The organism is Actinoallomurus spadix, assembly GCF_024055725.1.
GTDB lineage: Bacteria > Actinomycetota > Actinomycetes > Streptosporangiales > Streptosporangiaceae > Actinoallomurus > Actinoallomurus spadix.
In genome coordinates, this window is the sequence record NZ_JAMXMX010000011.1 from 1 (window position 1) to 112,469 (window position 112,469).

A 112,469-nucleotide genomic window follows, 5' to 3' on the forward strand; every position below is an offset into this window, starting at 1 on the left:
GGGCGGGGGGGGGGGGGGGCGGGGGGCCCCCGCACGCCGCCTACTCCGCTTGTCCAGGCGCGGCTCAGCCGGGATGGAAGCCGTTGAAGATCGGATCGAGGTAGCGCCGGGAGTCCGGCCACTCGCCGGCGGGCATCCGGAAGTAGATCGCGAACGCGCGGTCGCCGATGCGGAAGAACCGGTCCTTGACGCGTTCGGTGCCGGTCGATCGGTCGTAGGCGAACTCCAGGTCCGCCGCGGGGACACCGAGGTAGGTGACGGGGGTGACCGAGTCCTCCCGATAGCCGCGGAAGCTTCCCGCCACGTTGTGGCCCACGCCCCGTGCCTGGGTCTCGGGATCGGCGTCCCAGGGCGTCGTGCTGATCTGCAGCAGGTAGCGGGTGGTGGAGTCCTGGTAGAAGACGTTGTCCCCGTCGCTGCGCCGCGACCAGGAGGAGGGCACCGAGACCGTGAACCCGTCCTCCGTGCGCGTCGACCAGTCCCGGGGGAAGGGCGCCACGGGAGCCGAGGCCGGGCCGCCCGTGGGCGCGGAGCCGGAGTCCTGCCCGGAATCCTTCCCAGAGCTCTGCCCGGAGTCCGGCCGCGAGTCCTGTCCTCCGGACTGCGCGTCGCTCCCGGTGCTCCCGGACCGGGCACCCCCGGTGTCGCCGGACCGGGTCGCGGAGGAGGACGCGGCGACCGGGGCACTCGCCCCCGAGTGCCGGCCGAGCAGCCAGACCGCGCCGAAGGCGGCGACGACGAGGGCCCCGGCGAGCGCGCTCGCCAGCACGACGAGGGCCGGCCGGCGGGACGCGGCCGGCACCGGCGCCACCGGTACCCGCGCGGTCGGCGGCTCCGGTCGTGGCGCGGCGACCGGCACCGTCCAGGCGGCCACGTCGGGGAGTGTTCCCTCCGCCGCGGCGGCGAGCAGGCGCTCCGCCTCGGCTGCGGTCGTCCGGTCCGCGGGATCCCGGCGCAGCAGGCCGGCGAGGACCGGGGTGAGCGGCCCGGCGTTCCTCGGCTGCGGAGCCTCCTCGGCCAGGATCGCGGCGATCGTCGAGACGGGCCCGGAGCGTTCGAACGGCGATCGGCCCTCCACCGCGGCGTACAGCGTGGCGCCCAGCGACCACAGGTCGGCGGCGGGCCCGGCGTGCGCCCCGCGGGCCCGCTCGGGCGCGATGTACGCCGGCGAGCCGATGAGCACCCCCGTGCCGGTGAGGGTCGCGTCGCCTTCGAGAGCCGCGATGCCGAAGTCCGTGATGACGACGCGGTCCCCGTCGGCCACCAGGACGTTGCTGGGCTTGATGTCCCGGTGCACGATGCCCGCGGCGTGCGCGGCCCGCAGCGCCGCGACCATCTGCCGCCCGAGGCCGGCGACCCGCTGCGGCTGCAGGGGGCCTTCGGCGTCGATCACGCTCTGCAGAGACGGGGCGGCGACCAGCTCCATGACGATCCACGGGCGGCCCTCGTACTCGATCACATCGTGCACGGTGACCACGCCCGGGTGGCTCAGCCGCGCCGCCGACCGCGCCTCCCGGATCGTCCGCGCGTGGCGCTCCCGGCGCTCGGCCTCCCCCAGCTCCGACGGGAGCAGCACCTCCTTGATCGCGACATCGCGGCGGAGGAGCTCGTCGTGCGCGTGCCAGACGGTGCCCATCCCGCCCTGGCCGAGTCTGCCCAGCAGTTCGTACCGGTCACCGACGCGCATGCCGATCGTCCCTCCGTCCGGAGCGGTCCTCAGAGGTGAGACGAGGAGGTGACGCACCGGGTTCACCGCCCAGTGTGTACAAGTGGTCACGATCCGGCCACGGGGTGGGCCGGGCGGTCGAGGGAACCGGGCTCAGGACGCGGCGCGGTCCCGGGAGGACTCCCCGGGCCAGGCCGAGATCGCGGGCCAGAGGGTGTCGACCACCCGAGTGGGAAGCCCTTCGTCCTCTCCGCCGCGGATGAACGCGGCGTAGTAGCTGCCGATGCACATGTCGGCGACCGTGTCCAGGTCCAGGCCCGGGCGAAGGTCGCCGCGCTCCTGCAGGCTCTGGAGAGTGTCGAGCAGCAGGCGCCGCCGGGGCAGCACGGCGTGGGTCCGCACCATCTCCAGGAGCTCGGGGTTGTGCTCGGCCTCGGCCATGACGTGCCCGACGAGCATGATCCCCGCCCGGTCGGGCTCGCGGAGGTCGAGCCGGCGAACGGCCTCGGTGACGGCCTCGCGCGCCGTGAGCCGCTCGAGGTCGATCGGCGGGGCCGCCTCCTGCAGGGCGCGGAAGGCGTGGTCGAGGGCGTCGACGACCAGATCGTGCTTGTTCTCCCAGCGCCGGTACACCGTCGGCCGGGTCACGCCCGCGTCGGCGGCGACGTCCCCGATGGTCATCCGCGAGTAGCCGTCGACGGCGAGCCGCCGGCGAGCCGCGCGGAGGATCGCCTTCTCGATGAGCGGGTCTCTGGGGCGTCCCCGCGGCTTCTTCGGAGCATCCGCCACCACTGAACACCTCCTGACCTGCGGCGATGATCTTTTCTTTACTTGACAGTACCGTAATAAAAAATACTCTGGAAGAGGAAGCGAGACAACTCCACGGACCGCTTGGCCGCCCGCTTCGCGGCCAAGGAAGGTGCGCCAAAGTGAGCGAACATATCCTGGATCTTCCACTCGACGCCCGGCCGGACCCCGATGAGTTCGTCCGGGCCGCGATGGAGTGGCATTTCAACCCCGAGACGGGCTCGGCGTACTGGCTGAACCGGGCGAAGACGCTGGACTTCGACCCGCGTGAGGACGTCAAGGGCGTCGAGGGCCTGTCCCTGTTCCCCAACATCATCAACGAGCTGCGCGACGTTTGCGTGGAGGACCTCATCCCCCGCGGATACGGCGCGAAGGCGGACGTCGTCGGCGTGTACGAGAGCGGCGGCACCACCGGCGCCCCGAAGCGCGTCATCATCCTGCGGGACTGGTGGCAGCGGATCATGGCGTGGATGAACGCCGGGATGGACGAAGCCGGCTTCCCCAGGGACGTCAACTGGCTCGTCATCATGCCGAGCGGGCCGCACATGGCCGGCAAGATGTCCGAGCAGCACGCCGTCGACCGCGGCGGCATCAGGTTCACGGTGGACATGGATCCGCGCTGGGTGAAGAAGCTCGTCGCCGCGGGCAAGGCCGAGGAGGCCGAGGCGTACGCCGAGCACCTCATCGAACAGGCCCGGTTCGTGCTGAGCACCCAGGACGTCGGCGTCATCATCACCACGCCGCCGCTGCTGGAGCGGATCACCCGGCACGACGACCTCGTCGACCTGATCAACGAGAAGGTCAAGGGCATCGTCTGGGGCGGCGCGCACATGGACGTCGACACCCGCCACCTGTACCGCACCGAGGTCTTCCCGGGCGTCAAGCTCCGCGGCACCTACGGCAGCACGATGATCCTCGGCGGCTCGAGGGAACGCCTCGGCCTCGCGGACGAGGACGCGTGCATCTTCGACCCGCCCGCGCCGTGGATCACGTTCCACGTCATCGACCCTGACACCGGCCGGCCGGTCGACTACGGCGAGCGCGGCCAGGTCGTCATGAACCACGTCACCAGGAACATGCTGCTGCCCAACAACCTGGAGCGAGACCTCGCCATCCGGGTCGAACCACCGGCCGGCCAGGTCGGAGACTCGGTGGCCAATGTGTCCCCCGTCGCCCGCTTCGACGACGAGGCCGTCATCGAAGGGGTGTACTGATGACCGAACCGATCTTCATCGACGCGCTGGGGCCGAACGGCCCCTACCGGGCACGCAACCGGCTGGGCGTCCCCGACGTGGCCGGGAACCCGCTCCTCGAGCTCAGCCTCGTCCCGAAGGTGTACGTCACCCGCGCCATGGCCGCGCTGCGCAAGGCCGGGACCATGCCGCAGGAGGAGCGCCTGGCCGCGCTCCGCGCGGCGGGCGAGCTGTTCGCGACCGGCGTGGTCGACGGCATGTCCGCGGCCGACTACCAGTACACGGTGAGCCGGATGTCCGGCACCCCGCTGCCGATCGTCCAGCGGGCCGTACGCGCCATCGCCCGCAGCGCCGCCGGCTCGTACGACAGCGCCCAGAAGGCCCGGCCCGTCGGCGCGGTGAACGACTGGCGCGACCCGAAGGCACAAGAGGGCACGGCGGTGTGGATCCGCCGCGGGGACGTCTTCGCCGTGCACGCGGCCGGCAACCACCCCGGCGTGCACAGCCTGTGGCTGGAGGCCGTCGCGCTCGGCTTCCGGGTGGCCGTACGACCCTCCCGCCGCGAACCGCTGACGCCGTACCGCCTGATCTCGGCGCTGCGCGCCTCGGGATTCGGCGACGACCAGATCGTGATGCTGCCCACCGACTACGCCGCCGCGGACGAGATCCTGCGCCAGGCCGACCTGAGCATGGTGTACGGCGGCCAAGAGGTGATCGACAAGTACGCCGCGGACACGACGGTCCTGCCGAACGGCCCCGGCCGGTCCAAGATCCTGGTCACCGCCGACTCCGACTGGCGCGACCACATCGACATGATCGTGGATTCGATCAGCCATGAGGGCGGGACGGCCTGCGTGAACACCACCGCCGTGTTCGTCGAGGGCGACCCGGCCCCGCTCGCCGAGGCGATCGCCGCGCGGCTCTCGGCCATCCCGAGCCTGCCGCCGGAGGACGACAAGGCGGTGCTCACCGCCTACTCCATGCCGGCCGCCCGGAAGATCGAGAGCTATCTGCTGGCCAAGTCCGCGGGCGCCCGCGCCCACCTCGGCGGCGACGGTGTCGTCGACGAGCTCCCCGACGGCAGCGCCGTGCTCCGGCCGGCCGTACACGAACTCGACGACCCGTTCGCCGAGCAGGCCAATGTCGAGCTGGCGTTCCCCTGCGTGTGGGTGGCCCCCTGGACCCGGGACGCCGGTCCGGCGGTGTTCCACGACACGCTGGTCCTCACGGCGGTCACCAAGGACGAGAAGCTCCTCGACACCCTGCTCGCCGATCCCACGATCAAGAACCTCTACATCGGCGACCACCCGACGTACTGGATGACCCCGGGCGTCCCGCACGACGCCTACCTGGGCGAGTTCCTGATGCGCACCAAGGCCGTCATCCGCGACTGACCGGAGGACCTCGTGCCGAGGACCCTCGTGGCCATGACGACGAGGATCCTCGGCACTAAGCCTGCGAGTACGGGCGCAGGACGCAGAACTCGTTGTCCTCCGGATCGGCCATCACCACCCAGGACACGTCGGAGGGTTGCCCGACCGATGCCCGGCGGGCGCCGAGTGCGATCAGGCGCCGCACCTCACCCTCCTGGTCCTCGGGGCGCAACTCCAGGTGCAGCCGGTTCTTGCCCGGTGTCGGGTCGGGGACGCGCACGAAGAGCAGGTCGGGGGAGACACCGTCCTCGGCGCTGCCCGCGGGCGGCTCCAGGACGATCTGCTCGGCGGTGTCGTGGGTGCGTCGCCAGCCCAGCGCCGCCTCCCAGAATCCGGCCACGGTCTCAGGTTCCCGGCAGTCGATGACCAGGCACTGGATTCTCAGAGTCATGACTCGACCTTGCACGACCCGGGGGCACGTGTCGAATCATTCCCGCGAGGCCGCGCCATACGAGGAAGCGGCTGTGATCAGGCTGTCCAACGATTATCGGCCACCCATCACCCGCGGGTTCGCTTCCGCCTCTTGCAAATCCTGAGCCCCAGAGTCATTCTCCACATGGATGCCGCCCCCGGAGTTTCCTTACGTACTGCCCCGAGCAGCCGGGTGTCATCACACGTGAAAAGAGCGGAGCAGCCACATGGGGAATGTCAGGAAGACCGCCGCGGTCGTCATGGGCGTCGCGGCATCACTCGCCTTCGCCGTGCCGGTGGCGCAGGCGGCGCCGGGGAGTGCCCTCAGGCCCATGCACTACTCCTGCGGCCAGACCAGGCCCCCGAACCTGGACGGGTCCGCGTTCGTCACCGCGACCGGAGCCGCGGTCATGTTGAGGGGTTCGAGTGCCGGATGTGGGCTCACCGGCGTGATCCTCGGAGGCGACAGGCTGGACTACTACTGCTGGACCCTCGGCAACGACGGTTACACGTACACATTCGTGTCCGCCTTCGAGAAAGGCGCCGCGGGCTGGGCGCTCGATAGCGAGATACCGAACAACGGCAGTTCGGTTCACTGCCCGATCTGAGACCGTTCCGCGAAGTTCTGATGTTCAGCCGGTGCGGAGACGGGCGCGCTGGGGGACGACCGTGTACTTCGGGTCTTTCGAGGAGGTCATTCCGGCCTCGAAGACGCCGAAGCGGGTCAGGGCCGAGCCGGCGAGGAGGGCCGCGCCCCCGGCGGCCGAGAGCCGGCGATCGCCGCGGCCGAGGGCGGCGGTGAGGGCGCCTGCGCCCGTCAGTGCCTCGGCGGCGCGCATGAGGACACGGGCGCGTCCCGTCTCGTACGCCTCGGCGACGGTACCCAGCCGGGCGCGCATGAGGCGGGCCACCAGGAGCTCGGCGGCGCCGCCCGCCACGCCCAGCCTCCGGGCGGGCGTCACCTCGGCCCGCGGCGCGACCAGCAGGCCGAGCCCGCCGCCCGCCGCCGCGGCGGAGGATACGAAGAGGTAGGGCAGCTCACGGTGCCCCTCGTGCCACCCGGGCACGGCGGTGTCCGCGAGGAGAACGCCGGTGTAGGCGGCGACGGCCGGTCCGGCGACGCCACCGGCCATCGCGGCCGCCGTGCCGATCCGGGGCAGCCGGCCGGTCACCGCCGAGAAGGCGGCGGCTCCGGCGAGCGGGGCGTACGCGCTGAGGATCCAGGAGCCGACGCTCATCGGCGAGGTCCACTTCAGCACCCGCAGCATGTTGACGAAGCGCCCGGGACGGCCGAGGTCGTGGACGAGGGCGACCAGGCTGACCGCGATCGCGCCCGCGGCGCCGATCCGGGTGCCGCGGGCCAGGCGGGGCCGACCGGTCAGTTCCGCGCCGGCGGACAGGACCGAGGACGCGCCGGCCAGGCCGCCGAGGAACAGGTACCCGGCGATGTCGAGTGCCTTCCAGACCGGCGGCTTGAGCACCGGCCTGCCGTAGTAGGAGGTGAACGCGTCCTCGCTCATCACGCTCTCCCGGCGAACGCGAGCAGGCCGGCGCCGAGTAGGCCGGCGGCGGCGAGCGCGGCGTGGCGCCACATGGCGGGCAGGTCGCGGGTCGTGGCGATCGGGTCGGGCGGCAGGCCGTACACCTCGGGGTCGTCGAGGAGGAGGAAGAAGGCGCCCGCTCCCCGGATCCCGTCATCGGTGTCCGCGAGGTAGAGGCGCGCGTCGTCGACGCCCGCGTCGTTGAGCGTGGCGACCCGGGCCGCGGCGCGTTCCCGTAGTTCGTCGAGGGGACCGTACTGGATGGAGTCGGTCGGGCATGCCTTCGCGCACGCGGGTTCCAGGCCGTCACCGATCCGGTCGTAGCAGAGCGTGCACTTCCAGGCCCGGCCGTCGTCCTCGCGCTGGCCGATGACGCCGAACGGGCATGCCGGGATGCAGTAGCCGCAGCCGTTGCAGACGTCGGACTGGACGACGACCGTCCCGAACTCCGTGCGGAAGAGCGCGCCGGTGGGGCACACGTCCAGGCAGGCCGCCTTCGTGCAGTGCTTGCAGACGTCGCTGGCCATCAGCCAGCGCAGGTCGCCGCCCTCTCCCGGCGCCATGGGGGTCATCGGGGCCGCGTCCGGCGGGGCGCCGAGCGGTGGGACCGGGCCCTCGTGGTCCACTCCGGGCTCCTGCTCGGCCAGCGGCTTTCGCTGCTCGATGAAGGCCACGTGCCGCCAGGTGTCGGCGCCGAGCTGCTCGGTGTTGTCGTAGGACATCCCGGTGAAGTTCAGGCCGTCCTCCGGCACGTGGTTCCACTCCTTGCAGGCCACCTCGCACGCCTTGCAGCCGATGCACACCGACGTGTCGGTGAAGAAGCCCATGCGCTGCGTCATGTCAGATCTCCATGCCGGTCCGTTCGGTGATGCCCGCCCGCCGCCGGTACTCCCGGACCAGCTCGAGCGCGGCCGGTCCGCGCGGGCGCCGTCCGGGGCGGATGTCGCAGGCCATCGCCTTGACCTCCTGGATGTGGATGTTCGGGTCGAGGGAGAGGTGGGCCAGCTCATTGGCCGAGTCGCCGCGGCTGTAGCCGTTGTTCCCCCAGTGATACGGCAGCCCGATCTGATGCAGCCGTTTCCCCTCGACGGTCAGCGGGGTCATCCGCTCGGTGACGAGCACGCGGGCCTCGATGACGGCGCGCGCCGAGACGATGGTGGCCCAGCCGAGGTGGGTCAGACCGCGCTCGGCCGCGAGTTCCGGGGAGATCTCGCAGAAGAACTCCGGCTGCAGTTCGGACAGGTACGGCACCCAGCGGGACATCCCGCCGGCCGTGTGGTGCTCGGTGAGGCGGTAGGTGGTGGTGACGTAGGGGAAGACCTCCGAGCCCGGCTTGCCGTCGCTGGGCTGGTAGCGGTTGACCGGGTGCTCGATGAGCTCCCGGGCCGGGTTGCGCCCGTACTTGTAGAGCAGGTTGTCCGACGGGGACTCCTGCGGCTCGTAGTGCGCGGGCAGCGGGCCGTCGACGATGCCGGCCGGCGCGTACAGCCACGCCTTGCCGTCCGCCTGCATGATGAACGCGTCGGTGCCCGAGAGCGCGTCCGGGCCCTTCGCGTCCGGCGGCGGCCGGTGGTCCGGGGCCCTGGTCGGCGGGAAGTCGGGGGTGTCCGGTCCCGTCCATCGCCCGCGCTCGGCGTCCCACCGTAGGTACGCCTTGCGGTCGCTCCAGGGGCGCCCGCCGGGGTCGGCGGACGCGCGGTTGTACAGGATCCGCCGGTTCGCGGGCCAGGCCCAGCCCCACTCCAGGGCCACGTGGTCCTGTTCCCAGCCGGGCTTGCGGCGCCTGGCCTGGTTGACGCCGTCGGCGTAGACGCCGCAGTAGATCCAGCAGCCGCAGGTGGTGGAGCCGTCGTCCCGCAGCTCCTCGTAGGAGCCGAGGTGCCGTCCGCCGGGGCCGAAGCCGTTGATCTCGGCGAGCACGGCCTCGGCGGACGGCTCACCCTGGGTGCCCTCGGTCGGGTAGTCCCAGGTCAGCTGCTTGATCGGCAGGTCCATCGGGTCGTCGGAGTCCGCCAGCCGCTCCCGGATCAGCCGGCCGAGGTGGTAGACGAACCACAGGTCGCTGCGGGCGTCGCCGGCCGGTTCGACGGCCTGGTCCCGCCACTGCAGGAGCCGGTCGGTGTTGGTGAAGCTGCCGGACTTCTCGGTGTGCGCGGCGGCGGGGAGGAAGAAGACCTCCGTGCGGATGTCCTCGGTGCGCATCTCGCCCGTCTCGATCTCCGGGCCGTCCTTCCACCAGGTGGCGCTCTCGATGAGCGAGAAGTCGCGGACCACGAGCCAGTCCAGGGCCGCCAGGCCCATGCGCTGGTACCGAGAGTTGGACGAGCCGGTGGCCGGGTTCTCGCCCAGCAGCAGGTACCCCTTGCAGACGCCCTCCATCTGCTTCAGGACGGTGTGGTACGTGCTGTGGTTGCCGGTCAGCCGGGGCAGGTAGTCGAAGCAGTAGTCGTTGTCGGCGGTCGCGTGCTCGCCCCACCAGGCCTTCAGCAGGCTGACCATGTAGGTGGACATCTTGCCCCAGTAGCCCTTGCTCGCCGCCTCGTCCTCGAGGTAGGCCGCGAGTCCCTCGTTCTGTCCCAGGTGCGGCATGGGGATGTAGGCGGGCAGCAGGTCGAACAGGGCGGGGATGTCGGTCGAGCCCTGGATGTTGGCGTGCCCGCGCAGGGCGAGGATGCCGCCGCCGGGGCGCCCGATGTTGCCCAGGAGCAACTGCAGGATCGCGGCGGCGCGGATGTTCTGCACGCCGGTCGTGTGCTGCGTCCATCCGACCGCGTACGCGATGGCCGTCGTACGCTCGGGGCCGGAGTTCTCGGTGACGAGCCGGCAGACGCGGTCGAACGACTCCCGGGGGACACCGCAGATCTGCTCGACGACCTCCGCCGTGTACCGCGCGAAGTGCCGCTTGAGGATCTGGAAGACGCACCGGGGGTGCTGGAGCGTCTCGTCGGTCTGGATCTCCCCGGCGACCTCCGGGCCGCCGGAACCGTGCGCCTCGACGCGGGCGGTCTCCGTCATCAGCAGGAGTTCCTCGTCGACCTCGCGGGACGGCGCGGGCATCTCACTGCCCGCGTACTGCCAGCTGCGCGGATCGTACTTCCGCGCCTCCTCGATGAAGCCGGAGAACAGGCCGTCCAGGTCCTCGGTGTCCCGGAACTCCTCTCGTACGATCGACGCGGCGTTGGTGTAGGCGAGGAGGTACTCCCGGAAGTACTCCCCGTTCTCCAGGATGTAGTGGATCAGGCCGCCGAGGAAGGCGATGTCCGTGCCCGCGCGGATGGGCACGTGCAGGTCGGCCAGCGCGCTGGTCCGGGTGAACCTCGGGTCGACGTGGATCACGACCGCGCCGCGGGCCTTGGCCTCCATCACCCACTGGAATCCGACCGGGTGGCACTCGGCCATGTTGGAGCCCTGGATGAGGATGCAGTCGGCGTTGCGGAGGTCCCGCTGGAACGTCGTCGCGCCGCCGCGCCCGAAACTGGTCCCCAGACCGGGGACGGTGGCGGAGTGTCAGATGCGGGCCTGGTTCTCGATCTGCAGCGCGCCGAGGGCGGTCCAGAGCTTCTTGAGGAGGTAGTTCTCCTCGTTGTCCAGCGTCGCCCCGCCCAGGCTCGCGATGCCGAGCGTGTGGCGGACGTTGCGGCCCTCGTACTCCCACACCCAGCCGTCCCGGCGCGCGGCGATCACCCGGTCGGCGATCATGTTCATGGCCCGGTCGAGCGGGAGCCGTTCCCAGCCGGTCCCGTACGGCCTGCGGTACAGGACCTCGTGCATCCGCGAGGAGCCGGTGGTGAGCTGGAGGCTGGCCGATCCCTTGGGGCAGAGCCGGCCGCGGGAGATCGGCGACTTCGGGTCGCCCTCGATCTGGACGACCTTTTCGTCCCGCACGTAGACCTTCTGGGCGCAGCCGACCGCGCAGTACGGGCAGACCGAGTTGACCACCTTGTCCGCGTCGCGGATCCGGGGGCGCAGCCGGGCGGTGCGCCGGCTCTTCGCGGCGTCGCCCCGCGGGTCGCCGCCCTTGAGCTGACGGAGGACCGGCCATGACGTGACCAGCTCGCGCAAGGTCATGTCAGCCGCCTGCCCGTGACCGGTCCCGTTGATACGTCGCTTTACCGGACGAGGTCCTCCCCCAGAACGGATCGTTACCGCACGAACCGGTCAGAGTGCAACGAACGCCAGTCCACGCTGTTTGAGGGCGGGGAGCACGGTCCGCAGCGCCTGGATCGTCTCCGAGCGGTCACCACCGCCGTCGTGGCACAGGATGATGTCGCCGGGCTTGCCGGCGAGCATGCTCCTGGTGATCGCCGACGTGCCGGGGCGGGCCCAGTCCCGGGGGTCGACCTCCCAGTCGATGCAGAGCATTCCGTGTTCGGCGGCGGTGTCCATCACCTGGGCGGACCAGTTGCCGCCGGGAGCGCGGAAGTACCTCGGAGCGACGCCCGAGACCTGGGCGATCCGGTCGTGCGCGCCGCCGATCTCCTCCTTGATCTGCCCGGCGCCGAGCCCCGGCAGGTTGAGGGGGTGGGTGACGGTGTGGTCGCAGACCTGGTGCCCCGCGGCCACGATGCGCTCGACCAGCTTCGGATACTGCGCGACCTCCCCGGCGATCAGCGAGAACGTCGCCGGCACCTGGTGTTCGGCGAGCAGGTCCAGCATCATCGGCGTCCACCGCGGATGCGGGCCGTCGTCGATGGTCAGCGCGACGGCGTTCGGCGGGGCGGCCGGGACCAGGTCGTGCAGATTGTGCACCGGTCTGCGCAGCGCTCGCGGAACGCCGCGCGCGTAGCCGGGATCGCGGCGCGGCGCGGGCCCGGCCGGGCGCCCGTGCGGGACCCGGCGGCCCCTCTCTCGCCGCGCGGCCGGCTGCAGCAGCCGCACCATTTCGGGTACCCCGCCCGCCGCCACCCCGGCGCCGGCGACGGCCGCGGCCAGCAGGACCTGACGCCTGTTCGGTCTGCGCATGCCTCCCCCAACCGCCGATTCCGCCGTCTATCTACCCCCTCGAACGTCAATGAGCGCCATGCCCGACCTTGCGGACGAACCAAGCTTCGACGGCCACATCAGTACGATGGGTGACGTGCGGTGGCCCATCGTGTGCCCGTGGATCCCCGCGGGGGTCCGGGTACCGGCGGCCGTGGCACGGCCACGTCTGCACTCCTACAGCCGCGAGCAGATCCTCATCGGCTTCGCCGTGCTGGTCACGGTCCTCCTCGTCGCGGCGATCGCCATCTGGCGGAACCGGGGCTGACCGGGCCGGGGCCGGAGGTCAGGAGTCCGCCAGCCACGGATACCGGGCGGTGTCCGCGTCGGCGTAGTCGGGATCGAGGTAGACGAACAGCCGCTGGATCCGGAAGTCGCGGATCTCGAAGACGTCGCACCAGCGGCCGGCGTGGGTGACGCCGGCCCGCCACTCCGCCCCGGACGCCGTACGGCCCGATGAGGTGCCCTCGACCACCAGCAGGTCGCCGTTGTAGGCGAAGTTGAGGTAGGCGTAGTCGTGCTCGATCGCGGCGAGGATGCCGCCGACGTCGGTGAAGAGCCGTTTGACCTCGTCCAGGCCGGTCGCGACGCCCCACTTGGGGAAGTACACCTGCGCGTCGTCGGCGAACAGCTCGAAGAAGTCGTCGCCGCGGTCGAGGCGCTTGAGGTACTCCAGCGCCACGGCCTTGCGCTGCTCGTCGGTCATCGGCTGCATGCTCAGGGCCATCGTCTTCTCCTTGGCACTCCCCGGCCGGGCGGCCGGGAGGGACGGATGTCGGGCCTTCCTGCGGTCGATCTCCGTCAGAGGCGCTTCCGTTACCCGCCCGCTCCGTTACCCGCCCGCTCCGTTACTCGGCCGGCCGGCCGTGGCGGCGGCGGACCGGCGGGCGAACCGCAGGGTGCCGTCGTCGACGGCGCGGTACCGCAGCGTGATCAGGTCGTGGGCGTAGCTCATGCCGAGCCGCCACGGTGCCCGTGATCCCGCCTGGGGGAACTCGCCGAGGGAGCGCAGCACGTAGCCGGCCTGGAAGTCGATGAGGGGACGCGGGGTGACGGTGGGATCGTCGTTGCACGGCACGCACCAGTCGTGGCCGCGGGTGTCGAGGTGCCGCAGCAGCCGGACGACGTACTCGCTGACGAGGTCGGCCTTGAGGGTCCAGGAGCCGTTGGTGTAGCCGATCGTGAAGGCGAAGTTCGGCACTCCGCTGAGCATCATGCCCTTGTAGGCCATCGTCTCCGGCGGCCTGACCTCCTGGCCGTCGACGGTGAGCCGTACGCCGCCGAACGGCAGCAGCCGCAGGCCGGTCGCGGTGACGACGATGTCGGCGTCGAGTTCGGCGCCCGACTCCAGGCGCAGGCCCGCCGGGGTGAACTCCGTGATCCGGTCGGTGACGACCGACGCGCGTCCGCCGCGGATGGCCCGGAACAGGTCGCCGTCGGGGACGAAGCACATCCGCTGGTCCCACGGCTGGTAGCGGGGGGTGAAGTGCGTGTCGACGTCGTAGCCGGGCGGCAACCGCCGCAGCAGCCCCTTGCGAACGATCGACTTGACGACCCGCGGACGGCGGCGGCTGAGCTGGTAGAGCAGCGTGGTCACCACGACGTTCTTCCACCGCACGATCGGGTACGCGCGGCGGTTCCCGAGCAGGCGCCGCAGGGTGTTCGCGAGGGCGTCCTCGGCCGGCAACGCCATGACGTAGGTGGGCGAGCGCTGCAGCATCGTCACGTGGGCGGCCCGCTCGGCCATGGCCGGCACGAGCGTTACCGCGGTCGCGCCGCTGCCGATCACGACGACCCTCCTGCCGGTGTGGTCGAGGTCCTGCGGCCAGTGCTGGGGGTGCACGACCGTGCCGCCGAACCGCTCCACGCCCGGGAAATCCGGCGTATGGCCGGCGTCGTAGCGGTAGTAGCCGCTGCAGCAGTACAGGAAGCGGCAGGTGAACCGAACCGGCTCGCCGTCGTGCAGGGCCTCGACCGACCAGCGGGCCTGCTCGCTCGACCACTCCGCGGACACGACCCGGTGCCCGAACCGGATGTGCCGGTCGACGCCCGCCTCGGTCGCGGTGTCGCGGATGTAGCGCAGGATCGACGCGCCGTCCGCGATGGCCTTCGACCGGGTCCACGGCCGGAACCGGTAGCCGAAGGTGTGCATGTCCGAGTCGGAGCGGACACCGGGGTACCGGAACAGGTCCCAGGTCCCGCCGATCGTGTCGCGCGCCTCCAGGACGAGGTACGTCCTGCGGGGAAACGCCTGCTGGAGATGGCGGGCGGCGCCGACGCCGGACAGCCCGGCACCGATGATCAACACGTCGACGTGCTCACCGCCGGTCATTCCGGTCTCCCTCCCCGCGTGCCCGTACGCCCCGCACGGTACGCCGGGATGCGCGGATCCGCGACGTGCCACCGCGAAGGCTCCTGGCCGGAGGGGTTTCCGGGAGCACGGGGTACATAGTGAGGATGGGGCGGCCGTCGCCGCCGCCATGGGTGTGTGCTTCTGGCCAGGCCGGCGTGGCCGCGCGCCGACCGGGTCCCCGGCACCGGAGGCCGCCGCAGAGCCGCCGCCGGCGCTCCTCGTCGCCGTGTCCCTCGTCCGGCTGACCGGACCCGAGGGGAGGTGAATCGAATGTCGGATGATGACCGGCACCCACTCCGGATCGGAGTGCTCGGATCGTACGGAGGCCTGAACCTCGGCGATGAGGCGATTCTCGCCTGCGTCCTGGACAGCCTTCGGCAGATACGACCGGCGGCGGAGAGGATCGTCTTCAGCCGTCACCCCGAACACACGCGTGACCGTTTCGGCACCCCGGCGGTGGCCTACGCCGGAGTGTCCCAGGGCCAGCTCGTCGAGGCGGAGACCGGGCTGGACCTGCTCGTCCTCGGAGGCGGCGGGATCCTGCACAACGGTCTCGCGGGCTCGGTGATGCGGCCGGTGCGCCTGGCGCACCAGCTGGGCATTCCCACGTTCGGCTACGCGATCGGGGCCGGCCCGCTGACCGGCCACGAGGAGATCGACGTCGTGCGGGAGGTCATCGACCAGATGACCGACCTCACGGTCAGGGACCAGGAGTCGATCCTCGTCCTGGAGGGGATGGGGGTCACCCGGCAGATCTCGGCCACCGCCGACGCCGCGGTACTGCTGGAACCGGAGGATTTCACGGAGGAGATGCTGATCCGCGAGGGGATCGACACCCAGACCCGCCTGGTGGGGATCTCGGTGCGCGAGCCCGGGGGCGCGGCCGACAATCTCGACGAGAGGACCTATCACGGCCTGATCGCGGAGATCGCGGACTTCATGACGTGCCGGTACAACGCCCAGGCGGTGTTCGTGCCGATGGAGCGCGGCGACATCGCCCACGCGCACGCGGTGCTGTCGGCGATGAGCGCTCCGGAGAACGCGCGGGTCCTGAACCGCTTCTACAGTCCCGGCCAGATCGCCGGGCTGATGCGGCACCTGGAGTTCGCGGTCGGCATGCGCCTGCACTTCCTGATCTTCGCCGCCTGCGCCGGAGTGCCGGTGCTGCCGCTCCCCTACGCCGGAAAGGTCTTCGACTTCGCGCAGACGGTCGGCGCGCCCGCGCTCACCGGCATCGCCAAGAGCCAGGCCGGGCCGCTGCTGGCCCAGCTCGACCGGCTGTGGGACGAACGGCATGCCTGCACCGACCGACTCCGGGAGCGTTTCCAGTGCCTGCGCGAGCGCGCGCGGGAGAACCAGGAGCGTTGCCGGGTGCTCATCGACCGGCTGGATCCGGTCTCCTGACGCCCGGAGACGGTCACGCGCACCGCCCTGCGCCGACGGGATTCCCCGTTTTCGGTAACGGTGTTTCCGCACCGGCAGATAGACCGTTATCGACCCCCTCGGGCGTCTTCGGCACGCCCGGACGGCCGTGAGGCGACGGAACCGCAGGGTGCCATGGGGGTATTGCGCGCACGCAAGGACCCGTGACGGGGATTCCCGGACGCGTAAGGCTGTCTGTCATGGGAGTACGCCCTGATCCCCGGAAACCGGCCGGACGGAAGGTGTCATGACCATGGGGTCGGTCGTCAGCATGCGGCGAGCGGAGTTCGACCGTGCCTGGCCGTACGGGGCGGAGGAGGACGACGACGCCTCCGCGGCCGGAATCGACGCCGCGACGCCGAACGTCGCCCGGATGGACAACTACTACCTCGGGGGCAAGGACAACTTCGCCGTCGATCGGGAGCTGGCCGAACGCGCGCTGCACGAGGCGCCCGTCATCGCCAGGCTGGTGCAGGTGAACAGGGGCTTCCTGCACCGCATGGCCCGTTTCCTCGCCGAGGAGGAGGGCATCCGGCAGTTCCTCGACATCGGGTGCGGGCTGCCCGCGGAGATCAACCTGGACGAGACCGTACGGCGGATCGATCCGGAGTGCCGGGTGGCGTACGTCGACAACGACCCGATGGTGCTGACTCACGCTCGGGCCCTGATGGCCGTGGGCGGCAGCGTCGGGGTGTTCGAGGCGGACCTGCGGGAGCCGTCGACGGTCCTCGGCAACCCGGAGCTGCTGCGCCTGCTCGACCTGACCGAGCCGGTGGCGGTGTTCCTGCTGAACGTCCTGCCGTTCGTCCCGGGGAACCCGCGCCGGATCGTGGACGAGCTCGTGCGCTACCTGCCCACCGGCAGCCACGTGGTGGTGTCCCACGTCGAGCGCACGCCGGATCTGGAGGCGGTGGCCGAGCTGTACGAGGGGGCCGGTCTGTCGTTCCTCCCGCGGAGCCGGTTCGAGATCGCGCGGATCGCCCACGGGCTGGAACCGGTCGCGCCGTATCCGGCGGGTCTGCCGCTCTCACGGTCGGGAGGGGAGCCGGCTCCGGCCGACGCGGTGCCCCTTATCGGCTGTGTGGGGCGCAAACGGTGACATGCGAAATTGAACCGTTTCGTCGTGTTTCGCGCGGTCGCCGGATAAGATCGGCGCTCCAGCCAGTGTCACTTCCCGAGCGCGTGATGCCAGCCGAAAGCGAACCGAAGCCTCTTTCCGAGATCGCGCAGGACATCGGGCTGACCATGTCCGATGTGGCGATCTTCTCCGGGCTCGACGAGAGCACGGTCTTCCGTCTGTGGGACAACGGCGACTGGCTGGATCGCGTCAGCGGCCGGTCGCTGCAGAGCCTGATGTCGTCAGTGCCCGGCATCGCCGAGTACGCGATGGCGCATTCGCTGCTGAAGCGGCGTACCGCCCTCATCGCGAACCTCCAGGCCGAAGGGCTGTCCGTCGACCTGGACGCGCTGGAGAACTCGACGGTGGCGCGCCAGCTCCTGCTGAACGCCCTCGAGGCCGCGCTGTACATCGTCCGCGACGGCCCGAGCCAGAAGGTCTCCTCCTATATCGCCCGCTTCTGGGGCCGGGAGCAGGATCGCGCACTGGAGGCGCTGTTCTCCGCCGAGCCGGGCCACGGCCTGCTGGGTGACCCGCGCAGGCTCGTCGAGGCGTCGATCGAGCTGGCCCCGCGGCTGAGCCGCAAGACCTACTCCTTCCACTCTCTGCTGACCCTCAACATCCTCACCCACCAGGTCAGCAAGGTCGCCGGCGCGCCGGACGCCGACCTGGCGCTGCAGCGGCCCGGCCGCCAGACCGCCCTGATGATGCGCGGGGTGGTCATGGGCGCGCTGATCAGCTCCAATGACCTGGACCTCGCCGAGAAGTACCGGCGGGAGCTGGACCGCACCCCGGTGTACGCCGCGCTGGAGGAATGGTCCTTCCCCACCTACATGCGGGACGGCCGGATCAGCTCCGACTTCACCCTGCCCGGCTCGCTGCTGCTGCGGAACACGGCGGCCGAGGTGCTGCGGGAGATCGAGACCTACAGCGACGCGTACCTGTACTACCTCGTGTCGACGTACCTTCCGCTCGCGCTGCGCCGCGACCCGACGTTCGGGCGGCGGATCGACGATCTGATCACGACAATCGAACAGCGCGCCGGCGACTGCCGGGACAAACGGGTCCGGGCCGCCTGCAACGCGCTGGTGCGGCAGCTGAAGGGCGTGGCCTGACCATGCCGGAGGGGGGACAGATGAGCCGGACGTACCAGGACGTCGCAGAACTCACCCGGGAGCGGTGGGAGGCGAACACCGGCTACTGGGTCAAGGTGATCCGGGAGAGCCGCGACCGGTACCGCACGGAACTGACCGACCGCGCCGTCCTCGACGCGATCGGCGACTGCGCGGGTCTGCGGGTCCTGGACGCGGGCTGCGGCGAGGGGTACCTCGCCCGCACCCTGGCGGCCCGCGGCGCCGAGGTCGTGGGTGTCGACGCCTGCCAGGGACTGATCGACGCCGCCGAGGGCGTGCCGTTCCAGGGGCCCGGCTCCGCCTCGTTCACCCGGGCGAGCGTCGACGCGCTGCCGCTGGAGGACGACTCCCTCGACCTGGTGGTCTGCAACCACCTCTTCAGCCACCTGCACGACCCGTCGCGCGCGATCGACGAGTTCGGCCGGGTGCTGAAGAGCGGCGGGCGGCTGATCATCCTCACACTGCACCCCTGCTTCTACACCGGCAACGCCGAGCGCGGAGCGAGTACGAGCGTGCCGGCGGCGGAGTACTTCGCCGGCCGGGGCATCGACCAGCACTTCATGGTCGACGGGCTCCGCTCGCCCTCGAAGATCACCTCGTGGCTCCGCCCGCTGGAGTTCTACGCCACGACCCTCCGGGAGGCCGGGTTCGTCATCGCGGACCTGCGGGAGCCGCACCCGACGGACGAGCAGCTCCGGGACGACCCGTGGTGGCGCACGGGCTTCCCGACCGCGATCTTCATGCTCCTGGTGGCGGAGCGCCGCTGACCCCGGATTGGCCGGTCTTTAATCAAAGCACCCGCTAAATCGGCATTTCAGGGGGTACGGCCGGAGTTTGTAGGCTCCTTTCCTTCTCTGGAGCGTCTCCGGCCGCCGGCCGACGAACCTGAGCCGCGGCCGACGCGGCGAACCTGCCGCGATCACGCCGGATCGGCAGGTGAACGACATGACTGATGAAGATCGGCGCAGAGCCGACCGCCTCGCCCGGGCGCTGGGAGTGGCCGGGCTCGGCCTGGGCATCGCACCACTGACCGCCACCGACGCCATCAGCAGACTGTGCGGCGTGGACGACTCGGGAACGGCACGGACGATGCTGCGTCTGGCGGGCGTACGCGAGCTGGTGCACTCGGTGCTGCTGCTGGGCAGCCGCAGTCCCGCACCGCTCGTCTGGACCCGGGTCGTCGGCGACATGCTGGACCTGACCGCCCTCGGCCTGGCGGCCTCGAACCGTACTGGTCACCGGCGCACCCGGGTCCTCGCGGTGACCGCGGGAGTGGCCGCGATCACCGCGGCCGACGTGTACACCGCGCTGTGCGGCCTCCGGCGGCGTGCGCCGGAGCACGCCCGCGCCGGCACCGTGCACGCGACCATCACCGTCAACCGTCCGCGGGACGAGGTCTACCGCTTCTGGCACGACTTCGAGAACCTTCCCCAGTTCATGATCCACCTCGACACGGTCCGGGACCTCGGCGACGGGCGTTCCCACTGGAGGGCCACGGGGCCGCTGGGCAGGACCCTCGAGTGGGAGGCGGAGATGATCGACGACCGGCCGGACGAGCTGATCGCCTGGCACGCCACCCAGGGGATGATCGCCGGCAACAGCGGCGCGGTGCGTTTCACCGACGCCCCCGGCGACCGAGGCACGGAGGTGCGGGTGACCCTGCAGTACGCGCCGCGCGGCGGCGGGGCCGTGGCGGCGTTCACCCGTCTCCTGGGCGAGCACCCCGACCAGATGGTCCGCGACGATCTGCGCAGGTTCAAGCAGGTCATGGAGACCGGCGAGGTCGTCCTCTCCGAGGGCATGCCGATGGGCACCCACGCCAAACGGCAACTGCGGCAGCGCGCGGCCCAGCCCATGTCGAGAGGAGGAGGAGGATTCCGATGAGAGCCACCTGCTGGATGGGCCGCGGCAAGGTCGAGGTCCGGGACGTCCCGGACCCGCAGATCCTGAACAGCCACGACGCGATCGTGCGGGTCACCTCTACGGCGATCTGCGGCTCCGACCTGCACCTGTACGACGGCTTCATTCCGACGATGAAGAAGGGCGACGTCCTCGGTCACGAGTTCATGGGCGAGGTCGTGGAGGTCGGCCCGGAGGTCCACGACCTGCGGCCCGGGGACCGGGTCGTCGTCCCCTTCCCGATCTCCTGCGGAAGCTGCTGGGCCTGCGAGAACGAGCTCTTCTCGATCTGTGAGAACTCCAACCCCAACGCCGGGATCGCCGAGAAGCTCCTGGGGCACTCACCGGCCGGCATCTACGGCTACAGCCACATGCTCGGCGGCTTCCCCGGCGGCCAGGCCGAGTACGCGCGGGTGCCGTTCGCCGACGTCAACCCGATCAAGATCGAGGACGATCTGCCGGACGAGAAGGTGCTGTTCCTGTCCGACATCTTCCCGACCGGCTGGATCGGGGCGGAGATGGCCGACATCAAGGACGGTGACGTCGTCGCCGTGTGGGGCGCCGGCCCGGTCGGCCAGTTCGCGATCGCCAGCGCGTTCCTGATGGGCGCCGAACGCGTCATCGCGATCGACCGCTTCCCGTACCGCCTGCGCCGCGTCGAGCGGATGGGCGCCGACCCCCTCGACTACGAGGAGGCGATCGACGTCCCGGACGCACTGCGCGACATGACGGGCGGCCGCGGCCCGGACTGCTGCATCGACGCCGTCGGCCTCGAGGCGCACCACGCCACGCCGATGTACGCCTACGACCGGGCGAAGCAGGCGACCCGGCTGGAGACGGACCGGCCGTTCGTCCTCCGCGAGGCGATCATGTCCTGCCGCAACGGCGGAACCGTGTCGGTGGTCGGGGTGTACGGCGGGTTCGTCGACAAGTTCCCGATGGGCTCGCTCATGAACCGGTCCATCACCCTGCGGGGCGCGCAGTGCCACGTACAGAAGTACCTGCGGCCGCTGCTCGACCGGATCCGGAACGGCGACATCGATCCGAGCTTCGTCGTCAGCCACCACATGAGCCTGGACGACACTCCACGCGGCTACCGGCTCTTCCGCGACAAGCGGGAGGAGTGCAACAAGGTCGTCCTGCATCCGTAGCGCCCGGGCAGCCTGTTCCTTGCGCAAGATCACGCCCAGCGGCATACTCCCTTCGTAACCCTGCCCGAAGTGAGCAGACATGTCCCATCCGCCGTTCGTCGGCCCCAGCGGAGGGTCGACGCCACCGGTGATCGAGTGCCCTCGGACCCCCTGACCCGAAGCACCGCGTCCTGGGACCACGTCAAAGCCAGGCACACGGGCTGGGCGGTGGCCGGCCGGGGGGTTCAAGAGGCCGCAGATCTTCTGGCCCACGGCCCCCACGGGGCGGACGCCTTCTGCCGGGGGGTGGGAGGCGAACGCTGGTTCGGAACCGACGATCTCGGGCGGGCGCTGTTCGAGGGCGATCGCCCGCACGGGCATCCCGGCTTCGTCGGGTTGCGCGACGCTCTGCTCACGGAGCTGGAACCAGCGGTCAACCGGTTGCGGCTCATGGCGGCGGCGCTCGCAGGCGCGGGCGAGCACTATCACACGACGGAGCAGGCGCTCGCCGGCGAACTCCGCCGCCTGCTGGGCGCACGGCCTCCGGGAACGCGATCACCGGGCAGGGCACGGCCGCCCGAGCCGTACCGGCTCCCGCACCCTTCCGATGGGCTCCCCGCTTCGGCGCCCCCGCCGGACGCGTGGGTCCGGGCGGAGACCGTCCTCGGGTGGCTCGGCGTACCGTGCCAGTGGCCGAGCGGCGACCCTGACGGATTGCGGCGGCTCGGAGCCGCCGCGGAGTCGCTGAAGAAGGTGATCGAGGACGTCGCCGCCCAGGTCGTCCACGAGGCCGGGCGGATCACGAGTAGTGGACATGGTCCGGCGACCGAGTTGGTCGGCCGCGTCGCCCGTGCGGTCAGCCGCAACGAGCTTCCGTCCCTGATGAAGCGCTGCGACGACCTGGCGCGTTACTGCCGGCACTCCGCCTCCGCGGTCGTCAGGGCCCGATGGGAGTGCTGCGTCACCGCGGCGTTCGTGATGGCGGTGATGGCGCTCGCGGTGCCGCTCGGAGGATGGGCCGAGGGCCTGGCGGCATCGATGATCAAACTTCGCGGGTCGGCGCTCCGGCTCGCGCTACTGATGATCAAAGATGCGGTCCTGGGGATGCTGTTCACCGGCGGGACCGACGGGATCGACCAGGCGTTCCGAGGGCAGTTCGACGTAGGCGAGCTGCTCGGGCGGGTGACGGAGGGGGCCCTGACCGGTGCGCTGATGGGCGGCGGGCGCGCCGGCCTTCCCATGGCCGCCGAACGGACCACGGCTCTCGCCGCGCTCGCCCGATGGAGCGAGGCACCCGGTGTCCGGGGTGTCGGGACCCGCTACGTGCTCGGCGGGAGCATCGGCACCGGCGCGATATGGACCGCCGGTGGGCTGACCGGTCACGGATGGAGTCTCGACGAGTTGGAGCATGCGGCCGAGGCCGGTTTCGGCATGGCCCTCACCGGCACCGGCGCCGAGGTGTTCGGGACGGCTCGGCAACGGTTCCGATCCCGTCGGCACATCGATGTTCCGCACGATCCCGCCGGCGGGTCGCCCGTCGTTCGGTACGACCGGTTCCCGCCGGGTCTTCGCGACGTGCGGATGGAGGGGACCTCGCTCGCCACCTTCACCCGACTCGCCGACAGAGCAGAAGATCATGCCGCTATAAGGGACATGAGGCAATTGCTGAAGGCCGACCCGCATCTGCCGGAGCGGCTCATCGCGATCGCAGCGGACTCCCCGGGCCTCGCCGGGAATTACCACCACAACGTGCGCTTCGGGAACTTGATGATGCGTCTCCCGCTTCATGAGGCGGGACAGATGGACGTGCGGATCCTCCGTGAGAGCGAGGTGCTCCACGCCATCGAACCGCATCTCGGCGACCGGGCCTCCCGCCTGATCTACGACGGGCGCAATGGCCTCGCCCTGCACTCGTTCGTGGAGGGACGGGTGCTACGCGATGTCGCTCCTCCGGGCACGCCCGTACCCGCGTTCGTACGGTCCGAGGTGGTGGAGGTTTTCGATCGGCTGACCCGCATCCCATGGCGGCATCTCCCGCTGCCCGAACACTGGCCGCCCGACGGCGACACGGTGGCCGTCGGCCGGGAGATGGCGGCGCACACGGCGCACGTCCATGAGTCGGTGCGTCGCCGCTTCGCCCCGGTCTTCGACGCGCTCCGCGTTCCGGCGGAGCCGCTGGCGCCGATCTTCGATCTCTTCGACACGCTGACGGCTCGACCGGCCGTCCTTCTCCACGGCGACCTCCACCGGGGGAACATCATCCTGGCCGACCGACCGGTACGGACCGGCGGCCGGGCGGTTGTGATCGACTGGGAACTCGCGCTGGTGGGCGACCCGCTCTTCGACCTCGCGAACCACTTCCACCTGATGCGTTACGTCGAACAGGACCGTGCGGCCGTCCTGCGGGACTGGCTCGACAGGATGCCCCCGGAGTTCACCCGCGGGTGGGAGGCGGACCTGGCGGTCTACCGCCGCTTCCTGGAGGTCAAGTCGGCGATCGTGGACATCACCCGCCTCAGGGAGAAGGCCGAGCGCGGACTCGTCCGCGTCGATGGGGGATCTCCCGAGGTGATCGGCCTCACCCGCACGCTGAACGCCGCCGGGCGTGTCTGGGGGTGGCGGGAACCGCTCACTCCCGGGGACGTGGCGTGGGCCTTGAGCGAGCCTGGATAGGCAGGGGACGAGACGGGCCCTCGGTGGGCACCCGCACGCCGGTCTCACCGCCGGTCAGGGCGACGTGCCGCCCGGGTCACCGGGCCGGAGCGATGCGCAGGACCGCCTTGCCGTCGGCGATCGCGACCAGTGTGATCGCGAGGCCGTTCATGACGGAAGTCGCGCCGGCGCTCCCGCCCAGTCCGACGGTGAGGGACGTGCCGGGGGCGGTCCCCCGCAGGGTGATGTCGTCGCCGGCGATGGCGGTCACCCGCAGCTCGGTCACGCCGAGCCGGGCCGGCACCGGAATACGGTCGCGCGCGGACACCTGGACCTCGCACCGCCCGTCCCGGCAGGCCCCGAGATCGGTGCCGTTCGCCGCGCGGGGCAACCGCGCGCCGGATCCCGCCGAGGTCCGTGGCACCGGCCACGGCGGCACCGCGGGCCCGGTCGGCGGTACGGGAACTCCCGTGGGCGGTACTCCGGTCGGCGGCGTGGGCCCGGCCGTCGGCATCGCCGGTGGGGCCGCCGGGGACGTCCGGAACGTGGGCACGCCGCCCTTCGCGCCGGGCGGCGGAACCGTACCCGACCCGCCGCCACCGCCTCCACAGCCCGCGGCGGCGAGCACGAAGCCCACCACGAGCACCGTACGCCCGATCCCGCCCATTGCCGCCCTCCCCCTGCGCCTCCGCCGCTCGCATCCGATCCCTACCCGGAGTGACGAGTCGCTCACCCGGCGCCTTCGGAGCGCCACTCGGATTGGCCGGGTCCGGTCGCCCCTGACCCGAGCGCCTGACAGGAGCGTCACCGGTCCCTACACTCCGGCCACGTGTACGCCGCTCCCCCGCCTCCGCCGTCCCCATACCCCGTTCCGCCGCCGCCTGCCGGGTCGCCGCCGGCCGACGGCACCGCCCCGCGCGTACGGCGGCTGACCGCCTGGGGCGTCGACACGCTGCTGCTGTGGGGCGCCGCCGTGCTGCTCGCCGTCATGACGTGGGGCCGGCTGCACGGTCAGCTGGTGGACGACCTGCCGTCCAAGGCCCTGGGCGCGGCCGGTGGCCTGCTGCTGTCCGGCGGGGACGTCGGCAAGGCCGCCACCGACGTCGGGACCGGGCTGTGGGACACGTTCGTCTCCGACGTCGTGCAGGCCCTCGTCCTGCTCGTCGCGATTCAACTGCTCTACCAGTTCGCCACGCACGCCTGGCTGGGCCGCACCCTCGGCAAGGCGACGATGGACCTGCGCGTCCGGCCGGTCTCCGGTGACGACCGCGGGCCAGGCATGGCGCGTGCCTTCCGCCGCGCTCTGATCACCACCGCCGGCGGGACCGGGCTGTACTGCCTCGCGTGGATCCTCCTCCTGGAGGGCCTGTTCCTGCTCGCGCTGGCGACCTGGATGCTCGCCGTCGCCGTCTTCGCGGCCACCAGCCTCCCCGCGCTGTTCGGCGGCCGCCGCCGCACGCTCGCCGACCTGCTCGCCGGAACCACCGTCGTCCGCGCCCGTACGTACGAGCGCGTCGCGGCGACCGCCCGGCAGGGCGCGGCACTGGCCCGGGACGGCGCCCAGGCGGCGGGACAGGCCGCCCGGGACACGGCGCGCGAGCAGGCCGCCCGCCTCGCGCAGGCCGACCACGTGCGGCGCGCGCTGGACTCGGAGCGCGCCGACCAGGTGCGGGGCATGGGCAGGCGGCTGGGCGGCCGGCTCAGGGACACCTACCGGGACCGCGCGCCCGGCCGCCCTCCGCAGGAGGCCCCGCCGCTCCCGCCGCCCGGCGCTCCGGCCCTGCCACCACCGCGCCCGCGCTACGACCCGCTCCAGGGCTCCTACGACCGACAGGCGCCGCAGGCGCCGTACGTCCCGCGCCAGGCGCCGCCTCCGGTCCCGGAGCACCGGCCCCAGGCGGACGATCACTGATTCGTCGAGTGGTCCGGCGTTTCCGCCCCCGAACACTCGCAAGGTCACTGGCGAACACTGCGCCCTATCGGCAGCATCCGCCAGTGATCATGGCCCGGGTTCTCTCGCGGGGTCAGCGGGCGGGGAGGCCGAGGTGGCGGGCGATGAGCATGCGCTGGACCTCGGAGGTGCCCTCGCCGACCTCGAGGATCTTGGCGTCCCGGTAGAAGCGGCCGACCGGGTACTCGTTCATGAAGCCGTACCCGCCGAAAATCTGCGTGGCGTCGCGGGCGTTGTCCATGGCGGCGTTGGAGGCGACCAGCTTGGCGATCGCCGCCTCCTTCTTGAACGGCTCCCCGGCGAGCATCTTCGCCGCCGCGGCGTAGTAGGCGAGCCGGGCCGTGTGCGCCCGCGTCTCCATGTCCGCGACCTTGAACTGGATCGCCTGGTACTCCCCGATCGCGCGGCCGAACGCCGCGCGCTCGCGGACGTACCGCAGGCACTCGTCGACGCAGCCCTGGGCGAGCCCGACCGACAGCGCGGCGATGGCGATGCGGCCCTCGTCGAGGATGCGCAGGAACTGGGCGTAGCCCCGACCGCGCTCACCGACGAGGTTCGCCTCGGGAACACGGACGTCGTCGAAGGACAGTTCGCGGGTGTCGGAGGCGGACCAGCCGACCTTGGAGTACTTCTTGCCTGCGGTGAAGCCCGGCGTGCCCGAGGGCACGAGGATCGTGGAGATCTCGCCGTCGCCGGTCAGCGCCGCGACCGTGACGGCCACGGTGACGTCGGTGCCGGCGTTGGTGATGAACGCCTTGGACCCGTTGATGACCCAGTGCCCGTCCTCGAGCCGCGCGGTGGTGCGCATGCCACCGGGCACGTCGGTGCCGCCGCCTGGTTCGGTCAGCCCGAACGCCGCGAGCCGCTCGCCCGAGCACAGGCGCGGCAGCCACTCGCGCTTCTGCTCCTCGGTGCCGAACCGGAAGATCGGCATCGCGCCGAGCGAGACGCCGGCCTCCAGGGTGATCGCGACCGAGGAGTCGACGCGGGCGAGCTCCTCCAGCGCGATGCACAGGGCGAAGTAGTCGCCGCCCATCCCGCCGTACTCTTCGGGGAAGGGCAGCCCGAAGAGGCCCATCTTCCCCATCCGGGCGACGATCTCGTACGGGAAGGCCTCCCGCTCGTAGTAGTCGCCGATGACCGGCGCCACCTCGTCCCGGGCGAACGTCTCGACGGTGCGCCGCAGCGCCTCGTACTCCTCGTCGAGGGTGAATCCGATCATCATTCGCTCCCTTGTTCTCGGGACAGGGCCTGGACGACGCGGGACGGGCTGGGGCGTCCGAGGCGTTCGGCCATCCAGAGGCTGGTCTCGGCGAGGCGGCGTACATCGACGCCGGTCTCGATGCCCAGGCCGTCGAGCATCCACACGAGGTCCTCGGTGGCCAGGTTCCCCGTCGCGCTCTTGGCGTACGGGCAGCCGCCGAGGCCGCCCGCCGAGGCGTCGACCGTGGTGACGCCGCAGCGGAGCGCGGCCAGGGTGTTGGCGAGCGCCTGCCCGTAGGTGTCGTGGAAGTGCACGGCGAGCCGGCCGGTGTCGACGCCGGACTCGGTCAGCGCACCGATGAGGGCGGTGACGTGCCCCGGCGTCGCGACGCCGATCGTGTCGCCCAGGGACAGCTCCGTGCAGCCGAGGTCGAGCAGGCGGCGGGCGACCGAGACGACCTGCTCGATCGGCACGTCGCCCTCCCACGGGTCGCCGAAGCACATGGAGACGTACGCGCGGACGTCCAGGCCGGCGGCGCGGGCCCGCTCGACGACGGGCGCGAACATCTCCACCGACTCCTCGATGGTCCGATTGAGGTTGCGCCGGGCGAACGTCTCGGTCGCGCTGCCAAAGATCGCGATCTCGGTGACGCCGGCGTCGAGGGCGCGGTCCAGGCCGCGCTCGTTCGGCACGAGCACCGGGTAGCGGACGCCCTCGGCGCGCTCCAGCCCGCCGAGCAGCTCGGCGGCGTCGGCGAGCTGCGGCACCCACTTCGGGTGAACGAAGCTCGTCGCCTCGATGACCCGCAGCCCGGCGCCGGCGAGGCGGGTGACGAACTCCCGTTTCACCTCGACCGGGACGATCGCCGATTCGTTCTGCAGGCCGTCGCGGGCCCCGACCTCGTAGACCGTGACCCGGGAGGGCAGCCCGTCGAGTGGCACGCGCATCATAGGTCTCCCTTCGGCGTGACGACGGCGAGGACCTCGTCCAGGGCGACCTGCGCGCCGGGCTGGACGGTCAGCCCGCCGACAACGCCGTCGACCGGCGCGGTCACCGTGTGCTCCATCTTCATCGCCTCGACGATCACCAGCGGCTGCCCGGCGGCGACCTCGTCCCCGTCGGCCGCCTTGACGGCCGCGACCGTGCCGGGCATCGGGCTGCGCACGGCGCCGGCCGCGGCGGTGGTCTCGGTGGCCCGCGCGGCGAGCGGCTCGGTCTCCTTCAGCGACCAGACCCGCCCGTCACGGCCGAGCCAGCACACGTCGCCGTCGTGGGCGCACGTGAAGCGCGTACGGTCCCCGGCGTGCTCGACGAGCAGGGTCACGCCGTCGCGGCGGGCCGCGGCGCGTACGGGATCGCCGCCGTCGACCGAGACCTCCGCGCGGGCGGCCCGGCCCCGGACCCGCACCTCGCGGCCGGCGATCCGCCAGGTCGCCCAGGCGGGCTCGCCGAGCCGCCAGCCGTCCGGGACGTCCCAGGGACCCGGGTCGGGCGTCTCCAGCGCGAGCATCCGCTCCAGCGCGGCGGCGGCGAGGACGTCCTCGGGGGTCCCGCCGTCCGCGGGGTCGGCGGGACGGCGCTCCACCAGGCCCGTGTCGAGCCGGCCGGCGGCGACGTCCGGGTCGGCCAGCAGCGACCGCAGGAACGCGATGTTCGTCCCGACGCCCAGCAGGGTGTACGAGGCCAGCGCCTGGTCCAGGGTCCGCAGCGCGCTCGCGCGGTCCGGGCCCCGGGCGATCACCTTGGCCAGCATCGGATCGTACGAGCCGCCGACGACCGCGCCCTCGTGCAGTCCGGAGTCGACCCGGATCCCGAGGCCGTACGGCTCGTGCAGCAGCAGCACCCGGCCACCGGTCGGCAGGAACCCCCGCCCGGGGTCCTCGGCGTACACCCGCGCCTCGACGGCGTGCCCGTCGAACGCCACGGCGTCCTGCCCGAACGGCAGCGGCTCGCCCGCCGCGACCCGCAGCTGCAGCTCGACCAGGTCCAGGCCCGGCCGCCCGTCGATCACGACCGCGCCCTCGGTCACCGGGTGCTCGACCTGCAGCCGGGTGTTCATCTCCATGAAGAAGTACTCGTCCGGGCGGTCGGCGGAGACGATGTACTCGACCGTGCCCGCGCCGACGTACCCGACGGAACGCGCGGCGGCGACGGCGCTGGCGCCCATCGCGGCGCGGATCCGCTCGCCGTCCGGGCCGGTGCCGAGCAGCGGCGACGGCGCCTCTTCGACGATCTTCTGGTGGCGGCGCTGCAGGCTGCACTCGCGCTCGCCGAGGTGGACGGCGTTGCCGTGCATGTCGGCGAACACCTGGATCTCGATGTGCCGCGGTCGGTCGATGTACCGCTCGACGAGGAGGGTGTCGTCGCCGAACGCCCCGCGCGCCTCCCGCCGGGCCGCCGCGATCGCGTCCCGCAGCTCCGCCGCGTCCTCGACCCGGCGCATGCCCTTGCCACCGCCGCCCGCCGACGGCTTGAGCAGCACGGCCGCGCCGTCGCGCAGCCCGACCTCCATCGCGGCGTCGGCCAGCTCCTCGTCGCTCAAACCCGCCTCGTCGCGGCCCGGGACGACGGGAACCCCGGCGGCGGCGACCGTGCGCTTGGCCCGGATCTTGTCGCCCATCGCGGTGATCGCGTCCGGCGGCGGGCCGACGAAGACGACACCGGCGTCGGCGCACGCGCGGGCGAGGTCGGGGTTCTCGGCGAGGAAGCCGTACCCGGGGTGCACCGCGTCGGCGCCCGCCCGTACGGCCGCGCCGACGACGTCACCGACGTCGAGGTAGCTCCCCACCCGCAGCGCGGCGTCGGCCTCCCGTACGTGACGGGCGTCCGCGTCCGCGTCGGTGTAGGTCACGACGGACCGGATTCCGAGCCGGCGCAGCGTCCGGACGATCCGGCAGGCGATCTCGCCACGGTTGGCGATCAGGACGGATTCGAACATGGTCACATCCGGAAGATGCCGTAGCCGACGGGTTCGAGCGGGGCGTTCGCGCAGGCGGTCAGGGCCAGGCCGAGCACCCGGCGGGTGTCGAGGGGGTCGATCACGCCGTCGTCCCAGAGACGCGCCGTCGAGTAGTACGGGCCGCCCTGCCGCTCGTACTGTTCCCGGATCGGCTTCTTGAACTCCTCTTCCTCCGCGGCCGGCCACTCGTCGCCGAGCTGGTCGCGGCGCACGGTGGCCAGCACCGACGCGGCCTGCTCCCCGCCCATGACCGAGATCCGGGCGTTCGGCCACATCCACAGGAACCGCGGCGAATAGGCACGGCCGCACATCGCGTAGTTGCCCGCGCCGAACGACCCGCCGATGATCACGGTGAGCTTCGGCACCCGCGCGCACGCGACGGCGGTGACCATCTTGGCGCCATGCTTGGCGATGCCCCCGGCCTCGTACTCCCGGCCGACCATGAACCCGGTGATGTTCTGCAGGAACACCAGCGGGATCGAACGCCGGTCGCACAGCTCGACGAAGTGCGCGCCCTTGAGCGCCGACTCACCGAACAGGATGCCGTTGTTGGCCACGATCCCGACCGGCTGCCCGTAGATGTGGGCGAACCCGGTGACGAGCGTCGGCCCGTACTGCTCCTTGAACTCGTGGAACCGGCTGCCGTCCACGATCCGCGCGATCACCTCGCGCACGTCGTACGGCGTCCGGGAGTCGGGCGGGACGATGCCGCGCAGCTCTCCGGGGTCGAAGGCGGGTTCCTCGGCCGGGACCGCCGGCCACGGCGCGGGGCTCGGCGGCTCCAGCGTCGAGACGATCGACCGGACGATGCGCAGCGCGTGCGCGTCGTCGTCGGCGAGGTGGTCGACGACGCCCGAGACGCGCGCGTGCACGTCTCCCCCGCCCAGCTCCTCGGCGCTGACGACCTCCCCGGTCGCGGCCTTCACCAGCGGCGGGCCACCCAGGAAGATCGTGCCCTGCTCCCGGACGATGACGGTCTCGTCGCTCATCGCCGGGACGTACGCGCCGCCTGCCGTGCAGGACCCGAGCACGGCGGCGATCTGCGGGATGCCCTTCTGGGACATCGTCGCCTGGTTGTAGAAGATCCGCCCGAAGTGCTCCCGGTCGGGGAACACCTCGTCCTGCTTGGGCAGGAACGCTCCGCCGGAGTCGACGAGGTAGACGCACGGGAGGCGGTTGTGCAGCGCGACCTCCTGGGCGCGCAGGTGCTTCTTGACCGTCATCGGGTAGTACGTGCCGCCCTTGACGGTCGCGTCGTTGGCGACGATGACGCACTCACGCCCGGACACCCGCCCGACGCCGGTGATGATCCCCGCCGCCGGGGCCTCGTCGTCGTACATGCCGGTGGCCGCGAGCGGGGACAGCTCCAGGAAGGGCGAGCCCGGGTCGAGCAGCGCGTCCACCCGGTCCCGGGGCAGCAGCTTCCCCCGCGCGACGTGCCGCTTGCGGGCGCGCTCGGAGCCGCCCTGGGCCGCGCGCGCCAGGCGCTCGCGCAGCTCGGTGGCGAGCGCGAGGTTCTCCTCGGCGTTGCGCTGGAATGCCGCGCCGCGCACGTCCACGCGGCTCACCAGCCGTGGAGCCTCCGACACGATCCCCTCCTGTTAACGATCGTTAACAAGTCCGATGTTAATCAACGTTAACAGCGACCGTCTAGACTTGTGGCATGGCAGAGGTCAGCGCTCCCCCGACCCGCCGGCTGGAGATCCTGTCCGCGGCGGCGGAGCTGTTCGCCCGGCGCGGCTACCACGGCGTGTCCATCGGCGACCTCGGCCGCGCGGTCGGCCTCACCGGTCCCGCGCTGTACCGGCACTTCCGGGGCAAGGAGGCCCTGCTCGCCGAGATGCTCCTCGACATCAGCGAACGCCTCCTCACCGAGGGCCGCCGCCGCGTCGCCGCCGCCGACACCCCGGAGGTGGCCCTGGACGCCCTGCTCCGCTGGCACATCGACTTCGCCCTCGATAACCCGGCCCTAATCACGGTGCACACCCGCGAGCTGGGCAGCGTCCCACAGCCGGAGCGCCGCGAGATCCGCCGCCTGCAGCGCGCCTACGCCGAGGAGTGGGTGCGCGTGCTCCTCTTGATGCACCCGGAGGCCGCCGAGGACCGCGCCCGCGCCGCCACCCACGCGGCCTTCGGCCTCCTCAACTCCACCCCCCACAGCACCGGCGAGCTGGACCGCGACACCATGGCCACCCTCCTGCACGCCATGGCCTCCGAAGCCCTCACCGGCGCCTTCAGATCCTAGGCGGCCGCTCCTCAACGACAACGACCTCAACGCACTGTTCACCGTTGGACCCACTCCAAGACGACTTTCGCCAGCTCAAGCCTGCCATTCTTCAGCCACCGCCTTTATCAATGCGAGTGATTCGTCGGGGGACGACGCCAGTTCTCGAATATCCTCCCAGATTCGTCCAATTTGGGCCACCTGGTCAGGCCGCTCGATGACCTGGCCCCTCAAGGCGGTGTCCAAGTTCGCGATCTCCGTCCCATCGAGCTTCGCGATCATGAAAGGGCAGCCAGCGTAGTACTCGGTGCCGGCGGGCACCACCTTGACGACGATGTTCCATCGCTGCGCCATAGCGTAAAGATGCACTAATTGCCCACTGAGCACCTTCTTGCCGCCGATTGGACGCCGAAGCACGTACTCATCAATGATGAATATGCACATCGGCGGGTTCTCATCATCCAATATCGCCTGTCTCTCAATCCTACGACGCACGATTTCATCGACGTCGACCCCTGAATGCCGATTGTGCTGGATAACAGCGCGGGCATAGTCCGGCGTCTGGAGCAGTCCCGGGATCACAGCGAACTCATAGTTCTGGATCATGTTGGCGTGCGCCTCGGCAGAGAGCCACCGGTCGGTCCACACCGTGGGAATCTCGGGCGTCACCCACTTCTCGAAGTAGCGGGCGAGGTAGCCGTTCGTGTGCAGGGCCTCATCGCAGCGCTTGACGTCGTCGAGGTGCGGGGTGCGGCGGCCGTTCATCCACTGGCTGACGGTGGAGGGGGCGACGTGGAGCGCTTCGGCGAATTGCCTGCCGGTCAGGCCGGCCGCCTCGCAGGCATGGGCCAGCTCTCTACCCCACGCGTCGAGTGCCGTCTCTCGTTTCGGTGCCATTGGGGGGGTTCACATCCTCGTGTGAATGGCTCTCGGGACTTCACGCACAAGCGACGGTGGGTTCGCACTTCCCAGCATATCCCTTCGCGACCACGCTGGGTAGCGCGACCATCACGTTAGGAGACGAGCCGATGAAGCCGTACACGAGCGAAGAGATCAGCGCATTCGCGAAGTGGCTCACGCAGGCCTGTCAGGAGGCCGGACTGACAGCGGAGCAGTACGGGGCGAAGGTCCGGATTATCGCGCAATCCCACTTTCTCACCGAAGAAGTCGAATGCCGCCCCGACCACGATGGGAGCCTCCGGTGGTGGTGGTCCTGGGGCAAACCGATCGCCGACCGGCAGGACCACACCCGCCTCCTCACCGCGGACGAGGTCGACGACCTCGTGGCCGCGATTCGGCAGGTCGTCGCGATCCCGATTCGGTGGCGGCCATGACCGATGCACAGGAGATCACGGACCCGGTCGCCCAGGCGGTGCTGGAGTCGGTGCGAACCCTCAGCGCCGCCATCGACCGGCTCGGGCTGGCCGCCATGACGCCGGCGTGCGAGCTCACGCAACTCGACCGTCTCATCCGCAAGTATCCGGAAGCCGCCCGGAAGAGCCTTGAAATGTACGAGCGCCAGAGAGTTCACGGACGCGACGGCGGGCCTTTCTCGCGGGAGCCCGTTCGCACACAAAGTGCCTGAATGATCTCCGCTTTGCTGGGAGAACTCGCAGCGGAGGAGCAGTTTGTGTGAGAACGGCTCGTGATCAGACGGCAGGGTCGAGGCCGTCGAACCGGACGAGCGTGACCATACGGGTGCGGGGAAGCATGCGCCGAGCCGCTTCGGCGTTTCCGGATCGCCCGGACCAGCCTCCGCCGCTGCTGTTCCCACTCCGCCGTCGGTGTCGCCGGTCCCGCGTCCGAAAGGGCGGCAAGGCCCGCCCCTGAGCAACCTAGCCGCCCGCGAAGCGCTCGGCGTTGGAACCCGTATTTCGGGCCTTGGCTCAGATTTCGTGATGGTGGCTCGTCGTCATCGCTGCACGCCCAGGGGAACAACGCGTCATCTCGGGCAGAGCGGACACCACAGGGAGCCACCTCGTTCCCATGAGCCTCTACTGAGGGAAGAATCCTCTCGTCTAAGTAGACGCCCCTGAGAAACAAGCCGCCACCCCCGGCGTCCGCCAGGCAAGCCGCAAACTCCACGAAAACCGAGCCAGAACCAACTTCTCCCGCCTGAGGGGACACGCGCTGAAGGCAGGCACCCACCCGGGTGCCCGATTCAGTGCGATCGTCCACGCCGACGGCGGGAGCAGCCGGCGTGGAAGCACCCAGGTCGGCCGTGGTCCGCGTGCGCCGCCCAGAGTAAAGCCCTGGACCGTCAGCGTCGGGCTTCAACCTCGCCGTACCGTGAGTCGCGGTCCGGCGTGCCGGCGGAGGGAGGGGCGCTGGTGGTCGCTGCGTTCCGCAGGCCCGCGAATGCGATCGCACCTGTCGCGATGACGAATCCGGCGAGCGTGTAGAGGGCGAGTCGGTAGCCGGCCGCGAGCGCCTCTGCGTGCCCGATGGCACGGTTCGCCGCCTCCAGGGCGGTGGTCCGGGCGACGGCCAGGGACAACAGGACCGCGACACCGAGGGCGATGCCGAGTTGGAACGAGGTCTGGCGTACGCCTCCCGCCAATCCCTGCTCGTGGCCGGCGACCCCCGAGGTCGCCGCCAGGGTCGAGCTGACGGTGGTGGCGAGCATCATCATGCCGAAGGGCAGCAGCACGAGCCCGAAGACCAGGAGGTTCCGCGTGACCGTCATCTGCGTGGCGATGACGGCGAGGAGCAGGCCGGCCGACATCGTCGCGCCGGTGACCGACAGCCGCAGGCCGATGCGTGTGATCATCCGGCTGAGGACCGTGCCGAGTGCGAGGTTGAGCACGCCGACGGGCGCGACGATGAGACCCGCCCGCACCGGGCTGCAGCCTTGGACCTCCTGGAGGTAGAGGGTGACCAGGAGGTAGGCGGCTCCGGACATCATCCCGGACGCCAGTGACACGAGGTTGGCCATTCGCAGCGTGCTGGACCGGAACAGCCCGAGACGGACGAGCGGCTCCGGGTGGCGGCGTTCGACGACCAGGAAGATCGCCAGCAACGCGGTGCCGGCGACGAAGGGCAGGACGCACTGCGGTGCGGTCCACCCGCCGGCGCTGCCTTGAGCCGGCGCGATGACGATCAATGCGACGCCGGACGTGATCAGCCCTGCGCCCAGCACGTCGAGCCTGCGGCGTCGGGGCGCCGCAGGCTCGATGAACCGGGGCGCGAGCGCGGCCATCACCGCTCCGACCGGAACGGTGACGTAAAAGACACTCCGCCAGCCGAGGGAGTCCACCAGTGGGCCGCTCAGCACCAGGCCGCCGATGAATCCGAGCACCGTGGCGATGCCGAACCTGCTCATCGCCTTGGCGCGTGCCGGCCCCTCGGGGAACGAGGTGGTCAGCAGGGCGAGCGCGGTGGGGGCGATGGCCGCGGCCGACAGCCCCTGGAGGACGCGGAAGACCACGAGCAGGACCGCGTTCGGCGCCAGGCCGCACAGCAACGAGGACACCGCGAACCCGGCCATCCCGATCGCGAAGATGCGACGCCGGCCGAACAGGTCACCGACCCGGCCGCCCAGGATCAGCCCACCCCCGACCGCGGTGTTGTACGCCGTGACCACCGCCTGCACACCCGACGCAGAGAAGCCCAGCTCACGCTGGATGTCGGGCAGTGCGACCGTGACGATGGACGCGTCAAGCATGATCATGAATTGGGCGGACAGGATGAGCACCAGGCCCACCGCTTCCCACCTGGTCCTGGACGGCCGCTGATGCATTCAGTGCTTCCTCCGTAACTGGACCGAGGCGCTTGCCGCCTCTCCATCCCAGAGGAACACCGGCCCCAGCGATCCGGTTGCGCCGCGGTCCCTGAGCGCCTGAGACCGCGGCGACATGGAAGCCGGGCACGCGTTTACAGGCCGGCGCCGCCTGTGGCGTCGATGACGCGTCCGGTCACCCAGCGCGCGTCGTCCGAGGCGAGGAAGGCCACGACGTCGGCGATGTCCTCGGGCTGTCCCACCCGGCCCAGGGCGGCCAGGGACGCCGCGTGCGCTTCGGCCTCCGGATCGCCCCGGAGCCAGGAGGCGTTGACGTCGGTGTCGACGATCCCCGGCGCCACCGAGTTGACCGTGATGCCGCGGGGGCCCAGCTCCTTGGCGAGGTTGAGGGTGAAGGTGTCCAGCGCGCCCTTCGTGGAGCTGTAGGCGATGATCTCCGGCATGGCCAGGCGGGCGGCGCCGCTGGAGATGTTGATGATCCGGCCACCGTCGCGCAGGCGGGTCAGCCCCTGCTGCACGATGAAGAACGGCGCGCGCACGTTCACGGCGAACACCTCGTCGAACTCCTCCTCGGTCAGCGAGGCCAGTGACGAGCTGCGTCCGATCCCGGCGTTGTTGACGATGATGTCGAGCCTCCCGCCGGGCGCGTACTCCCCGCCTTCGGCGTCGAAGGCCGCCCACAGGCGGGCCGCGTCGCCGTGCCGCCCCAGCTCCGCGCGGACCGCGAAGGCCCGGCCTCCGTCCTTCCGGATGCGCGCGACGGTCTCGCTCGCCGCCACCTCGTCGCGGGCGTAGGCGACGGCGACGGCCGCGCCGTCCCGCGCGAGTCGTTCCGCGATGGCCCGGCCGATGCCCCGGCTCCCGCCGGTCACCAGCGCGACCTTGCCTTCGAGCGCTCTTGCTGCCATGACCACGTACACCCTTCAATTCTTGAGGGATCGCTCAACAAGTAGGACCATAACACATTTGTTGAGTGATCCCTCTAAAATAGGACGCGTGAGTGGAACAGGTGCGAAGCGCGGACGGCCGCCGACGTTCGACCGGGCCAAGGCCCTCGCGGCCGCCACCCGGCTCTTCTGGGAGCACGGCTATGAGGCCACCTCCATCGGCGAGCTGACCAAGGCGATGGGCATGCGGCCCGGGAGTTTGTACGCGGCCTTCGGCGACAAGCAGGGCCTGTTCAAGGAGGTCGTACAGGCCTACGGGCGCTCCCCCGTCGGTGCGTTCATGGGCGCCGCGCTGGAGGATGAGCCCACGGCCCGGGAGGCGTTCCGGCGCATCCTGCGCGACGCCGCGGCCATCTACCCGGACCCCTCCCACCCGGCCGGCTGCCTGACGATCAGCGCCGCGACCAACGTCACCGTCCAGGACGCGGAGGTGGCGGCGTTCCTGCGCGACCTGCGCAACGCGAACCTGGCCGCTTTCGAGACCCGTCTGCGGACCGCCCAGCGGGACGGCGAACTGCCCGCCACGGCCGATCCGCGCGCCCTCGCCGCGTACTTCGCGGCGGTCATTCAGGGCATGTCACAACGCGCCCGCGACGGCGCCACGGCGGCCGAGCTCACCGAGACCGCCGAACTGGCGCTGGCGGCCTGGCCCGGGGCGCACGGTTGATCGCCGTGCACCCCGGCCGTCACCGCGCGCGGCGGCCCGTCAGGCCGCGGGAGCCGTCTTGACGTAGGTCACCGCGACGTTGAGGTAGGTCGCGAGGCCGTAGTCGTGGCCTCGGATGGCGAGCAGGTTGCAGCAGTCCAGGTATTTGGACGGGACGACGACGTCGATCGCACCGGCCTTGCAGTTGCCGCTCTTGACGGTCTGGAGAAGATGGCCGTTGAGGTAGACGCTCGCGTCGTTGTCCACGGTCCCCTGAATGCGGACCTGCTGGGCGTCCCGCGGGATGTGCACCCAATGGCGTACGAGGAGGTCCGTGTTGACGGCCCAGCGGGTCTTGACGCTAACGGGATTGTTCCACCGGCACGTGCCGTTGACGGTCCCGAATCCCTCCTGTCCGGCGGGCCAGCCGCTGTCGTCGAAGCTCCGGTCGGCGAAGAGGGGCTCGTCGGCCGCCGGCGGCACCTGCAGGTACCTCCAGTCGGTGCTGTTGTAGCCGAGCGCGGTGACCACGGTCTGCCGCTTCCCGGCCGGCGAGGCGGACGCGGACGCCGTAGTGGCCAGAGCCATGGCGGCCAGCAGCGAGCCGGCCGCAAGGCCCACGGGCAGGAAGCGCAAGGACTTCGTCGACATGACAGCCTTTCGTCGATTGTGCGGAGATGTCGCGATCCGGCCGATTTCGTCGGTCCGACGGCCATTCCTGCGTACGCGATGCCGGCGGCCCGACCGGCGGGATGCGAGGAGAGCGAACCACGCCGCCGCCGACGGCGAACGAATCCGCCATCGCGATTGGCCGATCTTTGCGCGAAGGATGCTCCCCGCTAGTGCGGTGCCCGCATGGTTCCCCGGACCCGGTCACCGGCGACCTCCAGCAGGATCCGCACCAGGTCCTGCGGGACGTCGCGCATGAGGTTGTGGCCGCTCGGCAGGGCGTGCGTCGTCCAGGCGGCGTCGTCGCGCAGCCGTTCGTAGACGGCGGTGAACGGGGACGGCCCCTCCCATCCCGCCGCGTAGGCATAGGCCCTGCGCCGGACGTGCGCCAGGTCGCCCGTCAGCCGGAGCGGCTGCAGCAGCGAGGCGAGCGGGTGCGCCGTGGCGCGCGGGTCGAAGAACGGCAGCGGCCGTACCGCGTATCCGGTGTCCACCACGTCCATGTACCAGTCGCGTTCCTGGTCCGACACGAGCGTCCAGCAGGAGTCGCCGTCTCCGGGAACCATGCCGTCCAGGTAGACCAGAGAGCCGACGCGGTCGGGCGCGCGGTCGGCCACGCCGGTGATCACCATTCCGCCATAACTGTGGCCGACCAGGATCGCGTCCCGGATGTCCTCGGCCGCGAGCACGCCGGTCACGTCCTGGATGTGGGTCTCGAGGTTGACCCCGCCGTGCAGCAGATGGGCGCGCTCGGCGAGCCCGGTGAGTGTCAGGGGGTGGACCGCGTGCCCTCGGGCGCGAAGCTCTCCGGTGAGCTCCTCGAAGCACCAGCCGCCGTGGCACATCCCGGGGATGAGCACGAAGTTCGCCATCGTCTCGTTTCCTCTTCCTCTAGAAGGAGTCGTGGCCCACGGTGCGGCCGGGAGCACCCTCCGCCGCGTGGGCCTCTTGCCGTGCCGTCCCGGTGGCGACCGGGGGCGTGCCGGGACGCCTCCGGGTCCCGGCGGCGGCGATCCCGGCCGCCCCGGCGCACAGGATCGCGGTCCAGGCCAGGGTGGCCTCGGTGGAGGTGTGGTCGGCGACCACCCCCGCGATCCATGGCCCGGCCGTCTGCCCGGCGGCGAACACGGTGGTGAACGCCGCGAGAGTGGCGGTCCGGTCCACGGGCCGGATGTCGCGCTTGATGAGCGCGGTGACGGCGGCGGGGACACCCATGAACGTCGCGCCGTAGCAGAGCGCGGAGGCCAGGATGACCGATGGCGCGGAGGAGGTCAGCGCCAGCGCCGCTCCACCGGCGAGGAGCGCGAGCAGGACCGTCAGGGCCCGAGCGCCGGGCCACTGAGCGGTCGGGCGGCTCCACAGCGCGGGCGCCGCCACCACTGCCAGGCCCAGCACCGTCCAGGTGAGCACGACCTGCCCGCGCGAGGCGTCTCGGTCGGTCAGGTAGGCCGACAGGAACGTGATGTAGGTGATGTATCCGGCGGCGAACAGCAGGTAGGCGAGGGCGGGCCTCCAGAGCGCGCCGAGGCGGGCCCGGCCGGCCGTCGCCGCCCGTACGTCCTCGTCCGTGCCCGTCGCCGTCCAGCCGGCCACCGTCGCCAGCGCGGCGGCGCCGGCCAGGACGCCCCAGGCGAGGCGCCAGTGGCCGGCCAGTACCGGGATGCTCACGCCGCTGATCACGATGCCCAGGCCGGCGCCGGCGAAGTACACGGTGATGGGCGTGCCGGAGACCGTACGGGTGGCGGCGCGTGAGGCGATCACCCCGCCGGCGACGAACACCACCGCCCCGGTGGCCCCGGCCACGGTTCGCACGGCCAGCAGCGCCAGGTAGTCGTCGCTCGCGGCGGTGGCGGCCAGCGACACGGCCGTGAGGGCCATGCCCGCCCGGAAGGCCGTAGCGGCGCCCCAGCGGCGGACGACGCCGGCGGTCATCAGCGCACCGAGCAGATATCCCACCCCGTTGGCCGCGCCCATGGCCCCTGCCTGGCCCAGGCTCCAGCGCAGATCCTCCCGCATGGCCGGCAGCAGCAGGCCGTAGGCGAAGCGCGCCAACCCCAGCGCCGAGGCGGTGCCGAGCGCCAGCCGGGCCATCTGCCACCTCGGTGGCCTCGATGATCGCATGCCGAACTCCGAAATCGAACCGATCGGTACGATCTCGGACGATAGCAGTGATCGAACCGAGCGGTACCATCGAGAGCATGCCGGTTCTCAAGGGCTCGACGATCGACCCGGCGCGCACCCGCGCCGCCATCCTGGAGGCGGCCACTCCCCTGCTGTACGAGCGCGGTCTCGACGGCATCGGCGTCGCCGAGCTGTGTGCCCGGCTCGGGGTCTCCAAGGAGACGCTCTACCGTCACTTCGGCACGAAGGACGGCCTCGTACAGGCCATGCTGGAGGCGCGCAGCGAGCGGGTGACCCGATGGATGGCCGAGGCCGTCGCCGCCGCAGGACAGGACCCCGCCGGCCAGCTCGCCGCGGTGTTCGACGCCCTCCAGGCGTGGTACGACGACCCGGCCTTCCGTGGCTGCGCGATGCTGAACGCCGCCGCTCAGCACCACGTCGAGCCCGTGCGCGCCATCACCGCGCGCCACCTGGACCGCTACCTCGACCTCCTGACCGGCATCGCCGAGCGCGCCGGGGCCGCCGACCCGCCGGTCCTGGGGCGGCAGTGGCTCATGCTCGTCGAAGGGGCGACCGTCGTCGCCGCGCACCACGACGCGGCCGGCGCGGGTGAGCACGCCCGCCGGGCCGCGCTCGCCCTGCTGCCCGCCGCCCGGACCGGCCCCCAGGGCTGACCCGCCGGGCCGGTCCCGTCAGACCGGTCCCGTCAGGCCGGAACCGTACGAATGAGCACCAGCGAACCCTCCAGGTACGGCTGCCGGCGCAGGGCGCCGTGGCGACGGTCCCAGTCGCCCGACTCCAGGTCGTTCCGGAGCCGCTCGACGTACTCCGCGCGCAGGGCCGGGTCGACGAAGCTCCACGCCGAGCAGGCCTGCCGCGCCCCGGGGTCGAGCAGGCGCTCCGGGCGCGCGTAGTACGCCTCGTTGAACCCGTCGGTGCAGTCGGCGGGGATGGGCACCGGCCGCACCGACGCCTCGCCGCCCAGGACCTCGATGATGTCGCCGATCGCCGGGTACCGCCGGGCCTCGGTGTCCAGCACCAACGGCGCGTACTCATGCAGCCAGAAGTTCCGGACCAGGTCCGGGTCGCAGGTCAGGATGACGACGGGCCCGCGCGCGACGCGCCGCATCTCCCGCATCGAGCCTTCCACATCACCACCAGCCTCGGGAACGCATTATCCGGATGCCCGGAGCACTGGATCGCGCTGATTCGGGTAGCGTCCCGCGCGTGCGGCTTCACGTGGGATGTGCGATGTGGACCCATGCGCCATGGCAGAAGCGATTCCTGCCTCATCCGCTTCCTCCGCAGGAACGGTTGAAGGCGTACGCGACCTGGTGCAACGCGGTCGAGGGGAACACCACCTTCTATGCCGTTCCGGCACGGGACACGGTCGAGACCTGGGCGCGGCAGACCGGCCCGGACTTTCGTTTCGTCCTGAAGATGCCCAAGGCGATCACGCATGACCGCCGCCTCGGGGACGTCGGCGCGGAGGTCCGCTCGTTCCTGCAGGCGATCGAGCCGCTCGGGCCACGCGCCCACGCCCTGTGGATTCAGCTTCCGGCGGCGTTCGTGCCTGCGGACGTCGAGGTCCTGGCCGGGTTCCTGCGCCGGCTCCCTCCGTCGTACCGGTACGCCGTCGAGGTCCGCCACCGGGCCTTCTTCGAGGACGAGCGGTCGGCGCGGCTGCTGGAGAGGGCGCTCGCGAACGTCGGCGCGGAGTGGATCCCGTTCGACACCACGACGCTCTTCCGTACGCCGCCGACGAGCGACATGGAACGTGACGCGTGGACGCGTAAGCCCCGAGTGGCGCGGCGCACGACCGCCCTCACCGACCGGCCGATCGTGCGCTACCTGGGCCGCGACTCCGTGGACGAGACGGTCGCGGGCTGGCGCGGATGGGTGGGCCAGGTCGCCGAGTGGCTGCGGGAAGGGCGTTCACCGACGGTCTTCATCCACACCCCGGACAACGCCGAGGCGCTGCCGCTCGCCCGCCGGTTCCACAATGACGTACGCGCCCGGGTCCCGGAACTCGAGCCGCTGCCGGACCCGACGCGTGCTCCCGCCGAACCGCCGACCCTTTTCTGACGGAAGGCCTGGCGACCGGTACGGAGCGCATTTACACAGGGCATACTCAGTGAGTGTGGACGTCCTCTTCGATTCCCCCGTCGTACGGGTGCGCCAACCCGGAAGAATCCTGCCTACCCAGGCGAGATACGAAATCCTCGGCGACAGGCGGGATCGCCTCGCGTTCGCCGAGGAGACCGACCGGCGTACGCGTCTGCAAATGCTGAAGGCGACCCTGCCGACCGCGCCGCCACCGGACGCGCGGATCCTCACGGTCACCGACGCCGACGACCAGGCGATCCTGCTGCTGACCCGGCATCCGAACGGGCGGCTCGCCGAGGTCCACCGGCCGGACGGCACCCTGGTCGGCCGGATCCTCGCGACCGGGACGACCCGCCACTACTCGCTCACCGACGACCAGGACCAGGTCGTGGCGACCGCCGTCGGGGAGCTGTCGCTCAAGCACTTCCAGGTCACCGCGCCCTCGGGAGCCCGGATCGCCCACGTGAGCAAGACCTGGGCGGGCCCGGTCAAGGAGTGGCTCACACCGTCCGACCACTACAAGATCGAGTTCACCCGGGACATCTCCGAACCGGCCCGCACCCTCATCGTCATGATGACCATCATGCTCGACCTGTCCCTGTTCGGGCCGATGTGAGCGGCGCGTTTCAGCGGATGAGGGAGATCACCAGGGTCGCGACGCCGGCCGCCGCATAGAGGCCGATGGCGGCGGCGACCGTCCGGTACCGGCGCTCCGGCGGCCGGCCCAGCGCCGTCAGCAACACCGCGAGGGCGGGGAGCACGACGACCGCGTGCAGGGTGAGGCCGTGCACCCACTTCAGCGATCCGGCCGTGTCGTACGCCTCCTGCCGGTGGCCGGAGCGGATCAGCACCTCCCCCTTGGCGATCATGGCCGCTCCGGTCGCCATGCCTGCGAGCAGCAGCCCGAACCCCGCCCGCAGCGCCAGCCGCAGGTCCGCCGGGCCGCGCGTCCTCCCCCGGAAGGCCGTGATCGCCAGGGCGCCGAGCACGACGATGAGGACCGCGCCGCCGAACGCCAGGCTCATGGCGATCACCGTGTTCAGCGGCGTCTCGGTGTTGAAGTGCGACGGGACGTGTCTCCAAGCCTGCACCGTGATGCCGGCGACCTCGAGCACGCAGTCGGCCGCGAAGACGCCGAGGAGCCACGCCCGTGCGCGCGGGCTCAGCAGCAGGTGGGACGCGACCCAGGTGATCGAGATCAGCGTCAGCCCGAACGACAGGCCGAACGTCGTCGGCTTGCGCCAGGACACCGGCCCCTCCCACGGTCCGCCTTGTACCAGGAACACCCCGAAGTGGAAGATCCCCGACACCATCAGCGCGGCGCCGATGAGGTGGCAGAGGCGCTCGATCCGCCGGCGACCCGCCCAGTGGGCGCGGACCCGGCCGAGGATCGCACCGCTCGGAACCGCACCGGCCGGTCCGGTGCCCTGTGGGACGGTCGATGGGACTGACATGCGCTTCGCCTCTCCTTCGCTCCCCGAAGGATGGCCGGGCGGTCCCGGGCGGGGCGTCGAGCCGGCGGAGGCAGTACCGCTGCGCCACGTGGTGCAGGCCACCGGCGCGCCGGCTACTCCGAGCGGAGTACGGGCCCGCCGGGTCAGCCGCCGGGTGCCTTGGCGGGGCCGGCCCAGATGCCGCGGACGTGGCGCAGGTGGTGGCGCATCAGCGTCTGGGCGCCCTCGACGTCGCCGCGCGCGATGACGTCGAGCAGGGTCAGGTGCTCGCGCGCCGAGGGCAGCAACTCGCCGCGTTCGGCGAGCCTGGGCACGCCGTACAGGCGTGAGCGGTGCCGCAGTTCGCGGACCACCTCGACCAGCTGCGCGTTGCCGGCCAGGGCGAGCAGCTCCAGGTGGAAGGTCTGGTCGGCCTCGATGTAGGCGAGGATGTCGCGGCGTTCCGCGGCGGCCACGATGGCCTCCGCCATCGGGCGCAGCCTCTCGACCCCGTCGGGTGAGGCGGCGACCCGGCCGACGGTCGGCACCTCGATGAGCGCCCGCACCTCGGTGATGTCGTCCAGGTCCCGGTCGGACAACTCGGTGACCCGGAACCCCTTGTTCCGGACGACGGTGACCAGGCCCTCCTTCACCAGGTCCAGCATCGCCTCGCGAACGGGAGTGGGCGAGACGCCGAACCGCTCGGCCAGCGCGGGCGCGGAGTAGACGACGCCGGGACGCATCTCCCCGGCGACGAGCGAGGCACGCAGCGCCTGCGCGATCTGGTCGCGGACGTTCTGCCGCACGCCCAGTGACGGCAGGTTCAGCTCGTTCATGCCCGTCCTCTCCTCCGGCCTCGGAGAACGATCCTCCCAGGGGACACCGATGCCTCATGCAGGGGCTCGGCGTGTCACCACGGGTATCGCCGCACCCCCCGCCCCGGTCGTGACCGGCTCCGGTGAGCCGGCCACGACGCGTGGAGCCGGATCAGGCGACACCGCCGAGGTAGGCCTCGACGACGCGGGAGTCGGCGGCCAGGTCCGCCGCCGGGCCATCGAGCACACAGCGGCCGTTCTCGATGACGTAGCCCCGGTTGGCGATCTTGAGCGCGGCCTTGGCGTTCTGCTCGACGAGCAGGACGGCGGTGCCGGCCTCGTTGATGTCGCGGATGACGTCCATGACCGCCGCGACGATCAGCGGCGCCAGGCCCATCGACGGCTCGTCGAGCATCAGCAGCCGGGGGCCGGCGACGAGCGCCCGGCCGATGGCGAGCATCTGCTGCTCGCCGCCGGACAGGGTGCCGCCCTGCTGCGCGCGCCGTTCGGCGAGCTTCGGCAGCAGGGTGTACGCCCGGTCGACACGGCGGGCCAGCTCCTTGGCGTCGCGTACGAGGTAGCCGCCGAGAAGGAGGTTCTCGTGCACCGTCAGGGTGCTGAAGATCCGCCGTCCCTCCGGGACGTGGACCAGGCCGCGCCCGACGATCTTCGGCGGCGGCTCGCGGGTGATGTCGTCGCCCTCGTACGTGATCCGCCCGGCCCCGGCCCGTACCAGCCCGGACACGGCCGACAGCGTCGTCGTCTTGCCGGCGCCGTTGTTGCCGAGCAGCGCGACGATCTCACCCTCGCCCACGGTGAGCGACAGCCCGCGCAGGGCCTGAACGCCGCCGTAGCCCACCTCCAGGTCACTCACCTCGAGCACCGCCGACCTCCTCTCTGGCCGCCTCGACCTCCGCCTCGTCGGCGTCCCGCCCGAGGTACGCCTCGATCACCGCCGGATCGCCGCGGACCTGCTCGGGCGGGCCGTCGGCGATCTCCCTGCCGAAGTTGAGCACGACGACCCGGTCGGAGACCTCCATGACCAGGCCCATGTCGTGCTCGATCAGCGCGATGGCGATGCCGAGGTCGCGGATCCGCCGGATCAGGTCGAGCAGCTCGGCCTTCTCACCGTGGTTGAGGCCGGCCGCGGGCTCGTCGAGCAGCAGCAGCTTCGGGCGGCGGGCCAGCGCGCGGGCGATCTCCACCCGGCGCTGCTCACCGTACGGCAGGTTCCGTACGAGGCCGGCCCGGTCGCCGCGGAGGCCGACGAAGTCGAGCCACTTGTTCGCCTCCTCGGTGCCCTCGCGCTCGCTGCGGCGGTACCGCGGCGTGTGCAGCAGCGCATCGACGACCCGCTGGCGCAGCCACAGGTGCGTGCCGGCCCGCACGTTGTCCAGCACCGACATCTCGCCGAACACCCGCAGGTTCTGGAACGTGCGCGAGACGCCCCGCGCGGCGATCAGCGAGGGCCGCCGCCCGGTCACGTCCGCGCCGTCGATCCGGATCCGGCCCGCCGTGGGCTTGTAGAACCCGGTGACGCAGTTGAACGCCGACGTCTTGCCCGCGCCGTTCGGGCCGATCACCGAGACGATCTCACCCGCGCCGACGCCGAACGACAGCCCGTCCACGGCCAGCACGCCGCCGAAGGACAGCCGAAGGTCCTCGACTTCCAGCATCACCGCTCCCTCGATCGATGCGGCCACAGGCCCTGCGGCCGGGCGATCATCACAATGATCAGCAGCACGCCGAAGGCGAAGAACCGGTAGTCGGCCAGGCCGCGCAGCACCTCCGGCAGCAGGCTGATCACGATCGCGCCGAGCACCACGCCGGGCGTGGAGCCCATGCCGCCGAGCACGACCGCCATCAGCACGAGCGCCGACTGCAGGAACGTGAAGCTGGCCGGTGAGATCGCCGACAGCTGCGCCGCGAACAGCACACCGGCCAGGCCGCCCCAGACCGCGCCCGCGATGTAGGCGGCCAGCTTCACCTTGTACGTGTTGATGCCCATCGCCTCGGCGGCGTCCTCGTCCTCGCGGACGAACCGCCACGCCCGGCCGAGCCGGGACCGGCCGAGCCGCGCCGCGAGCAGCACGGCGACGGCGACGATGAGCAGCACCGCGTAGTAGAAGACGACCTGGCTGGACGTCGCGTCGCCGAACAGGCCGGGGATGCCGTAGATGCCGGACGGGCCGCCGGTGATGCTCAGGTTGTTCGCGGTGATCCGGATGATCTCCCCGAAACCGAGCGTCACGATCGCCAGGTAGTCGCTGCGCAGCCGGAGCGTCGGCCCGCCGATGATGACGCCCGCGAGCACCGTCACGACGATGACCGCCGGGACCGTCGCCAGCAGCGGGATCTTCAGCTCGGTGGACAGCACGCCGCTGGTGTAGGCGCCGACCGCGAAGAACGCGGCGTACCCCAGGTCGAGCAGGCCGCAGTAGCCGACGACGATGTTCAGCCCCACGGCGAGCATCACGAAGACGACCGCGCTGGTCATCACGTCCATCGCGTACGGCGTGGCGATGACGAACGGCGCGAGCAGCCCGATCGCCAGGCCCGCCCAGCCGAGATGCCGGCTCTCCAGGAACCGCGTGACGAACGTCGGGCCCCGGCCCTTCACCGGCTTCACCGGCGGGTCCTGCACCGTGTCGCTCATACGCGCTCCGTGACGCGTTCGCCGAGCAGGCCGGTGGGCCGCACGGTCAGGAACAGGATGAGGAAGGCGAACGCGAAGACGTCGCGCCACTGCCCGCCGACGAAATGCGTCCCGAACGACTCGAGCAGGCCGAGCAGCAGACCGCCGAGCATCGTGCCCGGGATGTTGCCGATCCCGCCGATGACCGCCGCGGTGAACGCCTTGAGCCCGATGATGAAGCCCATCAGGAAGTCGATCTTCCCGTAGTAGCCGCCGGCCATGACACCCGCCGCCCCGGCGAGCGCCGAGCCGATGAAGAACGTCCGGGAGATCACCTTGTCGACGTCGATGCCCATGAGCAGGCACGCCTTCGGATCCTGGGCGATGGCCCGCATGGCGCGGCCCTGCCGGGTCCGGGTGATCAGAAGGTTCAGCGCGACCATGAGGACGATGGAGACCGCCATCAGGGCGAGCTGCTGCCAGGTGATCAGCGCACCGAGGACGTGCAGCGCAGTCCCGTCGAGCCGGACCTGATAGACCTTCGGGTTCGGCCCGGCGACGATGCGGGTGCCGTACTCCAGGGCGAACGACGCGCCGACCGCGGTGATCAGCAGCGACAGCCGGGGCGCGCCGCGCAGCGGCCGGTAGGCGACCCGCTCGATGACGACGCCGGACAGGCCGGTCGCCACCATCGTGAGGATCAGCACGACGAACAGGGCGACGAGCGAGGAGGACCTCACCAGCCCGCCCATCGCCCCGAGCATCGCGAAGCCGCTGAACGCGCCGAGCATGTACAGGTCGCCGTGGGCGAAGTTGAGCAGCTTGATGATGCCGTACACCATGCTGTAGCCCAGTGCGACCAAGGCGTAGAACGAGCCGACGAACAGGCCGTTCCAGATCAGCTGTGACATGGGCAGGGGCCTACTTCAGCGCGTCCTGGAGCACGAACTTGCCGTTCTTGACGACCAGGATCACGAAGCCGCCGCTGGTGAGCGTGTGCCGGTCGGTGAACTTCAGCGGGCCGGAGAACAGCTGCAGCCCGTTGATGCCCTCCAGCGCCGTGACGAGCTTGTCGCCGTCGGTACCGCCGGCCTTCTTGATGGCCTCGGCCGCGGCCCGGACGGCGTCGTAGGACTGGGTGGAGTACGGCCCGGGGTCGGCGCCGAACTTCTGCTTGTAGGTGGCGATCCAGTTCTCCGCGCCCTGGATGGTGTCCGGGGTCTGGGTCATCGTGGCGTACGCGCCCTCGCCGGCGCTCCCACCGGCGATCTTGACGAGCTTGGCGTCCACCGAGCCGTCGGCGACCATGAACTTCCCCTTGTACCCGGCCTGGCGGAGCTGCCGCAGGATCAGGCCGCCCTCCTGGTAGTAGCCGGTCCAGTAGACGAAGTCCGGCTTCGACCGCAGCAGGTTGGTGACGTTCGCCGAGTAGTCGCTCTCACCCGGGTTCACCGCGTCCAGCGCCGCCTTGTCGGGACCGCCGGGCTTGTCGAGTTCGGCGGCGGTGCGCACCGCGATGTCCTTGGAGTAGGACGTGTTGTCGTGCAGGAGCGCGACCTTCTTCGCCCCGCTCTTGGTCATCCAGGTCATCGCGGCGACGGCCTGCTGGTCGCCGGTGCCGTTGACGAAGAACACGTGCTTGAGCTTCTGGTCGACCAGCTCCGTCGAGTTGGCCGCCGGGATGATCATCGGGATCTTGCGGCGGTCGAAGACGGGCAGCGTGGGAAGGGTCGCGCCCGAGCAGTACCCGCCGACCGACACGGCGACGCCCGCGGCGACCAGCTTGTTCGCGGCGGCGACCGCCGTCTTCGGATCGCAGGCGTCGTCCTCGGCGCGCAGTTGCAGCTTGCGGCCGTTCACCCCGCCCTTCGCGTTGATCTCGTCGATCGCCATCTGGGCGCCGTTCTTCATGTACGGACCGATGTCGGCGCTGCTGCCGGACAGGGGGATGTCCATCCCGAGCAGGATGGGGCCCTTGTCCTTCTTGCTGTCGCCGCCGAGCACGCCCTGGCCACAGGCCGAGGCGGTCAGAGCGGTCGCCGCCAGCGCGACGCCGAGCGCTGCTTTCCTCATCATTGGGGATCTCCGATGCGTGAGCGACGGGTAGGGGGAGATGGCGGCGCGGCCGGGACGGCCGCGCCGCGTCGGACGGTCGGGTTCGGGAGGGGGTCTCAGGAGCGAGGGGTCAGAGGAGGAACCCCTCGGGGAAGGGATCGTCGGGGTCGAGGAGGTACTGCGCCGTGCCGGTCACCCAGGCCCGGCCGGTGATGGCGGGCACGATCGCGGGCCGCGAGCCGCCGACGGTCGTCTCCTCGGCGATCCGGCCGATGAACCGGCTGCCGATGAACGACTCGTTGACGAACTCCGCGCCCGGGGCCAGTTCGCCGCGCGCGTGCAGCTGGGCGAGCCGGGCGGAGGTGCCGGTGCCGCACGGCGAGCGATCGAACCACCCCGGGTGGATCGCCATCGCGTGCCGGGAGTGCTTGGCGTCCGAGCCGGGCGCGACGAACTGCACGTGATGGCAGCCCGCGATGTCGGGGTTCTCCGGGTGCACGGGGCGGCGCTGCTCGTTGATCGCCGCCATCGTCGCCAGGCCGGCGGTGAGGATGTCGTTCTTGCGGTCCCGGTCGAACGGCAGCCCGACCCGCTCGATCGGCAGGATCGCGTAGAAGTTGCCGCCGTAGGCCATGTCGTACGTGACGGGCCCGATGCCCGGCACGTCGACGGTCTGGTCGAGGGCGTCGGCGAACGACGGGACGTTCCGGATCGTCACGCTCCTCGCCGCGCCGCCGCGCACCTCCACCTCGGCGACGACGAGCCCGGCGGGCGTGTCCAGCCGGATCGTGGTGACCGGCTCGGCGACCTCGACCATCCCGGTCTCGACCAGCACGGTGGCGACCCCGATCGTGCCGTGCCCGCACATCGGCAGGCAGCCGGACACCTCGATGTACAGCACGCCGTAGTCGGCGTCCGGCCGGGTCGGCGGCTGAAGGATGGCGCCGCTCATCGACGCGTGCCCGCGCGGCTCGTACATCAGCAGCGTGCGGATGTGGTCGAGGTGCTCCATGAAGTACGCGCGCCGCTCGAACATCGTCGCGCCGGGGATGACGCCGACGCCGCCGGTGACGACGCGGGTCGGCATCCCCTCGGTGTGCGAGTCCACGGCGTGGAACACATGCTTGCTACGCATTGCTCTCCAGGTGCGCGGCGGCCTCCGTGGCGGCCCGCACGGTCGCGGCCTGCTCCTCGGTCAGCGGGAGGCGGGGCGGGCGGCAGGGACCGCCGTACCCTCCCATGACGTCCATCGACAGCTTGATCGCCTGGACGAACTCCGTCCGGGAGTCCCAGCGCAGCAGCGGGTGCAGCGCGCGGTACAGCGGCAGCGCCCGTTCCAGGTCGCCCGCGACGGCCGCCCGGTACAGCGCGACGCTCGCCTTCGGCAGGGCGTTGGGGTACCCGGCGACCCAGCCCTTCGCGCCGGCGATGGCCAGCTCCAGCGTCACGTCGTCCGCGCCGATCAGCAGGTCCAGCTCGGGGGCCAGCTCGGCGATCCGGTAGGCGCGCCGCACGTCGCCGCTGAACTCCTTGACCGCGACAATGTGCCCGGCCTCGTGCAGGCGGGCCAGGAGCTCCGGGGTCAGGTCCACCTTCGTGTCGTACGGGTTGTTGTACGCGACGATCGGCATGCCCGCCTTGGCGACCTCGGCGTAGTGGGCCTCGACGATCCGGTCGTCCGCGCGGTAGGCGTTGGGCGGGAGCAGGAGGACCGCGGCCGCGCCCGCCTCGGCGGCCTGCTCGGCCCAGCGCCGCGAGTCGGCGGAGCCGTACGCCGCGACACCCGGGACGACCCGGTCGCCGCCGATCGCCTCGACGGCGGTCCGCACGACCCGCGCCCGCTCCTCAGGGGTGAGGTTCTGGTACTCGCCGAGCGAGCCGTTGGGGCACACGCCGTCGCAGCCGGCGTCGACCAGCGCGCGGACGTGCTCGGCGTAGCGGTCGAAGTCGACCGACAGGTCCTCGCGCAACGGCAGCGCGGTGGCGACGAGGACGCCGTGCCAGGGCTTACGGGGGACACTCATGCGGTACTCCCTTAATGCGATGTGACATTTCACGTTGGACCGAGCGGGGCCGTCAAGATCTCGCAGGACTCGTGATACGTCCGTTATGCCGGTTTGACCGGACGGTTTCCGAGACGCAGCGGCCGGACGCGGCCCTCCCATCCGGCGCCGTTCGCCGTGCTCACGTCATGGCTGGTCGTCGGTGGCGAGGTCGCCGAGGCGCAGCGGCTGGGCGAGCGGCCGGCGTGCGATTCCCCGGAGGTCGTCGGCGCCGGGCAGCCGGCCGCAGACCCCCGCCGCGAGCCAGGCGGTCGCGTAACCGCACACCCGGCCCTGGCACCAGCCCATGCCGGCCCGGCTGAGGAGCTTGGCCGAGCGCGGATCGGTCGCGCCGAGCTCCGCCGCCTCGGCCAGCCGCCCGCGGGTCACCTCCTCGCACCGGCAGACGAGCGTGTCGTCCCGGAGCCGGTCCATCCAGCCGGGACGGACCGGATAGGCCGCGTGCATCGCCCCGGCGAACGCGCGCAGCCGCCGCCGTCGCGCCAGCAGCCGCTGGACGTCCGCCGGGTCCGGCGCGACGCCGCCCGCCGCCTCCGCGACGGCCAGCCCGGCCAGTTCCCCCTCGACGAGCGACAACTGCGCGCCGCCGACCCCGGTGGTCTCCCCCGCCGCGTACACGCCGGGCACGCTCGTGCGCTGCGTCACGTCCACCGCCACGATGAGGCTGCCGTCGGCGTCCATCCGGGTGGCGCAGCCGAGCTGCAGGGGGATCTCCAGCTGCGGCGTGAAGCCATAGCCGACCGCGACCGTGTCGCACGCGATGACCCGCTCGCGCACCGGCGCCCAGTCCCGGTCGAGGCGGGCGACGGTGACCGCCTCGATCCGGTCGTCCCCGTGCGCGGCGACGACGGCGTGGCCGGTGCGGTACGGGATCCGGTGCCGCGCCAGCAGCGCGGCGTACCCAGCGCCCTCCCGCGCCTTGCCCGGATGCCGCGCGACGTGCCGGGCGAAGCCGTACGGGCGGTTCGCCTCGAAGACGCCGGCGACCGTCGCGCCGGCCCGGGCCAGGCCGGTGGCCACGGGGAGCAGGAATGGGCCGGTGCCCGCCACGACGATCCTCTTCCCCGCCGGGACGCGGTCGCCCTTCAGCAGCGCCTGCGCGCCGCCCGCGGTGAGCACGCCCGGCAGGTCCCAGCCGGGGAACGGCAGCGACCGGTCGTGCGCCCCCGTCGCGACCACCACCGCCCGCGCGTCGATCCGGACCGGCCGCTCGTCGCGGTCGCCGGCGAGGGCGTGCACGGTGAACCCGTCCTCCACGTGCCACACCCGGTGGCCCGGCAGGTACGTGAGGCGGTCGAGCGCGTCCCGGAGCCGTACGAAGGCGTCCCAGTCGTGGTGGAGGCGGCCCGTTTCGGCGGCGTGGTGCCGGTAGAACTGCCCGCCGGGACGCCGTCCCGCGTCGATCAGCGCGACGTCCAGCCCGGCCGTCGCGGCCGCCACCGCCGCCGCCAGGCCCGCCGGGCCCGCGCCGATCACCACCACGTCACGCATCCCGGCCACCGCCCTCCACCACGTCGCCCTCCCGTGCCTCGACCATGCACGCCCGCAGCGACGGGCGTCCGTTCACGGTGATCAGGCAGTCGAAGCACACGCCGATCCCGCAGTACAGCCCGCGCGGCCGCCCGCCGGACCGGGTCGTCCGCCAGGACCGGATGCCCGCGGCGGTCAGGGCCGCGCCGATGCTCTGACCCGGGTGGAACGGCACCGGCCGCCCCTCGAAGACGATCTGGCTCATGGCTGCTCCGGGAAACGGTCAGGGCGGAACGGATGCAGGTCGAAGTCCGGCCGCGCGCCGGTGAGGGACTGGGCGATCAGGTGACCGGTCGCCGCCGCCAGGCCGATCCCGGCGCCCTCGTGGCCGCAGGCGTGCAGCAGCCCCTCGGCGCGCGGGTCGGGGCCGATGACCGGCAGGTGGTCGGGGCAGTACGGCCGGAACCCGCAGTAGGCGCGGATCGCCGCGACGTCGGCGAGCACCGGGAACAGGCGGATCGCCTGGCGGGCCAGCCGCCGCAGCGCCGCCGTCGACAGCGTGCGGTCGAAACCGACCCGCTCACGGGTGGCGCCGATGAGGATCGTGCCGGCCGGGGTGCCCTCGACGACCGCGGAGGACTCCAGTCCCTCGTCGTCGCTCGCGACGTTCGCGACGTACTCGGCGGCGTACACCTTGTGCCGGATCAGCGGCGGCAGCGGCTCGGTGACGAGGATGAACCCCCGGCGCGGCAGAATCGGGACGTTCACCCCGGCCAGGGCCGCCACCTCCCCGCCCCACGTGCCGGCGGCGTTGACGACCGCCCCGGCGGCGAGGTCGCCCCGGTCGGTGCGGACCCCGGTGACCCGGGCCCCGCTCCGCGACATCCCGGTCACGGTGACGCCCGTGCGGACCTCTGCCCCGGACGCGCGCAGCAGGTGGGCGGCGGCCAGCATCGGCTGGACCTGCGCGTCCTGGGGGTAGAACATCCCGCCGGCCAGGTCGGGCGCCAGGTGCGGCTCGTAACCGGTCAGCTCGGCGGCGGGGACCTCGACCGCCTCGACGCCCGAGGCCCGCTGCCGCGCGGCCAGCCCGGCGAGCCCGGCCGCGCCCTCCTCGGTCTCGGCGACGACCAGGCCGCCCTTCGGCTCGTACTCGACGGCCGCGCCGAGCCCGTCCTCGGCGGCCAGCTCCGCCCACCGAGCGGACGACAGGACGGCGAGGTCGAGCTCCGGCCCGGGCTCCTTGTCGGAGACGAGGAGGTTGCCCTCCCCCGCCCCGGTGGTGCCTCCGGCCACCGCGCCGCGCTCCACGACGGTCACGGTCAGCCCGGCCCGCGCCGCGTAGTACGCGCACGCGGCACCGACGACGCCGCCGCCGACGATCACCACGTCAGCACTGCTCACGAGCGGTAAAATGTCACATGGCTCACTTGCCGCACAAGAGGGCAGTCATCGGCGAACGCCGCGCCGGGTAGGAATCCGGGGTAACGGGGCGGTCCGCTCAGGGGAGTCTCGATCACGCCGGCACCGGCCCGCGTCACCGTCGTGGCGGCGACCCGCGGCGGAACCTCCTCCGGGGGCTCGGTGCCGCGCAGCGGCCGCCCGGCGTGGATCTTCCGGTTCCAGTCGCCGACGCCGGGGCGGCGATGGCCGCCGGATGGCGGAGCAGGAAGACGAAGCGCGCGTCCGGCCAGCACTCGGCGATGCGCTCCGAGGTGCGCTCGCAGGTGACGCACGCCGCTCCCCTTACATTGTAGATTTTTATTACCCAACGCATTCAATCGATCACGATACGCTGTTACGCTGGGTCGCGTGACCGCAGAACCCCCCGCACGCCGGCACGCGCCCGGCGACTACGACCTGACCCGTGACATCGTCGGCGGGCTGCCCAACGCCCTCGTCGAGCGGTGGCGGCACACCGGCCGGACGGCCGAGGACGCGCGGCGCCTGTTGAGCGGATACGCCATCGAGGGCTACAGCGTCGTGTCGGACTCCGCGGGGCTGACGCGGCTCAGTGAGCGGTCGGCGCTCCTGGAGGTGCTGGCGCTCATCGACCGGCCGAAACGGATCCTGCACGCGTACGGCCGGGCCGCCGGCGGACGCGCCATCGGCGTGTGGGCCGCCGACAACGCCCAGATGTTCCACCCGGCCGACACGCGCGCCGCGACGCTGCTCTCGGCGCTCCTCAGCGCGCAGGACGAGATCGAGCGCGACTGCCGGGTCCGGATCGGCATCGGCGTCCACCGCGGGACCTTCAGCGAACTGGCCGGCGGGCTGTACGGCGATGAGGCCGACGGCATCGAGGAGATCGCGGAGAACCACCTGGAGGGCGGCGAGATCGCCGTGACCGCGCCGGTGGTCGAGCTCCTGCCGCCCGGTCACCCCTTCGTCCTGCGCCACAGAGACGACCTGCGGCATCCGCTCGGCCCGGTCCACCGGGTGCTCGACGGCCCGCGCCTGGAGGACGCACGTCCCGTCGAGGACGAGCGGTACCCCATCCCCTACTCCCCCGAGCTCCACGCCGACCTGCTGCGCCTCGAGCGATCCCCCGGCGAAGCCGGGCTGCTCGCCCGGCTCACCGCCCGGCATCTCCGCGAGCGGACGGTCGTCCTCGTCGAACGCGGCGCCACCTCGGCGGGCACTCCCGACCTCGCCGTCCTGAGAGGGCTGGCGCTGTCGGCCACGATGCGGGAGACGGCGCTGCGCCTGCTGCCGCCGGCCGGCGCCGTCGAGATCAAGGTCGCCGGGCCCCTGGGCATCTACCTGTTCGACGAGCCCGGTCCCGCCGTCGAGTTCGCCCTCCGGCTCCGGTCCGGCCTGGCCGAGCGCGAGATCGTGTGCCGCGTCGGCGTGGACACCGGACCGGTGCTGACCGGGGAGACGCCGGGCGGCGGCCGGGACATCGCCGGAGCTCCCGTCAACGTCGCGTCCAAGATGGCGCAGGACCTCGGGCGGCCCGGCCGCGTCTATCTCAGCGAGGCCCTGCGGGCCCACACCCACCTGGCCCGCTTCGTCCCGGTCGAGCGGCTCGTCTCCGGGGTACGCATCACGTTCTTCGAGGGCTGAGCCCTCATCGGCGCCGGGGAGGGCTCAGGGAGCGAGCGAGAGTCCTCATCGGGACACCGCGCCGCCCTCCGGCCGCCGGTAGCAGTAGCCCACCCGCCGCACGGTCACCAGGCGATCACCGTGGCGCCCGAGCTTGCGGCGCAGCCGGTGAACGTGCACGTCCACCGTCCGGGGCACGACGACCGCCGCCCCCGCCCAGATCGCGTTCATCAGATGGATGCGGGACAGCACCTTGCCGGGGCGTGCGGTCAGGTACTCCAGCAGTTCGAACTCCTGGAAGGTCAGCGACACCTCCGCGCCGTCCACCCAGACACGCCTGGCGTCACGGTCGACGACCAGGTCGTCGGGCTCCTGCTCGGCCGGCCTCCGGCCCCACGAGACGACCCCGAGGCTCCGGGGCGCGACGGGCGGCGGCCCGACGTCCGCGGCCGGAAGGAGCTGCGCGGTGATCACCACGACCTGGCCGGTGCCGGGGAGCGGGATCACCTCCACGAGACCGCCGGGCGGCAGGTCGCCCGGCGCCAGCGGAGGACCGACGTCCAGATCGGGCGACGCATCGGAAAGGTGGGGGTCGAGCTTCGCGAGCTGAAGCCGTGGCATGTCGCATTCCCTTCGTCGCCGTTCACGGACCTGTACGAGCACGCCGAGGTGGTCGTCCGGCTCGTGACGTCCAGACTGGAAGAGATTCCCTATCTTGTCAATCGGAAATATGTAGAACCTGGCAAGAAGATGGACGTGATCGGGGTTGTCGTACCATCGGCCAAGAATGACTGGGGGCCGTAAAGTTGTGACCACCATCATTCGGCGTGGAGGTGGGGACGAATGACGGCGGATCGACCAGAGGAAGCGACGCTGGACGTGGCGGTCGAGCCACGCGGCGAGTGGTCGCTGGTGCACGTGGCGGGTGAGCTGGACTACACGACCGTCGGCGGCATCCGCGACCAGCTGGACACCATGCTGTCGGCGGGTCAGGTCCGCATCGCACTCGACCTGTCCGAGCTTGAGTTCTGCGACTCGGTCGGGCTGGGCTGCTTCGTCGGTGCCTGGAAGCGCGCGCGTAAGGACGGCGGCGAGCTCCTGCTGCTCCGGCCCGCCGGGCACGTCCAGCGCATGCTCAAGATCACCGGACTCGACCGGTTCCTGTCCAGCACGGATCAGATCCCCGGCGACGCACCCACCGGTGACGCGGATCTGACGGCGGCGCGGTAAGACGCCCGGGCCTCCCCGGTCGGCCCCTTCATCGCCACGTGCGCGGGGTCAGGGGCTCGTCGGCGGGCTGTTCATCGCCTTCGCACCGGCCGCGGACGGCGCCTCGGCGGCCGTGCCGCCAGGACCACCGACGGCCGCCAGCCAGGCCGCCTTCTCCGCGAGGGACGCGGCGATGCCGTTCCGGCTCCGGAGGACATGCCCCTCCCCCGGCAGCACGACGAGACGCGCTCGGGTCCCATTGGCGATCAGCGCCTGGTACAGCAGCGTCGCCTGGAGCACCGGGGTCGCCGGGTTCCGGTCGGCCTCACCGTGAATGATCAGGACCGGTCGCCGGATGCGGCGCGCGTTGACGATCGCGTCGAAGTCGGCGTAGACCCGCGGCGCCTCCCACAGCGTGCGAGCTTCGTCCTGGAATCCCAGCAGGGTCAACTGCCGGGAGTAGGCGCCGTTCTGCACGATCGCGGCGCTGAACAGGTCACAGTCCGTCACCGCGAGCAGCGCCAGCGTCGCCCCGAAGCTCACGCCGCCGACGACGAGCCCCGCGGTGCCGACGTGGCGGTGCGCCGCACTGCCGAGGACGGCGTCACGGATCTGCCGGACGAGGCGAGGCCGGATCTCCTCGTCGGGCACCGTAGGCGCCCAAGCGGGAGTGATGCGCACGTCCAGGACGCCGAAGCCGGCGAGGGTCAGCCAGTGGGGATCGGGCCCGGTGGAGGCCGCGGCCGCTCCACAGGGTACGGCGGAGCCGGCGACCGTTTCAGAGGGCGAAGCGGAGCCGGCGACCGTTTCAGAAGGTGGGGCGGAGGCGGCGGCAGCTCCGGGCAGGGCCTGATTCGCCTGCGACAGCCACACCAGGACCGCCGCCGGATCCCGGTCGGCGGGCAGGTACAGCGAGAACTCCGCGGCCGCCGCCGGGACCGTGCCGCGCAGGGGTGCCGGCCCACCCGGATGCGCGGGCAGCGGAGCCCTCGGCCGGCTCCGGTCGCAGACGGGCCTGACCTCGCCGGGCGCCCAGCCGGAGACGGTGATGAGTTCCTCACCGGCCGGCAGTGAAAGGTCTGAGAGCCGGCGCGCGGCCGTGCCCTCCGCTGGAACCTCCCAGAGCACCACACGGCGGTCCGCGTCGACCGTGGCGAAACGGAGGCCGGCCGTGGCGCCCGCCGCCTCCGCCATGGCGGTCAGCGGGACGGCCGCGACCGCGGCGATCCTCAGGAGCACCGGCGGTCTCAGACCGAGCGACAGACTACGGACGGGTCGAGGAGCACCGGGATCCACGACGAGCACGGCGTACGAGCCGTCGGCGTCCAGCGCCAGGATGACCAGGGCGTCCTGATGGTGGGCGTGGAGGTAACGCCCTGGGTGCCGACGCAGCAGACGCGGGGGCCCGACCGTGTCACCCGATACCGTGCAGGTCATGAGGTCGAAGCCGTCCGGCCGGCCGACGACCATCACCAGATGTGCCCCCGCCGGTCTCGTGACGGCCGGTACGCGCTCCGAGGCGTGCTCCTCCGAGATCGCGGCGTCGGGCGTGGCCTGCGGGGACGGCTTCACACCGGACGCGACGGCCGGCGTGCGGCGGGAAGACGGTCTCGCGGCCGGGAGCCAGCAGAAGTCGTGCAGCGGGCCGTCCTCCACCGGGAGCAGGCACTCGTCGATGCCCCCCGGCCGGCCGACGGCGACGATCTCCCCCCGGCCACCGGTCGCCGGAGCGCACGCCGCGACGTGACCCGTCGCCGATCCCCGCACCCGACGGTACGGCCGGGCGCTCAGGGACGTCGCCGCCACGCCACCGTCCGACGGATTCAGGATGACGAATCCGGCAGGCCTGCGATCCGGAGCCGGACAGCCGGCCGTCACTCGAAGCCGCGCGCCCGGTGGTGACGCGAAGACCTGAGGCGCCGCGTCGTACGGCTCCGGCGGCGGATCCATCGGCACCGCCAGCCCGGCTCCCGCCCACGCGATGAGAGCGTCGTCCCCGGGAAGCAGCGCCGGAGCCGGTCCCGTGAACGTGACCGAACGGTCGGCCGCGTCAGCGATCCAGCATCGGGGCTCGCCGGACTCGATGGCGACTCCGGCGAAAACGGCCGACTCGGCGGGATGCTGGACCGGCCGTCCGAGCGACTCGTGCAGCCTGTCCGGTGCCCAGTGGGTGCCGTCGGGAAGATGCAGGCACAACCGCCCGGGTCGTAGCCCGGCCGGCAGCGGGCCGGTACGGAGAAGCGGTGGATATGGCGCCTGGATGAGCGAGGTGCCATATCCACCACGGTGCGACTCCGTCGTCCGCTCGGCGCACGCGTGCAGCAGATCGAGCACCTGCTCACGGAGCCTCTCGCCGATCACGTCATCCGCACTCGATGCCGATGACGCGGGGAGTGATGCGGACCTTCCTCACTTGCAGCAGTAGACCTTGTAGCCGGTCCAGCAGCAGGCGCCGTCGCCGCAGCCGCTGCGGCCCTGCTCCGTGTAGCCCGCCGGGCAGGCCCCGGCGCAGAACGGCGCCGTCCCGTCCCAGTAGCAGTTGGCGGCCTCACGCTCGTTCCGGTAGGGGGTGACGGTGAAGGCGGTGCGCGTCGCGGCCATTTCCTGAAGACCGTGCATCGGTGGCAGATCCCTTCTTTTCGCGGGGGCCGATTACCTCGGCAATTCCAGAGTGGCGCGCGACGATTGGAATGTCAATAACCTTTTCTTGATCCCTTTATGAATTGCTTTTCGATCACGAGCATGTTTGACCGGATTTGGGAAATCTGATCAGTTCAACCAGATAATTCCCTGGAGGTGAATCGGTGTCGAGTGGGACGCCCGCGATCTCGATCCAGGTGTAGACGCGGTAGCCGCCGTGGGACTCGGGCACCGGTTCGGCGCCGACGATGAGTTGCGCCGGGACACCGCAGCGGTACAGCGCCGCCACGACGAGGGCGTTCTCGCGCATCGGGGCGGAGAAACCGGCGCAGAGCCGGAGGGCCAGGACGATCGGGGTGACGGGCGGCCGGCTCGTGCGGCGGCGCCGGGAAGGCCGGTTCATTCCGGCGATGAGTGCGGGCACGTCGTGACGGCGCAGCCGGAACGCCGTCCACATCGCCGCGATGGTGGTGGTCATGTCGTCACCTGGGACCCCGGTCGGCCGGATCGTGCCGCCGAATGGCGCAGCAGGTCGCGGATAGCGGCCAGACCGTGCGCGGCGTCGGCGACCGCGGTGCCGTCCGCCCCGTAGGCGACGGCCGCCGGGAACGCTCCACCCGCGGCCCGCACCTCCTCGTCGGTGTCGGCGCGCCGGAACTCCACCGGGCAGTCGGCCATGGCCTGGTAACGGTCGCGTTGTGCCTCGAGGGCGGCGCAGTACCGGCAGGACTCCGTCGTGAAGATGACGATGCGCCGTACGTCGGCCGGCGGCTCGACGTGACCGGCGGCGCGGGACCGGTGCCGGAGCCAGGCCGCCGCCACCACCGCCAGGGCGAGGCCGGCTCCGGCCTCGGCGCAGGCGAGCCGGACTCCCGGCGGGCCGAGGACGCCGGTGAGGGCGAGCGCCGCGACGACGGCGCAGCCCGCCGCGTGCGCCGTCGTGAACCGCGCCGGGATCCAGCTCCCGAAGCACCCGCAGCGGCGGCCCCGCATGAGCAGCGCGGCGATCGTGTACGTGGTGAAGACGGCGCCGAGCAGCCCGAGGCGCAGCCCGGCGGGCGTGGGGAGCAGTGCCGTCACCGCCACGAGCGCTTCCGCCGCGGTCGCCTGCGCAGGCCCGGCGAGCCTGCGCAGGCCGCCCGTCACGGGCCACACGACCCGCGTGGTCTCCCGGTCGACCAGCTTGGCGGCGACGCTGAGGGCGAGGACTGCGACGCCGCTCACGAGGCCGCCGGCACCGCAGAGCGCGGTGAACTCCTTCATCCGGTCTCCTCCCTGTGGATCAACCAGCCCTCCTCGACTCCGAGGCGGAGTTCGGCGGCGAGTGCGGGTGACACCCCGCCCGCCCCCGTACGGGCGTCACTCACCCCGATGCCGGCACCGCCCCACCCGGCCGGCCCGGTATCCGGATCGTCCGGCCCGACCGGCCCAGGGCCGCTCCCGCCCTGTTGAGCCGACGCGCGGTCGGTCCTGTCCGGCTGAGCCGGGGCCGCGCGAGTGCCGTCCGACCGGACCGGCCCGGTATCCGCATCACCCGGTCCGACCGGCTCGGGGCCGGGGCCGGGGCCGCCCGGCCGGGCCGACGCGGTGGCGGGGCCGGCGAGCAGGGCGGCCAGCTCGGAGCTGATCTGCCGGGCGGCCAGCCGGGCGTCGTCAAGCACGAAGGCGCCTCCGAAGGGCATGGGATGCAGGCTGACCCCGTCGCGGAGCGTCCAGCTCATGACCGGCCTCCCGTCGGCGGGCCGGGGTGGCGGGCGGCCGTGACGCAGAGCCGCTGCAGGGCTCGCGCGTCGGCGAGCATGCGCCGGGAGTCGGCGAGAACCGCCCGCAGGCGGTCGGGGAGGACCCAGGGGCTGCCCTCCACCTGGGCCAGCAGTGCGGCGCGCCGCGCCGGAGCGGCCAGGCGGCGGGTGACGTAGGCGGCGGCCAGGAGGCCCTCGCGCTCGGCCGGAGTGACGTCCGCGGGCAGCGGCCCGGCGGGCACCAGGTCGCGCAGGAGTGGCGCACGGTGGACGTACCCGTCGCGCCGTCGCAACCGGAGGCGGCCATGGCGGGCCCGGAGCACCGCCGCGCCGAGCACCACCGGATGGGCGCAGACCAGGACCGGATCCAGCCGGTGGTCACCGGGTGCCCGTGGCGGGCGTTCGAGGAGGTCGATGACGGTCTGCAAGGACGCGGCGCCGGGCACCGCGCCCGTCGTGTCGTCGACGATGGGCACCAGGTGGCTCGAGGTCCTGGCCGAGGTCACGGCGACGCCCGCCTGGGCGACGGCCGGAGAGATCCAGCCGCCCGGCCGCAAGGGGTCCGGGGCGTCCGCCGGGTCACCGGGACCCTGCGATGGTGGCGGATCGTCGTCGCGCGGCGGGCTCCAGGCCCGCCATCCGGGGTGGCCGAACAGCGTCGGGAAGGGGGCGGCCATGGTCAGCTGCCGCCAGCCGGTGCGCAGCCGGCCGGGCGTGTCGGCGGGCCCGGTGAACAGCCCGACCAGCCCCGCGCCGCTGAGCAGTGGGGTGGCCTCCCATGCCGTGGACCGGAGGAGACCCGGGGCCGGTGGCCAGGGATCGCCGTCCATCGCCGAGCCGAACCAGGGAGTGTCGCAGGCCCGATGCCAGTGCGCGGTCCCGTCGATCACCTTGACGCCGGCGGCCAGCCGTCCGCGCCGGCGGTCGAGGATCGGAACGTCCAGGTGCACGTGGAGACGCCGCAGCCGCGCCGGCGCCACCGCGGCCAGCGCCGCCGCGCCGAACCCGCCGCCGTCGCCGAGCACCCCGTGCGCTCCGGTGAACGCGAGCGCCTCGTCGACGGCGTGCCGCAGGGCCCGCCGCAGCACCTCGTGCGGGTCGGTGGGACGCCCGGTGATCCGCCGCGCCTGGTCGGCCAGGTCGGCGAGGTCGAACTCGTCCAGGGTAAGGCGCTCCCGGCCGCCCGACGTGCCGAGCGTCGTGCCGCAGGCCAGCTGGAAGATCCCCTCGTACGGCGTGAGCGGCATCGGCAGGGTCTCGCCGGCCAGCGACGCCGCGACGGCGGCCGGCCACATCGCGGACCGGGGGCCGGCCAGGTCTGCCAGGTCGGTCGAGAAGCGGACCAGCCGCTCGTCCGGGCCGGGACCGTCGGTGACCTCGTAGTACAGCCGCGTCTGCGACAGCGCGCCCCTGCCGAGCGTGCCGGTGGCCGGGTCGGCCCACGTCTGCGCGAGCCGCCCCGCGGAGGCGAACGGGCCCACCACCACCGGGGCGGACTCCGTCTCCGAACCCGCCGGTGGGACGTGGCGCCCACCGCACGAGCAGACCGTCTCGACCAGCATTCGCGCGGACGTGAACGTGCCGGCGAGACCGACGGGCGCGCCGCCCGCGGTGCAGCCGACGGCGCGTACGCCGGGCGCGGCATCGGCCGGCGGACCCGACCGGAGGGCTGAATCGGGCGTGTCACTCCGTCTTCCCACTGATCACCCCACAACGCTAAGAACCAATGGAAATGCGACTAAGACGTACCCTCGAGTCCGATCACCTCGAATACTCGGCCGCCTTCCCGGATGCTCCACGAGCCGACCTTACCAAGGTAAAACACCGATGCCGAGACGCCGACCGTATTGCCCGGGATTGCCATTTTTGAGGCGCTCGTTATTCACGCCCTCACCATGACAGACTCCTGATTGGGAAAGACGCCGGGCAGGGCGCGGAGAAAGGCGGCACCATGACGATCGGGGATCAGCGGCGAAATCTTGCTGAATTGCGGCAATTGCTGAGCTTCGGAGTCATCCTCGCCTGGCGGGCCGACCGCCGAAGAGTGAGCATCGTCCTGCTCCTGCAGATCGGCCAGGCGATGGGAGTCGGCGGCATGCTCCTCGCCGTGCGCGGCGTGGCCGGCGGCCTGCTCGCCGGCCACGGGAGCGACGACGTCTCCCGGGCGGCCGTCTCCGCCCTCGTCGTGATGGCGCTGGCCCTCGTCAACAGCACCCTGAACATCGTCGGCCTCACGCATCAGTCGATCCTCCGCGTCGGCATCGAGCGCGACGCCGTGGAGGCGGTGACCTCGGCCACGGCGCGCACGGACCTGCTGGAGTTCGAAGAGCCCGGGTTCCACGACCGCGTCAGGCTCGCGCTCGCGGCCGCGCAGGTCCACGCGCCGAACCTCCCGTTCACGGTGATGACGGTGACGCGGACCGCGCTGACACTGGTGACGGTGGTGATCGCGCTCATCGCCATGGCCTGGTGGCTGCTGCCGCTGCTCCTCGTCGCGGCCCTCCCGTCCATCCGCGTGGCGCTGCTCCAGCAGCGCGCCCACTTCGACCTGCAGCGACGGCTCACCGAGAACCAGCGCACCGCCGGATACCTCACCCAGCTGCTCACCGGCCGGGATGAGGCCAAGGAGCTCCGCGCGTTCGGCCTGGGCCGTACGTTCTTCGACCGGCTTACCGCCTGCTACGACCGCACGCTGGAGGCCGAGGTCGCCTTCCGGCGCAGGTTCCTCTGGAAGGAGATCCGGGCGCGCCTGGCCGGGCACGCGGTCGCGGCCGCCGCCGTGGGCGGCCTGCTCCTCGCCGCGGTCACCGGGGTCGTCGACGCCCCGACCGCGCTGACGGCGCTCGGCGGCCTGCTCGTCGGCGTCCAGCAGGGCATCATGATCACCTCGGTCCTGCGGGCCTCCGGCGACTCCCTGCGCTACCTGCGGGAGCTGCGGCGTTTCACCGCCGAGGTCACCGGCCCGCCCGCACCGCCCATGGCCACGCGCCGGTCGTTCGGGATCCTGACCGCGCGGAACCTCTCCTTCGCCTACCCCGGCGCCGCCCGGCCCGCGGTGGACGGGGTGTCACTCGACCTGCGCCCCGGCGAGGTCGTCGCGCTCGTCGGGGAGAACGGCTCGGGCAAGACCACGCTGACGAAGCTGCTGACCGGCCTGTACTCCCCCGGCTCCGGCACCCTCCTGGTGGACGGGGTACCCGCCATGGCGGCCGAGCTGCGCGCCCTGTCCACCGTGCTCTTCCAGGATTATCTGCGCTACAAGCTCTCCGTCGCGGAGAACATCGCGCTCGGCGACCCGGCGTTCCTGGGCGACCGGGGCAGGCTGCTGGAGGCCGCGCGGCGCGCCGGCGCGGCGCGAATCGTCGCCGACCTGCCGGACGGGTACGACACGCGCCTCGGCGCCGAGTTCACCGGCGGCACCGACCTGTCACTCGGGCAGTGGCAGCGCATCGCGCTGGCCAGGGCGTTCTTCCGGCAGGCGCCGTTCGTCGTGCTGGACGAGCCGACCGCGGCGATGGACGCCCGCGCGGAGGCCGACCTGTTCGCCCGCATGCGGGAGCTGTTCGCCGAGCGGGCGGTGCTGTTGATCTCGCACCGCTTCTCGAGCGTCCGCTCCGCCGACCGGATCCACGTCCTGCGCCGGGGACGGGTCGTCGAGGCCGGCACCCACGACGAGCTGATGGCGGCGGACGGGATCTACGCCGAGTCCTTCCGCCTCCAGGCCGCCGCGTACCTCGACGAGCCGGTGCCGCGCCCACCGTCGGCCAGACCCGCCTGAGGCGCGCCGTGGCCGCCCGCCCCGACGTGGCCCGCCCCGCCGCCCTCGGCGACGCGGCCTGTACCGCCGCCCTCCGAGCCGAAACGGCGCACCGCCACGCCGACGACCCGGGCGCGGGGCAGGAAGCCGTAGTGCCGGGAGTCCCAGCTGGCCGCGCGGTTGTCGCCGAGTACGACCAGCGAGCCGGGCGGCACCACGGCACCGGCGATCCCCTGGACGTCGGGATCCGCCCAGGCGGCGGGCAGACGGTCGCCCGGCACCGCGACCACCCGCTTGATGAGGTATTGCCGGTCGCGCCCTGGCGGAGGGACCTTCCCGCTCGGCAGGTCGGGGTACTCGAAGACGACGAGCACGCCGGGCCGCACCCGTCGCGTCCTGCGGACCAGCACCCGGTCCCCCGGCCGGAGCGCCGGTTCCATGCTCGTGCCGTCCACCGTCGTGACCAGGAGGCCGAGGCGGATCGCGAGGACCGCCGCGACCACGGCCAGGACCGGTGCGGTGACCGCGAGGACGAGGCTCATCCGGCCTCCCGGTATCCGTCCGCCTGCAGGCGGAACAGCCGGGCGTAGTCGCCTCCGGCGGCGAGCAACGCGTCGTGGGTCCCCTGTTCGGCGATCCGGCCGCCGGCCAGCACCACGATGCGGTCGGCGTCGCGTACGGCGCTGAGGCGATGGGAGATCAGCAGGCTCGTCCGGCCCGCGCGGTACTCCCGCATGCGGGTGTGGACCTCGTGTTCGGCCTCCGGGTCCAGGCCGGAGCTCGGCTCGTCCAGGATCATCAGGTCCCGGTCGCCGCGCACGAACGCGCGGGCCAGCGCCAGGCGCTGCCACTGCCCGCCGGACAGGACGACGCCCGTCACCGGGTCCTCCTTGTCCGCCCCGATGAGGTACATGCGGGTGAGCGGGGTATCGTACCCGCGCGGCAGCTCGGCGAGCCGGTCGTGGATCCCCGCCCGCTTGGCCGCTCCCTCGAGGCGGCCGGTGTCGTCCAGTGCGGTCAGATCGCCCAGGCCGATGTTCTCGCCCGCCGTCATGTCGTACTTCATGTGGTCCTGGAAGACCGCGCTGATGCGGTCGCGCAGCGCGGCGGGCGGGATGTCCCGCAGGTCCGCGCCGTCCCAGAGGATGCGTCCCCGCGTCGGGTCGTACATCCGGCACAGCAGTTTGACCAGGGTGCTCTTGCCCGCGCCGTTCAGGCCGACGAGGGCGACGGCGTGACCGTACGGGATCGTCAGGTTCACCCCGCGGAGCACCCAGGGGTGGTCGTCGCCGTACCGGAACCAGACGTCGCGCAGTTCGATGCCCTGCCGCAGCCGGGGCGCGCCGCCCCGTTCCGCGCGTGGCAGGTCCGGTTCGGCCCGGACGACCGCGACGTAGTGGGTGAAGGCGAGGAGCCGCGCCTGGCCGCCGGCGATCGCCGAGGTCAGCGCGGCGAGTGCGGCCTGCACTCCGATGACGGCCGCGAGGAACATCGACACGTCGCCGACGCTCAGCCGCCCCTCGTGTGCGGCCGTGATCGCCCACCACAGGCCGACCCCGGCGACGAGCGCGCTCAGTGCCGTCAGCCCGCCCTGCGCGCGCAGTTCCCGGCGGTCCATCCGTTCGTGGGCGGCGTCGGCCCGGCGCCGTTCGTCGATCATCCGGGCGCGCAGGAACGCTCCGATGCCGAAGAGCCGGATCTCCGTCGCCGCGGCCACGCCGGTGAGCAGCTGCCCGTAGAAGTACTCCCGCCGGTAGTACTGCTCGACGGCCCATTCCATCGCGGACCGCCGCCGGGACAGGATCAGCTCGGCGACGAGCGCGGGAAGGGCGGCCAGGAGCACCAGGACCGTCATGGCCGGGCTGAGGATCAGCAGGGATCCGATGAAGCCGGAGAGTGAGAGCATGCCGCCGATCGCTCCGCCGAGGCCGTCGACGAGTTCGGCGACGCGCCCGGTGCCCTCCTGCGCGAGCCGGAGCCGGTCGAGGAAGGCGGGGTCCTCGAAGGGGCGCAGGCCGACCTGGTTCTCGGCCGCGGCGAACAGCCGCTCGGTGGCGATCCGGCCGGCGGACCGGCCGATCCGCGCTCGCAGGTACCGGACCGACACGGGCAGCGCCGCGGCGACCAGGCCGGTCACGATCATGCCGAGAGCCGGGCCGGCCACCGTGCCGTGCGGGGCCGTCAGCCGGTCGATGACCACCTTGGTCAGCCACGCGGTGGCGATCGGCGCCGCGGCGGACGCCAGGGTCATGACGAGGAACACCAGGAGGTCGCCGGTGGCCGCGTGCCACAGGAGCGAGATCGCCTCGGCCGCCGACGCGCGCAGCTCACGCAGCCCGACCCGTCGATCCTCTTCCGGGGGCACGCTCACAGGACCACGTCTCTCTCAGGGGCCGCACGGGCGACGGCACGGCGCCGCCGCCCGGCGGTATCCGGTCGTCTCGTCAGCAGGTGCTACGGACCTTGCTCCACTCGCAGCCGGTCTGCGGGCAGCAGAAGCGGTACCAGTAGCCGGGGTGGCCGTTGGCGTTGCAGAAGTAGCCGCCGCTGCAGGCGGACGCGGTCGCCTTCGGAGCGAGTCTGTCGATGATCCGGTCGATGAAACGCATCTTCTGGTTCTCCATTCGAACGTGGGGGCCGAGCATTTCGGGCTGAACGTCGAACACTTCATCGTGTGGAGCGCGCGTTTCACACAGGTACGGCCTCACGACCCTTCGTGGCAGCGCATTTCCGGAGAATGCGGATAAGGAACCGTCGTCGGTCGGCGACGGCCGGGCCCAGCGCCATGATCATCTAAGGCGGATCAAAGATCAACACCTCTGACCCGTTTTCACCGCCGGGGGAACAGCAGGGGCGGCGGCATGCCCATACGCCGTCCCGCCGGCCGGGCGAGTACCCGCGCCGATGCCGCGCGCCGCTCCGGTGACGAGGACGCGACGCCCGCGCGGCGCCGCCGGGTCGCTCGGTCGTCGCATGGACCAGAGCAACACCGCCGTTCGCGGAACGCCCTCCGCCGGGGACGCGCGTCAGGCGGCGTCGGTGGCGGGCGCGGCGGCGGCCCGCAGCGTCACGTGCTGCGGGGCGCGCCGCCAGACCGGGGTGGCGAGCAGGACCACGAGGACACCGGCGGCGCCGGAGATGGCGAACGCCCAGCGGGGGCCCGGGCCGTCGATGATGACTCCGGAGAGGGGCCCCGAGATGGCGAGGCCCAGTGTCATCGCGGTGCCGTGCAGGCCGGTCGCCTCGCCGCGGGCGGCGGCGGGCACCCACCGGCTGAGGGTGTCGATCGTCGTGGAGATCGCCGGGGCGCACAGCATCCCCGCCGGGAGGAGCGCGAGGCAGAGCCACTGCCAGTGCGCCAGGAGGCCCATCGGGATGGTGAGGGCGGCCATGCCGCCGACGATGACGAGGGGGGAGAAGCCCCGGGCCAGCGCGCCGTACACGAACCCGCCCGCCATCGATGCGAGCCCCCAGACGGCGAGTACCAGGCCGGTCCACCGGGTCGCCGAATCGGCCTTGAGCACCGCGACCAGGCCGAGCTCGGTCGCGGCGAGCACGAAGGTCGCCACCGCCGTGACGCCGAGCAGCGCGAGCAGGGCGGGGGTCAGCCAGTCCCGGCGGCGTACGGCGACTCCGGCGGTCCCCGGCTCGGCGTCGACGCGGATGGGCGGGTCGAGCGCCAGCAGTGCCGCGCCGGATCCGACGAGCCCGAGACCGATGAACGCCATCGTCCAGGAACTGCCGAGCGCGGTCGTGACGGCCACCGCGATCGCCGGGCCGGTCATGTAGGCCACCTCGACCAGCATCGAGTCCAGCGCGTAGGCGCTGCGGCGGTGCTCGGCCGGGACGGCGGCGGCGACGCACTGGCGGACGACGGTGAAGACCGGCAGCGCCAGGATGCCGCTCACGAAGGCGCCGGCGAGCAGCGGCCAGTACGGCAGGAAGGGTGCGGCCGTCCAGAAGACCAGCTGAGCGAGTGTCGTGACCGCCAGGACCGGCCGGAGACCGCGCCGGTCCGTGAAGCGGCCGGCGATCGGGGCGCCGATCGCCACTCCGGCGGTCGAGGCCGCTCCGACCAGGCCCGCCTGCATGAACCCGAGCCCCAGTCCGCCGACCACGTGCAGGGTCAGCGTCAGTCCGCAGGCGATGACCGGGATCCGGGCGACCAGGCCGACGAGCAGCAGCGTCCGGACGCCGGGGATGGCCAGCACCCGCCTGTAAGGTTCAACCGTCACAGTGATCACTTACCTCCGCGGGCAGTATGCCAGCGGGCACCGACAGCCCGGAACCGGTTTTCCGCGCCGCGCCGCCGGTGGCGGGATCCACTCGTCCTTTCCCGGCGGCCTTTCCCGACAGCGTTCTTCGTCGCACGTTCGGGCGGCCGGATTTCGCGGGTATAGGTACCGCGACGGGGGCGGCCACCACGGTCCCCGCTGGTCGGCTCGACACAACCGGACCGTTCTTAGCCGCCCCCCGAACCCTGCGCATGGCCAAAAGTCGCTCAGTCGGGGGCAAAGGTGACGAACGACGAGAACGATAAAAACGATAAAGACGAAAAGATTGGATTTCTGCAACGGCGTTGGGTCCTGCCCGCCGCCCTCGGCGCGGCCGTACTGGTGGGTGGTGTCGTGGGCGCGGGGGTGTTCCTCCTCGCCGGCTCACCGTCCCACGAGGACCGGTCCGCCGCCCACCGGGCCGCGAAGCCGCGGCCGGCCGCCCCGGCGAAGGTCGACTGTCATGTGCGCAAGTGCATCGCGCTGACCTTCGACGACGGACCGGTCACCGGGACCGCCAAGCTCCTGGACATCCTGAAGGCGCACGGCGCGCACGCGACCTTCTTCGTCCTCGGCCAGCAGGTGGCGAACAACCAGGACATCCTGAAACGGGAGGCCACCGAGGGCCACCAGATCGGCAACCACACGTTCGACCACGCCAAGCTGACCGGAGCCCCGAAGGCGAAGGTCGAGGACGAGCTCATCCGCACCCAGGAGGCCATCCTGCAGGCGACCGGCACGACGCCGACGGTGATGCGCCCGACCTACGGGTACTCCGACAAGCAGCTCAATGGGATCGCCAAGGAGATGGGGCTGGCGCAGATCCTGTGGACCGTCGACACGCTGGACTGGAAGGACCGCAACACCGCGCTGGTGACGAAGCGCGTCCTGGCCGGCGCGAAGCCGGGCCACATCGTGATCATGCATGACATCCGGCCGACGAGCGTGGCCGCGATGCCCGGCATCCTGGACGCCCTGACCAAACAGGGCTACGCCTTCGTGACGGTCTCCGAGCTGTACGGCGGCACCCTCGTCCCCGGCGACCGGTACCCGCCGTTCCTCGGATCGCCCACCGCGGGTCCCGCCCCGCCCATGTGAGTCCTCGTACCCGCCGGAACGGCGCCCGCGCGACCATGCGCGGGCGCCGTCGGGCGTTCCGCGGGTCAACGTGCCGAGTCGTGGAACTCCAGCCAGTCGAGGTTGATCGATCCGTTGTCGCCGGGCTCGTACGAGATGGTGACGACGGGGTCGTGACCGCTGACGGGGATGTCGCCGACCGTCACGGTGCCCCAGTCGTCCCAGCTGCCGGAGACCCTGGGAAGGACGATCTGCCGCGTCTTCCGGCCGTCGACCGACAGCGTCATCGTACGGGCGTCGTTGTTGGCGTTGGCGTAGCGCAGCGTGATGGTCCCCACGCCGGGCTTGTCCGTCTCGCGGTGGATGACGTAGGAGGACGCGGCGCCCTGCGCCCAGAGCCCGTCGAGGAACGCGCGGCCGCTGTACCCGGCGTGGTTCACGTTCGTCTTGACGCCACCGGTGTTGAGGGCGTCCTCCGCCTCGATGTGCCCGGGGTCGGGGCATCCCCGCAGCGCGGCGGTGCCGGCGGTGTCCGCGCACCGGTCACGGGTGTCGGGGACGCGGTCCCCATCCCGGTCGCCGTCGACCGCCCCGGCGAGGGTGACGTCGATCGTATGCGCGCCGGTCAGCGATGCCGGGACGCCGTGGCCGTGCACCCGCCTGCCGTCGATCGTGAACGAGCGGATCTTCGTGCCCGCTCCGTGCAGGGCGATCGTCAGGGTGGCGTCACGGTAGCGCAGGCCGCGCAGGGTCACGTCGCCCCAGCCGGCCGGGAGGGTCGGCGTGATCGACAGGCTCCGGTCGCCGAAGTCCAGCCCGAAGAGCCCGGAGTCGATCATGTTGAGGAAGGCCGTGGCCGACCACGTCTGGTCGGGTTCCGAACCCCAGTGGAACTTCACCGTGTCGCCCAGGCGCTGCCAGCCGCCGTCGACCACACCCGTGTGGCCGTTGTAGATCTCCCAGAATCCGCTGTTGCCGTCGCCGAGCTTGGCCAGCCTCGCGGTCTCCGAGGCGAACGCCCCCTGCGCTCCCTGCCCGGCCAGCGCCTTGGCCCAGAGCCCCTGGACGACCGGCCAGACGATCGCGTTGTGCCGGCCGGGCTGCTCGTCGGAGTAGCGCGCCCAGTTCGGGTAGGTGTCGGGCATCCCCCAGGTCATCTCACTGGCGTGCGCGAGGATCGACCTCGCCTGGGACTTGTTCGCGATCCCGAAGATCAGCGCGAACGCGAGGCCGGTCCCCTCCTGGTACGCGCCCGCCGTCCCGTCCGCCAGCAGCATGTAGTCGTACGAGCCGGTCCTGGGGTTCCAGAACCTCTTGTTGATCGCCGCCTTGAGCCGCGCGGCCTTGGCCCGGTAGGACGCGACCTCGGACGCCGGGCGGCCGATCTTCGCCGCCATGTTCGCGGCGTTGACGTAGGCGGCGTAGTACACCTCGTTCGTGCTCAGGAACATCCCCGAGGCGACGCCCGGCCACGGCATGGACCCGGTGCTGACGGACTCGGTGGCGTCGGCGGGGGGCGCCGGGTAACCGGCGATCCCGTCGTTGAAGAAGGAGGCGCCGGTGAACAGGCCGTACTTGGAGTTGTAGCCCGCCGTCGTGGCGTGTTCGCGGATCGTCAGGGTGCCGGCGGCGGCCTGGTAGGCGTCGCGCAGGAAGGCCGTGTCTCCGGTGACCAGGTAGTGGTTCCACGCGGCCGTCACCCAGATGACCTGGTCCCACTGCTGATCGTCCTGCTGGACCCGCAGCCTGCCGGCCGCGTCCTTGTCCACCGCCGACCAGAGCGTGTTGCGCGCCACCGCCGGGCTCAGCAGGCTCGCGGCGTTCCAGCTGTTCACCGAGGCGTCGCGGGTCCACGGCTGGGGGTAGCCGCCGCCCGCGCGCAGGATGCCCACATCCGGATCCATCAGGCCGCTCTTGTTATAGACCGCGGGATCGAAACCGATCGTGTTGGTCTGGAGCAGGTTCTTCAACGCGGCCTTGTACGCGGTACCGAAGAGGGCCTGACTGTTCGGGTTCGCGAATTTCAGCGACGGCGGAGACGGCTCCGACACGCCCGGTGTGCCGGCGGCCGCACCCGCCGCACCCGCGCCGTACAGCGCGGTGCTGAAGCCCACCACGGCGGCCGTGACCACGCCGGCGACACGCCCGCGCCGACCGGTCCTCGATTTGCACCTCATTGGCGCACCTTCCTCGATGCCGGCACTGGCGAAACGGAGGATGTACGCCCCGTCCGGCAAGATCCACATATATGGCCGTTCGACCGTAATCATGAGGAAGTCGCACGTCAATAGCGCATCGATCGACCACGCTGAAGCCCCGCACCCCTCCGCGGCAATCAAGATGAAATAGGCCCGCCGGCGGCTTCCGGGCAGAGCCGCCGGCGGCCCGGCCTGTTCTGGTGGCCCCGCCGCACCGAACGGCCGGACAGGCTTCGATCGAGCCGCCCGGACTCGATTGCCTGGCGCCAATGCCGGGGAGTCGGGGATTCCGGCGGGTCGTCAAGGGACCTCGGGCTGTCGCCCGGGATGGGATAACAGAGATCGAGTGAGGTGATCCCAGCGACTCCTACGCGAGGTGAATGACCGTCACTCTCGCGCTCCACCGCCGGTCCGATAGGGGCATCCTCTGCCTCTCCATGCATGCCCGGCGGATTCCGTTCCGCTGACCCGGATGACATCCGATCACGCCATTCAAAGAATACGCCAGGAAGAACGTTCGGCCTGCTGGACCGACAGCCGAAAGGACGGCCCGCACGGGGCGGCCGTCCAGGTACTGTGCCGCTCCCGACGGTCCCAGATAGAGATTGACAGGGCACTCGGCGGTATGCCCACAGAAGCGCACCGAACCCGCCGGCCCTCTCATATCTTGAAGGATTGACAGAGCACTTGGCGGTATGCCCTCGGGAGCGGCGAAAAATCGCCGACCGTTACCGGTCGCCCGAGAATTGACATACGCCCGACGGCCACCCTAAAGTCCGCTTGCCAGTTTTCCGAACCACACCCAAAGGTGTTCATGACTGCATCCACGTTGCCGAAGACCGGGCAGCAGTTGATTCCTGCCGACGCCAAGGGAACCAGGCAGAAACTCCCCGAGGCACGGTCGGCCGGTCAGGCCACGTACCTGCCCGACCGGCACATGTTCGCCCTGTGGACCTGGTCCGGCGGCGCGGTGGGGGCGGCCCCGCCGGTCGGTGACGTCGAGACCGTTCCCCTCGTCGTTCCGACGCCGGACCTGGGCAGGCTCAGGGTGGCCGACGTCGACTGCGTGCTGGTCGAGCCGGACCGGCTCGTGGCCGTGCCCCTCGACTCGCCCGGCCGGTCGGTGGACGCCTGGCGGTCGTGGATCGCGGGCGGCGAACCGGCTCTGCCGATCGCCGCGCACGCGGTCCCCGACGCCACGGGTGTCGCCGTCACGACGGCGGAACACGCGAGCGGCGTCTTCCGTCGCACCACCTCGGTGGGTGCCGAGATGCGCACGGCGCTGACCGCCGAACTGCGCCCGTATCAGGTGCGCGGGGTGAGCTGGCTGCGCGAGACCATCGAGACGCACGGCGGCGCGGTGCTCGCCGACGAGATGGGACTCGGTAAGACCCTGCAGACCATCGGCTGTGTCGCCGGGCGGGCCGAGAAGGGGCCGCAGCTGCTGGTCTGTCCCACGTCGTTGGTGGGGAACTGGGCCCACGAGATCGCGCGGTTCGCACCTGGGCTGCGGGCGGCGATCTGGCGCGGCGGGCCGCTGCCCGAGGTGGGCAACGGCACGGTGGTGCTCACCGGCTACCCCACGCTGCGCATGCACGGCCCGGCCCTGGCGGGGATCCGGTGGAGGACCGCGGTCTTCGACGAGGCGCAGGCCCTGAAGAACCCCCGTACGCAGGTGTCGAAGGCCGCGCGCACCATCGCGGCCGGCGCGCGGATCGCCCTGACCGGGACGCCCGTCGAGAATCACCTCGACGAGCTGTGGGCCCTGCTCAATCTGGTCGCACCGCACCTGTTCGGGAACCGGGCGCAGTTCCGCCGCCGCTTCGTGCGGCCGATCTCGGACGGCTCCCCGGCCGCTTCCGCCCGGCTGCGCGGGGCCATCGAGCCGATCGTGCTGATGCGGAAGAAGTCCCAGGTCGCGGGGTCGCTCCCGCCCAAGATCCACGCCGATCTCCGCTGCGACCTCACCGAGGAGCAGGAGCGGCTGTACGACCGGCTGCTGGAGCAGGTCATCGACGACGGCTTCGGCAGTGGCACCGAGCGGCAGACCAAGGTGCTCGCCGTCCTGACCTCGCTCAAGCAGGTCTGCAACCATCCGGGCCTGATCACGGACGACCTCGGGGAGCTGTCGGGCAGGTCGGGCAAGCTCGACCTGTGCACCGACATCGTGGCCAGCAACCTGGAGAACGACGCTCCGACCCTCGTCTTCACCCAGTACCGGCAGACCGGTGAGCTGCTGGTCCGGCACTTCGCCGAACGGTTCGGAGTGAATGCGCCGTTCTTCCACGGCGGCCTGAACCAGGAGCGACGGGCCGACATCGTCCGCCGGTTCCAGTCCGACGACGGCCCGAAGGTGCTCGTCCTCAGTCTGAAGGCCGGGGGCACCGGGCTCACGCTCACGCGCGCGGCCGACGTCATCCACTTCGACCGGTGGTGGAACCCGGCCGTGGAGGCCCAGGCATCCGACCGGGTCCACCGGATCGGTCAGACCCGCACGGTCACCGTCACCACCCTGACCACCGGGACCACCGTCGAGGAGCACATCGCGGCCATGCACGACCACAAGTCCGCGCTGTCGGACATCACCGACACGTCCAGCGTCGCCGAGCTGACCCGCCTGGACGACGACCGCCTCATCGAGGTCCTGCGCCGGAAGCGAGTCGACTGACCATGGCCGACCACGACTACGGGTACACGACGTGGGGCAAGGACTGGGTCCGGTTCGCCGAGTCGTTGCGCCAGACCCGTCCCGATCCCCAACTGCCGAGCGCGCGGCGCATGGCGCGCGACGGGAAGGTGCAGATCACGTTCGACGACCGGACCGTGCGCGCCGTCGTGCAGCGAGGCCGCGGCACCTCGGTGGTCACGATCGAGGTCGCGCCGATGTCCGCGGAGGCGACGGCCGAGATCTCCCGCCGGCTGAGCGGCATCCAGCCCCTGCTCACCGACGATCTGTACCGCGCGGTCGCCGACGCGGGCCATCCGCCCGCGCCGGTCCTCGACAGCGTCGACTGCTCCTGCCCCGCCGGCACCCCACGGTGCGTCCATGAGCTGGCCGTCTACTACGACATGGCGCGGCGCATCGACGACGATCCCCGCATCGCCCTCGACGTGCAGGGCTTCTTCCACGCTTCGGCGGGCGGCGGCCAGGCGCCCGCCGAAGCGACGGCGCAGCGCTGGATCGCGCTCAACTCCCTTGATCCGGCCGCCTACTTCACCGCGGCCGAGTGACCCGGCCGGCCTGAGGGGGATCGGTGTGTGCCCGCCCGGCGGGCACACACCCGCACCACCCGCCGAGCCCGGCCGACCCCACCGGCAGCCCCGACGGCACAGTGCGGATCTCAACTCCCCGGCATCGCGCGGTCAGGGCCTGTCTCAAAGCCACGCTGTCCTAGTGCGCGGTCCAGCCGCCGTCCATGGTCAGGGACGCGCCGGTGATCATCGACGCGTGCGGCGAGCACAGGTAGGCGACCATCTCGGCGACCTCCTCGGGCTCGATCAGCCGCCGGATCGCGGCCCTGGCCAGCATGACCTCGTCGACGACCCGGTCGGGCTCCATCCCGTGCGCCGCCGCCTGGTCCGCGATCTGGTGCTCGACGAGCGGAGTCCGCACGTACGCCGGGCTGACGCAGTTCGCGGTCACCCCGTGCTCGGCGGCCTCCAGCGCGATGACCTTGGTCATCCCCTCCAGGGCGTGCTTGGCGGCGACGTAGGCGACCTTGTACGGCGAGGCGATCCGGCCGTGCACGGAGGAGATCCCGACGATCCGGCCCCAGCCGCGTTCGTACATCCCGGGCAGCGCCCGGCGGGCGAGCCGGAACGGCGCCTCCACCATGATCCGCTGGATCCGCGCGAAGACGTCCGGCGGGAACTCGGTCACCGGGGCGACGTGCTGCAGCCCCGCGTTGTTGACCAGGATGTCCACGTCGCAGTCGATCGCCTCGACCGCGGCGGCGTCGGACAGGTCCGCGGCGACCGCCCGGCCGCCGAGCTCCCCGGCCGCGGCCTCGGCCTCCTCCTTGCGCAGGTCGACGATGACGACCTCGGCTCCGGCGGCCGCCAGCCGCCGGGCACACGCCAGGCCGATGCCGCCGGCCGCGCCGGTCACGAGGGCACGGCGGCCGGACAGGTCGAGGCCGGTGAGCGGCTGAGGGGACGGCTGCTGAGCGTTCGGCGGGACCACGCGATCCTCCTCGATCGGGACACCTCGTGCGAACACGACCCTATCGACGCGCTCTACGGCCCGGCCCGGACGGACGGGTAAACCGAAAATGATCTTGTGGCGTCCTCTGAGCGAACATCAACGATCGCGAGGCAGCCGTGGCGGATCGTCATCGTCTACGGCGGCGCGAAGGGTCTGACGTCCCGCACGACCACCCTGACGGGCCCGGGCGCGTGGGCCTCCCCGTCCCTGGCGGTCGGGGACTTCGACCACGACGGCGGCACCGACCTGGTGGCCACGGTGACGGGCGGCGACGCCAACGCCGTCCTGCTGTTCCGCGACGTCCGTGACCGGCCGGTCACCGCGACCGCGTCCCCCCTCCAGACCAAGGGAGAGGAGGTCGGCCCGATCAGCCAGATCGCCGGCGACTTCACCGGCGACGGGTACACCGACCTGGTCACCCTGGTGCGCAGCTCGATCGACGGCGAGCCGGCCGAGAAACGCGCCGAACTCCGCCGCGGATCGTCCTCCGGCCTCGGCGCCCCGACAGCGCTGAGCTCCGACATCGGGCGGGCGGCCGTCGCCGGTGACGTCAACGGCGACGGCCGGGCGGACCTGATCGCCGCCACCGGCGGAGGCGACGGCGACCGATCCGACCCGCCGGAGGGGATCCTCGTCTTCCTCGGCACCGGGTCGGGCCTGGGGGCACCGAAGAAGTTCACCCAGGACGCCGGCGCGGTCACCATCCTGCGCGGCGCGGCCGGCGGCCTCACCACCAAGGGCGCAGAGCTTCGACCAGAACACCGCGCACGTGCCGGGCGTCGCGGAGACGGCCGACGCCTTCGGCGGCGGGCTGTCGCTGGCGGACCTGACGGGTGACGGCCGGGCCGACCTGACCGCGGGCGCTCCGGTCGAGAACGGCGAGGAGGGTGGCCTCTGGGTGCTGCGCGGCGCCAGGACCGGGCTCACCACCACGAACCTGCGCACGCTGGGCGCGTCCGACCTGGGCGTCGCGAAGCGCCACGCGCAGCTCGGCCGCGTCCTACTGCCCTGAGACCACGGCTCCACGCCGTGACGACGCTCCGCCGGTCCGCCCGGCGGAGTGATCGTCCCCGCCGCCCCCGTACGACCGCCGGTGTCGTACGGGGGCGGCGTCGTTCGCGACGGAAACGTGCCGCGGGCCGCGCGTCGGCGCGGGCCGCCGACCCCCGCAAAATCCCGGGCATTCCGCCGTTTCCGTTGACATCGGCCTGCCGACGCTCAATGCTCCCGGACGTACGCCCAAAATTTGCTCACTAAGCCCACTATTCGGGCATGACAGGCGGGGAGCGCGAGTCCTTGTCCGATTCACCGGAGCAGCGACCCACCGGCGTCCCGGGGAACGACGCCGTGACGGCCACGACCGGGTCCGCGGACGGACGCCGCCTGTCCGGCTGGTGCGATCTCCCGGGCTCCCGGCTGGCACCGTCCATCGCACGCCGCTGGGTCGCCGCGATGCTGGACTCCTGGCACCTCACGCTGCCCGCGGCGGACCTCGCGACGATCGCGGAGCTGACCAGCGAGCTGGTGACCAACGCCGTCCAGCACGCGGAACCGGGTCCCTCCGGCGACCAGGAGATCAGGGTCAACGTCCGGGTCGACTACGGCATGGTCTGGCTCGCCGTCTGCGACCGCGACCCCACTCTCCCCGTACGGAGGACGCCCGACTTCGTCGCCGAGTGCGGCCGCGGCCTGTTCCTGGTGGACGCCCAGGCCGACCAGTGGGGCTTCGTTCGCTACCACGGCGGCAAGTACGTCTGGTTCGGCCTCGAGTACCCGGGCCGTGCGCACCGGCCGGCCACCGGGCGCCCGGAGCTCATCGTGGCCGTCGCCCCGGAGCCGCCCGCCTCCCCCGATCCGTCCGCACCGCCATCGACAGAAGAGGATCCGGTATGTCTCCCGTCGCCCTTCCCCATGTCCTCCACGGCTCCGGACCGCATCGGGTGATCGCGCTGCACGGCTGGTTCGGCGACCGCGACGCCTTCGCCGCCATCCGGCCGTACCTGAACACGGAGGCGTTCACGTACGCGTTCCCCGACTACCGGGGGTACGGCGAGGCCCGCGACCTCACCGGCGACCACACCCTCACCGAGATCGCCGGCGACGTGCTCGCCCTGGCCGACAAGCTCGGCTGGGACGAGTTCTCGCTGGTCGGGCACTCGATGGGCGGAACGGCGATGCAGCGGGTGATGCTGGACGCGCCCGGCCGGATCCGCCGCATGGTCGGCGTCTCCCCCGTCCCCGCCTCCGGCGTGCCGTTCGACGAGCAGGGCTGGGCGCTGTTCTCCGGCGCCGCCGACGAGCCCGCGAACCGCCGGGCGATCATCGACCTCACCACCGGCGGCCGCCTCCCGGGCGCCTGGCTCGACGCCATGGTGGACACCTCGCTGCGCGTCTCCACCGTCCCGGCCTTCCGCGCCTACCTGGACGCCTGGGCCCGTACGGACTTCCATGAGGAGGTGGCGGGCAACACCACGCCGGTCCTCGTCATCGCGGGCGCGCAGGACCCGGCGCTGTCCGCCGACGTCATGCGGGCGACCTGGCTGCAGTGGTACCCGAACGCCGAACTCGTGACGTTCCAGGACGCCGGCCACTACGCGATGGACGAGACGCCGCTCGTGCTGGTGGCCGAGATGGAGCGTTTCCTGGCCGCCGCCTGACCACCGTCCGGGCCGCCCGGCCACCGGGCGCCCGGATCGGTCCGGCCGTCCGATGATCCGAGGGGGGACGTTGCCGTCCGAAGAACGAGACACGACCGCCGTCACGGCGAACCCGGCCGCGGATCTCGACGTGTTCGACCCGAACATCTACGCCCGGGGTGTCCCGCACGAGACCTACCGCCGGCTCCGGGACGAGGACCCGGTGCACTGGCAGGAGGAGTACGAGGTCGGCGGCTGGCCGTCCGGTCCGGGATTCTGGGCCGTCACCCGGCACGCGGACGTCGTCCAGGTGCTGCGCAGCCCCGACGAGTACAGCTCGTGGATCGGGGCGACGCAGATCCGTGACCCGGACCCCGCCGACCTGCCGTTCATCCGGCGGATGATGCTGAACCTCGACCCGCCGGAGCACGGCAGGCTGCGGCGGATCGTGGCGAAGGTGTTCACGCCCCGCCGCGTCGAACGGTTCACGGCCGACGTCGAGCGCCGGGCGCGCCGGCTCGTCGACGGCATCGCCGAACGCGGCGAGTGCGACCTGCCGGTCGACGTCACCGACGACTACCCGATCCAGAACCTCGCCGACCTGCTCGGCATCCCCGAGGAGGACCGCGACCGGATCCTCGCGTGGACCAACCGGGTGATCGGCTACCAGGATCCCGACCACGCCGAGGCCGCCCGCGGCGCCGACGGCCGGCCGGTGAACCCCCGGTCCCCCGCGATGCTGGCCGACATGTTCGAGTACGCGCACGCGCTCGCCGACGCCAGGCGCCGGGATCCGGCGGACGACCTGATGACCGCGCTGGCGACGGCCGAGGTCGACGGCCGCCGCCTCAGCGATCCCGAGCTGTCGATGTTCTTCTTCCTGTTGGTGATCGCCGGCAACGACACCGTACGGTCCGGCCTGCCCGGCGGGGTGATGGCGCTCCTCGACCACCCGGACCAGCACCGGCGGCTCCTCGCCCATCCGGAGCTGCTCGACCCGGCGATCGACGAGATGCTGCGCTGGCACCCGCCCGTGCTCAGCTTCCGGCGCACCGCCGTACGGGACACCGTCCTCGCGGGACGGCCGATCGCCGCCGGGGACAAGGTCGTCGTGTTCCACGCCTCCGCCAACCGGGACGAGCGGGCGTTCCCCGACCCGGACCGGTTCGACATCGCCCGGCGGCCGAACGACCACGTCGCGTTCGGCGACGGCCCGCACGTGTGCCTGGGGGCGCACTTCGCCCGCCTGCAACTGCGGACCTTCTACCGCGAGTTCCTGTGGCGCCTGCCGGACCTGGAGCCCGCGGGGCCGCCCGCGCGGCTCGTGTCCAACTTCATCGCGGGCATCAAGCACCTGCCCGTCCGCTATACGCCCGTACGACGGAGCGACGATCGATGACCGACCGACCGCACCACCCGGCGCCGCCCGGCCGTCCCCGCGCCGGCTCGTCGTCCCCCGCCACCGGCGGGCCTCCCTCGCCCGGCGGCGAATCACCGTCTCCCGCCTCCGCCGGCGGATCGCCGTACCCCGCCACCGGCGGACCGCCCGCCCAAGCCGGCGGGTCGCCCTCTCCCGCCGCCGGATCGAAGACGATCGACACCGGCCTGCGGCTCCTGGAGATCCTCCGGGACCATCCCGACGGGATGACGATCAGCGAGCTCGCCCGCGCCGCCGACGTCCACCGCAACGCCGTCTCCCGCCATCTGACCGCGCTGCGCAACCACCGCCTCGTCTCCCGGACCGGGACGCGCTTCACGCTCGGACTGGGCATCGTCGAGCTCGGTGCCGCCGTGCAGCACCGGCTGCGCGTCGCGGCCGAGGGGGCGCTCCAGTCGCTGGCCGACGGCTGCCGCGCGACGGCGTTCATCAGCGTGCTGGACGCCGAGGAGGAGGTCGTCGTGCTCGCCGTGGCCGAGCCCCGGGGGTCCGACTTCCACGTCGCCTATCGCGCGGGCAAGCGGCACGCCGTCGACCGCGGCGCGCCCGGAATCGCGATCCTCGCCGGCCGTCCGCCGAGCCCGGGCGAACGGCCGGTCGTGCGCGAGGCCCGCCGGGCGGGGTACGCGGTCACCGAGGGCGAGTTGCAGCCCGGCGCGTGGGGCGTCGCCGCGCCGATCTTCGCGCGGGGCCGGCCCGCCCAGGCGAGCATCGGAGTGGTGACGATCGGCACGCAGGACGAGCCCGCCATCGCGCCGCGCGTCGTCGCCGCGGCCGGCGAGATCGCGCGCCTGCTCTGAGTCTCGCTCCGCACTCGCGGCCGCCCGTTCCGGCGGCCGTGCAAGCGTGCCCTTCAGGCGGCCGTTCAGACGTGCCGTTCAGGTAGGCCGGGCCGCCGCGGGCCGGGCCGCGTGGCCGAGCAGGGCCAGCGCTCGTGCCGTCTCGGTCGCGGTGAACGGCAGCCCCGGACGGTGCAGCCGGATCCGTTCGCCGGTCGGAGCGGTCAGAGTCAGCGTCTCCCCGCCGGGCCGATCGGCCCCGCCGGGCCGGTCCGCCCGGCTCGTCCAGCCTGCCCGGCTGGGACGGTCGAATCGGGCGGCGGGTCGGTCGCCGGTGTCCGGGACGAGGCGCGCCTCCAGCAGAGCCGCCAGGGCGACCGGCAGCCGGTGCGGATCCGCGGCGGCCCACGACGCCAGGAGCAGCGCGCGGGTGACCGGATCGACCAGCTCGCGGACGGTCGCCGGGCGGGCCTGGACGGAGCGGCCGCCCGCCGCGGTGAGCGCGTGGACCAGTGTCATGCCGGTGACGGGCTCCGGCAGCTGGACGTGGAGTTCGTCGACGGTTCCGCCGGTGTCCGCCTGGGTGCTCAGCGACAGGATGTTGCCGCCGAGCGCGGCGGTGGCGGCGGCCAGCGCCGCGAGCTGTCCGGGCGTCTCACGCACCCGCGCCCGTACCCGCCAGAGCCGCGCCGCCGGGAGATCGGCCCGCGGCGCGGGACCGTTCGGCGCGTACCGGGGGTGATCGCGCCGGTGCGTCAGCCAGAGATGCACCGGCACGATCACGCAGAGGACGCCGCCCAGCACGAGGAGCATGAAGGCGCCCGAGCGGCGGTCGCCGAGTGCTGTGGAGAACAGGTGCGCGATGCCGGCCGCCACGAACAGCGCCGCGAACTCGACGACCTCACGCCGCCATGCCCGCCGGGGGCGGCCGTGGAAGGCGTCGCCGTGGTCGATCGGACGGCCGTTCCTGATCTTCAGTCCCATGCGGACCACTCTGCGGAGCCCTCGTTGCGGCCCGCGGTCACCCCTGTGACAGCCGGGTAACCGAGTGCCCCCTTTCGATGAAGATCGGGAGAATCGGGCCCTACCGGCTCGATGACAGCGACGACGACCTTGCCTTACCGTGGGCGTCAATGGGGCGGCGACCCGGGAGCGAGGGGCGATGGCGTACGACGCGGACCTGGCCCGCCTGGACTTCTGGGGACGACCTCCGGCCGAACGCGCGCAGGTGTTCGCCGCGCTGCGGGCCGCCGGGCGCCCGGTGTTCGTCGACTACGCCCCCGACGCGGCGCAGACGGTGAAGGGCTTCTTCGCCCTGACCCGTCATGCGGAGATCGTCGAGGTCAGCCGCCACCCGGAGATCTTCAGCTCCGAGCCGACGGCCACGAGTCTCGACGACCCGCCGCCCGAGCTGAGCGAGTTCAGGGGCTCCATGATCAGCATGGACGACCCCCGGCACGCGCGGCTGCGCCGGATCGTCTCCCGCGCCTTCACACCCCGGATGATCAAGAAGTTCGAGGATGACGTCACGCTGGTCGCCCGGGACCTCGTTGACCGGCTCGCCGAGCGCGGGCCGTGCGACTTCGTCACCGAGGTGGCGACGCCCCTGCCGCTCACGATCATCTGCGCGATGATGGGAATCCCGAAGGCCGCGTACGACGACGTGATCGACGCCACCAACCTCATCATCGGCGTCGGCGACCCGGACTACGTGGCGCCCGGCGGGCAGGACCGGACCTCGATGGTCGCCGAGAGGTTCGCCTACCTGCACCGGCTGATGGGCGAGCTCGCCGCCGAACGCCGCGCACGGCCGTCGGACGACCTGGTCACCGCCCTCGTCACCGCGAACGTCGACGGCGAGTCGCTGACCGAACGCGAGCTCGGCAAGTTCTTCGGGCTCCTCGTCATCGCGGGCAACGAGACCACCCGGACCGCGCTGAGCCACGCTCTGACACTGTTCACCGACCACCCCGACCAGCGCGCGCTGCTGAGGGACGACCTCGGCGCCCGGCTGCCCGGCGCCGTCGAGGAGGTCGTACGCCACGCCACGCCGGTGACCTGGATGCGCCGCACCGTCACCCGCGACACGGACCTGTTCGGCCACACCTACCAGGCCGGCGACCGCGTCGTCCTGTACTACAACTCGGCCAACCGCGACGAGGCCGTCTTCGACCGCCCGGACGCCTTCGACATCACCCGGTCGCCAAACCCCCATGTCGGGTTCGGCGGACCCGGCCCGCACTTCTGCCTCGGCGCGCACCTCGCCCGGCGCGAGATGACCGTGCTGCTGCGGGAGCTGTTCACCCGGCTGCCCGCCGTCCACGCCACCGCGCCTCCCGTCCGGCAGCGCAGCAGCTTCATCAACGGGATCAGCCGGCTGCCCTGCGCCTTTTGATGCGATGGTCCGGCGATCGCGTGAATTCTGCGTTACACGCCGTGTCGTCCGTGCCGTCCGCCTCCGGGCGCGTCATGCTGAGGCTCCCCCTCTGGATCCACCCCTGTGCGAGGAACATCGATGCTCAGGCGCTCACGGCTGTTCGGCCGCAAGACCCGTGTCACCTTCAGCCTTCCCCCCGATGAGCCGACCGGGGTCGTCAGCGTGGTCGGCGACTTCAACGACTGGGAGCCGGGCCGCCATGAGCTCGTCAGGCGGCGTCACGGCAGGCGCACCGTCTCGGTGACCCTCTCCCCCGGCGTCCACCGGTTCCGCTATCTGGCCACCGGCGGCGTGTGGTTCGACGACGAGACCGCCGACCGCCGCGACGAACACGGCTCCCTGATCGAGGTCTGATCGAGCCCTCGCCGGCAGCGCGTCGACCTCGCCCCGGGCGGCCCTCTCGCCGCCCGGGGCGGATCCACTGACGTCCACTGAACGTTCAGCGACAACACGGATGGTGAACAGTTAAGCACTTTTTGAGGGATGCCGTTCGCGAAAGTGCCCACCGTCCGCCTACGCCGGATCGGCTCGGCGTTGCGCAGGGTCCGCGAAGAGAGCGGGCTCACCATCGAGATGGTCTCCCGCCTGCTGCAGTCAGAGCAGTACGCCTGGGCGCTGATGAAGGCCGGCGTTCGTCACCCGGCACGAAACAAACGCCGAACTGGTGCGCTTCCGGTTGAAGCGGCAGCAGGTCCTCACCCGAGGCGATCCACTACGCTACGAAGCGATCATCGGCGAGGCTGCGCTCCGTCAACAGATCGGTGGGCTCACCGTCATGCGCGCGCAGCTCGGACGACTCATCGAAAGTCCTCGGCCGGATCGACTCTCGATCCGCGTCCTTCCCTTCAGCGCAGGAGCCGGCCTTGGGGTCAGCGGCTCCTTCACCCTGTTCAGCCTGCGCCCGCCAGGAGGGCTGACAGCGGCGCTGGTCGAGGACTTCGCGCAGACCACCTTCTTCGAGGCTGAGACGGACGTCACGGCCTTTGACCGGATCTACGCTTACTACAAGCGAGCGGCGTTGGATGAGTCGTCTTCACTCCGGCTCATCCAGCAGATAGCGTCACGCACGTGTACACCCTGATCGAAGCCAGCATGATCTGGCGGAAGAGCACTTTCAGCGGTTCGAGCGAAAGCGACTGCGTCGAAGTAGCCGTCATCGAGTGAGGCGACCTTCAGACGGTGGTCCGACCGCGCGCACACCGCAGTTGCCTGGTGATCGCTGCGCTCTATCGTCAGCGAATACCAGTGATCACGGAAGGCCACGCCGGCTTCGCCGCCTCCATGGTCTCGTTGCCGTCGGCGTTGACGGTCGCTGACCGGATTGCCGAACTTGTTACGTCACTACCGGCGTCATAGAGGCTGATCGGTTCCGACCGTCGCGGGCCGGGAGGACGGGGGTGGGAACTCTCTTGGACGCCGTGGCGGTTCACGCCCGCGGAGTCGTCAATCGGGTGGTGTTCCGGCTGTCCCGCGGTCAGGTCCTGCCGTACCGGTGCGACGGCCTCCCCTTCGTCCGGTTGACGGAGGTCGGCGGGGTCCCCCGGCTCGATTCGCTCGCCCTGCATTACCTGCGGGACGGTGGCGACTACGTCGTCCTCGTCCGTGCGGCGGCCCCACGGCTTCCGGAACGCCCGGCCGGCCTCGGCTCCGCCGTCCGGTTCCCGGGACGGCGTGCCGGACGCCCGGTGACCCGAGTCGCGAACCGGGCGAAGCCCGGTGAACGGCGGCCGGGTCAGCGGTCCTCACCGAGCGTTCGGCCCGGCCGGACCGGGTTAGGGTCGGCGTCATGGACCCGGAGGTCGAGACGTTCCCGCCGTACCCGATCCGCGGGGTGCGCGCACGGTACTTCCATCAGACCAGCTGCCCGGGTGACTTCGCGGACGTCACGGTCGACTTCGAGCCGTGGGAGGAGGGCCTCACGTTCGAGGTCGTCGGCAGTGCCACCGTCGAGGACCACTTCCGCCGCGACCTGCCCGGGTTCCGGGCCGCGCTGGTGGAGGGGATACGGGAGGAGCTGGCGGAGCGGGTGACCGACGTGCCGGTGGCCCTCGCGGTGGTCCTCCGGCACATCCGCGTCCACGAGGTGGACTCGCGCGACGCGTCCTTCCGGATGGCCGGGCGCGTCGCGGTCCGGGAGGCCCTCGACCGGCTGCAGGGCCCGCCGCCGAGACCGAAACGCCGCCGCCGGCCGTGACCGCCCGCCGCCCGTCCCGGCACCGCTACTGCGGCCGGCCGGGATCCCGTGTCACACTTCGGTGCCCTGGGTCGTCCCTGTGATGTGAGAATCGCCGTCGCCAGAGGAGATCGGTCGTGACCGGAGCGCCGAGGAACGATGACCCGCCCGCCGGCGGCCGGTGGGCGCAGGAGGACCTCGCCCGGGTCTTCGAGGCCGAACGGCCGCGCCTGCTCGGCGTCGCGTACGCGACGACCGGGTCCCTGGCGGAGGCGGAGGACTGCGTTCAGGACGCCTGGCTCCGGCTGCGCCGGCTCGAGGACCCGTCGGTGATCCGCGATCTGCCCGCCTGGCTGACCACCACCGTCGGCCGGCTGGCGCTGGACGCTCTGGGCAGCGCGCGCGTCCGCCGGGAACGGTACGTCGGGCCGTGGCTGCCCGAGCCGCTGGTCGGGACCGCCCGCGAGGACGATCCCGCCGATCGGGTGACGCTCGACGAGTCGGTGAGCATGGCGCTGCTGGTCGTGCTGGAGCGTCTGTCCCCGGCGGAGCGGACGGCGTTCCTGCTGCACGACGTGTTCGGGGTGCCCTTCGACGAGGTAGCCGACGTGGTGGGCCGTACGCCGGTGGCGGTGCGGCGGCTCGCCTCCCGGGCACGCAAGCACGTCGAGGACGGACTGCCGCGGTTCCCGCCGACGTACGACGAACAGCGGGAGCTCGTGGCCGCGTTCACGGCGGCCTGTCAGGGCGGCGACCTGGACCGGCTGCTGAGCGTGCTCGATCCCGCCGTCACCCTGCGCGGTGACGGCGGCGGCAAGGTCCCGGCGGTGGGCCGGATCGAGGGAGGCGCCGATCGGGTCGCGCGCACCCTCGTGGGCTTCACCGCCCACCCGGCCGTCGACGTACGGATCGCGGACGTCAACGGCGCGCCCGGCCTCGTCTTGCGGGACCCGGCCGGTGTGCTCACCGTCATGGCGTTCACCGTCGACGCCGGCCGGATCACCGCGATCGACGCGATCCGCAACCCCGACAAGCTGCCCGGTGTCCGATTCTGACCGGCCCGGCCCGCCCTGGCCGCCGTTCTCGTTCGAGTACGGCGGCCGGGGCGGGACGTCGCGGTCCCGGACGCTCGCGGGGGGATGCGGGTGTTCGCAGGCGCGGCGCCTTACGGCGAACAGCCGATGTTGTGGGTGGCCGCTGGTACATCGCGGGAGGGAGAGGGGCATCGGTCGGGGGAGGGAGGCGGCGGGGCGGCGTCCGGGTGCATACTCGCCGGCGGGTTCCCTCTGAGCACAGGAGTCGGCCGTGCGCGCCAGCATCCTCCGCGTCTCACGGCTCGACGTGGTCGTCGCCGCCGTCGTCACGATCGGCACGGTGACGACGGCGTTCGTCCCGGACCGGCAGCCGTGGTGGTTCCTGGCGCTGACGGTGTCGGCCTCGGTGCCGGTGGTGTGGCGGCGCCGTGCCGTCTTCATCGTGGGCGGCGTCGTCGGAGGCTCGACGACGATCCTGGCGATCGCCGCGCCGACGCTGTCACATCCGCCGCTGCTGCTCCTGCCGTACGGGGTGCTCGTCTGCGTCTACACGTTCGCGGAGCGCACCCTGTCCCCGGCGACGCGGGCCGCCGGCATCGGGGCCCTGGTCGCCGGCGTGGCCGTGTCCCTGGTCGTCCCGGGCGAGGACCTGGAGACGTACCGGTACCTCGTCACGGCCGTCGTCGCGGCGTACGCCGTCGGGGTCGGCGCACGGGCGCGGCGGGCGGCGCGCGCCGCCGAGCGGGAGCGCGAGCGCCGGGTCCAGGAGGAGCGCGCCGCCGCGGTGGAGCGCGAGCGCACGCGCATCGCCCGTGACATGCACGACATCGTCACGCACTCGGTCGGCGTGATGGTGGTGCAGGCGGAGGCCGGACCGCTGGTCGTGCGCGACGACCCGGTGCAGGCCGAGGCCGTCTTCGAGGCGATCGCCGAGGCCGGGCGGGAGGCGGTCGGCCAGCTCCGCCTGATCCTCGGCGCCCTGCGGACCGGCCGGCCGTACGATGGCCCGGTGCCCGGGGTCGAGGCCGTACCCGGGCTGGTGGGCACCGCCCGGCGGGCGGGCCTCGACGCCTCCCTGGACGTGCGCGGCGAGCCGCGGCCGGTCGCCGCCGATGTGGACGCCGCGGCGTACCGCGTCGTCCAGGAGGCGCTGACCAACACGATCCGGCACGCGGACGCCCGGACCGTGGCCGTACGGCTCCGCTGGTCCGCCGACGCGTTGGAGATCGAAGTGACGGACGACGGCCGGGGCGTTCCCGACCTGCGTGAAGGGCACGGTCTCATCGGGATGAGGGAGCGCGTCACCAGCTGCGGTGGCACGCTGGCCGTGCGCTCCGCCGGCCGCGGCTGCACGGTGACCGCGACGTTGCCGACCGCATGAACGATGAGGGAGGCACCGGCGTGCTGCGCGTTCTCGTCGCCGACGACCAGGATCTGTTCCGCGGCGGCTTCGCGATGATCCTGAACGCCCATGACGACATCACCGTCGTGGGCGAGGCCGCCGACGGCGCCGAGGCCATCGCGAAGGCCGTCGAGCTGCGGCCGGACGTCGTGCTCATGGACATCCGCATGCCCGGTGTCGACGGTGTCGAGGCCACCGCCGAGGTGTGCCGGCGGACGACGGCGAAGGTGCTCGTCCTGACGATGTACGACGTCGACGACTACGTCTACGACGCGCTGCGGGCGGGCGCCTGCGGCTTCTTGCTCAAGGACGTGCGGCGCGACGACCTCGTGCGGGCGGTCCGGCTCGTGGCGGCCGGTGAGTCGCTGCTCGCGCCGAGCGTGACCCGGCGGCTGATCGCGGACGTCGTCGGCCGGGGCACGCCGCGTCCCGCATTGCGGCGGCGTCTCGGCGAGCTCACCGGCCGGGAGATCGACACGCTGCGGCTGCTCGCGCAGGGCCGGTCGAACCCCGAGATCGCCGCCGAGCTGGTGGTCAGCGAGCACACCGTCAAGACGCACGTCAGCAACCTGCTGACCAAGCTGGGCCTGCGCGACCGCGCCCAGGCGGTGGTCTTCGCGTACGAGTCCGGGCTGGTCGTTCCCGGCGACGGCTGAGCGGTCTCATCCTCCGGGACCAGGGCGGCTTCGCTCGCGCCGGTGATCCCGCGGAGGGTTCCGGTGGCCGATGCTGCGGTCGTCTTCGAGAAGGAGCCTGCCCATGCTGAAACGAACCTTCGCGGCGCTGGCGTTCGCCGGCGCGGCGGTGGCGATGTCCTCCTGCGCGTCGCCCGTGACGACGGCGTCGGCCGGGAGCCGCACCGGCTGCGCCACGACCACCTCGCTCGGCGCCGTCGCCGGTACCGTCCGCGAGGGCCTCTGCGTGTTCCGTGGCATCCGGTACGCCGAACCGCCGACCGGGGCGCTGCGGTTCCGCCCGCCACGGCCGGTCGGGCGCTGGCGCGGCACGCTCAAGGCGACGGACGACAAGGCGGTCTGCCCGCAGGACCGGGACGCCATGTCGGAGGACTACCCCGACGGGCGCGCCCTGTTCACCGACGAGGACTGCCTGCGCCTCAACGTGTGGACTCCCGCCCCGGACCACCGGCGCCGGCCGGTGATCGTGTTCGTCCACGGCGGCGCGGCCCGCTACGGCACGGCGAACGAGCCGAGGTACGACGGGGCGAGGCTCGCCGCCCGGGGAGACGCCGTCGTCGTCTCCATCAACTACCGGCTCGGCGTGCTCGGCTGGTCCGAGCTGGGCGGCCTGGACCCCGCCTACAAGGGATCGGGCAACAATGGCCTGCGCGACCAGATCACCGCGCTGCGGTGGGTGCACGACCACATCGCCGACTTCGGCGGCGACCCCGCCGACGTCACCGCGGTCGGGGAGTCCGCGGGCGCGTTCTCGCTGAGCGCCATGCTGGCCACCGACCACCCGGAGCGGTTGTTCCGCCGGGTGGTCCTGGAGAGCGGCAGCGGCGCCCTCGTCCACACCGCCGCGTACGAGCGCGAGGTCGCCGCGCAGCTGCCGGTGAAGAGCGTCGCCGAGCTGCGCGGCATGTCGACGAAGCAGATCCTCGACCTGCAGAACAAGGTCATCGACCAGGACGCGCCGGGCATCATCGGCGCGACGTACTTCGCCCCGTACATCGACGGCGCCCTCGTCCGGGACTCGGTGGTCACGCGGGTGGCCCGGGGCAACGCCCGCGGCGTGGATCTGCTGATCGGGACCAACCGGGACGAGATGAACTTCTTCGGGCAGCTCGGTCCGGAGGCGATGACCGCCATCGGGCAGCAGTACGACGCGGTGTTCTTCCCGCACGCGCTGGCCGCGCGCCGGGAGCGCATGGTCGCGGCCTACCGGAGGGGACGGTCGGCCACCGAAGCCGCGCTGGCCATGTTCACCGACCAGGGCATGCGCGTCCCGGCGACCCGGCTCGCGCAGGCGCAGAGCCGCTGGCGGCCGACGTACCTGTACGAGTTCGGCTGGCGCCCGACCAAGGAGTACGGCGCCGTGCACACGCTCGAGCTGCCGTTCGTCTTCGGGACGTTCCGCTTCACGGGGATCCTCGGCGGCGAGGAGGCGTTCAACGCCGACCGGGCCCGCCTCACCACCCTGTCGGACCAGATGATCGACGCGTGGACCTCGTTCGCCCGCACCGGCGACCCGAACGCCCGGCGTACGGTCGAGCGGCCCGCCTGGCCCGCGTACCGGGCTCCGCGCCGCGCGACGATGATGTGGAACGTCGGCGCGAAGGTCGCCGACGACCCGCGCGGCCGGGAGCGCGCCCTCTGGAACGGCTACCCGTTCACGGCCTTCGGCCTGCCGGCCTGACTCCCCTGAGCGGGGTGGCGTCCCCGCCCGGCACCCGGCCCGGACCCCCGGCGGGGACGCCGCGGTCACGCGAACGGCGGCACGCCGCGGTCCGACGACGGCGCGCACCACCACCCCTCTCCGAGCCGTTACGCTCCGCCTCGCGGAGCCGTAGCGCAGAGGTCGTCGCGCCCGTTCTCAATCGGGAGGACGCCGGTTCGAATCCGGCCGGTCCTGCCTCCGGCGCTCCGGTCGCCGCCGACGCCCTCGCCCGGCACCTCGAATGTCCGGATCGTTCGCTACGCTCTCCCACGGCAGGGCCGTAGCGCAGAGGTCGTCGCGCCTTACAGCGGGTTGGAGGACGCCGGTTCGAATCCGGCCGGTCCTGCCCTTTTCTTGTGATGTGAACGGCGGGGGTGTCGGTGGTGGTGGTCGATCCGGGCCCGCCCGATGCGCGGCCGGCCGCTCCCGGCGACGCCGAACTCGACGCGTGCCTGCGCGTGCTGGCGCAGGCACGCGAGACGCACCCCGACGATCCGCGCTGGGCCGCCGTCCACGAGGCCGCGGCACAGCTGTACCGCGCCGGCAAGAAGACGCGGAAGGCGATGCGCACCGCCGACCGCAGACGCCGGGACCGTGAGGTCATGGCCGCGTCCGCGCGGTTCCGCGAGCAGGACCCCTCGCCCGATCCGGACCCGGTGGAGAACCGGCCCGCGGGGTCCGCACGGCCCGCGCCACCGCTGACCGGCACCCGGCGGTGCTACGTCTGCAAGATCCCGTACCGGCAGGTGCATCCCGAGTACCACCTGTTGTGCCCGGCCTGCGCCGAGCAGAACACCGCCCGCCGGCACGCCCGGTGCGACCTGCGCGGCCGCCGGGCCGTCGTCACGGGCGGCCGGGTGAAGATCGGCTTCCAGCTCGCGCTGAAACTGCTGCGCGACGGCGCGGAGGTCCTCGTCACGACGCGTTTCCCACGGGACGCGGCCCGCCGGTTCGCGGCCGTGCCGGACGCCGCCGACTGGCTGGACCGGCTGCACGTCCACGGCGTCGACCTGCTCGACCTGGCCGCCGTGGCGCACCTGCTGGACACGGTCCACGACCGCTTCCCGTTCCTCGACATCCTCGTCAACAACGCGGCGCAGACCATCCGCCGGCCCGCGGCGTACCACCGCGAGGTGCGCGACGCCGAGGCCGCCGCGCTGACCGGCCTCGCCGCGCGGATCGACGTGACCGACGCCCGGCCGGCCCTGGCACCCGCCCGGTTCGCGCCCGAGATCCCGGCCCTTCCGGGTACGGCGGCGGCCGGGCTCCCGGCACCGGTGACCGGGGCGCCGACCGGCGCCGCCGGAGGCGCGCTCGCGAACGACGAGACGATCGAGGCGCTGTTCCCCTCCGGCGCCACGGACGAGACCGGGCAGCCGCTGGATCTGCGCGACCGCAACAGCTGGAGTCTCCGGCTGCACGAGGTCGACCCGGCCGAGTGGCTGGAGGTCCAGATGGTCAACTCGTTCGCGCCGTTCCTGCTGACGTCCCGGCTGAGGGGTCTGCTCGAGGCGTCGCCGTGGCCGGACCGCTACGTCGTGCAGGTCTCGGCGATGGAGGGCAGTTTCTCGCGTGGATTCAAGACCGTACGCCACCCGCACACGAACATGGCCAAGGCCGCGCTGAACATGCTGACCCGCACCTCCGCCGCCGACTACGCGGCCTCGGGCATCTACATGACCAGCGTGGACACCGGCTGGGTGACCGATGAGCGCCCCCATCCGGACAAGGCCGCGCAGCGGGAGGCCGGGTTCCGCCCGCCGCTGGACGTCATCGACGGCGCCGCGCGGGTGTACGACCCGATCGTGCGCGGGGTGGGCGGCGAGCGGCTGTCCGGCCTGTTCCTGAAGGACTACCGACCGGTGGATTGGTGATGATGGAGCCGACGCCCGTACGCTGTCCCGCGATCGAGCATCCCGACGTGCCGCCCGCCGACCCGGCGGACCTGGCCCCGCTGCTCGACCGGCTGGCCGCGCCGGCGCCCGTGGTGGCCGACGAGACCTTTCCGCTCGGCACCGTGCGCCCGGACGGCCGGATCGACCTGTGCAAGCAGGGTCTCGGCCCGGCGGGCGCCGCGCTGCTGCTGCCCGTGGCCGCGGCCTCCCCGCACGCCGCGCACCTGCTGCTCGGCACGAACGCGATCGGCACCGAGGGGGCCCGGGCCGTCGCCGCGGCACTGGCCCCCGGTCACGGCCTGGAGACGGTGTACCTCGGCTGCAACCGTATCGACGCGGCCGGCGTCGAGGCGCTCGCCGAGCGTCTGGCGGACGACACCACCGTCCGCGCCCTGTGGCTGAAGCGCAATCCGGTGCGGGACGCCGGGGTGCGCGCGCTCGCCGCAATGCTGCGCCGGAACACGGCCATCCGCACCCTCGACCTGGTCAACACCGGGCTCACCGCCGAGGGGCTGCGGGGCCTGCTGGCCGCGCTCGCCGAGCGGCCGGCGCCGGTCGAGCGGCTGTTCCTCGGCGGCAACGGGCTGGGCCCCGAGTCGGCGGGCACGCTCGCCGCGCTGATCCGTGAGGCGGGGGTCCGCGAGCTGTACGTCCCCGCCAACCACCTCGGCGACGACGGGACCGCCACCCTCGCCGCGGCGGCCGACCCGGCGCGGCCGGTGCGCCTCGGCCTCGGCGGCAACGGCGTCGGCCCGGACGGCGCGCGGGCGCTGGCCGACGCCCTTCCCGGCATCGAGGCGCTCGACCTGGGCCGCCCGCCGTCCGAGCGCAGCCTGGGCACGCCCCCCAACGTCACCGGCGACGCGGGGGCGACGGCGCTGGCCGCGGCGCTGCCCGGCAGCCCGCTGCGGCGCCTGGAACTGCGCCGTACGGGGATCACGGGCCGTGGCGCCAAGGCCGTGCTGGCCGCCGTCGCGGACGACACCCGGCTGGAGTACGTCGGGTTCGGGCCGGGCGTGCCGCGCCGGGTGAAGCGGGCCCTGGCGCCCCGACTGCGGCCGGGGTCCGCCCCGCACCCGGACGTGCACGCGATCGGGAGCCTGTACCGGTGAGCTCCGCCGCCGCCCCGGGGCTGCCGCCCCGCCCGCCGTCGCGCTCCCATCCGCCGCACGAGGCGGCACGGCTCCGCCGGATCCGGCGGTACGCCGTGCCGCGCTGGATGATCGAGCAGGCCACCGAACGCCGGCTCGCCGGCGACTGGCGCGGCGCCTGCGCGGCCGCGAACGTCGACGTCGCCTTCGACCTGGCCGCCGTGGCCGACGCGTACGGCGACGCCGTCGCTGCCGAGCTCGAGGACGACCTGCTCCACTTCGCCCCCGACCTGCGGCGCTGGCACCTGCCCCGCCTCGGCCGCGGGCGTACGACGATCGTGCCCGACCAGGCGATCATCCTCAGCCATCCGGGGCTGCCGCCCGAACGGCTCCCGTCGGCGCACCGCTCACTGTTCGTCCGGACGCCCCGCTGGCGGGTCAACGGACCGCAGCGGCTGGTCCTCGACTTCGGCAACCCGCACCCGGTCGGCGCGGCCTTCCTGGACACCGACGTCACCTACTGCCCGTTCTGGCACAACCTCGTCCAGCGGTGGAGCACCGCCCGGCACCTGTGGGACGTACGGCACGCCGGCGAGCTGCGCGAACGCTGCGGCGGGGACGCGGACCGGGCGCCGTTCTTCGAGGCCGACGGCACTCCGAAGGCACTGCCCGCCGCCGCCCCGGGCCGTGCCGATCCGGCGGCGCACACCGAGTGGGTCACCCTGCTGCACGAGAGCGGCCGGGTGGCGGCGGCCTTCGCCGCGGCGGGCATCGGCCTGGACGCCGACCCCGTCGAGGTGGACCCCTATTTCAGCGTCAAGGAGGTCCTTCCCCTCGACGTGTTCGAGCGCCTGCCCCTGGCCCTGACCCGGCTGGAGGCGGAGATCCGTGACCTGGCGGAACGAACGGGCCGGGACCGGTTCTGGGTCCCGTACACCCAGTACGCCGCCGTCATTTTCGAAGCCGGTGCCTCGGAGGTCCGGGCCCGCGTCATCCCCACCGAGACGGCCGCGCGGCCGGACGGCGCGGAGGTGCTGCCCGAGGCGTGCTGGCGCCGCCTGCCCGACCTGGACCTGCTGCGCGACGGCGGCACGCCGCCGGAGCGGCTGCACCCGCTCGTACGGGAGGCGCTGTTCCCCGGCCGCGCGGCCGCCGACGGCCCGGTCGGCCCGCCCGGGCCCGAGCCGCCCGTCCCGGTCCGGGTGCGCTGCCGGGACGCCTGGCACGAGGTGGCCTCCCGCGGAGGAGCCCTCGACATCCCGCACGACGAGGAGGAGCAGCGGCGCGAGAGCGCGATGCGGGCGTTCGGCGGCGCGATCGCCGGCTGCTTCGCCGTCCGTGAGACGTGGACGTCCGGCGCCGGGCGGCTGCCGAAGGCACTGCGCGCCCAGCGCCGGGAGCTGTTCTCCCGGGCCGAGCACGGGGACGCGCCCGGAGTCCTCGCGCTGCTCGACGCCGGTGTCGACCCGCGCGTCCGTGACGGCCGGCGGCGTACCCTGCTGCATCTGCTCCACCTGCTGGACCCGGGCGTCGACGTCCGGGGCGCGGGCCCGGAACGCCGCGAGCTGCTGCACCGGCTGCGCCTCCTCGACCACGATGGTCTCCTCGCCCGGCTCCTCGCCGCCGGCGTGGACATCGACGCGCGGGACGAGCAGGGCCGTACTCCCCTGTTCGCGGCGATCTGCGGGGGCGGCTCGCCGGCGCTGGTCCGCGCTCTGCTGGCGGCCGGCGCGCGGATCGACCTCAAGGGTGAGATCCACGAGGAGGAGGTCTCGATCTACCGCCTCCTCGACCTGGCCGACCGCGATGACCTCAGCTTCCTCGCGGAGTGGATCGAGCGGGAGCGACCGGAGCTCACGGAATGGTGACCGGCACACCCGGTCCCCGGGCCGCCGGGCGGCGCCCCTCCCGGCCGGAGTCCTATCCGCCGGATGAGGCGGGGAGCCTGCGCCGGATCCGGCGGTACGCCGTGCCCCGCTGGATGATCGAGCAGGCCACCGAACGCCGGCTCGCCGGCGACTGGCGCGGCGCCTGCGCGGCCGCGAACGTCGACGTCGCCTTCGACCTCGCCGGCATCGCCCGTGACCACGGCGCCGCCGTCGCGGCCGAACTCGAGGCCCCGGGCCCGGTACGGGTGCGGTGCCGTGGCGAATGGCACGTCGTCGGGTTCCGGGACGGGGCGCTGCAGGTACCCCACGGCGAGGACGAGCGACGGCGGGAACGCGCGCTGGGAGCGCTCGGCGGCGCCATCAACGGCTGTTCCGCCGTCCTGCCGATCGTGCGGTCCGGCACGGGCCGGCTGCCGCGGGCGCTGCGCGAACAGCGGCGCGAGCTGTTCCTCCGCGCCGAGCGCGGGGACACGCCCGGGGTGATCCGGCTGCTGGCCGGTGGGGCCCGGATCGACGCCTCCGACCGCTGGGGAAGGAGCGCGCGTGACCACATCACCCAGCGCCGGCGGGCGGACCTGGAGTTCGTCCTGCGGGGGCCGGATCACGACCGCCCAGACGCCGGCGGCGACCATCCACGGTGAGAGGGAGACGAAAGAGTGAGCGCAGCCGACCACCCGCCCGCCGAGGATCCCCTGGACGCGGCCGATGACCTGGTGCGGCGTCTCGAGGCCCGGCGTACGGAGCCGGCCGCGAACCCGCAGCTGGAGGCGCTGGCCCTGGCGGTGTCCGCGAACCTGCCCGTACTGCTGTGGGGTGAGCCCGGCATCGGCAAGTCCGCCGCGCTGCGGCAGCTCGCCGCCGGGCTCGGCGTCCCGCTGGAGACCGTGATCGCCAGCGTCCACGAGCCGTCCGACTTCGCCGGCCTGCCGATCGTCGGAGACGACCCCGCCACCACGGGCGTGCCGATGGCCCCGCCGGACTGGGCGGTCCGGCTGGCCACGGCAGGGCGCGGCCTGGTGTTCTTCGACGAGCTGTCCTCCGCGCCCCCGGCGGTGCAGGCGGCCCTGCTCCGGGTCGTACTCGAACGCCGGGTCGGCAGCCTCAGCCTGCCCGAGCCGGTCCGGGTGGTCGCCGCCGCCAACCCGCCGTCGAGCGCCGCGGACGGCTGGCACCTGAGCCCGCCGCTGGCCAACCGGTTCGTCCACCTGCAGTGGACGCACGACCCGGGGACGGTCGCCCGCGGCATGGCCGGGATCTGGCCGGAGATCTCCATCCCCCGCGTCGACCCGGGCCGGGTCCCCGGCGCGGTCGCCCGCGCGCGGGGAGCGATCTCCGGTTTCCTCACCGCGCGGCCCGGCCTGACGCACCACCTGCCCGAGGACGCCGAGAGCCGGGGCCGCGGGTGGCCGTCGCCGCGCACCTGGGAGATGGCGCTGCGGCTCATCGCGGCCGGTCATGCCACCGGCGCCGACCAGCGGGCGGTCGCCGCCGCCGTGGTCGGCGCCGTCGGCGACGGCGCCGGCCTCGAACTGCTCTCCTACCTCGAGGAGCTCGACCTCCCCGACCCGAACCGCGTGCTGGCCGACCCGGGCGCCTTCGTGCTGCCCGAGCGGGGCGACCGGCAGCTCGCGTTCCTCACCGCCGTCGTCTCCGCCGTGCAGACGAACCTCACGCGACGGCGCTGGGAGGCCGGCTGGACCGTCCTCGCCAAGGCGGTCGACGCGGGAGTGCCGGACGTCGCGGCCCGTGCCGCCGCCGACCTGGCCGCGCTGCGCGACACCGACTGGCCGGTGCCCAGCGGCATCGACGCGTTCGTCGACCTGCTGCAGCTGTCCGGCGCGCTGCCGGGCGGGGCCTGATCATGCCGGAGCTCGACCGGGTCAAGCTGCTGGCCGCGCGGTACCGCGCGGCGACCGACCGGCCGTACCTCGCCTCGGCGCTGTACTCGCTGACCGTCGTGCCGAGCACGGGTGTGCCGACCATGGGCGTCGACCGGCGCTGGCGGTGCTATGTGTCCCCGGCGTTCGTGGACGCCACGCCGGTTCCGGAACTCGCGGGCGTGTGGATCCACGAGGTGGCGCACCTGCTGCGCGACCACCATGGCCGGGCCGACCGGCTTTCCGCGGCCGATCAGCGCGACCGGCTGCGCGTGAACGTCGCCCAGGACTGTGAGATCAACGACGACCTCCTCGCCGACGGGCTGGCGCTGCCGGCCGGCCGGCTCGAGCCGCGTTCCTTCGGGCTGGAGACGGGCGGGCTGTTCGAGACGTATCTCCCCCGCCTTCCGCCGCTGGTGACCTGTTCCGACTGCGGGTCCGGAGCCCACGGCTCACCGGCGGACTGGGAGCTCCCCGGCGCGGACGGGCCGGGCGGGGTCGGCACGGTCGAGGCCGGGGCGCTGCGCCGGCACACCGCGGAGGCGATGCGCTCCCACCAGCGCAACCGCGGCACCCTTCCAGCGGGCTGGCGGCGCTGGGCCGAGCAGGTCCTCGAACCCGTGGTCGACTGGCGCCGGGTCCTGGCGGGCGCCGTACGCGAGGCGGTCGCCTGGTCCGCCGGAGCGGTGGACTACACGTACCGCCGCTCGTCCCGGCGGACCACCGCGCTGCGCGGCGTCGTCCTACCGAGCCTGCGCCGTCCCCTCCCCGCCGTGGCGATCGTCATCGACACCTCCGGATCCATGGGAGAGGACGACCTGGCCGCGGCCCTGGCCGAGGTGACGGGCGTGCTGCGCGAGGTCGGCGTCGGCGGCAACCGGGTCACCGTGCTGGCCTGCGACGCCGACGTGCGGACGGCCACGCGGGTGACCTCCGCGCAGCAGGTCGAACTCGCCGGAGGCGGGGGCACCGACATGCGCGTGGGCATCCGCTCCGCCCTCGCCCTGCCCGAACGCCCCGGCGTCGTCATCGTGCTGACCGACGGGTTCACGCCTTGGCCCGACGAGCCGGCGTCGTCCCGGATCATCGCCGCGCTGATCGGCGCGGACCCGCCCGCCCCGCCCTCCTGGGTCGAGCCGGTCCGCGTCACCGACCTGCGCTGAGCCGTCGTGATCAGTTGGGCGAGGCGGAGGACGCCGAGATCGGCGTCGTCGTCACCGGCTGCTTCAGGGCGCTCTCCTTCATCCACTTGTTGAAGGACAGCTGCCAGTAGCCCCACCCGTTGTTCCACTCGAGGTCACGGGTCGTGCCGCTGATGACGATGACGTCACCGCGGTTGCTCAGCTTGAAGAACCACTTCGCGCCGCTGGGCGTCTGCCGGACGCAGCCGTGGCTGCAGTTGCTGCGGCCGAGGCACCCGAACTCGCCGGGGCTCTGGTGGAGGTACTCGCCGCTGTTGCTGATCTGCACGTCCTGGTAGACCAGCTCGTGGTAGTACCCGGCCTCGCCCTCCTTGATGTTCGGCGAGGTCATCGTCACGACGGGGGACTTGCCCATCGCCAGGTGGATGCCGCTCGTCGTGCGGAAGTCGTTGCCGTGGGAGTCACCGCCGCCCATGCCGCCGCTCACCTTGATGGTCTTGGCGAGCTTGCCGTCGACGTAGACCTTGTTCAGGTGGGTCTTGAGGTTGACCTTGGCGACGTGAGAGGCGCCGATCGAGAAGCTGCGCGTGACGTCCTTGGTCCCGTACACGCCGGAGGACGCCCGGACGCCCGCCAGGTGCGCGACGAGGCTGACCTTGCTGTGCGCCGGCCAGTAGTTCTTCGTCCGGAAGATGGCCTGCTGGCTGGTGATCCAGCGCCAGGCGCCCTCCATCGGCGTGGTCGACCGGACCTCCAGGGCCTTCTCGACCGCGGCCTTGTTCTTCACCGGGCGGTTGAAGCTCACGGTGATCGGCATGCCGACGCCGACGGTCTCCCCGGGCTGCGGGATCACGTCGCTGATCTTCACCGTCGAGGACGCCTTGAGGGTGGTGAACTTACTCGTGACGGTCGTGACCTTGCCCGCCTCGTTCTTGGCGGTGGCGGTCACGGTGTACGCGGTGCCGGGCTTGAGCGTCCACTTCGTCGTCCAGCTCTTCTTGTCCGCGGACAGGGTGCCGTCGACGGTGCCGGCCCCCGCCTGCACGCTCACCTGCTCGAGAACCCCGCTGTCGGCCTTCACCGTGACGCCCTTGTCCGGGCGTACCTTGGTGGCCCCGTTGGCCGGGGTGACGGTGGCCGCCGCGTCCGGTGCCTTGGCGGACTTGCCCGCTGGGGAGGCGTCGCCGCTCGATGAGCACGCCGCGGCCAGTGAGAGAAGGGTCGCGGCCGCCACCGGCATGACCCATCGACCCGATCGACTGATGCGCACTGATGACCCCACTTCGCGCAGAAAGAAGATGCGCGGCTCAACATGACGAATCGGAGGCGCGCATCGAAGATCCCCAGGTGATTGAAGCATCATAGTATCGATCAACGGCAATTAACCGGACAATGCCACTTTCGAGGCTGTTGACCGCCAAACTGTGATCTAAGATGCCCGGTCCCGAGCAGGGTTCCGGTGGTCAGAGCGCTGTTGGGGAGGACGCCGCCGGTCGTACGGCCGGGACGTGCGCGGGGCCGGGACGGCCGCGCGGATCAGGCGCACGGGGATGGGCCGGCGATCAGGTCGAAGGACGTCGCCGTACGGTCGCGGCGCAGCGGCCGGGGCGCGGGATGCTTCGCGGACTCACGCGCGGGGAAGGCCGGCGGGCAGGTGGCGGGCGGCGGCGCGGTCCCGGACCGTGACGGGGCCGATCCGCGATCGGCCCCGTCACGTGAGTGCTCGCGTCCCCGCGGGTCGGCGCTCCCGGCAAGGTCGGCGCCCCCGGACGGGGCGGCGGGTCAGCGGGCGAAGACGGTGAGCGTCTCGGCCACCGGGCGCGGCCGTCGCGGCGAACAGGGAACGGTGACGTCGCCGAAGGATGAGGTGCTCACCCTCAGCACCACCTTGCCGAGCCGGAGCCGGTCGACCCCGATCGCTTCCGGAACCCACCCGCCCGTGAGATGACCGGTGACCGGGTCGTACGCCGATACCGGGCCGCCGGAGCCCGACAGCCGGAAGCCCGTGACCTGGGCGCCGCCGACGTCGACGTCGGCGTCGGCGCTCCAGGAGGTCACGGCCACCGGCGGGCGCAGGCTCAGCCGGGAGACGTGCAGGTCGACCCGCGTGAACGTACCGGCGGTGGGCCGGCGCGGCGCCGCGGTCAGGGTGCCGTCGAACCCCACGCTCCGGTCTCCGAGGAGCGGCACCGCGCACGTGTAGACCATGGAGAAACGGGCCGCGTGGGCGGACGCCGGCGTGAGGACGACTCCGAGCGCGACGGCCGTGGCCGCGGTGACGATGCGCCGGCCGAAGAACGTGATCATCTTGATCTCCCTTGGCAGAGGTCGTATCCACCAAGAAGACGATCATGAATTCGTGGCCCGCCTCCTCACGCGGCACGCGGTTCGACGGAATCTTTGAGGCGGCGGTACCTCGTACTGGTCCCTACCGCCGTCGCGCGGCGGGCACGACCAGGGGCGTCCCCGTCTCCGGGTCGTCGATCACGCGGCACGGCAGGCCGAAGACCTCCTCCACCCGCTCGGCCGTGACGACCTCGGCGGGGGCTCCTTCGGCGACCACCCGCCCGTCGCGCATCGCGATGAGATGGTCGGCGTACCGCGCCGCCTGGTTCAGGTCGTGCAGGACGGCGACGAGGGTGCGGCCCTGCTCGCGCTGCAGCCGCGCGCACAGGTCCAGGACGTCGATCTGGTGGGCGATGTCGAGGAAGGTCGTCGGCTCGTCGAGGAGCAGCAGCGGCGTCTCCTGGGCCAGCGCCATCGCGATCCAGACGCGCTGCCGCTGGCCGCCGGACAACTCGTCGACGCGGGCGCCGGCCAGATCCGCCACGCCGGTGGCGGCCATCGACTCCCGTACGACGCGCTCGTCGTCCGCCGACCACTGGCGGAACAGGCCCTGGTGCGGGTGCCGCCCGCGCGCGACCAGGTCCGCCACCGTGATGCCCTCCGGGGCGACCGATGACTGCGGCAGCAACCCGAGCGTTCGCGCGACCGTGCGGGTGCCCCGCGCGTGGATGTCCCGGCCGTCCAGCAGCACGACGCCGGAACGCGGCCTGAGCATCCGCGCGAGCGCGCGCAGCAGCGTCGACTTGCCGCAGGCGTTCGGCCCGACGATGACGGTGAAGGACCGGTCGGGGATGGCCACGGTCAGGTCTTCGGCGACGATCCGGCGTTCGTACGCCAGCGTCAGCGCCCGCCCCGCCAGCCTGAACCCGTCACCCGCCGTGCCCCGCCCTCGCGGCGCCGGTGCGGTGCTCACGGGTCGCTCGTGTTCCACGTCTCCTGCCTCCGTAGGGTGCGAGGTCGTCACAGCCGTCCCGTCCGGCGTTCGGTGGCCAGCAGCCGGATCAGGTAGGTCCCGCCGAGCACGCCGGTCACCACGCCGACCGGCACCTGGTGACCGGGGACCAGCCGCTGGGCGGCCAGGTCGGCGGTGACCAGGAGCGCCGCGCCCATGCACAGGGAGGGCAGCAGGTTGGGACCCGGTTCGCGGGTCAGGCGGCGGGCCAGCTGCGGAGCGGTCAGCGCCACGAACGCGACCGGGCCGGTGGCCGCGGCGGCGAGCGCGCTGAGCAGCACGGCCGAGGCCAGTAGCGCCAGGCGCGTCCCCCGCACCCGTACGCCGAGCGCGGTCGCGGCGTCGTCGCCCATCTCGAGGATCCGCGCCTCCCGGGCGCGGCCGAGCAGCACCGCCGGTACGACCACGGCCGTGGCCGTCAGGACCGGGGCCAGGTCGCCCCAGCCGCGCCCGTCGAGGGTGCCGGTCAGCCAGAGGACGGCGCGTGCGGCGTCGGGGATGTTCGCGCGGGTGAGCAGGTAGCCGTTGATCCCGGTGAGGATCGCGGCGACGCCGATGCCGACGAGGACGAGCCGCCGGCCGTGCAGACCGTCGCGCCAGGCGAGCAGCTGGATGACGGCCCCGGTGATGACTCCCCCGGTGACCGCGCCGACCGCCGTCGCGACCACGCCGCCGCCGATGACGGTGATGACGATGAGGGCACCGCCCGCCGCGCCCTGGGTGAAACCGAGCAGGTCGGGGCTGCCCAGCGGGTTGCGGGCCAGGGTCTGGAACGCCGCCCCGGAGAACCCCAGCGCGCCACCGGCCGCCAGGGCCGTGAGCACGCGCGGCAGCCGTACCTGCTCGACGATGAAGGTGTCGGCGGGGGCGCCGCCGCCGAGGAGCGTGCGGACGACGTCCGCCGGGCTCATCGGATAGTCACCGCTTCCGATGGTGACGACCGCCACGACCGCGGCCACCAGGACGCACGCCGCGCCGACGGCCAGGGCGCGCGGCCGCAGCCGTACGGAGAGCCCGCCGCGGCTCCGCAGGACGACCGTGTTCATGTGTCCTCCGCGGGAGCGGCCGTGGTCGCCGGAATCATGACCCGCTCGCTCATGCGCGCCGCACCACGGCGAGGAAGACCGGGCCGCCCGCCACCGCCGTGACGATGCCCACCTGGATCTCCGCGGGCCGGCCGAGGACCCGTCCGAGCACGTCGGCGGCGAGCAGCGTGACCGGGGCGAGCACCGCGCAGTAGGGCAGCAGCCGGCGCAGGTCGGGGCCGGTCAGGGCGCGTACGAGGTGCGGCACCATCAGTCCGACGAACACGATCGGGCCGCACGCGGCCGTGGCCGCGCCGCACAGCAGCGTGACGGCGACGAGCGCGCCGGCCCGCGTCCAGGCGGGGCGGGCGCCGAGCCCGCGGGCGGCGTCGTCGCCCAGGGCGAGGGCGTTGAGGGGACGGGCGAGCGCGGCGGTGAGCAGGACGCCGGCCGCGACGAAGGGGGCGATCCCCGCGATGGTCGGGAGCCGCGCGGTGGCCAGCGAGCCGACGGTCCAGAACCGCATCCGGTCCAGGGAGGCCGTGTCGAGGAGTTCCACCGCGTAGACGTAGGCGAAGAGCGCCGCGTTGACGGCCGCCCCGGCGAGGGCCAGCCGCTCCGGTGTGGCGGCGCGTCCCCCGCCGACCGCCCAGACGAGGACGGCGACCGCGCCCGCCCCCGCGAACGCGAACCACACGTAGCCCGAGACGGATCCGATCCCCAGGAAGGTGATCGCCGTCACGACGGCGGCCGCGGCGCCGGCGTTGATGCCGAGCAGTCCGGGGTCGGCGAGGGGGTTGCGGGTCAGCGCCTGCATGACCCCGCCGGCAAGGCCGAGCGCGGTGCCGGCGAGGAGTCCCAGGAGGGTGCGCGGCAGCCGGGTCCGGCGGACGACGGTGTAGGCGGGGGCGTCCGGGTCGAGGAGGCCGTGCCAGACCTCGCCGAGGGAGTACCGCCGGGCGCCGATGGCCAGGCTCGCGGCGAGGACGGCGAGCAGGAGCAGCAGCGCGGCGGGCGGCCCGGCCCGGCGCGCGGACCGGCGTCCTCGCGCCGGTGGGGCGGCCGGGAGCGGCGCCGCGGACGGCGCGGGTGACTTCGTGATGGACACGGGGGGCTCCGGATCGAGAGCACGATCACACTGGACAACACGAACTTAGGTTAGGTTAACCTAAGTTCGATCTTCCGACACCTGCCGCCACCCGTTCTCGGCGCCTGCCGCCCGTCCCCGTTCCCCCGAAGGAAGGATTCGTCATGTCCCGGTTCCGGCCCCCAGGACTGTCCCGCCGCGGCCTGCTGACCGCGTTCGGCGGGATCGGCGCGGGAGCGCTCGTCACCGCCTGCGGGGGAGGCGGCGGATCGGGCACCGCGAAGGGCGGCGGAACCTGGGCGTTCACCGACGACCGCGGCCGGCGGGTGACGACGGGCGGCCGACCGCGACGTCTCGTCGCCTACGTCGGGACGGCGGCGGCCCTGCACGACCTCGGCCTCGGCGACCGCGTCGTCGGCGTGTTCGGCCCGACGAAGTTGAAGGACGGCAGCCCGGACCCGCTCGCCGGGAGCCTCGACGTGACCAAGGTGACGGTGCTCGGCAACACCTTCGGCGAGTTCAACGTCGAGAAGTACGCGGCGCTGCGCCCCGACCTGCTCGTCACCAACATGTACCTGCCGAACGCGCTCTGGTACGTCCCGGACAACAGCAAGGACAAGATCACGGCGCTCGCCCCGAGCGTCGCCGTCACCGCCGCGAAGGTAACGCTCACCGAGCCGATCCGGCGGTACGAGGAACTCGCCGCGTCCCTCGGCGCCGACCTGAAGGCCCGGCAGGTCACCGACGCCAGGGCGCGCTTCGGCCGGGCCGCCGAGACGCTGCGCGCCGCGGCCAGGGCGAAGGGCGGCCTGAAGGTCCTGGCCGCCTCCTGCAGCCCCGACCTGTTCTACGTCTCCGACCCGAACGCGAGCGCCGACCTGCGCTACTTCCGCAGCCTCGGCGTCGACCTCATCGTGCCGGACAAGGTCAGCGCGCAGGGCTTCTTCGAGGAGCTGAGCTGGGAGAACGCCGACAAGTACCCGGCCGACCTGATCCTGCTGGACGCCCGGACCTCGGCGCTGCAGCCGGAGGACCTGGCCGCCAAGCCGACCTGGGCGAAACTGCCCGCCGTGAAGGCGGGCCAGGTCACGGCGTGGCAGAGCGAGCCGCGGTTCAGCCACGCGGGCTGCGCGCCGCTCATCGAGTCGCTCGCCGCGGCCGTCCAGAAGGCCGCGAAGGTCCGGTGACCCGCGACGACCACCGACCTGTGACGACCCGCCGACCCGTGAGGACCCGCCGACTTCTGACGGCCCGCCGAGCCATGGCGACCCGCCGACCTGTGACGACAGGAGCCCCATCGTGAGCCCCACCGCCACCGCCACCCCGTTCCGCTTCTTCGACGCGCGGGTCGTACGGACCCGGCGCCTCGGCCCGTCGATCATCCGGATCACCTTCGGCGGGGAGTCCCTCGCCGGTTTCGCCGGAGGCGGCCGCGACCAGCGTTTCAAGCTCTTCCTCCCCCACCCCCACCAGCACTCCCCCATCGTCCCCGCCGAGGCCGGCGAGGACTGGTTCGCGCGGTGGCGGGCGATGGACCCGGCGGTGCGCGCGGTGATGCGCTCCTACACCGTGCGGGAGCAGCGCCACGACCCGGAGGAGCTCGACATCGACTTCGCCCTCCATGGGGACGGCGGGCCGGCGTCCCGCTGGGCGGCCCGCGCCGTTCCCGGAGACCCGGTCGTCCTGCTCGGCCCCGTGGAGCCGGACAACGGCGGGGTCGACTTCCGGCCGCCGCCCGGCACCGACTGGGTCCTGCTGACCGGGGACGAGACGGCGCTGCCCGCCGTCGCCGGCATCCTCGCCTGGCTGCCCGCGACCGTCCGGGCGCGCGTGTGGGTCGAGGTACCGCACGCGGCCGACGTCCAGGACCTGCCGACGCGGGCGGAGGCGGAGGTGACCTGGCTGGTGCGCGGGAACGCCCCCGCCGGGGCGGTCGTGGACGCGGTCCGGGCCGCCGCACTCCCGCCGGGCACCCCGTACGCCTGGATCGCGGGCGAGGCCGCCGGCGTACGGGCGCTGCGGCGCCACCTCGTCGGCGAACGGGGCTTCGACCGCCGCGCCGTGACGTTCACCGGCTACTGGCGCCGGGGCGCCACCGAGGAGGACCTGCTCGCCGAGGCGGTGGCCGGCACGGCTTCCGCAGACGACTGAACCGGGAAGGACGACCCGTGACCTTCACCTCGCCCCTGCTCGGCGCGGAAACCGCCGGGTTCTACCGCGACCTCGTCGCCGCCGGCGCCGGCCGCGTCGCGGACCGGATCGCCGCGGCGGACCGGCCGTTCACCGGGATCACTCCGGACCGGCTCGCCGGAGAGGTCGCCGCCGTGGACCTCGACCGGCCCCTCGGTGACGCGACCGCCGCCCTCGACGAACTCGACGACCTGTACCTGCGCGACGCCGTCTACTTCCACCACCCGCGTTACCTCGCCCACCTCAACTGCCCGGTGGCCATCCCGGCCCTGCTCGGCGAGGCCGTGCTGTCGGCGGTCAACTCCTCCCTCGACACGTGGGACCAGAGCGCCGGCGGCACGCTGATCGAACGCCGCCTGATCGCGTGGACGGCCGGGCGTCTCGGCCTCGGCCCGGCCGCCGACGGGGTCTTCACGAGCGGCGGCACACAGTCCAACCTCCAGGCCCTGCTGCTGGCCCGCGAGGAGGCGCTCGCGCGTCCGCCGGCCGAAGAGACGCTCGGGCGTCCGGCCGCCGACGGGGCGCTCGGACGCGCGCCGGCGCGGGCGGACGTACTCCCCCGCCTGCGCGTCCTCGCCTCCGCGCACGGCCACTTCAGCGTCGTCAAGGCGGCGCGGCTGCTGGGCCTCGCCGAGGACGCGGTGATCGAGGTCCCGTGCGACCGGGACCGGCGGATGCGCCCCGGCGCGCTGGCGCGGGCGCTGGACCGCTGTCGCCGCCAGGACCTCGTCCCGATGGCGGTCGTCGCGACCGCCGGGACCACCGACTTCGGCGGCATCGACCCGCTGCCGGAGATCGCCGAGCTGTGCGCGCGGGCCGGCGTGTGGCTGCACGTCGACGCGGCGTACGGGTGCGGGCTGCTCGTGTCACGGCGCCGGCACCTGCTCGATGGCGTCGAGCGGGCCGACTCGGTCACCGTCGACTACCACAAGTCCTTCTTCCAGCCGGTCAGCTCCAGCGCGGTCCTCGTACGGGACGGAGCCGTGCTGCGGCACGTGACCTACCATGCCGACTACCTCAATCCGGCGCGCAGCGCCGCGGAGGGCGTGCCGAACCAGGTCGACAAGAGCCTGCAGACCACCCGCCGGTTCGACGCCCTCAAACTCTGGCTCACGCTGCGGATCATGGGCGCGGACGGCGTGGGCGAGTTGTTCGACGCGGTGCTCGACCGGGCCGCCGAGGCGTGGACGCTGCTGGACGCCGATCCGCGCTTCACGGTCGTCGTACGGCCGCGGCTGAGCACCCTGGTGTTCCGTTACACCTCACCCGGGGCGAGCGCCGCCGCGCTCGACCGGGCGAACCTGCACGCGGCCGCCGCGCTGTCCGCCTCCGGAGCCGCGGTCGTGGCCACGACGGTCGTCGACGGCCGCCACCACCTGAAGTTCACGCTGCTGAACCCGCGCACCACCATCCGCGACATCGCCGACGTCCTCGACCTGCTCGCCGGACACGCCCGCGACCACCTGGGAGACGACCTTGCCCACGCCTCATGACTTCGTGGCCATCGGACTCGGCCCGTTCAACCTGGGCCTCGCCTGCCTGACCGACCCGATCGACGGCCTCGACGGGGTCTTCCTGGAGGCGAAGCCGGAGTTCGACTGGCATCCGGGCATGCTGCTGGAGGGCACCACCCTGCAGACGCCGTTCCTCGCCGACCTGGTCACCCTCGCCGACCCGACCTCGCCGTTCTCGTTCCTCAACCACCTGAAGGAGCGGGGGCGCCTGTACTCCTTCTACATCCGCGAGAGCTTCTTCCCGCTGCGCGCCGAGTACGTCGACTACTGCCGCTGGGCGGCCGGCCGGTTGCCCGCGATCCGCTTCGGCCACCGCGTGACGGCCGTGGAGTACGACGAGGCCGAGGAGGTCTACGTCGTCCACGCCGACCGGGTCGCCACCGGGGACCGCGCGGCCGGCGGGAACCTCACGGCCGGCGGGGACCGGGTGACCTTCCGGGCCCGGAACCTGGTCCTGGGCACCGGGACCCCGCCGTACGTCCCGGACTGCTGCCGCGGCCTGCCCGGCGACGTCATCCACTCCTCTGCGTACCTGCCGAACCGCGCCGCGCTGCGGGCCAGGCGCAGCGTCACGGTCGTCGGCAGCGGCCAGAGCGCCGCGGAGATCTACCACGACCTGCTGCAGGACATCGACGAGCACGGCTACGAGCTGAACTGGGTGACCCGGTCCCCCCGGTTCTTCCCACTGGAGTACACCAAGCTCACGCTGGAGATGACGTCACCGGAGTACGTCGACTACTTCCACGCGCTGCCCGCGGCGACCCGGGACCGGCTCTCCGCCGCGCAGAAGGGGCTGTACAAGGGCATCAACGCCGGCCTCATCAACGAGATCTTCGACCTGCTGTACCGCAAGAGCCTGACCCGGCCCTGCCCCACGCGGCTGATGACCGGCACGGCGCTGCGCGAGGTCCGCCACGACGCGGCGACCGGCGCGTACACCCTCAGTCTGCGCCAGGAGGAGCAGGGCCGGGACCTCACCCTCACCACCGAGGGCCTGGTCCTCGCCACCGGCTACCGGTACGAGGTCCCCGCCTTCCTCGCCCCGATCGCGGACCGCCTCCGGTGGGACGAGGACGGGCGCCTCGCGGTCCGGCGCGACTACAGCGTTCACACCACCGGCGGCGGCGTCTACGTGCAGAACGCCGAGCTGCACACCCACGGCTTCACCGCACCCGACCTGGGCATGGCCGCGTACCGCAACTCCTGCATCCTCCGGAGCCTGCTCGGCCGCGAACCGTACCCGGTCGAGCGGTCCATCGCGTTCCAGAAGTTCGGCGCCCCCGTGGAGGAGGTCGTGGCCGGATGACGGTGTTCTCCCGTACCGACGCCCTGCTCGGTGAGTTCGCGCTCCGCCCCGTCGACCCGGTCGGCGACGCGCCGCTGCTGCATCGCTGGGTCACCCACCCCAAGTCGGTGTTCTGGATGATGGGCGAGGCGAGCCCGTCCGACGTCGTCGCGGAGTTCGAGGCCATCGCGGCCCGGCCGGGGCACGACGCGTTCCTCGGCCTGCACGAGGGCCGGCCCGCCTTCCTCGCCGAGCGCTACGACCCGCGGCGGGAACTCGGCGAGGTGTACGACGCACGCCCCGGCGACGTCGGCATGCACTTCCTGGTCGCGCCGGCGGACACCCCGATCCACGGCTTCACTCGCGCCGTCCTCGTCACGGTGATGGAGCTGCTGTTCGCCGACCCGGAGACCCGCCGCGTCGTGGTCGAACCCGACGTGCGCAACACGGCCGTGCACGCCCTCAACGCGGCGGTCGGCTTCGAGGTCGTCGGCCCCGTGTCGCTACCGGCCAAGCAGGCCCTGCTGAGCGTCTGCACCCGGGAGCGGTACGCGTCGGCGCGGGGCCCCGCCGAGCGTGCCGGTGAGATCGCGCACCTCACCCCCGGACGCTGGGCGCACGCGAACCGGCTGCTGGTGCGCAAGGCCCTCGCCGAGTTCGCGCACGAACGGCTGCTGGCCCCCGAACTGCTGCCCGACGGCCGGTACGCCGTGCGCGGCGACGACGGCACCGTGGAATACCGCTTCGCGGCCCGCGTCCTCGCCCTGGACCACTGGCGGATCGACGCCGCCTCCATCACCCGGTCGCGCTCCGGCGCCGAGCTCCCCCTCGACGCGGTCGACCTGGTCCTTGAGCTGCGGCACACGCTCGGCCTCACCGGCGAGGTGCTCCCCGTCTACCTGGAGGAGATCACCAGCACGCTCGCGAGCAGCGCGTACAAGCTGGCCCGGCCGCCGGTCCCCGCCGCCGACCTGGCACGGGCGGACTTCCAGGCCGTCGAGACCGGCATGACGGAGGGCCACCCCTGCTTCGTCGCGAACAACGGGCGGCTCGGCTTCGACGCCGGGGACTACCACCGGTACGCGCCCGAGGCCGCCCGGCCCGTCCGCCTGCTGTGGCTGGCCGCCCGCCGGGACCGGAGTACCTTCACCGGCGGCGCGGGCCTGGACCACGACACGCTGGTCCGCGCGGAGCTCGGCGAGCGGGTCCTCGACCGGTTCGCCGCGACGATGACCGGCCTCGGGCTGGACCTCGCCGACTTCCACCTGATCCCCGTGCACCCGTGGCAGTGGCGGAACCGGCTGTCCGTGACCTTCGCGGGCGAGGTGGCGCGCCGCCGCCTGGTGCTCCTGGGCCCCGGCGACGACGAGTACCTCGCCCAGCAGTCGATCCGGACGTTCTTCAACGTGTCCGCGCCCGCGAAGCACTACGTCAAAACGGCCCTGTCCGTGCTGAACATGGGCTTCCTGCGCGGTCTGTCCGCCGAGTACATGGCGGCGACCCCCGCCATCAACGACTGGGTCGCCGGCCTCGTCGAAGGCGACGAGGTCCTCAAGCGGACCGGCCTGGCCGTCCTGCGGGAACGCGCCGCCGTCGGCTACCACCACGAGCAGTACGCCGCCGCCTCGGCGAAGGGCTCGCCGTACCGCAAGATGCTCGCCGCCCTGTGGCGCGAGAGCCCGATCCCGCTGCTCGGCCCCGGCGAGCGCCTCGTGACCATGGCCTCGCTCCTGCACGTCGACCGGGCGGGCGACTCGTTCGCCGGTGCCCTGATCGCGGGGTCGGGCCTGCGCCCGGCCGCCTGGCTGCGCCGCTACCTCGACGCCTACCTGGCGCCGATCCTGCACTGCTTCTACGCCTACGACCTGGTCTTCATGCCGCACGGCGAGAACGTCATCCTGATCCTCGACGAGCGGGGCGTTCCCCGGCGCGCCGTCTTCAAGGACATCGCCGAGGAGATCGGGGTGATGAGCGCCGACCGTCCGCTGCCCCCCGCGATCGAACGCGTCCGCGCGGACGTGCCCGAGGACATGAAGATCTTGTCGATCTTCACCGACGTCTTCGACTGCTTCCTCCGCTTCCTCTCCGCGACCCTCGACGCGGACGGCACCCTGGACGAGGAGACGTTCTGGTCGACGGTGGCCGCCTGCGTCACCGACTACCAGGACTCCGTCCCTCACCTGGCCGACCGGTTCGCGAAGTACGACCTGTTCGCCGAGCGCTTCGCGCTGTCCTGCCTGAACCGGCTGCAGCTGCGGAACAACCGGCAGATGGTCGACCTCGCCGACCCGGCCGGCGCACTCCAGTTCGCCGGCACCCTGGCGAACCCCATCGCGCGGTTCGCGCGATAGCGGCGATGGTCCCGCACCACGCGGCTGGCGCGGGCCGTCTCCTCCGTGGAGGCGGCCCGATGGCCTGGCGTGGGGCGGGCGCGGGTCACGGAGCCGCGACGCCGAGGACCAGCTTGCCGGTGGTCGTCCCCGATTCGATGCGGCGGTGCGCCTCGGCGGCTCGTGCGAGGGGCAGCGTCTCGACCTGGACCCGCAGGCTCCCCTTCGCCGCGGCCTCCACCGCACGGCGCAGGGCCCGGCCCGCCTCTTCGGGGAAGGCGGCGGAGAAGGCGGCCAGGTTGAAACCGGAGACCGTCTTGTTGGTGAACCACAGTTCGTTGGCCGGGACACCGACGTCCTGGGCGCCGGACGCGTTGCCCATCACCACCAGGCGTCCCATCGGCGCCAGCCGGTCCAGGCTCGCGCGGCGGGTGGGACCGCCGACCATGTCGACGACGACGTCGAACTCGCCCGCCTCGGCGAGCCGGTCCCGAACGATCACCTCGTCATAGCCGAAGTTCCTGGCGGTCTCGATCTTCGCCTGATCACCGACCGTGCCGACCACCCGGCCCGCGCCGAGCAGCCGGGCGGCCTGCCCGAGCTGGCTGCCCACCCCGCCGGCGGCGGCGT

Annotated in this window: 104 protein-coding genes, 1 tRNA gene and 1 pseudogene (1 of these 106 running past the window's edge); 52 read left to right on the forward strand and 54 right to left on the reverse strand. The window is 72.4% G+C overall.

Annotated features, from left to right (window positions below):
- Positions 1 to 64: 64 nt before the first annotated feature.
- On the reverse strand, positions 65 to 1,687 hold the full coding sequence (locus tag NE235_RS17955) for a serine/threonine-protein kinase (RefSeq protein ID WP_252804320.1): 1,623 nt from the start codon (positions 1,685 to 1,687) through the stop codon (positions 65 to 67).
- 132 nt (positions 1,688 to 1,819) lie between these two features.
- Positions 1,820 to 2,455, reverse strand: coding sequence for a TetR/AcrR family transcriptional regulator (locus NE235_RS17960; RefSeq protein ID WP_252804322.1), 636 nt, complete (start codon positions 2,453 to 2,455; stop codon positions 1,820 to 1,822).
- 140 nt (positions 2,456 to 2,595) lie between these two features.
- Between NE235_RS17960 and NE235_RS17965 the strand changes: the two genes are divergently transcribed.
- Entirely contained in the window at positions 2,596 to 3,687 is a 1,092-nt protein-coding gene (locus NE235_RS17965) for a phenylacetate--CoA ligase family protein (RefSeq protein ID WP_252804324.1), read from the forward strand.
- On the forward strand, positions 3,687 to 5,060 hold the full coding sequence (locus NE235_RS17970; protein ID WP_252804326.1) for an aldehyde dehydrogenase family protein: 1,374 nt from the start codon (positions 3,687 to 3,689) through the stop codon (positions 5,058 to 5,060). Before NE235_RS17965 ends, NE235_RS17970 begins: the two co-directional genes overlap by 1 nt.
- A 55-nt stretch (positions 5,061 to 5,115) precedes the next feature.
- Here NE235_RS17970 and NE235_RS17975 read toward each other — a convergent pair whose 3' ends face one another.
- On the reverse strand, positions 5,116 to 5,490 hold the full coding sequence (locus NE235_RS17975; RefSeq protein ID WP_252804328.1) for a VOC family protein: 375 nt from the start codon (positions 5,488 to 5,490) through the stop codon (positions 5,116 to 5,118).
- A 247-nt stretch (positions 5,491 to 5,737) separates the two neighbouring features.
- On the opposite strand from NE235_RS17975, the gene NE235_RS17980 reads away from it, so the two are divergent.
- Entirely contained in the window at positions 5,738 to 6,118 is a 381-nt protein-coding gene (locus tag NE235_RS17980) for a hypothetical protein (RefSeq protein WP_252804330.1), read from the forward strand.
- Positions 6,119 to 6,142: 24 nt separating this feature from the next.
- Here NE235_RS17980 and nrfD read toward each other — a convergent pair whose 3' ends face one another.
- The 4 genes from nrfD to NE235_RS18000 form a co-directional block, all read right to left on the reverse strand.
- Entirely contained in the window at positions 6,143 to 7,030 is an 888-nt protein-coding gene (gene nrfD / locus NE235_RS17985; protein ID WP_252804333.1) for an NrfD/PsrC family molybdoenzyme membrane anchor subunit, read from the reverse strand.
- Positions 7,030 to 7,890, reverse strand: coding sequence for a 4Fe-4S dicluster domain-containing protein (locus tag NE235_RS17990; RefSeq protein ID WP_252804335.1), 861 nt, complete (start codon positions 7,888 to 7,890; stop codon positions 7,030 to 7,032). The genes nrfD and NE235_RS17990 overlap by 1 nt, the downstream gene beginning before the upstream one ends.
- Position 7,891: 1 nt before the next feature.
- Positions 7,892 to 11,119, reverse strand: coding sequence for a formate dehydrogenase (gene fdh / locus NE235_RS17995; protein ID WP_252804337.1), 3,228 nt, complete (start codon positions 11,117 to 11,119; stop codon positions 7,892 to 7,894).
- Between the two features lie 90 nt (positions 11,120 to 11,209).
- Positions 11,210 to 12,013: a polysaccharide deacetylase family protein gene (locus NE235_RS18000; protein WP_252804339.1), complete on the reverse strand. Its 804-nt coding sequence runs from the start codon at positions 12,011 to 12,013 to the stop codon at positions 11,210 to 11,212.
- A 115-nt stretch (positions 12,014 to 12,128) separates the two neighbouring features.
- Between NE235_RS18000 and NE235_RS18005 the strand changes: the two genes are divergently transcribed.
- Positions 12,129 to 12,299, forward strand: coding sequence for a hypothetical protein (locus NE235_RS18005; protein WP_252804341.1), 171 nt, complete (start codon positions 12,129 to 12,131; stop codon positions 12,297 to 12,299).
- A gap of 18 nt (positions 12,300 to 12,317) precedes the next feature.
- Here NE235_RS18005 and NE235_RS18010 read toward each other — a convergent pair whose 3' ends face one another.
- Positions 12,318 to 12,758, reverse strand: coding sequence for a nuclear transport factor 2 family protein (locus NE235_RS18010; protein ID WP_252804343.1), 441 nt, complete (start codon positions 12,756 to 12,758; stop codon positions 12,318 to 12,320).
- 105 nt (positions 12,759 to 12,863) lie between these two features.
- A complete protein-coding gene (locus NE235_RS18015; RefSeq protein WP_252804345.1) occupies positions 12,864 to 14,363 on the reverse strand; it encodes a flavin-containing monooxygenase in 1,500 nt (499 codons plus the stop codon).
- Positions 14,364 to 14,654: 291 nt separating this feature from the next.
- Between NE235_RS18015 and NE235_RS18020 the strand changes: the two genes are divergently transcribed.
- The 7 genes from NE235_RS18020 (at position 14,655) to NE235_RS38230 (ending at position 23,758) form a co-directional block, all read left to right on the forward strand.
- Positions 14,655 to 15,788: a polysaccharide pyruvyl transferase family protein gene (locus tag NE235_RS18020; protein WP_252804350.1), complete on the forward strand. Its 1,134-nt coding sequence runs from the start codon at positions 14,655 to 14,657 to the stop codon at positions 15,786 to 15,788.
- Between the two features lie 265 nt (positions 15,789 to 16,053).
- A complete protein-coding gene (locus NE235_RS18025) occupies positions 16,054 to 16,905 on the forward strand; it encodes an SAM-dependent methyltransferase (RefSeq protein WP_252804352.1) in 852 nt (283 codons plus the stop codon).
- Positions 16,906 to 17,051: 146 nt separating this feature from the next.
- The gene (locus tag NE235_RS18030; RefSeq protein WP_252804355.1) at positions 17,052 to 18,038 is read left to right on the forward strand and encodes a hypothetical protein; all 987 of its coding nucleotides are present in this window, start codon (positions 17,052 to 17,054) and stop codon (positions 18,036 to 18,038) included.
- Between the two features lie 20 nt (positions 18,039 to 18,058).
- Positions 18,059 to 18,823: a class I SAM-dependent methyltransferase gene (locus tag NE235_RS18035; RefSeq protein WP_252804357.1), complete on the forward strand. Its 765-nt coding sequence runs from the start codon at positions 18,059 to 18,061 to the stop codon at positions 18,821 to 18,823.
- A 178-nt stretch (positions 18,824 to 19,001) separates the two neighbouring features.
- The gene (locus NE235_RS18040) at positions 19,002 to 19,940 is read left to right on the forward strand and encodes an SRPBCC family protein (RefSeq protein ID WP_252804360.1); all 939 of its coding nucleotides are present in this window, start codon (positions 19,002 to 19,004) and stop codon (positions 19,938 to 19,940) included.
- Positions 19,937 to 21,106 carry a zinc-dependent alcohol dehydrogenase gene (locus tag NE235_RS18045; protein WP_252804362.1) on the forward strand — a complete coding sequence of 390 codons (1,170 nt, stop codon included), beginning with the start codon at positions 19,937 to 19,939 and terminating at the stop codon, positions 21,104 to 21,106. The genes NE235_RS18040 and NE235_RS18045 overlap by 4 nt, the downstream gene beginning before the upstream one ends.
- Positions 21,107 to 21,391: 285 nt before the next feature.
- Entirely contained in the window at positions 21,392 to 23,758 is a 2,367-nt protein-coding gene (locus NE235_RS38230) for a phosphotransferase family protein (protein ID WP_252804364.1), read from the forward strand.
- A 76-nt stretch (positions 23,759 to 23,834) separates the two neighbouring features.
- Here NE235_RS38230 and NE235_RS18055 read toward each other — a convergent pair whose 3' ends face one another.
- Entirely contained in the window at positions 23,835 to 24,404 is a 570-nt protein-coding gene (locus tag NE235_RS18055; RefSeq protein ID WP_252804367.1) for a hypothetical protein, read from the reverse strand.
- Between the two features lie 162 nt (positions 24,405 to 24,566).
- Between NE235_RS18055 and NE235_RS18060 the strand changes: the two genes are divergently transcribed.
- Entirely contained in the window at positions 24,567 to 25,649 is a 1,083-nt protein-coding gene (locus tag NE235_RS18060; RefSeq protein ID WP_252804369.1) for an RDD family protein, read from the forward strand.
- A 112-nt stretch (positions 25,650 to 25,761) separates the two neighbouring features.
- Here NE235_RS18060 and NE235_RS18065 read toward each other — a convergent pair whose 3' ends face one another.
- From NE235_RS18065 to NE235_RS18080, 4 genes are read right to left on the reverse strand one after another with little or no spacing between them, the layout of a single operon-like run.
- Positions 25,762 to 26,910 carry an acyl-CoA dehydrogenase family protein gene (locus tag NE235_RS18065; RefSeq protein ID WP_252804371.1) on the reverse strand — a complete coding sequence of 383 codons (1,149 nt, stop codon included), beginning with the start codon at positions 26,908 to 26,910 and terminating at the stop codon, positions 25,762 to 25,764.
- Complete coding sequence (locus NE235_RS18070; protein ID WP_252804373.1) at positions 26,910 to 27,839, reverse strand: hydroxymethylglutaryl-CoA lyase; 930 nt, start codon at positions 27,837 to 27,839, stop codon at positions 26,910 to 26,912. The genes NE235_RS18065 and NE235_RS18070 overlap by 1 nt, the downstream gene beginning before the upstream one ends.
- Complete coding sequence (locus NE235_RS18075; protein WP_252804375.1) at positions 27,839 to 29,830, reverse strand: acetyl/propionyl/methylcrotonyl-CoA carboxylase subunit alpha; 1,992 nt, start codon at positions 29,828 to 29,830, stop codon at positions 27,839 to 27,841. The genes NE235_RS18070 and NE235_RS18075 overlap by 1 nt, the downstream gene beginning before the upstream one ends.
- A gap of 2 nt (positions 29,831 to 29,832) precedes the next feature.
- Complete coding sequence (locus tag NE235_RS18080) at positions 29,833 to 31,440, reverse strand: carboxyl transferase domain-containing protein (RefSeq protein ID WP_425542333.1); 1,608 nt, start codon at positions 31,438 to 31,440, stop codon at positions 29,833 to 29,835.
- 74 nt (positions 31,441 to 31,514) lie between these two features.
- On the opposite strand from NE235_RS18080, the gene NE235_RS18085 reads away from it, so the two are divergent.
- Positions 31,515 to 32,096 carry an SACE_7040 family transcriptional regulator gene (locus NE235_RS18085; RefSeq protein ID WP_252804377.1) on the forward strand — a complete coding sequence of 194 codons (582 nt, stop codon included), beginning with the start codon at positions 31,515 to 31,517 and terminating at the stop codon, positions 32,094 to 32,096.
- Here the strand turns inward: NE235_RS18085 and NE235_RS38695 are convergent.
- Together NE235_RS38695 and NE235_RS18090 are read right to left on the reverse strand one after the other, a co-directional pair.
- Complete coding sequence (locus tag NE235_RS38695) at positions 32,086 to 32,184, reverse strand: DUF397 domain-containing protein (RefSeq protein ID WP_406567593.1); 99 nt, start codon at positions 32,182 to 32,184, stop codon at positions 32,086 to 32,088. The genes NE235_RS18085 and NE235_RS38695 overlap by 11 nt on opposite strands.
- Entirely contained in the window at positions 32,172 to 32,972 is an 801-nt protein-coding gene (locus tag NE235_RS18090) for a helix-turn-helix domain-containing protein (RefSeq protein WP_252804379.1), read from the reverse strand. Before NE235_RS18090 ends, NE235_RS38695 begins: the two co-directional genes overlap by 13 nt.
- Positions 32,973 to 33,103: 131 nt before the next feature.
- Here NE235_RS18090 and NE235_RS18095 point away from each other — a divergent pair, with 131 nt between their 5' ends.
- Positions 33,104 to 33,409 (forward strand): hypothetical protein, encoded by a 306-nt coding sequence (locus NE235_RS18095; RefSeq protein ID WP_252804381.1) that lies wholly within the window; start codon positions 33,104 to 33,106, stop codon positions 33,407 to 33,409.
- Positions 33,406 to 33,660: a hypothetical protein gene (locus NE235_RS18100; protein ID WP_252804383.1), complete on the forward strand. Its 255-nt coding sequence runs from the start codon at positions 33,406 to 33,408 to the stop codon at positions 33,658 to 33,660. Before NE235_RS18095 ends, NE235_RS18100 begins: the two co-directional genes overlap by 4 nt.
- Before the next feature lie 675 nt (positions 33,661 to 34,335).
- Here the strand turns inward: NE235_RS18100 and NE235_RS18105 are convergent.
- The gene (locus tag NE235_RS18105) at positions 34,336 to 35,814 is read right to left on the reverse strand and encodes an MFS transporter (protein ID WP_289848822.1); all 1,479 of its coding nucleotides are present in this window, start codon (positions 35,812 to 35,814) and stop codon (positions 34,336 to 34,338) included.
- A gap of 134 nt (positions 35,815 to 35,948) precedes the next feature.
- Positions 35,949 to 36,722, reverse strand: a complete 774-nt coding sequence (locus NE235_RS18110) for a glucose 1-dehydrogenase (RefSeq protein ID WP_252804387.1) — start codon at positions 36,720 to 36,722, stop codon at positions 35,949 to 35,951.
- An 88-nt stretch (positions 36,723 to 36,810) separates the two neighbouring features.
- Here NE235_RS18110 and NE235_RS18115 point away from each other — a divergent pair, with 88 nt between their 5' ends.
- A complete protein-coding gene (locus NE235_RS18115; protein WP_252804389.1) occupies positions 36,811 to 37,428 on the forward strand; it encodes a TetR/AcrR family transcriptional regulator in 618 nt (205 codons plus the stop codon).
- 39 nt (positions 37,429 to 37,467) lie between these two features.
- Here the strand turns inward: NE235_RS18115 and NE235_RS18120 are convergent, their stop codons facing one another.
- The 3 genes from NE235_RS18120 to NE235_RS18130 form a co-directional block, all read right to left on the reverse strand.
- The gene (locus tag NE235_RS18120; RefSeq protein WP_252804391.1) at positions 37,468 to 38,058 is read right to left on the reverse strand and encodes a hypothetical protein; all 591 of its coding nucleotides are present in this window, start codon (positions 38,056 to 38,058) and stop codon (positions 37,468 to 37,470) included.
- Between the two features lie 188 nt (positions 38,059 to 38,246).
- Positions 38,247 to 38,948 carry an alpha/beta fold hydrolase gene (locus NE235_RS18125; protein ID WP_252804393.1) on the reverse strand — a complete coding sequence of 234 codons (702 nt, stop codon included), beginning with the start codon at positions 38,946 to 38,948 and terminating at the stop codon, positions 38,247 to 38,249.
- A gap of 19 nt (positions 38,949 to 38,967) precedes the next feature.
- Positions 38,968 to 40,167: a YbfB/YjiJ family MFS transporter gene (locus NE235_RS18130; protein ID WP_252804395.1), complete on the reverse strand. Its 1,200-nt coding sequence runs from the start codon at positions 40,165 to 40,167 to the stop codon at positions 38,968 to 38,970.
- 107 nt (positions 40,168 to 40,274) lie between these two features.
- Here NE235_RS18130 and NE235_RS18135 point away from each other — a divergent pair, with 107 nt between their 5' ends.
- On the forward strand, positions 40,275 to 40,871 hold the full coding sequence (locus NE235_RS18135) for a TetR/AcrR family transcriptional regulator (protein WP_252804397.1): 597 nt from the start codon (positions 40,275 to 40,277) through the stop codon (positions 40,869 to 40,871).
- Positions 40,872 to 40,903: 32 nt separating this feature from the next.
- Here NE235_RS18135 and NE235_RS18140 read toward each other — a convergent pair whose 3' ends face one another.
- The gene (locus NE235_RS18140) at positions 40,904 to 41,335 is read right to left on the reverse strand and encodes a hypothetical protein (RefSeq protein ID WP_252804398.1); all 432 of its coding nucleotides are present in this window, start codon (positions 41,333 to 41,335) and stop codon (positions 40,904 to 40,906) included.
- Between the two features lie 113 nt (positions 41,336 to 41,448).
- Here NE235_RS18140 and NE235_RS18145 point away from each other — a divergent pair, with 113 nt between their 5' ends.
- Positions 41,449 to 42,282, forward strand: a complete 834-nt coding sequence (locus NE235_RS18145; protein ID WP_252804400.1) for a DUF72 domain-containing protein — start codon at positions 41,449 to 41,451, stop codon at positions 42,280 to 42,282.
- 199 nt (positions 42,283 to 42,481) lie between these two features.
- Entirely contained in the window at positions 42,482 to 42,919 is a 438-nt protein-coding gene (locus NE235_RS18150) for a phospholipid scramblase family protein (protein WP_252804402.1), read from the forward strand.
- A 10-nt stretch (positions 42,920 to 42,929) separates the two neighbouring features.
- Here NE235_RS18150 and NE235_RS18155 read toward each other — a convergent pair whose 3' ends face one another.
- From NE235_RS18155 to NE235_RS18210, 12 genes are all read right to left on the reverse strand, one after another.
- On the reverse strand, positions 42,930 to 43,757 hold the full coding sequence (locus NE235_RS18155; RefSeq protein ID WP_252804405.1) for a hypothetical protein: 828 nt from the start codon (positions 43,755 to 43,757) through the stop codon (positions 42,930 to 42,932).
- 143 nt (positions 43,758 to 43,900) lie between these two features.
- Positions 43,901 to 44,572, reverse strand: a complete 672-nt coding sequence (locus tag NE235_RS18160) for a GntR family transcriptional regulator (RefSeq protein ID WP_252804407.1) — start codon at positions 44,570 to 44,572, stop codon at positions 43,901 to 43,903.
- Between the two features lie 151 nt (positions 44,573 to 44,723).
- Positions 44,724 to 45,434 carry an ABC transporter ATP-binding protein gene (locus tag NE235_RS18165; protein ID WP_252804409.1) on the reverse strand — a complete coding sequence of 237 codons (711 nt, stop codon included), beginning with the start codon at positions 45,432 to 45,434 and terminating at the stop codon, positions 44,724 to 44,726.
- Positions 45,418 to 46,227, reverse strand: coding sequence for an ABC transporter ATP-binding protein (locus NE235_RS18170; RefSeq protein ID WP_252804411.1), 810 nt, complete (start codon positions 46,225 to 46,227; stop codon positions 45,418 to 45,420). The genes NE235_RS18165 and NE235_RS18170 overlap by 17 nt, the downstream gene beginning before the upstream one ends.
- Positions 46,227 to 47,207, reverse strand: a complete 981-nt coding sequence (locus NE235_RS18175; protein ID WP_252804413.1) for a branched-chain amino acid ABC transporter permease — start codon at positions 47,205 to 47,207, stop codon at positions 46,227 to 46,229. Before NE235_RS18175 ends, NE235_RS18170 begins: the two co-directional genes overlap by 1 nt.
- Positions 47,204 to 48,097 carry a branched-chain amino acid ABC transporter permease gene (locus NE235_RS18180; protein ID WP_252804415.1) on the reverse strand — a complete coding sequence of 298 codons (894 nt, stop codon included), beginning with the start codon at positions 48,095 to 48,097 and terminating at the stop codon, positions 47,204 to 47,206. The genes NE235_RS18175 and NE235_RS18180 overlap by 4 nt, the downstream gene beginning before the upstream one ends.
- A gap of 10 nt (positions 48,098 to 48,107) precedes the next feature.
- Positions 48,108 to 49,262, reverse strand: a complete 1,155-nt coding sequence (locus tag NE235_RS18185) for a branched-chain amino acid ABC transporter substrate-binding protein (RefSeq protein ID WP_252804417.1) — start codon at positions 49,260 to 49,262, stop codon at positions 48,108 to 48,110.
- A 109-nt stretch (positions 49,263 to 49,371) separates the two neighbouring features.
- Positions 49,372 to 50,376, reverse strand: a complete 1,005-nt coding sequence (locus NE235_RS18190) for a proline racemase family protein (protein WP_252804419.1) — start codon at positions 50,374 to 50,376, stop codon at positions 49,372 to 49,374.
- Complete coding sequence (locus tag NE235_RS18195; protein ID WP_252804421.1) at positions 50,369 to 51,265, reverse strand: dihydrodipicolinate synthase family protein; 897 nt, start codon at positions 51,263 to 51,265, stop codon at positions 50,369 to 50,371. The genes NE235_RS18190 and NE235_RS18195 overlap by 8 nt, the downstream gene beginning before the upstream one ends.
- A 165-nt stretch (positions 51,266 to 51,430) precedes the next feature.
- Entirely contained in the window at positions 51,431 to 52,795 is a 1,365-nt protein-coding gene (locus tag NE235_RS18200; RefSeq protein WP_252804423.1) for an FAD/NAD(P)-dependent oxidoreductase, read from the reverse strand.
- Complete coding sequence (locus tag NE235_RS18205) at positions 52,788 to 53,039, reverse strand: (2Fe-2S)-binding protein (protein WP_252804425.1); 252 nt, start codon at positions 53,037 to 53,039, stop codon at positions 52,788 to 52,790. Before NE235_RS18205 ends, NE235_RS18200 begins: the two co-directional genes overlap by 8 nt.
- Positions 53,036 to 54,178, reverse strand: coding sequence for an NAD(P)/FAD-dependent oxidoreductase (locus NE235_RS18210; protein ID WP_252804427.1), 1,143 nt, complete (start codon positions 54,176 to 54,178; stop codon positions 53,036 to 53,038). Before NE235_RS18210 ends, NE235_RS18205 begins: the two co-directional genes overlap by 4 nt.
- Before the next feature lie 408 nt (positions 54,179 to 54,586).
- Between NE235_RS18210 and NE235_RS18215 the strand changes: the two genes are divergently transcribed.
- Positions 54,587 to 55,840, forward strand: a complete 1,254-nt coding sequence (locus tag NE235_RS18215) for a nucleotidyl cyclase domain-containing protein (RefSeq protein WP_252804428.1) — start codon at positions 54,587 to 54,589, stop codon at positions 55,838 to 55,840.
- Between the two features lie 45 nt (positions 55,841 to 55,885).
- On the opposite strand, the gene NE235_RS18220 is transcribed toward NE235_RS18215, so the two are convergent.
- Positions 55,886 to 56,440, reverse strand: a complete 555-nt coding sequence (locus NE235_RS18220; protein ID WP_252804429.1) for a winged helix-turn-helix domain-containing protein — start codon at positions 56,438 to 56,440, stop codon at positions 55,886 to 55,888.
- 222 nt (positions 56,441 to 56,662) lie between these two features.
- On the opposite strand from NE235_RS18220, the gene NE235_RS18225 reads away from it, so the two are divergent.
- Positions 56,663 to 57,049, forward strand: coding sequence for an STAS domain-containing protein (locus NE235_RS18225; RefSeq protein ID WP_252804431.1), 387 nt, complete (start codon positions 56,663 to 56,665; stop codon positions 57,047 to 57,049).
- A 48-nt stretch (positions 57,050 to 57,097) separates the two neighbouring features.
- Here the strand turns inward: NE235_RS18225 and NE235_RS38235 are convergent, their stop codons facing one another.
- The 6 genes from NE235_RS38235 to NE235_RS18255 all read right to left on the reverse strand — a co-directional run bounded on the left by NE235_RS38235 (position 57,098) and on the right by NE235_RS18255 (position 63,110).
- Positions 57,098 to 59,389: a S9 family peptidase gene (locus NE235_RS38235; protein WP_252804433.1), complete on the reverse strand. Its 2,292-nt coding sequence runs from the start codon at positions 59,387 to 59,389 to the stop codon at positions 57,098 to 57,100.
- A gap of 48 nt (positions 59,390 to 59,437) precedes the next feature.
- Positions 59,438 to 59,647: a hypothetical protein gene (locus tag NE235_RS18235; protein WP_252804435.1), complete on the reverse strand. Its 210-nt coding sequence runs from the start codon at positions 59,645 to 59,647 to the stop codon at positions 59,438 to 59,440.
- A 115-nt stretch (positions 59,648 to 59,762) separates the two neighbouring features.
- A complete protein-coding gene (locus NE235_RS18240) occupies positions 59,763 to 60,146 on the reverse strand; it encodes a hypothetical protein (RefSeq protein WP_252804437.1) in 384 nt (127 codons plus the stop codon).
- The gene (locus NE235_RS18245) at positions 60,143 to 60,931 is read right to left on the reverse strand and encodes a hypothetical protein (RefSeq protein ID WP_252804439.1); all 789 of its coding nucleotides are present in this window, start codon (positions 60,929 to 60,931) and stop codon (positions 60,143 to 60,145) included. The genes NE235_RS18240 and NE235_RS18245 overlap by 4 nt, the downstream gene beginning before the upstream one ends.
- Positions 60,928 to 61,389, reverse strand: a complete 462-nt coding sequence (locus NE235_RS18250; RefSeq protein ID WP_252804442.1) for a hypothetical protein — start codon at positions 61,387 to 61,389, stop codon at positions 60,928 to 60,930. The genes NE235_RS18245 and NE235_RS18250 overlap by 4 nt, the downstream gene beginning before the upstream one ends.
- Positions 61,386 to 63,110, reverse strand: a complete 1,725-nt coding sequence (locus tag NE235_RS18255; protein ID WP_252804444.1) for a hypothetical protein — start codon at positions 63,108 to 63,110, stop codon at positions 61,386 to 61,388. Before NE235_RS18255 ends, NE235_RS18250 begins: the two co-directional genes overlap by 4 nt.
- 251 nt (positions 63,111 to 63,361) lie before the next feature.
- On the opposite strand from NE235_RS18255, the gene NE235_RS18260 reads away from it, so the two are divergent.
- Positions 63,362 to 65,188 (forward strand): ATP-binding cassette domain-containing protein, encoded by a 1,827-nt coding sequence (locus NE235_RS18260; protein WP_252804446.1) that lies wholly within the window; start codon positions 63,362 to 63,364, stop codon positions 65,186 to 65,188.
- Here the strand turns inward: NE235_RS18260 and NE235_RS18265 are convergent.
- The 4 genes from NE235_RS18265 to NE235_RS18280 form a co-directional block, all read right to left on the reverse strand.
- A complete protein-coding gene (locus NE235_RS18265; protein WP_252804448.1) occupies positions 65,107 to 65,709 on the reverse strand; it encodes a S26 family signal peptidase in 603 nt (200 codons plus the stop codon). The two genes, NE235_RS18260 and NE235_RS18265, sit on opposite strands and share 82 nt — an antisense overlap.
- On the reverse strand, positions 65,706 to 67,538 hold the full coding sequence (locus NE235_RS18270; RefSeq protein WP_252804450.1) for an ABC transporter ATP-binding protein: 1,833 nt from the start codon (positions 67,536 to 67,538) through the stop codon (positions 65,706 to 65,708). Before NE235_RS18270 ends, NE235_RS18265 begins: the two co-directional genes overlap by 4 nt.
- Before the next feature lie 73 nt (positions 67,539 to 67,611).
- Positions 67,612 to 67,776: a hypothetical protein gene (locus NE235_RS18275; RefSeq protein WP_252804452.1), complete on the reverse strand. Its 165-nt coding sequence runs from the start codon at positions 67,774 to 67,776 to the stop codon at positions 67,612 to 67,614.
- Positions 67,777 to 68,193: 417 nt separating this feature from the next.
- On the reverse strand, positions 68,194 to 69,402 hold the full coding sequence (locus NE235_RS18280; RefSeq protein WP_252804454.1) for an MFS transporter: 1,209 nt from the start codon (positions 69,400 to 69,402) through the stop codon (positions 68,194 to 68,196).
- Positions 69,403 to 69,795: 393 nt separating this feature from the next.
- On the opposite strand from NE235_RS18280, the gene NE235_RS18285 reads away from it, so the two are divergent.
- Positions 69,796 to 70,539 carry a polysaccharide deacetylase family protein gene (locus tag NE235_RS18285; RefSeq protein WP_252804456.1) on the forward strand — a complete coding sequence of 248 codons (744 nt, stop codon included), beginning with the start codon at positions 69,796 to 69,798 and terminating at the stop codon, positions 70,537 to 70,539.
- A 65-nt stretch (positions 70,540 to 70,604) separates the two neighbouring features.
- Here NE235_RS18285 and NE235_RS18290 read toward each other — a convergent pair whose 3' ends face one another.
- The gene (locus tag NE235_RS18290) at positions 70,605 to 72,695 is read right to left on the reverse strand and encodes an MGH1-like glycoside hydrolase domain-containing protein (protein WP_252804458.1); all 2,091 of its coding nucleotides are present in this window, start codon (positions 72,693 to 72,695) and stop codon (positions 70,605 to 70,607) included.
- Between the two features lie 835 nt (positions 72,696 to 73,530).
- Between NE235_RS18290 and NE235_RS18295 the strand changes: the two genes are divergently transcribed.
- Together NE235_RS18295 and NE235_RS18300 are read left to right on the forward strand one after the other, a co-directional pair.
- Complete coding sequence (locus NE235_RS18295; protein ID WP_252804460.1) at positions 73,531 to 75,384, forward strand: DEAD/DEAH box helicase; 1,854 nt, start codon at positions 73,531 to 73,533, stop codon at positions 75,382 to 75,384.
- A gap of 2 nt (positions 75,385 to 75,386) precedes the next feature.
- Complete coding sequence (locus NE235_RS18300) at positions 75,387 to 75,947, forward strand: hypothetical protein (RefSeq protein WP_252804462.1); 561 nt, start codon at positions 75,387 to 75,389, stop codon at positions 75,945 to 75,947.
- 160 nt (positions 75,948 to 76,107) lie between these two features.
- Here the strand turns inward: NE235_RS18300 and NE235_RS18305 are convergent, their stop codons facing one another.
- A complete protein-coding gene (locus NE235_RS18305; RefSeq protein WP_252804464.1) occupies positions 76,108 to 76,899 on the reverse strand; it encodes a 3-hydroxybutyrate dehydrogenase in 792 nt (263 codons plus the stop codon).
- A gap of 96 nt (positions 76,900 to 76,995) precedes the next feature.
- On the opposite strand from NE235_RS18305, the gene NE235_RS18310 reads away from it, so the two are divergent.
- From NE235_RS18310 to NE235_RS18335, 6 genes are all read left to right on the forward strand, one after another.
- Positions 76,996 to 77,757, forward strand: a complete 762-nt coding sequence (locus NE235_RS18310) for an FG-GAP repeat domain-containing protein (protein ID WP_252804466.1) — start codon at positions 76,996 to 76,998, stop codon at positions 77,755 to 77,757.
- Positions 77,690 to 77,932 (forward strand): FG-GAP repeat protein, encoded by a 243-nt coding sequence (locus NE235_RS18315; RefSeq protein ID WP_252804469.1) that lies wholly within the window; start codon positions 77,690 to 77,692, stop codon positions 77,930 to 77,932. The genes NE235_RS18310 and NE235_RS18315 overlap by 68 nt, the downstream gene beginning before the upstream one ends.
- Before the next feature lie 284 nt (positions 77,933 to 78,216).
- Positions 78,217 to 78,864 (forward strand): ATP-binding protein, encoded by a 648-nt coding sequence (locus NE235_RS18320; protein ID WP_252804471.1) that lies wholly within the window; start codon positions 78,217 to 78,219, stop codon positions 78,862 to 78,864.
- The gene (locus NE235_RS18325; RefSeq protein ID WP_252804473.1) at positions 78,810 to 79,577 is read left to right on the forward strand and encodes an alpha/beta fold hydrolase; all 768 of its coding nucleotides are present in this window, start codon (positions 78,810 to 78,812) and stop codon (positions 79,575 to 79,577) included. The genes NE235_RS18320 and NE235_RS18325 overlap by 55 nt, the downstream gene beginning before the upstream one ends.
- 70 nt (positions 79,578 to 79,647) lie before the next feature.
- Entirely contained in the window at positions 79,648 to 80,955 is a 1,308-nt protein-coding gene (locus NE235_RS18330; protein WP_252804482.1) for a cytochrome P450, read from the forward strand.
- Positions 80,952 to 81,794, forward strand: coding sequence for an IclR family transcriptional regulator (locus NE235_RS18335; protein ID WP_252804484.1), 843 nt, complete (start codon positions 80,952 to 80,954; stop codon positions 81,792 to 81,794). The genes NE235_RS18330 and NE235_RS18335 overlap by 4 nt, the downstream gene beginning before the upstream one ends.
- 78 nt (positions 81,795 to 81,872) lie before the next feature.
- Here NE235_RS18335 and NE235_RS18340 read toward each other — a convergent pair whose 3' ends face one another.
- Positions 81,873 to 82,757, reverse strand: coding sequence for a hypothetical protein (locus NE235_RS18340; RefSeq protein ID WP_252804486.1), 885 nt, complete (start codon positions 82,755 to 82,757; stop codon positions 81,873 to 81,875).
- A gap of 178 nt (positions 82,758 to 82,935) precedes the next feature.
- Between NE235_RS18340 and NE235_RS18345 the strand changes: the two genes are divergently transcribed.
- The 16 genes and pseudogenes from NE235_RS18345 to NE235_RS18420 all read left to right on the forward strand — a co-directional run bounded on the left by NE235_RS18345 (position 82,936) and on the right by NE235_RS18420 (position 99,131).
- Positions 82,936 to 84,168, forward strand: coding sequence for a cytochrome P450 (locus NE235_RS18345; protein ID WP_252804496.1), 1,233 nt, complete (start codon positions 82,936 to 82,938; stop codon positions 84,166 to 84,168).
- Positions 84,169 to 84,288: 120 nt separating this feature from the next.
- Positions 84,289 to 84,564, forward strand: coding sequence for an isoamylase early set domain-containing protein (locus tag NE235_RS18350; RefSeq protein ID WP_252804498.1), 276 nt, complete (start codon positions 84,289 to 84,291; stop codon positions 84,562 to 84,564).
- Positions 84,565 to 84,865: 301 nt separating this feature from the next.
- Positions 84,866 to 85,291 (forward strand): annotated as a pseudogene (locus NE235_RS18355) (DUF5753 domain-containing protein); the annotation flags it as partial.
- Complete coding sequence (locus tag NE235_RS18360) at positions 85,279 to 85,374, forward strand: DUF397 domain-containing protein (RefSeq protein ID WP_252804502.1); 96 nt, start codon at positions 85,279 to 85,281, stop codon at positions 85,372 to 85,374. The pseudogene NE235_RS18355 and the gene NE235_RS18360, both read left to right, overlap by 13 nt.
- A gap of 622 nt (positions 85,375 to 85,996) precedes the next feature.
- Positions 85,997 to 86,404: a hypothetical protein gene (locus tag NE235_RS18365; RefSeq protein ID WP_252804504.1), complete on the forward strand. Its 408-nt coding sequence runs from the start codon at positions 85,997 to 85,999 to the stop codon at positions 86,402 to 86,404.
- Between the two features lie 116 nt (positions 86,405 to 86,520).
- Entirely contained in the window at positions 86,521 to 87,438 is a 918-nt protein-coding gene (gene sigJ / locus NE235_RS18370; RefSeq protein ID WP_252804506.1) for an RNA polymerase sigma factor SigJ, read from the forward strand.
- 250 nt (positions 87,439 to 87,688) lie between these two features.
- Positions 87,689 to 88,798, forward strand: a complete 1,110-nt coding sequence (locus tag NE235_RS18375; RefSeq protein WP_252804515.1) for a sensor histidine kinase — start codon at positions 87,689 to 87,691, stop codon at positions 88,796 to 88,798.
- Positions 88,795 to 89,475: a response regulator gene (locus NE235_RS18380; RefSeq protein ID WP_252804516.1), complete on the forward strand. Its 681-nt coding sequence runs from the start codon at positions 88,795 to 88,797 to the stop codon at positions 89,473 to 89,475. Before NE235_RS18375 ends, NE235_RS18380 begins: the two co-directional genes overlap by 4 nt.
- A 103-nt stretch (positions 89,476 to 89,578) precedes the next feature.
- The gene (locus NE235_RS18385) at positions 89,579 to 91,195 is read left to right on the forward strand and encodes a carboxylesterase/lipase family protein (RefSeq protein WP_252804518.1); all 1,617 of its coding nucleotides are present in this window, start codon (positions 89,579 to 89,581) and stop codon (positions 91,193 to 91,195) included.
- A gap of 295 nt (positions 91,196 to 91,490) precedes the next feature.
- Positions 91,491 to 91,562 (forward strand) — tRNA-OTHER (locus tag NE235_RS18390).
- 37 nt (positions 91,563 to 91,599) lie between these two features.
- A complete protein-coding gene (locus NE235_RS18395; protein ID WP_252804520.1) occupies positions 91,600 to 93,090 on the forward strand; it encodes an SDR family NAD(P)-dependent oxidoreductase in 1,491 nt (496 codons plus the stop codon).
- A complete protein-coding gene (locus NE235_RS18400; RefSeq protein WP_252804523.1) occupies positions 93,090 to 94,223 on the forward strand; it encodes a leucine-rich repeat domain-containing protein in 1,134 nt (377 codons plus the stop codon). Before NE235_RS18395 ends, NE235_RS18400 begins: the two co-directional genes overlap by 1 nt.
- Positions 94,220 to 96,070, forward strand: coding sequence for an ankyrin repeat domain-containing protein (locus NE235_RS38240; protein ID WP_252804525.1), 1,851 nt, complete (start codon positions 94,220 to 94,222; stop codon positions 96,068 to 96,070). The genes NE235_RS18400 and NE235_RS38240 overlap by 4 nt, the downstream gene beginning before the upstream one ends.
- Positions 96,064 to 96,732 (forward strand): hypothetical protein, encoded by a 669-nt coding sequence (locus NE235_RS18410; RefSeq protein WP_252804527.1) that lies wholly within the window; start codon positions 96,064 to 96,066, stop codon positions 96,730 to 96,732. Before NE235_RS38240 ends, NE235_RS18410 begins: the two co-directional genes overlap by 7 nt.
- Positions 96,733 to 96,747: 15 nt before the next feature.
- Positions 96,748 to 97,950 carry an AAA family ATPase gene (locus tag NE235_RS18415; protein ID WP_252804529.1) on the forward strand — a complete coding sequence of 401 codons (1,203 nt, stop codon included), beginning with the start codon at positions 96,748 to 96,750 and terminating at the stop codon, positions 97,948 to 97,950.
- A 2-nt stretch (positions 97,951 to 97,952) separates the two neighbouring features.
- Positions 97,953 to 99,131: a vWA domain-containing protein gene (locus tag NE235_RS18420; RefSeq protein WP_252804530.1), complete on the forward strand. Its 1,179-nt coding sequence runs from the start codon at positions 97,953 to 97,955 to the stop codon at positions 99,129 to 99,131.
- A gap of 10 nt (positions 99,132 to 99,141) precedes the next feature.
- On the opposite strand, the gene NE235_RS18425 is transcribed toward NE235_RS18420, so the two are convergent.
- The 5 genes from NE235_RS18425 to NE235_RS18445 all read right to left on the reverse strand — a co-directional run bounded on the left by NE235_RS18425 (position 99,142) and on the right by NE235_RS18445 (position 104,541).
- Positions 99,142 to 100,350 (reverse strand): L,D-transpeptidase, encoded by a 1,209-nt coding sequence (locus tag NE235_RS18425; RefSeq protein WP_252804532.1) that lies wholly within the window; start codon positions 100,348 to 100,350, stop codon positions 99,142 to 99,144.
- Between the two features lie 542 nt (positions 100,351 to 100,892).
- On the reverse strand, positions 100,893 to 101,417 hold the full coding sequence (locus NE235_RS18430; protein ID WP_252804533.1) for a hypothetical protein: 525 nt from the start codon (positions 101,415 to 101,417) through the stop codon (positions 100,893 to 100,895).
- Between the two features lie 121 nt (positions 101,418 to 101,538).
- A complete protein-coding gene (locus NE235_RS18435) occupies positions 101,539 to 102,369 on the reverse strand; it encodes an ABC transporter ATP-binding protein (protein ID WP_406567594.1) in 831 nt (276 codons plus the stop codon).
- A gap of 47 nt (positions 102,370 to 102,416) precedes the next feature.
- Positions 102,417 to 103,454: a FecCD family ABC transporter permease gene (locus tag NE235_RS18440; protein ID WP_252804535.1), complete on the reverse strand. Its 1,038-nt coding sequence runs from the start codon at positions 103,452 to 103,454 to the stop codon at positions 102,417 to 102,419.
- Positions 103,455 to 103,503: 49 nt separating this feature from the next.
- A complete protein-coding gene (locus NE235_RS18445) occupies positions 103,504 to 104,541 on the reverse strand; it encodes a FecCD family ABC transporter permease (RefSeq protein ID WP_252804538.1) in 1,038 nt (345 codons plus the stop codon).
- Positions 104,542 to 104,684: 143 nt separating this feature from the next.
- Here NE235_RS18445 and NE235_RS18450 point away from each other — a divergent pair, with 143 nt between their 5' ends.
- From NE235_RS18450 to NE235_RS18475, 5 genes are all read left to right on the forward strand, one after another.
- The gene (locus NE235_RS18450) at positions 104,685 to 105,707 is read left to right on the forward strand and encodes an ABC transporter substrate-binding protein (protein ID WP_252804540.1); all 1,023 of its coding nucleotides are present in this window, start codon (positions 104,685 to 104,687) and stop codon (positions 105,705 to 105,707) included.
- A gap of 112 nt (positions 105,708 to 105,819) precedes the next feature.
- Positions 105,820 to 106,671 (forward strand): siderophore-interacting protein, encoded by an 852-nt coding sequence (locus NE235_RS38245; protein WP_252804542.1) that lies wholly within the window; start codon positions 105,820 to 105,822, stop codon positions 106,669 to 106,671.
- A 17-nt stretch (positions 106,672 to 106,688) separates the two neighbouring features.
- Entirely contained in the window at positions 106,689 to 108,203 is a 1,515-nt protein-coding gene (locus NE235_RS18460) for a pyridoxal phosphate-dependent decarboxylase family protein (RefSeq protein ID WP_406567595.1), read from the forward strand.
- Complete coding sequence (locus NE235_RS18465; RefSeq protein ID WP_252804544.1) at positions 108,187 to 109,530, forward strand: lysine N(6)-hydroxylase/L-ornithine N(5)-oxygenase family protein; 1,344 nt, start codon at positions 108,187 to 108,189, stop codon at positions 109,528 to 109,530. Before NE235_RS18460 ends, NE235_RS18465 begins: the two co-directional genes overlap by 17 nt.
- On the forward strand, positions 109,527 to 111,860 hold the full coding sequence (locus NE235_RS18475; RefSeq protein WP_308206103.1) for a GNAT family N-acetyltransferase: 2,334 nt from the start codon (positions 109,527 to 109,529) through the stop codon (positions 111,858 to 111,860). The genes NE235_RS18465 and NE235_RS18475 overlap by 4 nt, the downstream gene beginning before the upstream one ends.
- Positions 111,861 to 111,945: 85 nt before the next feature.
- Here the strand turns inward: NE235_RS18475 and NE235_RS18480 are convergent, their stop codons facing one another.
- Positions 111,946 to 112,469: the 3' portion of a quinone oxidoreductase family protein gene (locus tag NE235_RS18480; protein ID WP_252804546.1), read on the reverse strand. The gene runs 457 nt beyond the window's last position; only the last 524 of its 981 coding nucleotides appear in the window; its start codon lies beyond the right edge, outside the window; the stop codon is at positions 111,946 to 111,948.

What these genes read in the sequence shown, in the direction of transcription:
- NE235_RS17955 (WP_252804320.1), bottom strand. Translation starts at nt 1,687, where the DNA reads ATGCGCGTCGGTGACCGGTACGAACTGCTGGGCAGACTCGGCCAGGGC.
- NE235_RS17970 (WP_252804326.1), top strand. Translation starts at nt 3,687, where the DNA reads ATGACCGAACCGATCTTCATCGACGCGCTGGGGCCGAACGGCCCCTAC.
- NE235_RS17975 (WP_252804328.1), bottom strand. Translation starts at nt 5,490, where the DNA reads ATGACTCTGAGAATCCAGTGCCTGGTCATCGACTGCCGGGAACCTGAG.
- NE235_RS17980 (WP_252804330.1), top strand. Translation starts at nt 5,738, where the DNA reads ATGGGGAATGTCAGGAAGACCGCCGCGGTCGTCATGGGCGTCGCGGCA.
- nrfD (WP_252804333.1), bottom strand. Translation starts at nt 7,030, where the DNA reads ATGAGCGAGGACGCGTTCACCTCCTACTACGGCAGGCCGGTGCTCAAG.
- NE235_RS17990 (WP_252804335.1), bottom strand. Translation starts at nt 7,890, where the DNA reads ATGACGCAGCGCATGGGCTTCTTCACCGACACGTCGGTGTGCATCGGC.
- NE235_RS18000 (WP_252804339.1), bottom strand. Translation starts at nt 12,013, where the DNA reads ATGCGCAGACCGAACAGGCGTCAGGTCCTGCTGGCCGCGGCCGTCGCC.
- NE235_RS18010 (WP_252804343.1), bottom strand. Translation starts at nt 12,758, where the DNA reads ATGGCCCTGAGCATGCAGCCGATGACCGACGAGCAGCGCAAGGCCGTG.
- NE235_RS18015 (WP_252804345.1), bottom strand. Translation starts at nt 14,363, where the DNA reads ATGACCGGCGGTGAGCACGTCGACGTGTTGATCATCGGTGCCGGGCTG.
- NE235_RS18020 (WP_252804350.1), top strand. Translation starts at nt 14,655, where the DNA reads ATGTCGGATGATGACCGGCACCCACTCCGGATCGGAGTGCTCGGATCG.
- NE235_RS18025 (WP_252804352.1), top strand. Translation starts at nt 16,054, where the DNA reads ATGACCATGGGGTCGGTCGTCAGCATGCGGCGAGCGGAGTTCGACCGT.
- NE235_RS18030 (WP_252804355.1), top strand. Translation starts at nt 17,052, where the DNA reads ATGTCCGATGTGGCGATCTTCTCCGGGCTCGACGAGAGCACGGTCTTC.
- NE235_RS18035 (WP_252804357.1), top strand. Translation starts at nt 18,059, where the DNA reads ATGAGCCGGACGTACCAGGACGTCGCAGAACTCACCCGGGAGCGGTGG.
- NE235_RS18040 (WP_252804360.1), top strand. Translation starts at nt 19,002, where the DNA reads ATGACTGATGAAGATCGGCGCAGAGCCGACCGCCTCGCCCGGGCGCTG.
- NE235_RS18045 (WP_252804362.1), top strand. Translation starts at nt 19,937, where the DNA reads ATGAGAGCCACCTGCTGGATGGGCCGCGGCAAGGTCGAGGTCCGGGAC.
- NE235_RS18055 (WP_252804367.1), bottom strand. Translation starts at nt 24,404, where the DNA reads ATGGGCGGGATCGGGCGTACGGTGCTCGTGGTGGGCTTCGTGCTCGCC.
- NE235_RS18065 (WP_252804371.1), bottom strand. Translation starts at nt 26,910, where the DNA reads ATGATCGGATTCACCCTCGACGAGGAGTACGAGGCGCTGCGGCGCACC.
- NE235_RS18070 (WP_252804373.1), bottom strand. Translation starts at nt 27,839, where the DNA reads ATGCGCGTGCCACTCGACGGGCTGCCCTCCCGGGTCACGGTCTACGAG.
- NE235_RS18075 (WP_252804375.1), bottom strand. Translation starts at nt 29,830, where the DNA reads ATGTTCGAATCCGTCCTGATCGCCAACCGTGGCGAGATCGCCTGCCGG.
- NE235_RS18085 (WP_252804377.1), top strand. Translation starts at nt 31,515, where the DNA reads ATGGCAGAGGTCAGCGCTCCCCCGACCCGCCGGCTGGAGATCCTGTCC.
- NE235_RS38695 (WP_406567593.1), bottom strand. Translation starts at nt 32,184, where the DNA reads ATGGCAGGCTTGAGCTGGCGAAAGTCGTCTTGGAGTGGGTCCAACGGT.
- NE235_RS18090 (WP_252804379.1), bottom strand. Translation starts at nt 32,972, where the DNA reads ATGGCACCGAAACGAGAGACGGCACTCGACGCGTGGGGTAGAGAGCTG.
- NE235_RS18095 (WP_252804381.1), top strand. Translation starts at nt 33,104, where the DNA reads ATGAAGCCGTACACGAGCGAAGAGATCAGCGCATTCGCGAAGTGGCTC.
- NE235_RS18100 (WP_252804383.1), top strand. Translation starts at nt 33,406, where the DNA reads ATGACCGATGCACAGGAGATCACGGACCCGGTCGCCCAGGCGGTGCTG.
- NE235_RS18105 (WP_289848822.1), bottom strand. Translation starts at nt 35,814, where the DNA reads ATGCATCAGCGGCCGTCCAGGACCAGGTGGGAAGCGGTGGGCCTGGTG.
- NE235_RS18110 (WP_252804387.1), bottom strand. Translation starts at nt 36,722, where the DNA reads ATGGCAGCAAGAGCGCTCGAAGGCAAGGTCGCGCTGGTGACCGGCGGG.
- NE235_RS18120 (WP_252804391.1), bottom strand. Translation starts at nt 38,058, where the DNA reads ATGTCGACGAAGTCCTTGCGCTTCCTGCCCGTGGGCCTTGCGGCCGGC.
- NE235_RS18125 (WP_252804393.1), bottom strand. Translation starts at nt 38,948, where the DNA reads ATGGCGAACTTCGTGCTCATCCCCGGGATGTGCCACGGCGGCTGGTGC.
- NE235_RS18130 (WP_252804395.1), bottom strand. Translation starts at nt 40,167, where the DNA reads ATGGCCCGGCTGGCGCTCGGCACCGCCTCGGCGCTGGGGTTGGCGCGC.
- NE235_RS18135 (WP_252804397.1), top strand. Translation starts at nt 40,275, where the DNA reads ATGCCGGTTCTCAAGGGCTCGACGATCGACCCGGCGCGCACCCGCGCC.
- NE235_RS18140 (WP_252804398.1), bottom strand. Translation starts at nt 41,335, where the DNA reads ATGCGGGAGATGCGGCGCGTCGCGCGCGGGCCCGTCGTCATCCTGACC.
- NE235_RS18145 (WP_252804400.1), top strand. Translation starts at nt 41,449, where the DNA reads ATGTGGACCCATGCGCCATGGCAGAAGCGATTCCTGCCTCATCCGCTT.
- NE235_RS18150 (WP_252804402.1), top strand. Translation starts at nt 42,482, where the DNA reads ATGCTGAAGGCGACCCTGCCGACCGCGCCGCCACCGGACGCGCGGATC.
- NE235_RS18155 (WP_252804405.1), bottom strand. Translation starts at nt 43,757, where the DNA reads ATGTCAGTCCCATCGACCGTCCCACAGGGCACCGGACCGGCCGGTGCG.
- NE235_RS18160 (WP_252804407.1), bottom strand. Translation starts at nt 44,572, where the DNA reads ATGAACGAGCTGAACCTGCCGTCACTGGGCGTGCGGCAGAACGTCCGC.
- NE235_RS18170 (WP_252804411.1), bottom strand. Translation starts at nt 46,227, where the DNA reads ATGCTGGAAGTCGAGGACCTTCGGCTGTCCTTCGGCGGCGTGCTGGCC.
- NE235_RS18175 (WP_252804413.1), bottom strand. Translation starts at nt 47,207, where the DNA reads ATGAGCGACACGGTGCAGGACCCGCCGGTGAAGCCGGTGAAGGGCCGG.
- NE235_RS18180 (WP_252804415.1), bottom strand. Translation starts at nt 48,097, where the DNA reads ATGTCACAGCTGATCTGGAACGGCCTGTTCGTCGGCTCGTTCTACGCC.
- NE235_RS18185 (WP_252804417.1), bottom strand. Translation starts at nt 49,262, where the DNA reads ATGATGAGGAAAGCAGCGCTCGGCGTCGCGCTGGCGGCGACCGCTCTG.
- NE235_RS18190 (WP_252804419.1), bottom strand. Translation starts at nt 50,376, where the DNA reads ATGCGTAGCAAGCATGTGTTCCACGCCGTGGACTCGCACACCGAGGGG.
- NE235_RS18195 (WP_252804421.1), bottom strand. Translation starts at nt 51,265, where the DNA reads ATGAGTGTCCCCCGTAAGCCCTGGCACGGCGTCCTCGTCGCCACCGCG.
- NE235_RS18200 (WP_252804423.1), bottom strand. Translation starts at nt 52,795, where the DNA reads ATGCGTGACGTGGTGGTGATCGGCGCGGGCCCGGCGGGCCTGGCGGCG.
- NE235_RS18205 (WP_252804425.1), bottom strand. Translation starts at nt 53,039, where the DNA reads ATGAGCCAGATCGTCTTCGAGGGGCGGCCGGTGCCGTTCCACCCGGGT.
- NE235_RS18220 (WP_252804429.1), bottom strand. Translation starts at nt 56,440, where the DNA reads ATGCCACGGCTTCAGCTCGCGAAGCTCGACCCCCACCTTTCCGATGCG.
- NE235_RS18225 (WP_252804431.1), top strand. Translation starts at nt 56,663, where the DNA reads ATGACGGCGGATCGACCAGAGGAAGCGACGCTGGACGTGGCGGTCGAG.
- NE235_RS18235 (WP_252804435.1), bottom strand. Translation starts at nt 59,647, where the DNA reads ATGCACGGTCTTCAGGAAATGGCCGCGACGCGCACCGCCTTCACCGTC.
- NE235_RS18240 (WP_252804437.1), bottom strand. Translation starts at nt 60,146, where the DNA reads ATGACCACCACCATCGCGGCGATGTGGACGGCGTTCCGGCTGCGCCGT.
- NE235_RS18245 (WP_252804439.1), bottom strand. Translation starts at nt 60,931, where the DNA reads ATGAAGGAGTTCACCGCGCTCTGCGGTGCCGGCGGCCTCGTGAGCGGC.
- NE235_RS18250 (WP_252804442.1), bottom strand. Translation starts at nt 61,389, where the DNA reads ATGAGCTGGACGCTCCGCGACGGGGTCAGCCTGCATCCCATGCCCTTC.
- NE235_RS18260 (WP_252804446.1), top strand. Translation starts at nt 63,362, where the DNA reads ATGACGATCGGGGATCAGCGGCGAAATCTTGCTGAATTGCGGCAATTG.
- NE235_RS18265 (WP_252804448.1), bottom strand. Translation starts at nt 65,709, where the DNA reads ATGAGCCTCGTCCTCGCGGTCACCGCACCGGTCCTGGCCGTGGTCGCG.
- NE235_RS18275 (WP_252804452.1), bottom strand. Translation starts at nt 67,776, where the DNA reads ATGCGTTTCATCGACCGGATCATCGACAGACTCGCTCCGAAGGCGACC.
- NE235_RS18290 (WP_252804458.1), bottom strand. Translation starts at nt 72,695, where the DNA reads ATGAGGTGCAAATCGAGGACCGGTCGGCGCGGGCGTGTCGCCGGCGTG.
- NE235_RS18295 (WP_252804460.1), top strand. Translation starts at nt 73,531, where the DNA reads ATGACTGCATCCACGTTGCCGAAGACCGGGCAGCAGTTGATTCCTGCC.
- NE235_RS18300 (WP_252804462.1), top strand. Translation starts at nt 75,387, where the DNA reads ATGGCCGACCACGACTACGGGTACACGACGTGGGGCAAGGACTGGGTC.
- NE235_RS18325 (WP_252804473.1), top strand. Translation starts at nt 78,810, where the DNA reads ATGTCTCCCGTCGCCCTTCCCCATGTCCTCCACGGCTCCGGACCGCAT.
- NE235_RS18335 (WP_252804484.1), top strand. Translation starts at nt 80,952, where the DNA reads ATGACCGACCGACCGCACCACCCGGCGCCGCCCGGCCGTCCCCGCGCC.
- NE235_RS18340 (WP_252804486.1), bottom strand. Translation starts at nt 82,757, where the DNA reads ATGGGACTGAAGATCAGGAACGGCCGTCCGATCGACCACGGCGACGCC.
- NE235_RS18345 (WP_252804496.1), top strand. Translation starts at nt 82,936, where the DNA reads ATGGCGTACGACGCGGACCTGGCCCGCCTGGACTTCTGGGGACGACCT.
- NE235_RS18350 (WP_252804498.1), top strand. Translation starts at nt 84,289, where the DNA reads ATGCTCAGGCGCTCACGGCTGTTCGGCCGCAAGACCCGTGTCACCTTC.
- NE235_RS18365 (WP_252804504.1), top strand. Translation starts at nt 85,997, where the DNA reads ATGGACCCGGAGGTCGAGACGTTCCCGCCGTACCCGATCCGCGGGGTG.
- NE235_RS18380 (WP_252804516.1), top strand. Translation starts at nt 88,795, where the DNA reads ATGAACGATGAGGGAGGCACCGGCGTGCTGCGCGTTCTCGTCGCCGAC.
- NE235_RS18385 (WP_252804518.1), top strand. Translation starts at nt 89,579, where the DNA reads ATGCTGAAACGAACCTTCGCGGCGCTGGCGTTCGCCGGCGCGGCGGTG.
- NE235_RS18400 (WP_252804523.1), top strand. Translation starts at nt 93,090, where the DNA reads ATGATGGAGCCGACGCCCGTACGCTGTCCCGCGATCGAGCATCCCGAC.
- NE235_RS18410 (WP_252804527.1), top strand. Translation starts at nt 96,064, where the DNA reads ATGGTGACCGGCACACCCGGTCCCCGGGCCGCCGGGCGGCGCCCCTCC.
- NE235_RS18420 (WP_252804530.1), top strand. Translation starts at nt 97,953, where the DNA reads ATGCCGGAGCTCGACCGGGTCAAGCTGCTGGCCGCGCGGTACCGCGCG.
- NE235_RS18425 (WP_252804532.1), bottom strand. Translation starts at nt 100,350, where the DNA reads ATGCCGGTGGCGGCCGCGACCCTTCTCTCACTGGCCGCGGCGTGCTCA.
- NE235_RS18430 (WP_252804533.1), bottom strand. Translation starts at nt 101,417, where the DNA reads ATGATCACGTTCTTCGGCCGGCGCATCGTCACCGCGGCCACGGCCGTC.
- NE235_RS18440 (WP_252804535.1), bottom strand. Translation starts at nt 103,454, where the DNA reads ATGAACACGGTCGTCCTGCGGAGCCGCGGCGGGCTCTCCGTACGGCTG.
- NE235_RS18450 (WP_252804540.1), top strand. Translation starts at nt 104,685, where the DNA reads ATGTCCCGGTTCCGGCCCCCAGGACTGTCCCGCCGCGGCCTGCTGACC.
- NE235_RS18475 (WP_308206103.1), top strand. Translation starts at nt 109,527, where the DNA reads ATGACGGTGTTCTCCCGTACCGACGCCCTGCTCGGTGAGTTCGCGCTC.